Source organism: Photobacterium sp. 53610, from assembly GCF_036409375.1.
GTDB lineage: Bacteria > Pseudomonadota > Gammaproteobacteria > Enterobacterales > Vibrionaceae > Photobacterium.
Genome location: NZ_JAXOFS010000008.1, coordinates 57,245 through 154,338 on the forward strand (window position 1 = coordinate 57,245; position 97,094 = coordinate 154,338).

At 52.1% G+C, this 97,094-nt stretch carries 86 protein-coding genes (1 of these 86 cut by a window edge); 45 read left to right on the forward strand and 41 right to left on the reverse strand.

The features are described 5' to 3' along the window. Together SPK40_RS17425 and SPK40_RS17430 are read right to left on the reverse strand one after the other, a co-directional pair. Positions 1-1,354: the 5' portion of a bifunctional aspartate kinase/homoserine dehydrogenase II gene (locus SPK40_RS17425; protein WP_330961359.1), read on the reverse strand. 1,052 nt of this gene lie to the left of the window's left edge; the window shows 1,354 of its 2,406 coding nt (coding positions 1-1,354); its start codon is at positions 1,352-1,354; its stop codon lies beyond the left edge, outside the window. Then, complete coding sequence (locus tag SPK40_RS17430; RefSeq protein ID WP_330961360.1) at positions 1,351-2,520, reverse strand: O-succinylhomoserine (thiol)-lyase; 1,170 nt, start codon at positions 2,518-2,520, stop codon at positions 1,351-1,353. The genes SPK40_RS17425 and SPK40_RS17430 overlap by 4 nt, the downstream gene beginning before the upstream one ends. 185 nt (positions 2,521-2,705) lie before the next feature. On the opposite strand from SPK40_RS17430, the gene metJ reads away from it, so the two are divergent. After that, entirely contained in the window at positions 2,706-3,023 is a 318-nt protein-coding gene (gene metJ, locus SPK40_RS17435) for a met regulon transcriptional regulator MetJ (protein ID WP_248144431.1), read from the forward strand. A gap of 77 nt (positions 3,024-3,100) precedes the next feature. On the opposite strand, the gene SPK40_RS17440 is transcribed toward metJ, so the two are convergent. After that, positions 3,101-4,348: a malic enzyme-like NAD(P)-binding protein gene (locus SPK40_RS17440; RefSeq protein WP_248144432.1), complete on the reverse strand. Its 1,248-nt coding sequence runs from the start codon at positions 4,346-4,348 to the stop codon at positions 3,101-3,103. Positions 4,349-4,591: 243 nt separating this feature from the next. Further along, a complete protein-coding gene (gene rpmE / locus SPK40_RS17445) occupies positions 4,592-4,807 on the reverse strand; it encodes a 50S ribosomal protein L31 (RefSeq protein ID WP_211646471.1) in 216 nt (71 codons plus the stop codon). Positions 4,808-5,026: 219 nt separating this feature from the next. Between rpmE and priA the strand changes: the two genes are divergently transcribed. The 7 genes from priA to rraA all read left to right on the forward strand — a co-directional run bounded on the left by priA (position 5,027) and on the right by rraA (position 12,973). Continuing rightward, complete coding sequence (gene priA / locus SPK40_RS17450; protein WP_330961361.1) at positions 5,027-7,225, forward strand: primosomal protein N'; 2,199 nt, start codon at positions 5,027-5,029, stop codon at positions 7,223-7,225. A 154-nt stretch (positions 7,226-7,379) separates the two neighbouring features. Continuing rightward, positions 7,380-8,411 carry a DNA-binding transcriptional regulator CytR gene (gene cytR, locus SPK40_RS17455; protein WP_256549380.1) on the forward strand — a complete coding sequence of 344 codons (1,032 nt, stop codon included), beginning with the start codon at positions 7,380-7,382 and terminating at the stop codon, positions 8,409-8,411. Between the two features lie 148 nt (positions 8,412-8,559). Continuing rightward, on the forward strand, positions 8,560-9,201 hold the full coding sequence (locus tag SPK40_RS17460) for an SPOR domain-containing protein (RefSeq protein WP_330961362.1): 642 nt from the start codon (positions 8,560-8,562) through the stop codon (positions 9,199-9,201). A 196-nt stretch (positions 9,202-9,397) separates the two neighbouring features. Next, positions 9,398-9,925 carry an ATP-dependent protease subunit HslV gene (gene hslV / locus SPK40_RS17465; RefSeq protein WP_254589111.1) on the forward strand — a complete coding sequence of 176 codons (528 nt, stop codon included), beginning with the start codon at positions 9,398-9,400 and terminating at the stop codon, positions 9,923-9,925. A gap of 9 nt (positions 9,926-9,934) precedes the next feature. Beyond that, positions 9,935-11,266: an HslU--HslV peptidase ATPase subunit gene (gene hslU / locus SPK40_RS17470; RefSeq protein WP_248144437.1), complete on the forward strand. Its 1,332-nt coding sequence runs from the start codon at positions 9,935-9,937 to the stop codon at positions 11,264-11,266. 123 nt (positions 11,267-11,389) lie between these two features. After that, positions 11,390-12,298: a 1,4-dihydroxy-2-naphthoate polyprenyltransferase gene (locus SPK40_RS17475; protein WP_330961363.1), complete on the forward strand. Its 909-nt coding sequence runs from the start codon at positions 11,390-11,392 to the stop codon at positions 12,296-12,298. 189 nt (positions 12,299-12,487) lie between these two features. Continuing rightward, positions 12,488-12,973, forward strand: coding sequence for a ribonuclease E activity regulator RraA (gene rraA / locus SPK40_RS17480; RefSeq protein ID WP_248144439.1), 486 nt, complete (start codon positions 12,488-12,490; stop codon positions 12,971-12,973). Between the two features lie 80 nt (positions 12,974-13,053). Here rraA and zapB read toward each other — a convergent pair whose 3' ends face one another. Beyond that, positions 13,054-13,296, reverse strand: a complete 243-nt coding sequence (gene zapB / locus SPK40_RS17485; protein ID WP_036754671.1) for a cell division protein ZapB — start codon at positions 13,294-13,296, stop codon at positions 13,054-13,056. A 597-nt stretch (positions 13,297-13,893) separates the two neighbouring features. Here zapB and SPK40_RS17490 point away from each other — a divergent pair. The 6 genes from SPK40_RS17490 (at position 13,894) to SPK40_RS17515 (ending at position 19,498) form a co-directional block, all read left to right on the forward strand. Beyond that, the gene (locus SPK40_RS17490; RefSeq protein ID WP_248144440.1) at positions 13,894-14,745 is read left to right on the forward strand and encodes an MIP/aquaporin family protein; all 852 of its coding nucleotides are present in this window, start codon (positions 13,894-13,896) and stop codon (positions 14,743-14,745) included. Positions 14,746-14,800: 55 nt separating this feature from the next. Continuing rightward, entirely contained in the window at positions 14,801-16,315 is a 1,515-nt protein-coding gene (glpK, locus tag SPK40_RS17495) for a glycerol kinase GlpK (protein WP_248144441.1), read from the forward strand. 166 nt (positions 16,316-16,481) lie between these two features. Further along, positions 16,482-17,489: a class II fructose-bisphosphatase gene (glpX, locus tag SPK40_RS17500; protein ID WP_330961364.1), complete on the forward strand. Its 1,008-nt coding sequence runs from the start codon at positions 16,482-16,484 to the stop codon at positions 17,487-17,489. A 172-nt stretch (positions 17,490-17,661) separates the two neighbouring features. Continuing rightward, positions 17,662-18,279 carry a helix-turn-helix transcriptional regulator gene (locus tag SPK40_RS17505; protein WP_248144443.1) on the forward strand — a complete coding sequence of 206 codons (618 nt, stop codon included), beginning with the start codon at positions 17,662-17,664 and terminating at the stop codon, positions 18,277-18,279. Positions 18,280-18,307: 28 nt separating this feature from the next. After that, the gene (locus SPK40_RS17510; protein WP_330961365.1) at positions 18,308-19,051 is read left to right on the forward strand and encodes a ferredoxin--NADP reductase; all 744 of its coding nucleotides are present in this window, start codon (positions 18,308-18,310) and stop codon (positions 19,049-19,051) included. Positions 19,052-19,186: 135 nt separating this feature from the next. Further along, the gene (locus SPK40_RS17515) at positions 19,187-19,498 is read left to right on the forward strand and encodes a DUF3135 domain-containing protein (RefSeq protein ID WP_248144445.1); all 312 of its coding nucleotides are present in this window, start codon (positions 19,187-19,189) and stop codon (positions 19,496-19,498) included. A 72-nt stretch (positions 19,499-19,570) separates the two neighbouring features. On the opposite strand, the gene SPK40_RS17520 is transcribed toward SPK40_RS17515, so the two are convergent. Next, entirely contained in the window at positions 19,571-19,918 is a 348-nt protein-coding gene (locus SPK40_RS17520; RefSeq protein ID WP_248144446.1) for a 5-carboxymethyl-2-hydroxymuconate Delta-isomerase, read from the reverse strand. Positions 19,919-20,304: 386 nt separating this feature from the next. Between SPK40_RS17520 and tpiA the strand changes: the two genes are divergently transcribed. Then, complete coding sequence (gene tpiA / locus SPK40_RS17525) at positions 20,305-21,075, forward strand: triose-phosphate isomerase (RefSeq protein WP_330961366.1); 771 nt, start codon at positions 20,305-20,307, stop codon at positions 21,073-21,075. Between the two features lie 120 nt (positions 21,076-21,195). On the opposite strand, the gene pfkA is transcribed toward tpiA, so the two are convergent. Both pfkA and SPK40_RS17535 read right to left on the reverse strand, forming a co-directional pair. Continuing rightward, positions 21,196-22,158: a 6-phosphofructokinase gene (pfkA, locus tag SPK40_RS17530; RefSeq protein ID WP_248144448.1), complete on the reverse strand. Its 963-nt coding sequence runs from the start codon at positions 22,156-22,158 to the stop codon at positions 21,196-21,198. A 466-nt stretch (positions 22,159-22,624) separates the two neighbouring features. Beyond that, positions 22,625-23,104 carry a CpxP family protein gene (locus tag SPK40_RS17535; RefSeq protein ID WP_330961367.1) on the reverse strand — a complete coding sequence of 160 codons (480 nt, stop codon included), beginning with the start codon at positions 23,102-23,104 and terminating at the stop codon, positions 22,625-22,627. A 188-nt stretch (positions 23,105-23,292) separates the two neighbouring features. Between SPK40_RS17535 and SPK40_RS17540 the strand changes: the two genes are divergently transcribed. From SPK40_RS17540 to trmL, 3 genes are all read left to right on the forward strand, one after another. Further along, a complete protein-coding gene (locus tag SPK40_RS17540; RefSeq protein WP_330961368.1) occupies positions 23,293-23,982 on the forward strand; it encodes a response regulator in 690 nt (229 codons plus the stop codon). Next, positions 23,979-25,376: an envelope stress sensor histidine kinase CpxA gene (gene cpxA, locus SPK40_RS17545; RefSeq protein WP_330961369.1), complete on the forward strand. Its 1,398-nt coding sequence runs from the start codon at positions 23,979-23,981 to the stop codon at positions 25,374-25,376. Before SPK40_RS17540 ends, cpxA begins: the two co-directional genes overlap by 4 nt. Before the next feature lie 128 nt (positions 25,377-25,504). Beyond that, a complete protein-coding gene (gene trmL, locus SPK40_RS17550) occupies positions 25,505-25,969 on the forward strand; it encodes a tRNA (uridine(34)/cytosine(34)/5-carboxymethylaminomethyluridine(34)-2'-O)-methyltransferase TrmL (RefSeq protein WP_248144452.1) in 465 nt (154 codons plus the stop codon). A 61-nt stretch (positions 25,970-26,030) separates the two neighbouring features. Here the strand turns inward: trmL and cysE are convergent, their stop codons facing one another. From cysE to SPK40_RS17570, 4 genes are all read right to left on the reverse strand, one after another. Further along, positions 26,031-26,888, reverse strand: a complete 858-nt coding sequence (gene cysE / locus SPK40_RS17555) for a serine O-acetyltransferase (RefSeq protein WP_371929365.1) — start codon at positions 26,886-26,888, stop codon at positions 26,031-26,033. Positions 26,889-27,019: 131 nt separating this feature from the next. After that, on the reverse strand, positions 27,020-28,036 hold the full coding sequence (gene gpsA, locus SPK40_RS17560) for an NAD(P)H-dependent glycerol-3-phosphate dehydrogenase (protein ID WP_248144453.1): 1,017 nt from the start codon (positions 28,034-28,036) through the stop codon (positions 27,020-27,022). A gap of 13 nt (positions 28,037-28,049) precedes the next feature. Beyond that, complete coding sequence (gene secB, locus SPK40_RS17565) at positions 28,050-28,520, reverse strand: protein-export chaperone SecB (protein ID WP_248144454.1); 471 nt, start codon at positions 28,518-28,520, stop codon at positions 28,050-28,052. Positions 28,521-28,635: 115 nt separating this feature from the next. Then, a complete protein-coding gene (locus SPK40_RS17570; protein ID WP_330961370.1) occupies positions 28,636-29,070 on the reverse strand; it encodes a rhodanese-like domain-containing protein in 435 nt (144 codons plus the stop codon). A gap of 427 nt (positions 29,071-29,497) precedes the next feature. Between SPK40_RS17570 and gpmM the strand changes: the two genes are divergently transcribed. The 3 genes from gpmM to SPK40_RS17585 are packed head-to-tail and all read left to right on the forward strand — an operon-like array spanning position 29,498 to position 32,986. Next, positions 29,498-31,036, forward strand: a complete 1,539-nt coding sequence (gene gpmM / locus SPK40_RS17575) for a 2,3-bisphosphoglycerate-independent phosphoglycerate mutase (protein ID WP_248144456.1) — start codon at positions 29,498-29,500, stop codon at positions 31,034-31,036. Between the two features lie 8 nt (positions 31,037-31,044). Beyond that, complete coding sequence (locus SPK40_RS17580; protein WP_330961371.1) at positions 31,045-32,211, forward strand: peptidoglycan DD-metalloendopeptidase family protein; 1,167 nt, start codon at positions 31,045-31,047, stop codon at positions 32,209-32,211. A gap of 55 nt (positions 32,212-32,266) precedes the next feature. Beyond that, positions 32,267-32,986, forward strand: coding sequence for a divergent polysaccharide deacetylase family protein (locus SPK40_RS17585; RefSeq protein ID WP_330961372.1), 720 nt, complete (start codon positions 32,267-32,269; stop codon positions 32,984-32,986). Positions 32,987-33,046: 60 nt separating this feature from the next. On the opposite strand, the gene tdh is transcribed toward SPK40_RS17585, so the two are convergent. The 3 genes from tdh to SPK40_RS17600 form a co-directional block, all read right to left on the reverse strand. Beyond that, a complete protein-coding gene (gene tdh, locus SPK40_RS17590) occupies positions 33,047-34,078 on the reverse strand; it encodes an L-threonine 3-dehydrogenase (protein ID WP_248144459.1) in 1,032 nt (343 codons plus the stop codon). A 62-nt stretch (positions 34,079-34,140) separates the two neighbouring features. Further along, the gene (locus SPK40_RS17595) at positions 34,141-35,334 is read right to left on the reverse strand and encodes a glycine C-acetyltransferase (protein ID WP_330961373.1); all 1,194 of its coding nucleotides are present in this window, start codon (positions 35,332-35,334) and stop codon (positions 34,141-34,143) included. Between the two features lie 130 nt (positions 35,335-35,464). Further along, the gene (locus tag SPK40_RS17600; RefSeq protein ID WP_248144461.1) at positions 35,465-36,112 is read right to left on the reverse strand and encodes a TetR/AcrR family transcriptional regulator; all 648 of its coding nucleotides are present in this window, start codon (positions 36,110-36,112) and stop codon (positions 35,465-35,467) included. Between the two features lie 186 nt (positions 36,113-36,298). Here SPK40_RS17600 and rfaD point away from each other — a divergent pair, with 186 nt between their 5' ends. From rfaD to waaA, 8 genes are all read left to right on the forward strand, one after another. Then, on the forward strand, positions 36,299-37,243 hold the full coding sequence (rfaD, locus tag SPK40_RS17605; RefSeq protein WP_330961374.1) for an ADP-glyceromanno-heptose 6-epimerase: 945 nt from the start codon (positions 36,299-36,301) through the stop codon (positions 37,241-37,243). A gap of 79 nt (positions 37,244-37,322) precedes the next feature. After that, the gene (locus SPK40_RS17610; RefSeq protein WP_330961375.1) at positions 37,323-38,045 is read left to right on the forward strand and encodes a glycosyltransferase family 25 protein; all 723 of its coding nucleotides are present in this window, start codon (positions 37,323-37,325) and stop codon (positions 38,043-38,045) included. Positions 38,046-38,089: 44 nt separating this feature from the next. Then, a complete protein-coding gene (locus SPK40_RS17615; RefSeq protein ID WP_330961376.1) occupies positions 38,090-39,424 on the forward strand; it encodes an O-antigen ligase family protein in 1,335 nt (444 codons plus the stop codon). Continuing rightward, on the forward strand, positions 39,417-40,097 hold the full coding sequence (locus tag SPK40_RS17620) for a glycosyltransferase (RefSeq protein WP_330961377.1): 681 nt from the start codon (positions 39,417-39,419) through the stop codon (positions 40,095-40,097). The genes SPK40_RS17615 and SPK40_RS17620 overlap by 8 nt, the downstream gene beginning before the upstream one ends. A gap of 60 nt (positions 40,098-40,157) precedes the next feature. After that, the gene (lpxM, locus tag SPK40_RS17625; protein ID WP_330961378.1) at positions 40,158-41,123 is read left to right on the forward strand and encodes a lauroyl-Kdo(2)-lipid IV(A) myristoyltransferase; all 966 of its coding nucleotides are present in this window, start codon (positions 40,158-40,160) and stop codon (positions 41,121-41,123) included. A gap of 20 nt (positions 41,124-41,143) precedes the next feature. Further along, positions 41,144-42,172, forward strand: a complete 1,029-nt coding sequence (gene waaF, locus SPK40_RS17630; protein ID WP_330961379.1) for a lipopolysaccharide heptosyltransferase II — start codon at positions 41,144-41,146, stop codon at positions 42,170-42,172. A 10-nt stretch (positions 42,173-42,182) separates the two neighbouring features. Then, positions 42,183-43,157: a glycosyl transferase family 90 gene (locus SPK40_RS17635; RefSeq protein ID WP_330961380.1), complete on the forward strand. Its 975-nt coding sequence runs from the start codon at positions 42,183-42,185 to the stop codon at positions 43,155-43,157. Positions 43,158-43,165: 8 nt separating this feature from the next. Next, positions 43,166-44,440, forward strand: coding sequence for a lipid IV(A) 3-deoxy-D-manno-octulosonic acid transferase (gene waaA / locus SPK40_RS17640; RefSeq protein ID WP_330961381.1), 1,275 nt, complete (start codon positions 43,166-43,168; stop codon positions 44,438-44,440). 23 nt (positions 44,441-44,463) lie between these two features. Here waaA and SPK40_RS17645 read toward each other — a convergent pair whose 3' ends face one another. After that, the gene (locus SPK40_RS17645) at positions 44,464-45,165 is read right to left on the reverse strand and encodes a 3-deoxy-D-manno-octulosonic acid kinase (protein WP_330961382.1); all 702 of its coding nucleotides are present in this window, start codon (positions 45,163-45,165) and stop codon (positions 44,464-44,466) included. Positions 45,166-45,388: 223 nt separating this feature from the next. On the opposite strand from SPK40_RS17645, the gene SPK40_RS17650 reads away from it, so the two are divergent. The 4 genes from SPK40_RS17650 (at position 45,389) to coaD (ending at position 48,914) form a co-directional block, all read left to right on the forward strand. After that, on the forward strand, positions 45,389-46,438 hold the full coding sequence (locus tag SPK40_RS17650) for a glycosyltransferase family 9 protein (RefSeq protein ID WP_330961383.1): 1,050 nt from the start codon (positions 45,389-45,391) through the stop codon (positions 46,436-46,438). A gap of 126 nt (positions 46,439-46,564) precedes the next feature. Then, the gene (locus SPK40_RS17655; RefSeq protein WP_330961384.1) at positions 46,565-47,356 is read left to right on the forward strand and encodes a glycosyltransferase family 2 protein; all 792 of its coding nucleotides are present in this window, start codon (positions 46,565-46,567) and stop codon (positions 47,354-47,356) included. Next, a complete protein-coding gene (locus SPK40_RS17660; RefSeq protein ID WP_330961385.1) occupies positions 47,349-48,380 on the forward strand; it encodes a glycosyltransferase family 4 protein in 1,032 nt (343 codons plus the stop codon). The genes SPK40_RS17655 and SPK40_RS17660 overlap by 8 nt, the downstream gene beginning before the upstream one ends. Positions 48,381-48,431: 51 nt before the next feature. Next, positions 48,432-48,914 carry a pantetheine-phosphate adenylyltransferase gene (coaD, locus tag SPK40_RS17665; protein ID WP_248144473.1) on the forward strand — a complete coding sequence of 161 codons (483 nt, stop codon included), beginning with the start codon at positions 48,432-48,434 and terminating at the stop codon, positions 48,912-48,914. Positions 48,915-48,935: 21 nt separating this feature from the next. Here coaD and SPK40_RS17670 read toward each other — a convergent pair whose 3' ends face one another. The 6 genes from SPK40_RS17670 to radC all read right to left on the reverse strand — a co-directional run bounded on the left by SPK40_RS17670 (position 48,936) and on the right by radC (position 52,732). Beyond that, positions 48,936-49,967, reverse strand: coding sequence for an NAD-dependent epimerase (locus SPK40_RS17670; RefSeq protein ID WP_330961386.1), 1,032 nt, complete (start codon positions 49,965-49,967; stop codon positions 48,936-48,938). 57 nt (positions 49,968-50,024) lie between these two features. Beyond that, entirely contained in the window at positions 50,025-50,837 is an 813-nt protein-coding gene (mutM, locus tag SPK40_RS17675) for a bifunctional DNA-formamidopyrimidine glycosylase/DNA-(apurinic or apyrimidinic site) lyase (protein WP_330961387.1), read from the reverse strand. Between the two features lie 32 nt (positions 50,838-50,869). Next, positions 50,870-51,358 (reverse strand): hypothetical protein, encoded by a 489-nt coding sequence (locus SPK40_RS17680; RefSeq protein WP_330961388.1) that lies wholly within the window; start codon positions 51,356-51,358, stop codon positions 50,870-50,872. Between the two features lie 110 nt (positions 51,359-51,468). Beyond that, on the reverse strand, positions 51,469-51,636 hold the full coding sequence (gene rpmG / locus SPK40_RS17685) for a 50S ribosomal protein L33 (protein ID WP_004405486.1): 168 nt from the start codon (positions 51,634-51,636) through the stop codon (positions 51,469-51,471). A 14-nt stretch (positions 51,637-51,650) separates the two neighbouring features. After that, entirely contained in the window at positions 51,651-51,887 is a 237-nt protein-coding gene (gene rpmB / locus SPK40_RS17690; protein ID WP_027250565.1) for a 50S ribosomal protein L28, read from the reverse strand. 170 nt (positions 51,888-52,057) lie between these two features. Further along, entirely contained in the window at positions 52,058-52,732 is a 675-nt protein-coding gene (gene radC / locus SPK40_RS17695) for a RadC family protein (protein ID WP_330961389.1), read from the reverse strand. A gap of 261 nt (positions 52,733-52,993) precedes the next feature. On the opposite strand from radC, the gene coaBC reads away from it, so the two are divergent. Both coaBC and slmA read left to right on the forward strand, forming a co-directional pair. Further along, a complete protein-coding gene (gene coaBC / locus SPK40_RS17700; RefSeq protein WP_330961390.1) occupies positions 52,994-54,205 on the forward strand; it encodes a bifunctional phosphopantothenoylcysteine decarboxylase/phosphopantothenate--cysteine ligase CoaBC in 1,212 nt (403 codons plus the stop codon). A 205-nt stretch (positions 54,206-54,410) separates the two neighbouring features. Next, positions 54,411-55,001, forward strand: coding sequence for a nucleoid occlusion factor SlmA (slmA, locus tag SPK40_RS17705; protein WP_248144479.1), 591 nt, complete (start codon positions 54,411-54,413; stop codon positions 54,999-55,001). A gap of 101 nt (positions 55,002-55,102) precedes the next feature. Here slmA and pyrE read toward each other — a convergent pair whose 3' ends face one another. Both pyrE and rph read right to left on the reverse strand, forming a co-directional pair. After that, positions 55,103-55,744 (reverse strand): orotate phosphoribosyltransferase, encoded by a 642-nt coding sequence (gene pyrE / locus SPK40_RS17710; RefSeq protein WP_330961391.1) that lies wholly within the window; start codon positions 55,742-55,744, stop codon positions 55,103-55,105. Between the two features lie 122 nt (positions 55,745-55,866). Continuing rightward, positions 55,867-56,583: a ribonuclease PH gene (gene rph / locus SPK40_RS17715; RefSeq protein WP_248144481.1), complete on the reverse strand. Its 717-nt coding sequence runs from the start codon at positions 56,581-56,583 to the stop codon at positions 55,867-55,869. Between the two features lie 188 nt (positions 56,584-56,771). Between rph and SPK40_RS17720 the strand changes: the two genes are divergently transcribed. Beyond that, the gene (locus tag SPK40_RS17720) at positions 56,772-57,635 is read left to right on the forward strand and encodes a YicC/YloC family endoribonuclease (RefSeq protein ID WP_330961392.1); all 864 of its coding nucleotides are present in this window, start codon (positions 56,772-56,774) and stop codon (positions 57,633-57,635) included. A 111-nt stretch (positions 57,636-57,746) separates the two neighbouring features. Here the strand turns inward: SPK40_RS17720 and SPK40_RS17725 are convergent, their stop codons facing one another. The 13 genes from SPK40_RS17725 to SPK40_RS17785 all read right to left on the reverse strand — a co-directional run bounded on the left by SPK40_RS17725 (position 57,747) and on the right by SPK40_RS17785 (position 79,182). Continuing rightward, complete coding sequence (locus SPK40_RS17725) at positions 57,747-58,763, reverse strand: sulfite exporter TauE/SafE family protein (protein ID WP_330961393.1); 1,017 nt, start codon at positions 58,761-58,763, stop codon at positions 57,747-57,749. Between the two features lie 103 nt (positions 58,764-58,866). Further along, positions 58,867-59,844, reverse strand: a complete 978-nt coding sequence (locus tag SPK40_RS17730; protein WP_330961394.1) for a TauD/TfdA family dioxygenase — start codon at positions 59,842-59,844, stop codon at positions 58,867-58,869. 15 nt (positions 59,845-59,859) lie between these two features. After that, on the reverse strand, positions 59,860-60,276 hold the full coding sequence (locus SPK40_RS17735) for an ACT domain-containing protein (RefSeq protein WP_248144485.1): 417 nt from the start codon (positions 60,274-60,276) through the stop codon (positions 59,860-59,862). Between the two features lie 109 nt (positions 60,277-60,385). Next, on the reverse strand, positions 60,386-61,438 hold the full coding sequence (gene rsgA, locus SPK40_RS17740) for a ribosome small subunit-dependent GTPase A (RefSeq protein WP_248144486.1): 1,053 nt from the start codon (positions 61,436-61,438) through the stop codon (positions 60,386-60,388). A 112-nt stretch (positions 61,439-61,550) separates the two neighbouring features. Then, a complete protein-coding gene (locus SPK40_RS17745) occupies positions 61,551-62,828 on the reverse strand; it encodes an MFS transporter (RefSeq protein ID WP_330961395.1) in 1,278 nt (425 codons plus the stop codon). Continuing rightward, complete coding sequence (locus SPK40_RS17750) at positions 62,821-64,554, reverse strand: non-ribosomal peptide synthetase (RefSeq protein ID WP_330961396.1); 1,734 nt, start codon at positions 64,552-64,554, stop codon at positions 62,821-62,823. Before SPK40_RS17750 ends, SPK40_RS17745 begins: the two co-directional genes overlap by 8 nt. 27 nt (positions 64,555-64,581) lie before the next feature. After that, the gene (locus SPK40_RS17755; RefSeq protein WP_330961397.1) at positions 64,582-67,638 is read right to left on the reverse strand and encodes an amino acid adenylation domain-containing protein; all 3,057 of its coding nucleotides are present in this window, start codon (positions 67,636-67,638) and stop codon (positions 64,582-64,584) included. A gap of 2 nt (positions 67,639-67,640) precedes the next feature. Beyond that, a complete protein-coding gene (locus tag SPK40_RS17760; RefSeq protein WP_330961398.1) occupies positions 67,641-71,963 on the reverse strand; it encodes an amino acid adenylation domain-containing protein in 4,323 nt (1,440 codons plus the stop codon). Then, entirely contained in the window at positions 71,956-73,698 is a 1,743-nt protein-coding gene (locus tag SPK40_RS17765; RefSeq protein WP_330961399.1) for a non-ribosomal peptide synthetase, read from the reverse strand. Before SPK40_RS17765 ends, SPK40_RS17760 begins: the two co-directional genes overlap by 8 nt. A 45-nt stretch (positions 73,699-73,743) precedes the next feature. Then, the gene (locus tag SPK40_RS17770; protein WP_330961400.1) at positions 73,744-74,826 is read right to left on the reverse strand and encodes a hypothetical protein; all 1,083 of its coding nucleotides are present in this window, start codon (positions 74,824-74,826) and stop codon (positions 73,744-73,746) included. Between the two features lie 135 nt (positions 74,827-74,961). Then, positions 74,962-76,524 (reverse strand): NAD(P)-binding domain-containing protein, encoded by a 1,563-nt coding sequence (locus tag SPK40_RS17775; RefSeq protein WP_330961401.1) that lies wholly within the window; start codon positions 76,522-76,524, stop codon positions 74,962-74,964. 11 nt (positions 76,525-76,535) lie between these two features. Beyond that, the gene (locus tag SPK40_RS17780; RefSeq protein WP_248144494.1) at positions 76,536-77,564 is read right to left on the reverse strand and encodes a TauD/TfdA family dioxygenase; all 1,029 of its coding nucleotides are present in this window, start codon (positions 77,562-77,564) and stop codon (positions 76,536-76,538) included. Positions 77,565-77,583: 19 nt separating this feature from the next. Beyond that, a complete protein-coding gene (locus tag SPK40_RS17785) occupies positions 77,584-79,182 on the reverse strand; it encodes an MBL fold metallo-hydrolase (protein WP_330961402.1) in 1,599 nt (532 codons plus the stop codon). A 719-nt stretch (positions 79,183-79,901) separates the two neighbouring features. Here SPK40_RS17785 and SPK40_RS17790 point away from each other — a divergent pair. From SPK40_RS17790 to SPK40_RS17830, 9 genes are all read left to right on the forward strand, one after another. Continuing rightward, a complete protein-coding gene (locus tag SPK40_RS17790) occupies positions 79,902-80,699 on the forward strand; it encodes a glycosyltransferase family 2 protein (protein WP_248144496.1) in 798 nt (265 codons plus the stop codon). A 230-nt stretch (positions 80,700-80,929) separates the two neighbouring features. Continuing rightward, positions 80,930-83,146 (forward strand): Gfo/Idh/MocA family oxidoreductase, encoded by a 2,217-nt coding sequence (locus tag SPK40_RS17795; RefSeq protein WP_330961403.1) that lies wholly within the window; start codon positions 80,930-80,932, stop codon positions 83,144-83,146. Next, complete coding sequence (locus tag SPK40_RS17800) at positions 83,143-84,204, forward strand: glycosyltransferase family 4 protein (RefSeq protein WP_330961404.1); 1,062 nt, start codon at positions 83,143-83,145, stop codon at positions 84,202-84,204. Before SPK40_RS17795 ends, SPK40_RS17800 begins: the two co-directional genes overlap by 4 nt. Before the next feature lie 183 nt (positions 84,205-84,387). Then, complete coding sequence (gene gmk, locus SPK40_RS17805; RefSeq protein WP_248144499.1) at positions 84,388-85,014, forward strand: guanylate kinase; 627 nt, start codon at positions 84,388-84,390, stop codon at positions 85,012-85,014. 50 nt (positions 85,015-85,064) lie between these two features. Continuing rightward, positions 85,065-85,340: a DNA-directed RNA polymerase subunit omega gene (gene rpoZ / locus SPK40_RS17810; protein WP_027250547.1), complete on the forward strand. Its 276-nt coding sequence runs from the start codon at positions 85,065-85,067 to the stop codon at positions 85,338-85,340. A gap of 18 nt (positions 85,341-85,358) precedes the next feature. Then, positions 85,359-87,461 carry a bifunctional GTP diphosphokinase/guanosine-3',5'-bis pyrophosphate 3'-pyrophosphohydrolase gene (gene spoT, locus SPK40_RS17815; RefSeq protein ID WP_248144500.1) on the forward strand — a complete coding sequence of 701 codons (2,103 nt, stop codon included), beginning with the start codon at positions 85,359-85,361 and terminating at the stop codon, positions 87,459-87,461. Positions 87,462-87,578: 117 nt separating this feature from the next. Then, entirely contained in the window at positions 87,579-88,268 is a 690-nt protein-coding gene (trmH, locus tag SPK40_RS17820; RefSeq protein WP_330961405.1) for a tRNA (guanosine(18)-2'-O)-methyltransferase TrmH, read from the forward strand. Positions 88,269-88,302: 34 nt separating this feature from the next. Beyond that, complete coding sequence (gene recG / locus SPK40_RS17825; RefSeq protein ID WP_330961406.1) at positions 88,303-90,384, forward strand: ATP-dependent DNA helicase RecG; 2,082 nt, start codon at positions 88,303-88,305, stop codon at positions 90,382-90,384. Between the two features lie 212 nt (positions 90,385-90,596). Then, entirely contained in the window at positions 90,597-91,970 is a 1,374-nt protein-coding gene (locus tag SPK40_RS17830; RefSeq protein ID WP_330961407.1) for a uracil-xanthine permease family protein, read from the forward strand. A 47-nt stretch (positions 91,971-92,017) separates the two neighbouring features. Here the strand turns inward: SPK40_RS17830 and envZ are convergent, their stop codons facing one another. From envZ to SPK40_RS17850, 4 genes are all read right to left on the reverse strand, one after another. Then, positions 92,018-93,376 carry a two-component system sensor histidine kinase EnvZ gene (envZ, locus tag SPK40_RS17835; RefSeq protein WP_248144507.1) on the reverse strand — a complete coding sequence of 453 codons (1,359 nt, stop codon included), beginning with the start codon at positions 93,374-93,376 and terminating at the stop codon, positions 92,018-92,020. Positions 93,377-93,384: 8 nt separating this feature from the next. Next, positions 93,385-94,104 (reverse strand): osmolarity response regulator transcription factor OmpR, encoded by a 720-nt coding sequence (gene ompR / locus SPK40_RS17840; RefSeq protein WP_036754793.1) that lies wholly within the window; start codon positions 94,102-94,104, stop codon positions 93,385-93,387. 155 nt (positions 94,105-94,259) lie between these two features. Then, positions 94,260-94,736, reverse strand: coding sequence for a transcription elongation factor GreB (gene greB / locus SPK40_RS17845; protein ID WP_330961408.1), 477 nt, complete (start codon positions 94,734-94,736; stop codon positions 94,260-94,262). Between the two features lie 169 nt (positions 94,737-94,905). After that, on the reverse strand, positions 94,906-97,094 hold a 2,189-nt coding region (locus SPK40_RS17850), incomplete at its 5' end, for an amino acid adenylation domain-containing protein (protein ID WP_330961409.1).

Here is a 97,094-nt window from a genome sequence, read left to right on the forward strand (position 1 = left end):
TACGCTTCTGAGCCTGAAACAGACTCTGGTGGATCTGCTGAACCAGTGCCTGAGTGTCGGCCTGACGCAGCACAGCAATCAGACTGAGGCCGGATTCAGCCTCAGTAACGAATTCAACCGGCTGCCCTTTCAGCTGTTGCTGGAAGCCATGGCAGTGGACCGGATTATTCACCACACCAGCTCCCACGGCGGCAACCATGGTAAAGCCATCCCGGAGGCGGATCTCGGCATGAATACCACTGTCCTGTAACAGCAGCAGCACGCCATTGGCAACCTCGGCGGTATAAGCCAGCTGGATCCGCCCGGTATCCGTTTCAACATGCTGTGCCAGCGGCAGTGCCTGCTTCTGAGGTAACAGCCTTGCCAGCGTTTGCGTCAGCTGAGTCAGCGACCGGGCACCGCTCACCGACAACTCGAGCAGACAGACGTCATCCAGAGAGGTAATAATTTTGGCCCCGCGGCCGGAAGCCAGCACCCGCTCAACCCGGGTCGAACCGGATTCAGGTTGCTGGCTGCAGCGTAACGTCAGGTCAATCGCACTCTGAGCCACAGGCTGCAGCGTACGGCTGTGCAGAACCGGCGCAGCCAGCCGGGCCAGTTCATCCGCTTCATCCAGACGCAGTAATGGCAGCAGACAGGCATCGTTGACCACGCGCGGATCGGCACTGTATACCCCGGCGACGTCACTCCAGATTGTCACCCGGCTGACACCCGCCAGCGCACCGATGACAGTCGCAGAATAGTCAGAGCCGTTTCGGCCCAGCAGTACGGTCTCCCCGCCCTGATTCGCGGCCATAAATCCTGTAATCACCAGACGGTGACCGCTGTGCTGCGCCAGCTCATTCTGAAGCAGCGGCAGGGAACGGCCGCGATCAACCTCCGGCTGAGCTGCCCGTTCGGCCCGAAGGAAGAGTCGTGAGTCCAGTGCCCGTGCCGCCATTGCTTTCTGAGACAACAACGCAGCCAGCAACCGGGATGACCACAGCTCGCCGTGACCCAGTACCCAGGCCTGTCTGGCCGGGGTCATATCACTGCCGGAAAGCTGGCCCAGTGCACTGAATTCCAGATGCAGGGCTGTCAGGAGCTCATCAGCTTCCCCACCATCCAGCAGCTCCTCAACCAGATGCTGCTGAAAATTCCGCAAGTCCTGCAGGCTCTCATGCGCCAGACGACCATCCTGATTCAGCAGCGACAGCCACTGAATGAGCCGGTTCGTCGTTTTCCCGGCCGCCGAGACCACAATCAGATCTTCTGCATCAGAATACTGCAGCAAAATGTCAGCAACATTCCGGAAGCAACCGGCATCCGCCAGACTGCTGCCGCCGAATTTGTGTAACTGCCGTCCCTGGGTCATGCGCTGATCTCCGCAGCTTTAGCAAAGGCCTGCGCCAGATCGGCAATCAGATCTTCCGCATCTTCCAGTCCCACTGACAAACGCAGCAGGGACGGCAGCAGGCCAGCCTCCAGCTGAGCTTCATCAGACATCGCCCGGTGGGTCATGCTGGCCGGGTGGGCAATCAGACTTTCCGTTCCCCCCAGCGATTCCGCCAGCGAGAAACATTCCAGCGCAGCCACAAAGACTTTCAGCTGCTCCATACTGCCCGCCAGTTCGAAACTCAGCATAGAGCCAAAACCCGCCTGTTGCTTCGCCGCAATGTCATGCCCCGGATGATCCGCGAGACTCGGATGATAAATCTGACCCACCAGCGGCTGGGTCTGCAGATAGGCCAGCAAACGGGCTGAGTTTTCCTCATGCATGCGCATCCGAGGAACCAGAGTCCGGACCCCACGCAGGGTCAGATACGCATCAAACGGCGCGCCGGTGGCACCGATACAGTTCGCCCACCAGGACAGTTTTTCAGCATGCTCGCTGTCTTTGGCAATCAGCACCCCGCCCACAACATCGGAGTGACCATTGATGTACTTGGTTGTCGAATGCACGACGAAGTCCGCGCCCAGCGCAATCGGCTGTTGCAGGGCCGGAGACAGGAAAGTGTTATCGACGGCGACCAGCGCGCCAACCGTATGGGCCAGCTCACATAACTGAGCCACATCCACCACACGCAGCAAAGGGTTAGAAGGTGTTTCAACCCAGACCAGCTTCGGTTTTTTTGCCAGTGCCGCAGCCAGCGCCTGGGCGTCGCCCTGATCGACAAACTGCACCTTGAAATCCCCTTTACCGGCCCGGGTATTAAACAAGCGGTAAGTCCCGCCGTAGCAGTCATGCGGTGCCACAACCAGATCTTCCGGTCCCAGCTGGGCGGTCGCCAGCAGGTTGATGGCCGCAGTCCCGCAACTGGTCACCACGGCCCCGGCACCGCCTTCCAGCTCCGCCAGCGTATCCGCCAGCAGGTTTCGGGTCGGATTGCCCGAGCGGGAATAATCGTACTGGGGCAACGTCCCGAGTTCAGGAAAGCCATAGGTTGAGGTCAAGTAAATCGGTGGGACCACTGCGCGAAAAGGCTGATCCGTTTCAATGCCGCTGCGTACAGCGATTGTTGCTGTTTTCTTGTCGCTCATCTTCTAGCTTCCTTGTTCCTTGGGGTGGCCGGGGCCGACGGTCATCAAATTCCCACAACCTTAGCTACATTTAAAAAAGACGTCAACACTTCCAGACGTCCATATGTCTTTGCTTGTGGCAGTAAATCCCGCTAAAATTCCCCCATACAATATTTCAAAACCCTATATCGCTGAGAAGGTAAACAATGGCAAAGTGGAACGGTGAGTACATCAGCCCTTATGCGGAACATGGCAAGAAAAATGAGCAGGTCAAAAAAATCACTGTCTCTATCCCATTAAAGGTTCTGAAGATCCTCACGGATGAACGCACCCGTCGTCAGGTGAACAACCTGCGGCATGCCACCAACAGCGAACTGCTGTGTGAAGCATTTCTCCATGCTTATACCGGTCAGCCATTACCAACCGATGACGACATCCGGAAGGACCGTCCAGACGATCTGCCTGCAGAAGCGAAGGCCATCATGGAAAGCCTAGGCATCGAATACGAAGACATTAACGAATAAAAAAGATAGTCGGCCGAAGTAAAAAAAAAACCAGCCTGACGGCTGGTTTTCAATGCAAAACGCAAAATGATGTCTCTTTACACTTCCATGTAACCCACAGGCATTTCGATGCGGGCAACGCCTGACTCTACCGCAGCAACAGCGACCGCTTTCGCAACGCGAGGCAGCAAACGCGGATCCATTGGCTTAGGAATAATATAGTCAGGACCGAACTCCAATTTCTCAACACCAGCCGCCTTGGCCACTTCCGCCGGAACCTTTTCTTTCGCCAGTTCACGGATGGCATGAACCGCAGCCAGTTTCATCTCGTCATTAATCTCGCTGGCACGCACATCCAACGCACCGCGGAAAATGAACGGGAAACAAATCACGTTGTTCACCTGGTTCGGATAATCCGAACGGCCGGTCCCCATGATGAGATCATCACGCACGGCATGAGCCAGCTCCGGCTTAATTTCCGGATCCGGGTTAGAACAGGCAAACACAACAGGCTTTTCAGCCATCAGCTTCAGTGCTTCAGCAGACAGCAGATCCGGACCAGACACGCCCACAAAAATGTCGGCACCCTCAATCACGTCTTCCAGAGTACGCTTGTCGGTATTGTTAGCAAACAGCTGCTTGTATTCGTTAATGTCGTCACGACGGGTGTGGATCACACCTTTACGGTCCAGCATGTAGATCTTTTCACGCTGGGCACCACACTTAATCAGCAGTTCCATACAGGCAACTGCCGCCGCGCCCGCACCCAGACAGACGATCACCGCTTCATTGATATCTTTGCCCTGCAGTTCCAGTGCATTGAGCATCCCGGCTGCAGTTACAATTGCGGTACCGTGCTGGTCATCATGGAAGACCGGCACCTGGCAACGTTCAATCAGACGCTTTTCAATCTCAAAACAGTCAGGTGCTTTGATATCTTCCAGGTTGATCCCGCCGAAGGTGTCGGCAATGTTTGCGACCGTATCGACAAACTCGTCGATGGTGCGGTGTTTAACTTCGATATCAATCGAATCCAGGCCCGCGAAACGCTTGAACAGCAGCGCCTTGCCTTCCATCACTGGCTTGGATGCCAGCGGGCCGAGATTACCCAGGCCAAGAATGGCCGTACCATTGGTGATCACGGCAACCATGTTGCCTTTACCAGTGTACTTATAAACATTTTCTGCGTTCTGGGCGATCTCCCGCACAGGTTCGGCCACACCCGGGCTGTACGCCAGGGCGAGATCTTCTACTGTGTTGGCAGGCTTGCTCAGTTCAACCGAAATTTTCCCGGGGACAGGGTAAGCATGGTAATGAAGTGCTTGTTGACGAAAATCTTCAGACATAGTTATTAGAATCCTGAATGGATGGATGTTCGGTTCGGTATTGAACAATGGATCATATTCGATAGCAGCACAAAATCCTAGTTCGCGCAAGCTGGTAATACCAAGGGAATCACGGATGCGGGCCGGAAAAATGCCGGGCAGTGACGGAGGCGGGAGCTGAGGGGGAAATGATTAAGAAACGGGGCGCATAAATGCAAAAAGGGACGCCGCAGCGTCCCTTTTCTCGACAGTGTCTTCGAGCAATTACTTGCTAGACAGAGCGCCGAAACGCTTGTTGAATTTGTCGATACGGCCACCGGTGCTCACTTGACGCTGCTTACCAGTGTAGAATGGGTGACATTTGTCGCACACATCCAGGTTGATGTCGTCTTTACTCAGAGTTGAGTTGAAGACGAAAGTGTTGCCGCAAGAACAACGAGCGTTTACAGCAGTGTATTCTGGGTGGATACCTTGTTTCATGGGGAAACCTCATAGCTAAGGCCGTGTCGCTCTCCCGATCCAAAGCCGGGCACCACACGTGGTTAATAAATAATGCCGGGCCAACAGCTCCGGACAAACAGGCGGCGTATGATAATCAATCAGCTCACTCAGATCAACAGCAATCACCGAGCCTTCCCGCTTTGCCTTGTTCATTGTGCAGGGTACACTGCCATGTATCTGTAAGTATAAGTGAAGCCTATGACTGCCACCATCGCCCGGGTTGCCCTGCCTGTTCCGCTGGACAAAACTTTTGACTATCTGATCCCGGCCGGTACACAGCCTGTCATAGGTGGTCGGGTTCGTGTCCCGTTTGGCCGTCAGCAGCTCACCGGTATCGTCATCGCCCTCACAGACACTTCGGATTTTCCTCTTGAGCAACTCAAGCCCCTCAGAGCCGTGCTGGACAGTGAACCCCTGTGGCAGCCGCCGCTGTTTCAGTTGCTGGAATGGACCAGCCGCTACTACCAGTACCCGCTCGGCGATACCCTGGCCAATGCATTACCGTCAGCCCTGCGTAAAGGCAGACCGGCCAATGCCGAGATTCGTTTCTGGCAACTGACAGAAAAAGGAAAAGAGCAGCCTTTATCCGCCCTGAAACGGGCCCCAAAACAAGCCAGCATCCTGACTCTGCTGCGCAACGGTGAACTCAGCCACGAAGCTTTATTAGAAGAAGACGTCAGCAGCACAACCCTGAAAACCCTGACGGAGAAAGGCTGGATCCACAGCTATCAAGCCGTCCCTCAGAGCCTGCGCTGGCAGAATGAATTTGCGATTACCGAAGACAAGCCCCGGCTGAATGAGGAACAGGCCCTGGCGATTGCCAGTGTCAACGCCAATCCCGGCTACGGCTGCTATTTACTACAGGGCGTGACCGGTTCAGGTAAAACCGAAGTTTACCTCAACCTGCTGGAACCTGTGCTGGCCGCAGGTAAGCAGGCGCTGGTGCTGGTGCCTGAAATCGGCCTGACGCCGCAGACCATTAACCGCTTCCAGCGCCGTTTCAATGTGCCGCTGTACACCATCCACTCCGGTCTGAATGATACCGAGCGCCTGAGCGCCTGGCTGGCCGGGCGCGACAATCAGGCCGGGATCATCATCGGAACCCGTTCTGCCCTGTTCACGCCGTTTGCCAGTCTGGGCATCATTATCGTCGACGAAGAGCATGACGCATCCTACAAACAACAGGACAGCCTGCGCTACCACGCCCGGGATATGGCCGTGCTCAGGGCAAATAAGGAAAATATTCCGATCGTGCTCGGCTCAGCAACGCCGGCTCTGGAAACCCTGCACAATGCCCGCACCGGCAAATACCATCACCTGCACCTGACCCGCCGCGCCGGCAATGCTCAGGCTGCTCGCCACGGTGTGCTGGACGTAAAAGGCCTGTATCTGGATGCGGGGCTTTCCGCACCGCTGATCGCCCGGATGCGCCAGCATCTGAGTGCGGGAAATCAGGTGATGCTGTTTCTGAACCGGCGCGGTTTCGCCCCGGCCCTGATGTGTCACGAGTGCGGCTGGCTCGCCGAGTGTAAACGCTGCGATGCCTACTATACCTATCATCAGCATTCCGGAGAGCTGCGTTGTCACCACTGCCAGACCCAGCGGCCGGTGATGCCGCAGTGCCTGCAATGTGGTTCAACCCAGCTTCAGACCGTCGGGGTCGGCACCGAACAGCTGGAACATCAGCTGGCCGAGTTATTCCCCGAATTCAAAACCGTGCGCATCGACCGGGACAGCACCCGGCGCAAAGGAAGCCTGGACACGTATCTGGAAGCCATCCGCAACAAGGAATATCAGATCCTGATCGGGACTCAGATGCTGGCCAAAGGGCATCATTTTCCGGATGTCACCCTGGTCGCACTGGTCGACGTTGACAGTGCCCTGTTCAGCAACGATTTCCGGGCGCCCGAACGGCTGGCACAACTTTTCATTCAGGTTGCCGGACGGGCCGGACGGGCCAGCAAACCGGGCGAAGTGCTGTTGCAAACGCACCATCCGGAGCACAGCCTGCTTCAGGCCCTGCTGTATCAGGGGTATGACCATTTTGCCGGTCAGGCACTGACGGAGCGCCGGCAGGCGATGCTGCCGCCCTACACCTATTTGGCTTTATTCCGGGCTGAAGCCCAGCAAAGCGATGTTACCGAGCAGTTTCTGCTCCAGGTCCGGGGTATTCTCGAAGCCAGCCCGCTGTTCAGCGACCAGACAATGGTCATGGGCCCAAACCCGGCTCCCCTCTCACGCCGGGCCGGCCGCTATCGCTGGCAACTGCTGCTCCAGACTCCGGACCGCAAGACTCTGCAGCAACTGCTGACGGTTGCCCGTCCGGCAATTCAGCTGTTGCCGCTGGCCCGAAAAGTTCGCTGGTCACTGGATGTTGAGCCTCAGGATTTGGGATGAAGATAAAATAAATAATGCGAATTGGATCACAAGCCCAATGTAATTTATGCTATTGCGCACATGTTTAAACCTGCTCAAAGTGCCTACAATAACAGGCTTGCTGGATCAGGTTTCTGTCCCGATTTGACACGATCCTCCAGCATTATTGAGAGAAATATCTAGAGAGGAACAACTTATGGCGACAATGAAGGATGTTGCCCAGCTGGCCGGAGTTTCAACCGCGACGGTATCGCGCGCGCTGATGAACCCGGAAAAAGTGTCAGCCTCGACTCGTAAAAAAGTCGAACAGGCTGTCATGGACGCTGGCTATTCCCCCAACTCCCTGGCGCGAAACCTGCGACGCAATGAATCGAAAACCATTGTCGCAATTGTGCCGGACATCTGCGATCCCTATTTCACCGAAATTATCCGCGGTATTGAAGAAGCAGCAATGGAGCACGGCTATCTGGTATTGCTGGGCGACAGCGGCCAGCAGAAAAGCCGGGAAAACTCTTTCGTCAACCTGGTCTTCACCAAACAGGCTGACGGCATGCTACTGCTGGGCACGGATTTACCGTTTGACATCAGTAAGCCTGAACAGAAAAACCTGCCGCCGATGGTCATGGCCTGTGAATTTGCGCCTGAACTGGAGCTGCCGACCGTTCACATTGACAACCTGACCGCCGCATTCGAAGCCGTGAACTATCTGACCCAGATGGGGCACAAGCACATTGCGCAGGTCACCGGACCGGACAGCGCCATGCTCTGCCAGTTCCGGGCTCAGGGTTACCAACAGGCCCTGCGCCGCGCCGGAATCGAGCTGAACCCTGCTTATACGGTTAAAAGCGACTTCACTTTTGCCGGCGGCGCCCGTGCCGTCACCACGCTGCTGTCGCTGCCCGAGCCGCCCACCGCCCTGCTGTGCCACAACGATGTCATGGCTATCGGTGCCATGCAGCAGGCCAAACGTCTGGGTATCAAGGTGCCGCAGGATCTGTCGATTGTCGGTTTCGATGACATTCAGTTTGCGGAATACTGCGATCCTCCGCTGACAACGGTGTCTCAGCCGCGTTACGAGATTGGCCGTCAGTCGATGCTGATGCTGCTGGAAATTCTGCAGGGCAAAGACATTACCGCCGGCTCACGACTGCTGGATGCCAAACTGGTGATCCGCGAAAGTGCCGCGCCGCCAGCCAACAAGTATTGACGCGGCAACGCGGTGAAATATTGAGCAAAAGGTCACAGAATCATCGGGAAGCACACTCACCGACACTGGCTGAGGCTTCCCGACACTAGCCAGTCCGAACACTTCTTTGTACCATATCCGTCCAATCGTTCAGCAATAATCAAAAATTGTGGCAACCAAAGATTACGTCAAGCGAGGCCGGGCGACGAAGAAACCGGCCAGAAAAACCCGTTCCCGCAGCAGCCAGCCTCAAGGACAGTTCCCGATAAAATGGGCACTGATTGCTTTGTGCTTGGTTGTCGGCATGGGATACGGCCTCTATTTCCTGTCCAGCACTCCCAAACCTGCGACGCCAGTTCCTGAGCAGCCGGTTAAGCCGGTTCAGAGAGAGAGCCCGAAACCGGCCGTCAAACCCAAAACCGAACCGGTACCCAAGACTGAGCCGAAACCGGTCACGACGACGAAACCGCAGGAAAAACTGCCGCCGAAGCCTGCCGAGAAGTGGCGCTATATTGCAGAGCTGGAAAACAAAGAAGTTCAGGTTGAAGCCAAGAAAGTACCGGACACGCCCAACCGGCCGTATCTGATGCAGTGCGGCGCTTACCGGACACCGGCACAGGCCGAGGAACGCAAGGCAATGATCGCCTTCCAGGGGCTGAGCAGTCAGATCAAAGTTTCGCAGGGCGACAAAGGCAGCTGGTACCGCGTGGTGCTGGGCCCTTACCCGCAAAAACGAAAAGCCGAGAGCGACCGCAACATGCTGCGCCGAGCAGGCATCGAACCCTGTGCGATCTGGTACTGGGAATCCTGACCGTTTGGCAGCCGGTAACAGGCTGCTACACTGACAGAAGCCGTCTCAATTGACCCAAGGATGCCATCGGCATCCTTTTTTATTCCCTGTACGCACGCAGATGTTCCCTTTGCCTTGAAATCCGGTACCACCATCCCCAGATCTGCGTAATACCCATACCGGCTGACAAGCCGGATTGATGCTAAGAGGTAATACCGTGACAACTATAGTCTCTGTACGTCGCAACGGAAAAGTCGTCATCGCAGGTGATGGCCAGGTCTCACTGGGCAACACCGTGATGAAGGGCAATGCCCGTAAAGTCCGCCGTCTGTATAACAATCAGGTGCTGGCTGGTTTTGCCGGCGGTACGGCAGATGCCTTTACTCTATTCGAGCGTTTCGAGCGCAAGCTGGAAATGCACCAGGGTCACCTGATGAAAGCCGCCGTTGAGCTGGCAAAAGACTGGCGAACTGACCGCAGCCTGCGCCGGCTGGAAGCCTTACTGGCCGTTGCGGATGAAACAGCGTCCCTGATCATCACAGGCAACGGGGATGTGGTACAGCCGGAAAACGACCTGATTGCCATCGGCTCCGGTGGTAACTTTGCCCTGTCAGCAGCCCGTGCGCTGCTGGAAAATACCGAGCTGGATGCTCGCACCATTGCTGAGAAGTCGCTTAAAATTGCTGGTGATATCTGTGTTTACACCAACGACTTCCAGACTGTTGAAGAACTCGATACCCAGTAAGGATTCCCCATGTCTGAAATGACTCCTCGCGAAATCGTTCATGAACTGAACCGCCATATTATTGGCCAGGACAAGGCTAAACGCGCTGTTGCGATCGCCCTGCGTAACCGCTGGCGCCGGATGCAACTGCCGGAAGAGCTGCGTGTCGAAGTCACGCCGAAGAACATTCTGATGATCGGTCCGACCGGGGTCGGTAAAACGGAAATTGCCCGCCGTCTGGCCAAACTGGCAAATGCCCCGTTCATCAAGGTCGAAGCGACCAAGTTCACCGAAGTGGGTTATGTGGGTAAAGAAGTGGAAACTATTATCCGCGATCTGACCGATGTTGCCGTGAAAATGACGCATCAGCAGGCGATGGAAAAAGTCCGTTTCCGTGCTGAAGAGCTGGCTGAAGACCGCATCCTGGACGTCCTGCTGCCACCAGCACGCGATGCCTGGGGCCAGAACGAAGAAAGCGATAACAACTCAACGACCCGTCAGTCCTTCCGTAAGAAGCTGCGCGAAGGCCAGCTGGACGACAAAGACATCGAAATTGATGTTGCGGCACCGCAAATGGGCGTGGAAATCATGGCTCCTCCTGGCATGGAAGAAATGACCAACCAGCTGCAGGGCATGTTCCAGAACCTGGCCGGCAACACCACCAAAAAGCGCAAGATGAAAATCAAAGATGCGCTGAAAGCGGTGACTGAAGAAGAAGCAGCCAAGCTGGTCAACCAGGAAGAGCTGAAAGAGCAGGCAATTCACGCGGTTGAAAACAACGGTATCGTATTCATCGACGAAATCGACAAAATCTGTAAGCGCGGTGAAACGTCCGGCCCGGATGTCTCCCGTGAAGGTGTTCAGCGTGACCTGCTGCCGCTGGTCGAAGGCTCTACGGTCTCGACGAAACACGGCATGGTCAGAACCGACCACATCCTGTTCATTGCATCCGGCGCCTTCCAGGTGTCACGTCCGTCCGATCTGATCCCTGAACTGCAGGGCCGTCTGCCAATCCGGGTTGAGCTTGAAGCCCTGACCAGTGAGGACTTCAAGCGTATTCTGACGGAGCCGAATGCTTCACTGACGGAACAGTACTGCGCACTGATGGCGACAGAAAACGTGAACATCAGCTTTACCGAAGACGGGATCGCCCAGATTGCTGACGCGGCCTGGCAGGTCAATGAGCGGACCGAAAATATCGGTGCACGCCGCCTGCACACCGTCATGGAACGCCTGATGGAAGAACTGTCTTATGACGCTTCCGAGCAAGGTGGCAAAGCGCAGGTGATCGACAAAGCCTACGTTCAGGCCCATCTGGACGAACTGGTCGAAGACGAAGATCTCAGCCGCTTCATTCTGTAATCTCTTCCCGGGATACCTGTTTATGACAGGTATCCCGTTTTTCCCTTCCTTTTGCGCCAAAACAAAGTTCTTCTCCGCCCCGCTGCCATAATGTATTCATTCTTATTCACATTGCGGGCAACCATGCTGTTATCTCATCGCTCTGTCTGGCTTGATGCCACTCGACCCAAAACCCTGCTTCTGGCCATTGCAGCTTTGCTGTGTGGTAACGCACTTGCTGCCGAACAAGGCCATTTTTCACCGGCAGTCGCCCTGCTGGCGCTAGTGACCGCCCTGCTTCTGCAAATTCTCTCGAATCTTGCAAACGACTATGGCGATGTCAAAAAAGGCACAGATAACCCCCAACGACTGGGACCGGTCAGAGGCTTGCAGAGCGGCGCCATCACGCTGACCGCCATGCGCTCGGCCATCACGCTGACCCTGCTGCTCACCACCATCAGCGGAATCGCTCTGCTTCTGATTGCTCAGCCTTCCCTGACCGTTTTGCTGACCTTCATCGGTCTGGGGATCGCTTCAATCATCGCTGCTCTGGCCTATACGCTGGGCACCCGGCCTTACGGCTATCGCGGTCTGGGTGATCCGGCGGTCCTGATATTCTTCGGCTGGGTTGCGGTCGGTGGCAGCTACTATTTGCAGAGCCACCAGTTCTCGCTCACGATCTTACTGCCGGCCACCGCCAGTGGGCTTCTGGCTGTCGCGGTGCTCAACCTCAACAATCTGCGGGATATCGACAACGACCGTGCCTGCGGCAAAATCACTCTCGCTGCCCGGCTCGGCCCGACAGGAGGACGCTGGTATCATCTGGGTCTTCTGATTGCCAGCCTGCTTGGCTTTGCGTGTTACAGCTTACTCACTCCTGAGTCGGCATGGCGCTGGCTTTTCCTGCTGGCGGCACCGTTTCTGCTGACCCATGGGGCTCAGGTGCTGGCGGCAGCGGACGGAAGAGCCCTGCGTCCCATGTTTTCCTCGCTGATCCGGGCCGCAATGCTGACGAATCTGCTGTTTGCCATCGGACTGATTGCAGACCGCTAAAGCATTGCATCGGGATTGCAATGCCGCCTGAGCTGGTTATACTTTCAGCAAGTTATCAGCACAGATGACAGATTTATCCGGTCAGGTACTGCGCCAAGGGAACCCATCATCGGTTGTCACACCTCTGGCGTACGGGTCGGCATCTGGTTCAGGCTGGACACTTTTACTTGCCAACAAAGAAGCGAACTTATGGAATACAATACCTCTGAACTCTGTGATATTTATCTCGACCAGGTCGATGTGGTTGAGCCAATGTTCAGCTCATACGGGGGACGCAGCTCTTTCGGGGGGCAGATCACCACAGTGAAATGCTTTGAAGATAACGGTTTGCTTCACACTGTACTGGCAGAATCCGGCGTTGGCCGGGTATTGTTGATTGATGGCGGCGGCTCGCTGCGCCGGGCGCTGATCGATGCTGAGCTGGCTCAGCTCGCGGTACAGAACGAATGGGAAGGCATTATTGTCTACGGCTGTGTCCGCCATGTCGATGATCTGGATGAACTGGATATCGGGATTCAGGCCATGGCCTCAATTCCCGTCGGGGCCGACAGACAAGGCAGCGGCGAAGTGGATGTTGCGGTGAATTTTGGTGGCGTCACTTTCCTGCCGGAAGATCACCTGTATGCCGACAATACGGGAGTTATTCTGTCACCAGAACCGCTGGATATCGAATAACCCTTTCGCGTGTTCTCATTCGCCAGATACAAAAACAGAGCCTGTAGGCTCTGTTTTCGTTTCCGGTGCACGCAGCAGATTTATTCTACCGTGTCCATCTTGCCCAGCAGTGCGCGAACGCGCTCCTGCCATGCCTGATGATCATGACGCAGCTTTTCGTTGTCCTGAACCAGTGATTCACGATCCGCACGCAGTTCCTGAGCCAGATTCGCCAGGTTCTCGTTTTTCTCTTTCAGTTCTTCCACTTCCATCTGCAGCAGGGAAATGGTGTCGACGGCCATCTGCACTTTGGCTTCCAGCTGTTCCAGCATCTCTAAAGACATAGTTTTCACCCTATCAGCACCTGCGCAAGACCACAGCATCCCTTCCTTCTTGAGTTACAACAGTTGACGGCGAACGCTCGTTCAATCACATCGTACCGATAAGCCACGCTGTTCCTGATTTCCACATACCGCTTCATTGCAACACCAATTCGTTCGGGGATATCACCGCGACTACCAGGCAAATTACAAATCCAATGTGGCCCTATTCTAACTAGGCCTTATACGTCTGGCATCTACAAATACCACGCTTTATCACAAACGGGTAAAAATTATGCAAACTTCCACAAAATTTTACGAAAGCACGCGCCGTTTCAGTGCAGTCCGGGCCTGAACTGTTAGCAACCGCTCAGATTTCCGTTCCGGATTTTGCGGTGGAAAAAAGTGCATGCTAGTGTTCGCGCCAGCGCCGGGAAAAGTAGAGTTTTTGCTCAACACACCCTTGTCGTTTGACCTTCGATATTGACCATAAACACAAATAACATGCTCGAACGCACATTTTTTATTCGATTAACTTTCCAGAAAATCATCATTCGAGTATTTTTTGATTACATCACGATAACATCTTACTTACCTACGACTCGACAAAAGGACTGGCAAATGACCAAACGACAACCCCCAACGCTGCTCGGTGAATGCCTGGCAGAATTTATTGGCACCGGACTGCTGATTTTCTTTGGTGTAGGCTGTGTAGCTGCTTTAGTGTTAGCAGGTGCTAACTTTGGACAATGGGAAATCAGCCTGACCTGGGGTCTGGGTGTCACCATTGCGATCTACTGTACGGCAGGCGTTTCCGGCGCTCACATTAACCCGGCAGTCACCATTGCGCTGGCCCTGTTCCATGGTTTCGATAAGGCCAAGGTTGTGCCTTACATTCTTTCCCAGCTGGCGGGCGCTTTCTGCTCCGCGGCGCTGGTTTACAGTCTTTACAGCAACCTGTTCGTCGATTTCGAAAACGCGCATGGCATTCTGCGCGGCAGCGTAGAGAGTCTGGCCACTGCAGGGATCTTCTCAACCTATCCAAACCCAAGCCTTTCATTTTCAGGAGCTTTTGCAGTGGAGTTTGTGATTACTGCGGTCCTGATGTTTGCCATTCTGGCGATTGGGGATGAGCAAAATGGCGCACCACGTGGTCCGCTGGGCCCGGTTCTGATTGGTGTGCTGATTGCAGTGATCGGCGCATCCTTAGGTCCGCTGACCGGCTTTGCCATGAACCCGGCCCGCGACTTCGGCCCGAAATTCTTTGCTTATCTGGCAGGCTGGGGTGACATGGCCCTGACTGGCGGTAAGGATATTCCGTATTTCATCATCCCGATTCTTGCACCGATTGCCGGCGCTTGCTTCGGTGCCTGGCTGTACCCGAAAGCCATTGCCGTTTATCTGCCGGGTAACCGCTGTACCCTGCCGAACCAATGTGAAAGTGATGAAGAAAAAGAAACCGCGCAAGCCTGATTGCGGCGCGACTCCCCGATATACCTATAATTATCAGAGATAAGAGGACACTCAGATGACCACAGAACAAAAGTACATCGTCGCACTCGATCAGGGAACCACCAGCTCACGCGCCGTGATCATGGATCACGACGCCAACATCGTCTGCACCGCGCAGCGCGAATTCACCCAAATCTATCCGAAAGCCGGCTGGGTTGAACACGACCCAATGGAAATCTGGGCCACCCAGAGCTCGACGATGGTCGAAGCGCTCGCGAAAGTCGGCATCCGCACCGACCAGCTCGCCGGCATTGGGATCACCAACCAGCGTGAAACTACCATTGTCTGGGACAAAAATACCGGCAAGCCGGTTTACAACGCCATTGTCTGGCAATGCCGCCGTACCGCCGATATCTGCCAGCAGCTGAAAGAGCAAGGACTGGAAGACTATATCCGCGAGAACACCGGTCTGGTGGTGGACCCGTATTTCTCCGGGACCAAAATCAAGTGGATTCTGGACAACGTTGAAGGCGCCCGCGAACAGGCTGAGGCCGGTAACCTGCTGTTCGGTACTGTCGATACCTGGCTGATCTGGAAACTGACCCAGGGCCGTGTGCACGTCACCGACTACACCAACGCTTCCCGGACCATGCTGTTTAACATCAACTCTCTGGAGTGGGATGAAAAACTGCTGAAAGCCATGGATATCCCGCTGTCAATGATGCCGGAAGTCAAAGCCTCTTCTGAAGTCTACGGTCAGACTAACATCGGCGGTAAAGGCGGCACCCGTGTGCCAATCGCCGGGATTGCCGGTGACCAGCAGGCTGCACTGTTCGGTCAGATGTGTGTGGAAGCCGGTCAGGCGAAAAACACCTACGGCACTGGCTGCTTCCTGCTGATGAATACCGGCAAAGAAAAAGTCACCTCGCAAAACGGCCTGCTGACAACCCTCGCCTGCGGCCCGAAAGGCGAACCGGCCTACGCGCTGGAAGGTGCGGTGTTCATGGCAGGTGCATCCATTCAATGGCTGCGTGACGAACTGAAACTGCTGGGCGATGCCAAAGATTCTGAATACTTTGCCGAGAAAGTCGGCAGTGCCAACGGCGTTTACGTTGTACCGGCCTTCACCGGTCTGGGTGCCCCTTACTGGGATCCGTATGCCCGCGGCGCGATTGTCGGCCTGACCCGTGGTGTGAACAGCAACCACCTGATCCGTGCCACGCTGGAAAGTATCGCCTACCAGACCCGCGATGTGCTGGATGCAATGCAGGCAGATTCCGGTATCCACCTGGCTGCCCTGAAAGTCGACGGCGGTGCCGTTGCCAACAACTTCCTGATGCAGTTCCAGTCCGACCTGCTGAACACTGAAGTGCACCGTCCGGTGATCACTGAAGTTACCGCACTGGGTGCTGGTTATCTGGCGGGCCTGGCCGTGGGCTTCTGGGACAGCATTGATGAGCTGAAAGACAAAGCCGTACTGGATCGCAGCTTCACGCCATGCACGGATGACAGCAAGCGCACCCGCCGCTACAACGGCTGGAAACGTGCTGTTGAGTGTGCGAAAGGCTGGGCTATCGACGAAGAAGAGTAATCTCAACGTCCTATCGCTCGACTGACAAACAAGCCTGCCCTTCCGGCAGGCTTGTTTCTTTCAATGCTTATTCTCTGATGTTCACAACAGGAAAACGATTTCCTGCTGTTTGTGTTACAATTGCGCAGATTTTCATCATCTGTAGTTGTCTGATTCTGGAGTTCCCATGAAACGCGATTTGGCGATGGCTTTTTCCCGTGTCACCGAAGGTGCCGCACTGGCTGGTTATCAATGGCTGGGCCGGGGCGATAAAAACGCCGCAGACGGCGCTGCGGTAGCGGTAATGCGTACCCTGCTCAATCAAACTGAAATTGACGGTGAGATTGTGATCGGCGAAGGCGAAATCGACGAAGCGCCGATGCTTTATATTGGTGAAAAGGTCGGTGCCGGCGGTGACGCCGTAGATATCGCCGTCGATCCGATTGAAGGCACCCGAATGACCGCGATGGGTCAGAACAATGCCCTGGCTGTTCTCGCTGCGGGAGAGAAAGGTGCTTTTCTCAAAGCGCCGGATATGTACATGGAAAAACTGGTGGTCGGCCCGGCAGCCAAAGGGCATATCGATCTCAGCCTGCCGCTGGAAGAAAACCTGAACAATATCGCGGCCGCACTGGGCAAAACGCTGGAGACACTGGTCGTCATCACGCTGGCCAAACCCCGTCACGACGAAGTGATTGCCCGCATGCAGGGGCTGGGAATCCGGGTGTATGCCGTGCCGGATGGTGATGTGGCCGCCTCGATTCTGACCTGTATGCCGGACAGCGAAGTCGACGTGATGTACTGCATCGGTGGTGCGCCGGAAGGCGTGGTCTCTGCGGCCGCCATCCGTGCGCTGGGCGGTGACATGCAGGGTCGGTTGCTGCCGCGTTTTCTGGTCAAAGGCGGCAGTGACGATAACTATCGTATGGGTCAGTTAGAAATGGATCGCTGCCGTGAAATGGGCATCGAGCCCAATCAGGTACTGCCACTGGAACAGATGGCAAAAAGCGATAACGTCATCTTTGCCGGCACAGGCATCACTAAAGGCGATTTGCTCGATGGCATCAGCCGCAAAGGCAATATTGCCACCACGGAAACCCTGTTAATCCGGGGAAAATGCCGGACCATCCGTCGCATTAAATCGATTCACTATCTCGACCGCAAAGATCCGGCAATTTTGCCTCACATCTTATAAACCCTGCCTGTTTCCCGGCCTGTGTTCTCCGGAGGCCGGGAGATAACACCCTGATCATCATCAGACTTTCACGGTATTCTCTCGCAAACTGGACTATGCTATTTAGTAAAGCCGTTGCTTTATATACTGAGTCGGCGACATAATAGACCGAATGAACACAAGCAATACAACCATGAAAACCATAGATAAAATTCTCCACCGCATGAAGCAGGACGGACCGGTCACCGCCAAAGTACTGTCCGAAGAGCTGAAACTGACCACCATGGGCGTCCGCCAGCACCTGCAAGGGCTGGAAGATGATGGCCTGGTGGGCTTTGAAGATATCAAAGCCAAAGTCGGCCGGCCGACCCGTCACTGGCACCTGACGGCCAAAGGGCATGAACAGTTTGCCGACCGCCATGGTGATCTCATCATCCAGATGCTGGATTCGGTGGAAAATCTGTTCGGTCAGGAAGGACTGCAAAAAATACTGAATCAGCGTGAAGAAAACACGCTCAGTCAGTACCGACAGGCCATCGCAAAGGCAGAAGATTTAAAAGAAAAACTTCAGATCCTGACTACACTGAGGGAAAAGGAAGGTTACATGGCACAGCTGGAGTCTGATGACAACGGCTTCATTCTCATCGAGAACCATTGCCCCATCTGCCATGCCGCCAAACGCTGCCCCTCTTTATGTCGATCTGAACTGGCCGTTTTCCAGCGTCTGCTGGGCGACGGGGTAGCGATTGAGCGCAGCGAACACATCATTGCGGGTCAGCGTCGCTGCAGCTACCGGATATATCCGACCTGAGAATCTGATTATGTAAAAGGAGAGCACAATGGCCGACTGGATCCCTGCCAAGGTTATCAAAAACCGTCACTGGAACAGCGAACTGTTCAGTCTGACGCTGACGGCAAATATTGAACCCTTCAAAGCCGGGCAATTTACTAAGCTGGCGCTGGAATGCGACGGCAAAATGGTCCAGCGTGCATACTCCTTCGTCAACCCGCCCACCAGCGATCAGATTGAAATCTATGCCACCCGGGTCGCCGACGGCCTGCTCTCACCTCGGCTGCATGCGCTGGAAGAAGGGGATGAAGTGTTTATCACGGCCCGTGCCAATGGCTTCTTTACGTTAGATGAAGTGCCTGAAGGCGAAGTCCTCTGGCTACTGTCAACCGGCACGGCGCTGGGACCTTATCTGTCGATTCTGCGTGAGGAGCTCGCCTGGAAACGATTTCGTAAAATTGTCCTGGTTCATGCGGTCCGCTTCGCCGCCGACCTCAGTTATCAGGCCGAAATTAATGAACTCAAGGCCAAATATCCCGAGCAGCTGATTGTCCAGCCCTTTGTCAGCCGTGAACCCGCACCGCTGGCACTTACCGGACGGATTCCGCAAGCCATTGCCGATGGCATGCTGGAGCGCCATGTCGGGATCCCGCTCCATCCTGAAACCTGCCAGCTGATGCTGTGCGGAAACCCGGCCATGGTCAAAGATACCAAAGCCGTGCTTGAAGCACGCGGCTTTATTAAAAACCTGCGCCGGAAACCCGGTCAGATCACCGTCGAGCATTACTGGTAATTCGCCTGACTTTCCGGACAGCCGGGTTTACCCAATTGTTGAGCGTCTCATCAATGAGACGCTTTTTTATTTCCCCGCCATCTAGTGTTAAGGATGTCACAGTTTTGGCCTTTTTGGCTGTAAGGGGAATGGGTTATGCAAACTTTACCACCGTTTGATGAGCTCAAAAAACTGGCAGAAACCGCTCCGGAAGAGCTGGAAGCCTTACGACTGAGAATGAGCGAAGAAGTCATCCGGAATGCGAGTCCGGCCATGCAGCCAAGGCTGCGGGCACAGCTGAGCCATATCAACCAGATCATCGCCCGTGGCAAAAATCCGATTCACACCAACATGTTGCTCAGGGCCGAATTACAACAACAGCTTCAGCGCTTCGCCCAGTCACTGACTGCACCGGAAACGCTGACCGAACAGCAGGCAGAGATTATGCCTTTCCGGCGTCAGGCATAGTCTTGCCTTCAGACACAAACGGGCCGTCATCTGACGGCCCGTTTGTATTTGTCATCCGGCGTGATTACACCGTCAGCGTTTTGCCTTGAGATAAGTCTCACTTGCCATATCCCGAATTTCAATCGTCAGACTGTCAATGGTCGCGGCATGCTGCTCCAGCAGCGGCATCAGACGCTCTGCCAGTCCGCGCTTACAGTCATTGTCACGACCGGACAACAATGCCAGCTCCACATGGATAAAATTCCGGGCGTCGCCCCCTTCCCCAACCTGCCATTGGTGACATGGGTAAGCTCGGGATTTCACCGATGCAGGCTCAAAAACCCCGCACGTCAGTAACGACTGATGCAGATCCTCCAGCAGTGCAGCGACATTCACCCGCTCTGCGACAGGATCGGCAAATTCCAGTTTCAGGTGTGGCATACAACTCTCCTTGCTCAACAGGCCCGGCCTGTCATTTCCTTAATACCAGCCTAAATTAGCTGATTTTACTGCCCCAGGCGACCGGACTGTTCTGAAATCCTCTGCGGATCACTTTTCCCATTGGAATCAACTCACGCATCTATTCCGGGAATGAAAAAAAGTTACAGCTCAGAGTTCACTTTTGGCCCTGAAATCGGTACAAACAGCCATAGCCTTGCTCAAGATTAAGGAAGTTTACGTCTATCCGACGTATACTGAGGACGTTTTTGCCATCGGCATCAGGACGTCCCTGACAGGCAGACTACACTGAACACACTGCTGAGCACGGTAGTGGTGTGCTCAGTTTAGTCTGACTTTAGACATCACATAGATATGGAGAAAATCGTATGCGTCATCCTGTAGTTATGGGTAACTGGAAACTAAACGGCAGCAAAGAGATGGTCACCAACCTGCTGACAGGTCTGGATGCCGCGCTGGCTGGCGTTGAGGGAGTTGACGTGGCCGTGGCGCCACCTGTGATGTATCTGGATCTGGCAGAGCGTCTGATCAGCCAGGGCAAGAGCAAAATCATTCTGGGTGCTCAAAATGTTGATGTGAACGCCAGCGGCGCATTCACCGGTGATATCTCTCCGGAAATGCTGAAAGATTTCGGTGCCAGCCACATCATCATCGGCCACTCTGAGCGTCGTGAATACCACAACGAATCTGATGAGTTTGTTGCGAAAAAATTCGCTTTCCTGAAAGAGTACGGCCTGACACCTGTCCTGTGTATCGGTGAGTCCGAAGCGCAAAACGAAGCCGGTGAAACCGTTGCTGTTTGTGCCCGCCAGCTGGATGCAGTAATCAAAACTCAGGGCGTTGAAGCGCTGAACGGTGCCATCATCGCTTACGAACCAATCTGGGCGATCGGTACAGGTAAAGCTGCAACAGCACAACAAGCACAGGAAATCCACGCAGCGATCCGTGCGCACATCGCTTCTTTCAGCGAAGACGTCGCGAAGCATGTTGTGATCCAGTACGGTGGTTCAGTGAAAGCTGGCAATGCTGCTGAACTGTTCGCGATGCCAGACATCGACGGTGCTCTGGTTGGCGGCGCAGCGCTGGATGCAGAAGGTTTTGCTGCAATTGCAAAAGCAGCTGCTGAAGCGAAGAAATAAGACATCTGCCATCAGGTGCGGCCGTTACTGCATCTGATGGCACAGCCTTTCATAAGGCTGCGAATACAAAAAAGCCGACTTCAAGTCGGCTTTTTTTAGTTCAGCTTCAGTTCTGTGGTATCAGAACAGCTTGTCTGCAACCGCATACAGATCTTTGCGGACCGGACGCTTCATGTTCTCGATCGCATCGATAATATCGTGGTGCACCAGCTTCTCGTTCTGAACACCCACGCAACGACCACCCTCGCCCTGAATCAGCAGATCCACCGCGTAAGCACCCATGCGCGAAGCCAAAATCCGGTCAAATGCCGTTGGCTGACCACCACGCTGGATGTGACCCAGAACCGTCGCGCGGGTTTCGCGGCCGGTTTCAGATTCAATGTACTTCGCCAGTTGATTCACATCGGTCATCAGCTCGGTAATCGCGACAATCGCGTGCTTCTTCCCTTTGTAGATGCCTTCTTTAATCTTGGCCAGCAGCTCTTCTTTGTGCAGACCGGTTTCCGGTGTGATGATGTATTCACAGCCACCGGCAATCGACGCCATCAGTGTCAGGTCGCCACAGTGGCGGCCCATCACTTCCACAATAGAAATACGCTGATGAGAAGACGATGTGTCACGCAGACGGTCAATCGCATCAATCACAGTATTCAGCGCGGTCATGAAGCCAATGGTGTAATCCGTACCCGCGACATCATTGTCAATGGTGCCAGGCAGACCAATGCATGGGTAACCCATTTCGGTCAGTTTCTTCGCCCCCATGTAAGAACCGTCACCGCCGATCACCACCAGCGCATCAATGCCATGAACTTTCAGGTTCTCGATCGCCTGAGCCCGGACCTTCTCGTCACGGAATTCAGGGAAGCGTGCAGACCCAAGGAAGGTACCACCCCTGTTGATCACGTCAGATACACTGGAACGGCTCAGCTTTTCGATACGGTTCTGGTGCAAGCCCTGATAACCGTCGTATACACCGTAGACTTCCAGACCTTCCGATAAACCGGCACGCACTACACCGCGAATCGCTGCGTTCATACCTGGGGCGTCACCGCCACTGGTCAAAACACCAATCTTTTTAATCATGGTTACCCTCTGACTTTGGGAAATGAAAAATCCTTTCCTGCACGAGCTGGCCTTAGTCACCGACTCCGCCACGCACCCTCTGGGCTACGGCTCGCGTAAACTGTAACTTTCCTACTAATGTAGGAGTATTACAATTTAGAAAAATGATGTATTGATTCATATCACGTTAACTTGCCATGCGCCGAGAGACTTTTCCGCAGACTGGAATCCATCGTTCATTTTGTACGGGAAGACGCAGCCAAGCTTTATGCCACTAAGTATATCCTCAGTTTGCAATCTCAGCCGCTCCGTCACCGGATTCCCTGAAAATGGCTGTTTTCAGCCACATGGCCAGATAAATCTTATCCGCAGTATAGCGGTTTTATGATGAAATTTAATAACAAAATTGACAAGTTCAGCATGGAATGACAACAAAAAAAGCCACAACATAAAGTTGTGGCTGCTGCTTCATTCAATAAAAACAGAATTATTCACCGCTTTTTTCTTTCCATTTCGCCATGCATTCTGCTTGTCTCTCAGCCTGTAATTTCTTGTACTGAGTTTTTTGTTCCGGCGTCAGAATATTCAGCATGTCATGACGTTTCTTCATCATGGCCACCCGGCGATCAATCTGCTGATCCGACATTTGTTTCGCCAGTTCCCGTACGGCATTTTCATCAAAATTATCTGCCAGCATCAGTGCCTGCATTTTGTCGTGGTTTGCCTGCATTGCCTCACGGCCCTGCATCATCTGCTCACGCATGGTATCTCTGTTACTCTCACGTAAGCTGCGCATCTTTTCTTTCTGGGCATCAGTCAGATCAAGCGAACGGAATATACCGTGATCTGCGCGCGGACCTCCGCAATCATCACGGTCTCCGTGATGACCTTTGTGATTATCAGCCATCGCATACACAGACCCCAGCATCAAAGGCATTGCAAGGACAATCGCGACACTACGTTTCATTGTTTTGCTCATCATCTTGTTCATCATTTGTCTCACTCTGTTGGTCTCTGTTACCGCTGAGTCTACGCCTCATCAGGTAAAGGGTTGTCGTGAAAACGTAAAGCTGGGTAAAGCACTGTTATCCTGCTTGGCCTGCATACGGCCATAAGAGATACTTAAACTTATAGTGAACTGACACGAAGATTGGTATGGCAAATATACTTTTAGTCGATGACGACAACGAATTGACGGCACTGCTCAGCGACATTCTTCAGCTGGAAGGATTCTCCGTCCGGATCGCTCATAATGGCGAGCAGGGCCTGCAGATGGCTGACGACGATACCGATCTGATCCTGCTTGATGTCATGATGCCGGCAATGAACGGCATTGAAATGCTGCGAAAACTCCGTGAAACCCGCAGTACCCCGGTGCTCATGCTGACAGCGAAAGGCGAAGAGATTGACCGGGTGTTAGGATTAGAACTGGGTGCAGACGACTATCTGCCCAAACCATTCAGTGACCGCGAGCTGCTGGCAAGGATGCGTGCAATCCTGCGCCGCGCCCGTCTGGTACAGGACACCCCACCGGAATCCGACTGTATCACTTATCTCGACCTGACCATTTTTCCCGGCCGCCAGGAAGTAACCTGTAACGGTGAACTGGTAGAAATGACGGCGACCGAGCTTGCCCTACTGAGCCACCTGATCCGCCACCCGGGCACGGTTGTGACCAAACATACACTCAGTCTGGAAGTTCTGGGCAAACGCCTGGCCCCCTTTGACCGTGCTATTGATATGCATGTATCGAATCTGCGCAAAAAGCTGCCGCCAAGAGAAGACGGTAAACCACGGATCAAAACTCTGCGCGGCAAGGGTTACCTCTTCGTGGAGGCCGGATGAAGCTGCCGGTACTCAACCGGCTGTCCAGCCGGATCTTCGCGATTTTCTGGCTGACCCTGATGTTGGTAGTCCTGGTGCTGTTGTTATTGCCCCACCTGGATCCCAGGGCGCAGCACACCATTCCCCGACCGGAACTGGATCGCTATCAGGCCGCGGCTGAACGAATATCCGAACGCCTGAGCCGTCGGCCGGGTCGTCTGGAAGAAAAGCTGCTGCCGCTGGCCGATCCGAAACGCCACAAAGGCATGCAACTCTATTTCACCAGTCTCGAAGGCGAACTGCTGACTCCGCATGAGCGGACCAAAGCCCTGCGCAACTTCATCACCAGTGCCGACAGTCCGGATAACCCAAGACAGAAACTCTATGGCCGCTGGATGGTTGCCGGGCCATTTCTGGTCGGCGATCAGAGACAGAACGCACTGATGTATGTCGGTCGGGTGACTCACCGCCCACCGCCGTTTTTCCTGCGCATTCTCGACCAGCCGTTTCATCTGTTACTGCTGACAATGCTGGTCAGCACTCCGTTATTGCTGTGGTTAGCCTGGGCGTTGAGCCGCCCGGCCCGAAAGCTCCAGCATGCCGCGCAACGTGTTGCCAGCGGACAGTTCACGCAGGACCCGACACTGGAAACCTCCGGGCCGCAGGAATTTCGTCAGGCCGGGGCCAGCTTTAACCAGATGGTGAGTTCAGTGAACCAGATGATCAATGGTCAGCAGCGGCTGCTGTCAGACATCTCCCACGAACTGCGTTCGCCGCTGACCCGGCTTCGGATGGCCACGGCGCTGGCCCAGCGCAAGCAGGGCACCAGTCCGGAGCTCGACCGGATTGACACCGAAGCCGAACGACTCGAAGCCATGATCGCCAAGCTGCTGGAACTGTCACGCATGCAGATCCATGGTCAGGAAGCCCGGGAACAGAGTGATGCAATCAGCCTGTGGCAAGATATGCTGGATGATGCTGAGTTCGAAGCCAGCCAGCACCAGAAGTCGCTGACCTGTGGTCCTCTGCTACCCTGGCCGCTGACCGGAAATGCCGAACTGCTGATCAGTGCGCTGGAGAATGTGGTCCGAAATGCCATCTACTATGGCAAAGACCGGGTCGACGTCCAGTTCAGTGCCAATGACCACAACCTGACCATCACCGTTGATGACAACGGCAGCGGGGTGCCGGATGAAGAGTTAAAAGATATCTTCCGGCCTTTTTACCGTGTATCTACAGCCAGAGATCGTCACAGCGGCGGTACCGGGCTCGGACTGGCTATCACGGAAAATGCCATCCGCCAGCACAATGGCAGCATCACGGCCAGTCGCAGCCCGCTGGGCGGCCTGAAGGTCACACTGATCCTGCCGCTGGCTCCCCATGGGCAACCACAGGTTTCCCCTGAACCCGCATAATCACAGACGGCCTCCCCCTGAAACAATCCGGGGGCGGCCTTTCCAATCGTCACGCCACTGATTACCAGACTGGTTTGCCCGCCTCCAGACAGGCTACAATAACGCTTTTGCCGTTGTGAAGTCTGAGCATGTTTGATATCGCCCTGTACGAACCTGAAATTGCGCCCAATACGGGCAACATTATCCGCCTGTGTGCCAATTGCGGCGCAAACCTGCATCTGATTGAGCCGCTGGGATTTGATCTGGAAGAGAAGAAACTGCGCCGTGCCGGACTGGATTACCGCGATCTGACCCATGTCCATCGCCACGCAGATTTCGGAGCCTTTCTGACGGCGACTGCCGGACGACGCCTGTTTGCCTGTACAACCAAGGCAACCCAGTACCACACACAAGCCCGTTTTCAGGAAGGGGATATTCTGTTGTTTGGCCCGGAAACCCGGGGCCTGCCCATGACAGTCATTGAAAGCTTACCCATGGAACAACGCCTGCGCATTCCCATGCATCCGGAAAGCCGCAGTCTGAACCTGTCCAATGCCGCGGCAATTATTGCGTATGAAGCCTGGCGCCAGTTTGATTTTGCCGGAGCCAGATAACCCCGGCTGAAAACACGAAAGGGGCCTTCTGGCCCCTTTCCGCTCTGGTGATGACATTATCTCAGATGCCATCACCGGCAATGAAAGTCTGATATACACCGTTGAACTGCTGATCCATATCCATGGATGGCTTATCCGAGCTCGGGCGACCGACAATTTTCGCGGGAACCCCGGCAACTGTCGTATGTGCCGGCACCGGCGACAGCACCACTGAACCGGAGCCAATCTTGGCACCTTCACCGACCTCAATATTGCCCAGGACTTTCGCACCGGCCCCGATCATGACCCCTTCACGGATTTTCGGGTGACGATCGCCACATTCCTTACCCGTACCACCCAGAGTCACATCCTGCAGAATCGACACATCATTTTCGATCACGGCCGTTTCACCAATCACAATACCTGTGGCATGGTCAAACATGATCCCCTGTCCAATCCGGGCCGCCGGATGAACATCCACCTGACAGCTGACGGAAATCTGATTCTGGAGATAAACCGCCAGCGCTTCCCGGTTCTGCTTCCACAGCCAGTTGGCCACCCGATAGCCCTGCAAGGCGTGGTAGCCCTTCAGATACAGTAAGGGGACAGAGAACTTATTGATCGCCGGGTCCCGTTCCACGACGGCCCGGATATCACAGGCGGCGGACTCTGTAATCATCCGGTCTGCTGCATACGCTTCTTCAATCACCTCACGCACAGCCATCGCAGGCATCGACGGCGTCGCCAGCTTATTGGCCAGAATATAACTGAGCGCGGCCCCCAGATTATCGTGTTTGATAATCGTGGCATGGTAAAAGCTGGCCAGCATCGGTTCCTGTTCCGTCAGCACGATGGCTTCCTGCTTGATAGTTTTCCAGACGGCTTTCTGTTGACACTCCCTCACGTCGTCCCCTGTATATCCTTCATGTGTATGCACCATTTTACTGCCTCCGTCCAATGTCCGGCTGATTGACAGTGAGTATGGGTATAACTTTAAACTTCTCAGCAAAAAAAACAACGCGGGCTTTCTTGCCCGCGCTGTTTCATTTTCATTCAATTACCTGAAGGACGTTATTCGTCTTTCTTCGCCCTGGCCAAAAGATCCCTGGCGGCTTCCCGGGCATCTTTGCCCTGATAAAGCACCTGATAAATCTGTTCGGTAATCGGCATGTCCACACCATAGCGCTGCGCAAGTACCCAGACTTCCTTGGTGTTGCGGTATCCTTCCACCACCTGGCCGATATTCTGCTGTGCTTCATCCACAGCCTTGCCCTGACCCAGCGCCAGACCAAAACGACGGTTCCGGGACTGGTTATCGGTGCAGGTCAGCACTAAATCGCCCAGTCCGGCCATTCCCATAAAGGTTTCCGGCTGTGCACCCAGCGCTGCCCCAAGGCGACACATTTCAGCCAGTCCCCGGGTGATCAGTGCTGTTCGGGCGTTCGCTCCGTAGCCGATGCCATCAGACATCCCGGCGCCAATCGCAATCACGTTCTTCACTGCGCCGCCAAGCTGCATACCGATAAAATCGCTGTTGCTGTAAACCCGAAAGCTTTTATCACAGTGGATTTTATCCTGCAGATCCTTCACGAAACCGGAATCCGGAGAGGAAACAGAAATTGCAGTCGGCAGGCCAGCAGCCAGTTCTTTCGCAAACGTCGGTCCGGACAAAACAGCCAGCGGGATGTTGTCACCCAGAATTTCATGGGCGACGTCCTGCAGCAAACGGCCAGTCTCCGGCTCCAGACCTTTGGTGGCCCAGCAGATCCGGGAGTCATCGCGCAGGAATGGCTTCATCTGTTTCAGCACATCCGCAAAAGCATGGCTCGGCACCACCAGCAGTAAATCCCGGCTGGCTTTCACCGCAGCTTCCAGGTCGGCAGTCAGAATCAACGACTCTGGAAAAGCCACACCCGGCAAAAACGCCTCGTTGGCCCGGTCGGTTTCCAGCTGTGCGATATGGACCGGATTGTGGCCCCACAAAATCACATTGGCACCATTCCGGGCCAGTGAAATCGCCAGTGAGGTGCCGTAAGAACCGGCACCCAGGACTGACATCGAAATTGCGTTTTCAGTGGTTGAAGTCATGCGTTCCCGCCAATCAGGCTTCAGAGCTTTCCTGGTTACCTTCAGCCTGACTTTGCAGGTAATTCATAAACAGCGCGTCAAAGTTGACCGGTGCCAGGTTCAGTTGCGGGAAAGTCCCTTTCACGACCAGGCTGGAGATCGTTTCACGCGCGTACGGGAACAGGATGTTCGGACAGAAGGCACCCAGGCAATGTGCCAGCTGAGGAGCTTCCATACCTGAAACAGAGAAAATACCACCCTGCTGCACTTCACACAGGAAAGCAGAGTCCGCGTCATTGTTCACAGTCACGGTCAGACGCAGAACGACTTCATAAACGCCTTCTGCCAGCTCACGACTTTGCGTATCCAGATCCAGCTTCACTTCCGGGTTCCATTCTTTCTGGAACATTTCCGGAGAGTTCGGAGCTTCGAAAGAGACATCTTTCAGGAAAATGCGTTGGATTTGGAAGTTCTGTTGCGCTTCGTGGTTCGCTGCTTCAGCCATGATATTGTCCTTTTTCTGAGGATTTCGCGCTTGGAAATCTGTCATTGTGCCGGGAGCCGCCCGGCCTGAATAAAAATGGCAGCCGGATCATCCGGCTCCCCGAGAGTTCAAAACTTTACTTCTTTCCTGTCACCAGAGGCATGTTGGCCTCGTTCCAGGAAATCAAACCGTCTTTCAGCAGTTTCACATTGCTGAAACCCGCTTTATGTAACAGGTTGGCACTTTCCTGCGCCGTCTGACCTGTTTTGCACACCACAATGATGGGGGCTGACTTATACTTTTCAAGCGGTCCCAGGTTCTGGGCTTTGATTTCGCTTGGCAAAATGTGAAGTGCACCAGCAATATGGCCACGCTGAAACTCATCTTTGTTTCGAATGTCGACAAAAATGCCGTCTTCACGATTGACCATCACTGTCGCCTGGTTCGGGGTGACCACGGCATAACCCGCTGTTTTCTGCTTCACCATTGAAGAGATCAGGGCCACAACCAGACCAACCCAGACCAGAGACAACATCGGATTACTCGTAACAAACTCTATGAATTGCTGCATGATTTTCGCTCTATCCACCTTCACCGACTGTCCGGAAAACGGCCAGCGGCAAGATTCAACCAAAATTAAGGAAACTGAGTATACCTCCGGCCGAAATGAAGTACACCCGCCCGCCGCATTTACGCGTCACGGCTCACTGCTTTCTGTATCGTCATCCCGGTGTCGCAAGGCCATACCTATCGCTGGAATAGTAAAAAACGCAGGCTGTGCTCTTACGCCAGAGGACCAAATTGAATATATTTTATGTCGTAAAGATAACAAACCATTTACAGCGATGTTTGATCTGAACTACAAAATGTCGGTTCTTTTGTAGTAAAATTACCGACCTGACTCCTTACCTGAGCGCCCTGGTAGACGGACAACACCGGTTGTTGAGGTAATTGGTCTACATTTTTCAGATTGTTCATATTGATGGAGAGGACAGCATATGTCTGCTAAGAAGCCACTGGCTCTGGTAATTCTCGACGGTTGGGGTTATCGCGAAGATACAGCCAACAACGCGATCGCCAACGCCAATACCCCGGTTCTGGATAACCTGATGGCAAACGAAGCCAACACGTTAATTTCTGCCTCAGGTCTGGACGTCGGACTGCCGGATGGTCAGATGGGGAACTCAGAAGTCGGCCACACCAATATCGGCGCAGGCCGTGTGGTGTATCAGGATCTGACCCGGATTGCCAAAGCGATCTCCGACGGTGAATTCCAGGACAACCCAAACCTGGTCAAAGCGATGGACAGCGCAATTTCTGCCGGAAAAGCTGTTCACATCATGGGTCTGATGTCACCGGGCGGTGTTCACAGCCATGAAGATCACATTGAAGCCGCTGTGAAAATGGCTGCTGAGCGTGGTGCTGAGCACATCTATCTGCATTGCTTCCTGGATGGCCGTGATACGCCGCCACGCAGTGCACAGGCTTCGCTGGAGCGCTTTGATGCCCTGTTTGCTCAACTGGGCAAAGGCCGCACCGCCTCTCTGGTTGGCCGTTATTACGCGATGGACCGGGACAACAACTGGGAACGCGTTGAATCCGCTTACAATCTGCTGACTGCAGCCAAAGGTGACTTTACCGCAGCTTCTGCAGTGGAAGGCCTGCAGGCCGCTTATGCCCGCGAAGAAAACGATGAATTCGTGAAAGCGACCGTACTTCGTGCGGAAGGCCAGCCGGATGCTGCGATGCAAGATGGCGATGCCTTGATTTTCATGAACTTCCGTGCCGACCGTGCCCGTCAGATCACCCGTGCTTTCCTACCGGAGTTCACTGGCTTTGCCCGTCAGCAGTTCCCTGCATTGCACTTCGTCATGCTGACCCAATATGCGGCAGACATTAACCTGCCTTCAGCTTTCCCGCCGGAAAGTCTGGAAAACACGCTGGGTGAGTGGCTGGCGAAGCAAGGCAAGACACAACTGCGTATTTCTGAAACGGAGAAATATGCGCACGTCACCTTCTTCTTCAATGGCGGTGTAGAAAACGAGTTTGACGGTGAATCTCGCGCGCTGGTCGCCTCACCAAAAGTTGCAACTTACGACCTGCAACCTGAAATGAGCGCACCTGAGCTGACCGACAAACTGGTTGCTGCGATCAAAGGCGGCGAGTTCGACATGATCATCTGTAACTACCCGAATGGTGACATGGTTGGTCACACCGGCGTATACGATGCCGCAGTGAAAGCCTGTGAGGCCATTGATGAAAGCATCGGCCGCGTCGTTGAAGCAATTCGCGAAGCCGGCGGCCAGCTGCTGATCACTGCCGACCACGGGAATGCAGAAATGATGATCAACCCGGAAACCGGCGGCGTGCACACAGCACACACCAACCTGCCTGTGCCGTTGATTTACGTCGGTGACAAAGCAATTACCCTGAAAGAAGGCGGCAAGTTGTCAGATCTGGCACCAACCATGCTGTCCTTGACCGGGCTTCAAATCCCGTCAGAGATGACTGGTCAGGTGCTGTACGATCTGAAATAATCCCAGACATGCGGGCATTATTTTATCGTACCTACTGTACTCTGCGCGCCAGTGCCTTCGGCACTGGCGCTCTGTTATGTCTGGCGTTTAACACTTCTGTGCTGGCTGATAATCAAAATCAGCTGCAAGGCATGAAACAGGAAATCGCCCGTCAGCAACAGCAGCTGAGCCAAAAAAAACAGCAGCTGAATGAAGTACAGAAAAATCTGAAACAGCAGGAACTGGCGATTGCCAGAGCTGCCGGAAGCATTCATCAGGCGGAGCAGAAAGTCGACACGCTGACCCGCTCCATCGACCAGCTGGAAAAAGAACAACAAGCCCTGCTTCAGCGCCAGATCGGCCAGCGGGAACAACTGAAAGCCCTTATTACCAGCCACTATAAACTGGGGAAGTCCTCGCCGCTGGCCAACTTGCTGGGCGAAAATGACGCATCACAGATGGAGCGCATGGCTGAATATGCTGCCCGTCTGAGTCAGGCACGCAGCCGGGCGCTGGATGAACTGGCCGCAACGGATACCGAGCTCCAGCTCAAGAAACATCAGCTCACGGAACAACGCAATACCCAGCAAACCCTGCTCAGTCAGCTGAAAAAAGACCGCGCGTCGCTGCTCAGCAGTCAGCAGGCCCGTAAGGGGACCGTGAGGCAACTGCAAGGACAGCTCAGTGCTGATAAACGTTATCTGACCGAGCTGAAAGACAATGAAACACGTCTGGTCAGTGAAATCGCCAAAGCCAGAAAAGCTGCAGAAGAAGCTGCGCGTCGCGCCCGGGTCAGTATGAATGGCCTGAACACATTTAAAGGCAAACTGCCCTGGCCGGTGAAAGGTAATGTGGTTCACAGCTACGGCAGTCCGCTCAAAGGCGAGCTGCGATGGAAAGGCATGGTGATCAGTAAGTCCATCGGCAGTGAGGTAAAAGCGGTTCACGACGGAAAAATCGTCTTTGCCGACTGGTTGCGCGGCTACGGTCTGATGGTGGCCATTGACCATGGACACGGCGATATGACGTTTTACGGCTATAACCAGACAGTGCTGAAAAAGGTCGGCGATACCGTCCGGGCCAATGAAGCCATTGCACTGGTCGGTGACAGTGGCGGACAGGAAGCGCCGGGACTCTATTTCGAAATCCGGCGAAAAGGAACGCCCACCAACCCGCGTCCCTGGCTGATCCGGTAATTTAAGAGAGGCCACTGACGTCGTTTATTCCACGAAGAGGACAAGGATGGTTCACATGAAGTGGTTTGTTCGTTTCAGTCTGATCTGGCTGCTGATACTGCCCGGCGGGGTTCAGGCAGCCAGACTGGCCATTGTGATTGATGACCTCGGTTATCAGCTCATGCCCTCTCCTCTGTCTGCCCTGCCGCCGCAAATCAGCGTGTCTGTATTGCCTGACACGCCCTTCGACCAGCAAACGGCCCGTCAGGCGCAACAGGAACAAAGGGATGTCTTGCTCCACATGCCAATGCAACCCAGCCGGCCGGCACCGCTCGAACTGACAACACTGACCGCCGCGATGAAAAAGGATGAGCTGCAGACCAGACTGCGTCATGCGCTGACCCGGGTGCCCGGTGCGATAGGAATGAACAATCATATGGGCAGTTTGCTGACTGAAAATCCGACAGCCATGCGCTGGGTGATGGAAGTGCTCAGACAGCAGCACCTCGGATTTCTCGACAGCCGGACCACGCCCAAATCGGTGGCTGAACACCAGGCGCAGGCCGCTCATATCCCGGCGCTTCGCCGTCATGTTTTCATTGATCATATTCCGACAGAAGACTTCATCCGCCGTCAGCTCAGACGCGCCATCCAGCAAGCCCAGAAACAGGGCGCCGTCATTGCCATCGGACATCCTCACCCGGTGACCTTAGCAACCATCACAGCCATGCTGCCGGAAATGCAGCAAGAGGTCACTCTGGTCCGTTTATCGGAACTCTTTACGCCAGCCGGATAACAGGCACAAAAAAAGCGGCGTGCCTGCGCACACCGCTTCTTCAGCATTCCGAACTCAGGGTTAGTCCCAGCTCAGAATCACTTTACCTGACTGGCCGGAACGCATCACATCGAAGCCTTTCTGGAAATCATCCACACTGTAGTGGTGAGTAATGATTGGCGTCAGATCCAAACCAGACTGGATCAGGCTGGCCATCTTGTACCAGGTCTCAAACATTTCACGGCCATAGATACCTTTGATCACCAAGCCTTTGAAGATGACCTGAGTCCAGTCAATCCCCATGTTTGATGGCGGAATACCCAGCATCGCAATCTTACCGCCGTGGTTCATGCTCGACAGCATGCTGTTAAAGGCGGCAGGTACGCCAGACATTTCCAGACCGACATCGAAACCTTCTGTCATGCCCAGCTCGGCCATTACATCTTCTAGTTTCTGCTCAGCCACATTCACCGCACGGGTTACACCCATTTTGCGTGCCAGTTCCAGACGGTATTCGTTGACGTCGGTGATCACCACGTGACGGGCACCGACGTGCTTCGCTACCGCAGCAGCCATGATCCCAATCGGGCCGGCGCCGGTGATCAGCACATCTTCACCCACCAGGTCGAAAGACAGCGCCGTGTGCACTGCATTACCAAACGGGTCGAAGATGGATGCCAGATCGTCGGAAATATTATCCGGGATCTTAAACGCGTTAAACGCCGGGATCACCAGATACTCGGCAAAAGCACCTTCACGGTTCACGCCCACACCGATGGTGTTACGGCACAGGTGTGTCCGGCCGCCACGACAGTTACGGCAGTGACCGCAGGTAATGTGGCCTTCGCCGGAAACGCGATCACCAATTTCAAAACCGCGGACTTCCTGGCCAATGGCCACAACTTCGCCCACATATTCATGGCCGACCACCATCGGGACAGGAATCGTATTCTGGGACCACTCATCCCAGTTGTAGATATGAACGTCAGTACCACAGATTGCAGTTTTTCTGATTTTGATCAGCAGGTCATTATGGCCAATTTCAGGCTTTTCGACCTCGGTCATCCAGATGCCTTCTTCGGGCTTCAGTTTGGAAAGTGCTTTAATTTTCATCTTGCTATCCACTCGATGCTCAGAGGCGTACCCTCACGCCTCTGCCGCAAAATCGTTGTTGTTCAGATAATTTCCATATCTTGGCCGATACGGATAAAGACATCAATTGCGCGATCCAGCTGCTCTGTGTTGTGAGCCGCTGACATTTGCGTCCGGATGCGCGCCTGGCCTTTCGGTACCACAGGGTAAGAGAAGCCCACCACGTAAATGCCTTCTTTCAGTGCGCGCTCAGCAAACTCTGCTGCCAGCTTGGCATCACCCAGCATAATCGGGATGATTGCATGATCAGCGCCTGCCAGCGTAAAACCAGCTTCTGACATACGGCGACGGAAATGTTCAGCATTTTTCCATAGCTGGGCACGCAAATCACTGCTTTCAGCCAGCAGATCCAGCACCCGAATCGAAGCCGATACAATCGCTGGTGCCAGGGAGTTTGAGAACAGGTATGGACGTGAGCGCTGACGCAGCCAGTCAATCACTTCTTTCTTACCTGCGGTATAACCACCGGACGCTCCGCCCAGCGCTTTACCCAGCGTTCCGGTGATAATATCAATGCGGTCAATCACATCATGATATTCGTGCGTACCACGACCGTTATCACCCATGAAACCCACGGCATGGGAATCATCAACCATCACCAGGGCATCATATTTATCGGCCAGATCGCAGATTGCAGGCAGGTTTGCCACCACACCGTCCATTGAGAAGACACCGTCGGTCACAATCAGTTTATGACGTACGCCGGCTTCATTTGCAGCAATCAGCTGTTGCTCCAGCTCTGCCATATCGTTATTGCCGTAGCGGAAACGCTTCGCTTTACACAGACGAACACCGTCAATAATCGACGCGTGGTTCAGCGCATCTGAAATAATGGCGTCTTCAGGGCCCAGAATGGTCTCAAACAGACCGGCATTTGCATCAAAACAAGAAGAGTAAAGAATGGTGTCTTCCGTGCCTAAGAAGGCTGACAACTTACTCTCCAGCTCTTTATGTGCATCCTGCGTACCACAGATAAAACGCACTGAAGCCATACCAAAACCGTGCTCATCCATGCCTTGTTTGGCAGCCTCAATCAACGCCGGGTGGTTCGCCAGACCCAGATAGTTGTTGGCACAGAAGTTCAATACGTGATCACCTGAGGTGATCTCAATATCGGCTTGCTGTGCTGAAGTGATCACACGCTCGCTTTTGTATAATCCTTCCGCTTTCACTTCCTGAATTTGATCGGCGATCTGTTGATAAAAGGCAGCTGACATTTTGCTCTCCAAACTTGTAAAGGCGTTTTTGCCAATTTCGACGAACAACATACTAAAAATTTAGCCGTTAATCGCTACAATGTTACAAAGTTATCCAAATTTTAAGAGCTAAACTCTGTATCGTCGACAACTATGAAACATCCCGTCTTACTTGATCACAATAATGTGATTCAAGTTGGAGAACGACTTCCCGTCCCTGAGCACTGGTCAGAGGTCTTATAATACTGAGAATCTGCAGCACCCCCTGATAGATGACAGTCTTAGTGATTTTGGCCTGTGGCGCCTGAGCCGTCTGATAACAAATCCAGGTGCTTGCCACCAGTTTGAGGGTGTTGGCCAGACTCTGCAATTCCTCATCATCCAGCGTAACCAGACCTAAGGTCCGGAAATGACGCATCACCACCATAATGTCCTGATGGAGATTCTCCTGCGCCTGCAGATACTTATGCTGCAATCCCGGGTCCCGGCTCAGGATATCCGGCAAATTGGCGTAGAAAAACCTGTACCGCCACATCAGCATAAAGACCGCATCCAGGTATTGCAGCAGACTGTCCGAGGACAGCGCAGCCTCTTCCCGGGGCTGAAAACGAACACGCAACTCCTGGGCGTATTCATCAAAAATACTGTGTATAATCTCTTCCTTATTTCGGAAGTGGTAATACAGATTGCCGGGGCTGATGCCCATATGTGCCGCAATGTGGTTGGTGGTGATATTCGGTTCACCATTTTCATTAAAAAGTTCCAATGCGGCATGGATAATTTTATCGCGGGTTTTCATAGGCCTCTCACTTGCATCACCCTTGGCAGTCATGGTTTGTTAACGTTGTGGGGTCAAAATCAAGATCAACAAACCCCGATGATGTTATCATATCTATTGACGAATTATTGACGCGGTGGTGCGGTTCCTCTGCTATGTTGCAGAGCTCTGACCACTGAGTTTATCTGACAGAAAACTGGAAGTGCCATGATTATAGTGACTGGTGGCGCCGGCATGATCGGCAGCAACATTGTAAAAGCGCTCAACGAGCAAGGCTATCGTGACATTCTTGTCGTCGACAACCTCAAAGACGGAACTAAATTTGCGAACCTGGTGGATTTAGATATTGCCGACTACATGGACAAAGAAGACTTCATCACGCAAATCATGGCCGGTGATGAGTTCGGTCCGATTGAAGCCGTTTTCCACGAAGGTGCCTGCTCAGCCACCACCGAGTGGGACGGCAAATACATGATGCTCAACAACTACGAGTATTCCAAAGAGTTGCTGCACTACTGTCTGGAGCGCGAGATTCCGTTCCTGTACGCGTCTTCTGCAGCCACCTATGGCGGCCGTGACCGTGATTTCATTGAAGAAAAAAATTACGAAGGTGCCCTGAACGTTTACGGTTATTCCAAGCAGCTGTTTGACAACTATGTCCGCCGTCTGTGGCAGGATGCCGAGGCCCATGGTGAAACTCTTTCGCAAATTACCGGCTTCCGTTATTTCAACGTCTATGGCCCGCGTGAGCAGCACAAAGGCAGCATGGCATCCGTTGCGTTCCACCTGAATGAGCAACTGTCAAAAGGCGAAAGTCCTAAACTGTTTGAAGGTTCTGAAACCTTCAAGCGTGACTTCGTTTATGTCGGCGACGTCTGCAAAATGAACCTGTGGTTCTGGCAAAACGGTGTGTCCGGTATTTACAACTGTGGTACCGGCCGTGCGGAAAGCTTCCAGGCCGTCGCGGATGCAGTCATCAAACACCACGGCAAGGGTAACGTTGAAACTGTGCCTTTCCCGGGACACCTGAAAGGCCGCTACCAGACATATACTCAGGCAGATCTTTCGAAAGTCCGGGCAGCCGGCTATCAGGAAGAATTCAAGACCGTCGCTGAAGGCGTAGCCGAGTATATGGCGATTCTGAATCGTTAGACAATTATGTATTAATGAATGGCACATAATTCCATATGAAGATGTGCCGCTATTTCGCAGAGAAAAATGATTGATGACTATGAAAACTTATGTTGTCAGCTTGAAACGTTCAACTGAACGCCGTGCGCATATGCAAGCCCTTTTAACTCATGCTGGAATTTCTTTTGAGTTCTTTGATGCTATTGATGGTACAGAGGCACTACATTTCCTTCACTGTGACAAAGCGGCTCCTGAGCTAACATTTAAGCGAAAAGGCTATCATCTTATTCCTGCAGAAATCGCCTGCTATGCCAGTCACTTCGCATTGTGGGAAAAGTGTGTCGAGTTGAATGAACCGATTGTTATTCTGGAAGATAACGTCAAATTACTCACTGAAGATCTCCATTCATTGCTCAAAGATCTTAGCCATCGTGTTGAGCAGTGTGGATATATCAAGATGTCGGCACATCAGCCCAATCAATATAAAGCTGCGTTCAAGATCGAGGGAATATATTCTCTGGGTTTTTACTGCAAGGGAACCTGTGGTACCAGCGCGTATATTATCTCTCCACAAGCCGCCAAACAGTTTATCCTGCACGCTCAATATTTTATTGAGCCAGTCGACGACTATATGGAAAAGCCTTGGCGGCATGGCGTAAAAGCATATCATGTGTTTCCTTCTGCCTTCGAACGTTCACAAACAAAAACTGTCATAGGCACAAGACGAAAACAGAAACAGCCTGTGGGACCGTCCCACAAATTATACATTGAAGGTTTCAGGGCTTATGAAACCCTGATGAGAAAGCTGACCAAAGTTATCTGAAAATCGGCCTGGCACCTGACATACAAAAACTAGAGCACCCCGAAATGCAACTTGACGCACGATTAAAAAGACTCCTGGATTCAAAAGGCTTTTGCCTGGCGATGTTGTGCTGTGTGATTGGCTATATCCTGTTCAAACGCTCATACCGGGATGTGGGTGATATCTTCCAGACTGTATTCATACTGGCTTCAATTGCTGCACTGTATGTTGAAAGGAAACAATTTTGGAAAGATAAAATATTGTGGGCTCTGCTTTTCGCAATCCTTGTTCAGCTTCTCAGTTGGGTCAACTCCCGAATTGATATTCCTGAGCTTGCCAATGCGACCCCCCATATTGGCGCATTGACGGATTTGTTCTTCTTTATTTTTATGGCTTACTGGCTCAAAGGCTCACTGAATAATGTGTACCTGGCCTGGTGGTCAATGTGTCTAGGAATTCTGCTGGCGTTTTACAGCCACTCTGACGTCATCCAGCAGATAGAAATGGGCTTAAAAGGGATAAGAATTGATTTCAACATCATTAATGCACAATATCCTGCCATGTACAGTGGTGTCGGCTTTCTGTTGTCTTCATTTTTCCTGATGAAGTACGGTTGCCTGAGCATCAAAGAAAGAGGGTACAAAAATATCGTGCTGTTCATCTCATCCCTGTTATTGTTTGGCGCTTTTGCTTTTGTGGTTATTACTACACAATCCCGTCAGGTCTGGGTCGCATTGCTTGCTGCCTATGTCATAGGTATCTTCCTTTATGCCATATTGCACAAAGAAAAGCTCAATAAGCTGATTCTGGCAGGTTCATTTTCTCTGCTGGGTTTTGCCTTTTTTACATACGCAAGTGTACCCCTAGTTCATGACAGGGTACAAAAAGAAATGGGGACAGCCACTTCAATTATCACCAATGGAGATATGTCACAAATTCCATTTGACAGTGCCGGTACCCGCCTCCACTTATGGTATGAGGCCTTAAAGTGGATCAAGGAAAGGCCTATTCTGGGCAGTGGTTACAACAGTAGAGCAAAAGTAATCCAGCATGCGGAACACTTCCCTGCGTATATCAAACTATACTATACGCACCTGCACAGCTCCCATGTTGAGTTGCTTGTATCCTATGGCATTGTTGGCCTGCTTCTCATGTATTTTGTCTTTGCTTGGGTTGTTCGTGCTGCCATGTGTGCTCCGGAAAAACGAGGTGTCAATGAAGTATTACTGATTTCCCTCATGTTCACGGTGTACTGGCTGACCGTGAATCTGTTTGAATCATTCTTCTTTTCCAATAATGGCCAATGGATACATAACGTGATGCTGGGGAGTTGTTATACCTTCTTCCTCACTCATCAACTCAGAGGCTCCCGCTCCAAAGAACTAACTGCGAATGATTAAGAAAATTCATGCCATTTGGCTGGGCAAAAAAATGCCGCCGCTTGCATTTGTCTGTATTGATGACTGGCAAAAACAAGGATACAACTTCACGCTTTGGACCGATGAACATCCCCTGATTCAGCAGTGGATTTCAGCATGTCCTTTTGCCAAAACATGCCATGACAAAGGGCTGTTTGCTTTTGTTACCGATTACCTGCGATTAAAAATCCTTCAGCATGAAGGCGGTCTGTATCTGGACGTTGATGTCACAATCCAGCAGGATCCCTTCCCGCTCTTTGAAAACTGCAAGTTTTCGGTCGGCTACGAATCAGCAACCTTGCTGGGAACTGCTTCAATCTATGCAGAACCCGATTCAGTGATCCTGAATCAACTTGTGCAGTTCTACGAAAAAGATATTCACCAGTCCCCGCTTTATATGGGACCTGAGATTATGACAGACTTTCTGTTAAATCAGGAACTAAGACAATCAGAAAACTGTCAGCTTTATCCGATCGAATATTTCTACAATTATCAGGGCGAGCCGATGCACTTCGACAAGCCGAGTAACGCATATCTGACACACTGGTTCCAGCACAGCTGGAAAAAGTCAAAAGGACTGATCTTCCTGAAATCCAAACACATGGGTTTATGGGGGAAGTTTTATGTCTGGCAGAAATATTTCTTCAGAAAATAATGTTAGTGAGTCCCGTAACTTTCAAGTGAAGACATTCACAGTAACAAGAGAGATTATCTTTTGACTACCGTCCAAAACCGGGTATCACAGGATGAACTAACCCCTGGCTACCACCCCACTTTCCAGTGGTCATTTCTGCATCCCCGGCACTGGGGAACTTGGATCAGTATTTTCTTACTAAGTCTGTTTGCACAGCTTCCATGGCGAATCAGAGATCCAATCGCTGGTTTTATTGGACTACATCTTGGTCGCAGAGTGAAGAAAGCGCGTCATCGTGCACGTGTCAATCTGACCCTCTGCTTTCCGGAAATGACGACTGAAGAACGCGAAACAAAGATCGATAAGATGTACTCTGTTGCTTCTCAGGTCATCCTGGCCATGGGAGAGCTACTTTTTAGAAGCAGGGAACACTTACAGAAACGCACTCAGGTTTTTGGTCAGGAGCACCTGGACAAAGAAATCGCAGCCAACAAACCAGTGATCATTTTAGTTCCACATTGCTGGGCAATTGATTTTCCGGCTATCTACTGGGCCTCTCTGGGTCTGCCCGTTGCAGCACTTATGAAACCACAGCACCGACAGCCCGTTTTTGATTGGCTGATCAGTTGCCAGCGATTGCAATACGGCGGAATTTGTTATGCTCGTAACGGAGGGCTAAAACCTTACATCCGTGCAATCAGATCTGGGTTTCTGGGCTACTACTTACCGGATGAAGATTTCGGACCGGAGCAAAGCCAGTTCACTGATTTCTTTGCAACCAAAAAAGCAACGTTCTCTGGTTTAGGCAAAATCGCAAAACTGACAAACGCATCTGTAGTACCGATGATCCCGGTATACAATACAGAAAATGGTAAATTCGAAATTCACATTTCCCCGGTACTTAATCCATTACCGGGACCGGATACCCAGCACGATGCAAATCTGCTGGCTGAAGCTTTGGAAAAAATGGTCGCCCCTTATCAAGAGCAGTATATGTGGAATCTGCAACTGCTGAAAACCCGACCGGATGGCAGCAAACCCTACTGAAAGAAAAAGTGCAGCGTCATATGAAAATTTTAATAATCGGCCCGTCTTGGGTCGGCGATATGGTGATGTCACAATGCCTGTACATCAGCCTGAAACAACGCCATCCAGATGCTGACATTGATGTCCTGGCACCTGCATGGTGCCGGCCAATTCTGGAACGGATGCCAGAAGTAAACCGTGCCATTGATATGCCCATCGGCCACGGCGCGTTTAACCTGAAAGGGCGCTATCGTATTGGGAAATCCCTTCGCGAAGCCAGCTATGATCAGGCATTTATTATGCCGAACTCAGCCAAATCAGCCCTGATTCCGTTGTTTGCCAAAATTCCGGTCCGGACCGGCTGGAAAGGAGAAAGTCGTTACGGACTGCTCACAGACCTGCGCAGCAATAAACGTGAGTTTGGTCTGGTGATTGAGCGCTATAGTGCGCTGGCTTACCCTAAAAATGAAATGACCAGCAGCGCAGCCCTGCCGCCATTACCCAGACCAACCCTGACCATTGACCCAAACAATCAGTCAGCAGCCATCTCACGCCTGGCGCTTTCTCAGGACCGTCCGGTAATCGGTCTGTGCCCCGGCGCTGAATTCGGCCCGGCGAAACGCTGGCCGGAAACTTATTTCACACAGGTTGCTCAACGCATGATTGAGCAGGGCCAACAAGTCTGGCTGTTTGGTTCAGCCAAAGATCAACCGGTCACTTCAGCGATCAGAAACGGGCTGCCTGATGACCTACAACAACACTGCCATGACCTGGCCGGACAAACCAGTCTGATTGAAGCCGTGGATCTGCTGGCTCTCTGCCATACAGTCGTCAGTAATGATTCCGGCCTGATGCATGTGGCCGCAGCGGTCGGCTGTAAAGTCGTGGCAATCTATGGCTCAACCTCACCGGACTATACCCCGCCGTTGGCGGAAGAAGTCGCCATTGTCCACACTGACATTGAATGCCGGCCCTGCTTTAAGCGAGAGTGTCCTTACGGTCATCTGAAATGCCTGAAAGAACTGCCTGCCGAGCGTGTGATTCAAGCTATCAATGATTTGGCCGAATAACGCTGGAGCAATGACGTTGATACGATTACACAACAGGCAAAAGAACAGCAAATTTTCTTTTTACAGCAAAAATGCCCTGCGATCCCTGACGCCAAAATTGTTTTACCAGCGCCGGCTCAGGTACCTGCTGAATACCCTGGATCAGTATGACAGAAATTACATCGCATCCCGGATCGATTATTACCTGAAACATACGCATGCATTCACCCTGCCGAACGAGAAATCTGTAGCGATTCGGAATTACCGGAAAAAGGGGCAAAGTGCGTATTTCTATGATCTCAAAGAGTACCTGAATTACTTTGACCATAATTTCAAAGTAGCTTACCGATTCGGTGATGATACCCATATTGAACCATACCCTTTTCTGGTCAAAGCCAGACCGGTTCACGGTGACAATGACAACGCAGTGCTGTTCAAACTCAATAAAGTCAGGCACTTCAATTTCATTCATGACAGCAAAAGTTTCCGAGAGAAGAAGGACATGCTGGTTTGGCGAGGGGCAGCTCACCAAGAGCACCGTAAGCAGATGGTTCGGTCGTGCTATAACCTGCATCACTGTGACATCGGACAGGTGAATGAAAACGAAGGCCAGGTACCTTGGCTGAAAGGATTTCTGAGCATTGACGAGCAGCTCGACTACAAATTCATTCTTTGTATTGAAGGCAAGGACGTCGCCACCAACCTGAAATGGGCTATGTCTTCCAACTCACTGTGCATGATGCCAAAACCAAAATATGAAACCTGGTTTATGGAAGGAACTCTGAAGGCTGGCGTTCATTATGTCGAGCTGAAGGATGATTGCTCAGATATCGAAGAGAAAGTGCAATACTACAGCCAGCACCCGGAAGCGGCTGAAGCAATCATTGCCAACGCACATGAGCATGTTCATCAGTTCTGTCATCCCCAACGGGAGAAACTGATTGGTTTACTGGTTCTGAAAAAATACTTTGAACTGTCCGGGCAGTGGCAGTCCCGCCACGAATGAGAGGATTAATGCTGCGTTTTCTCTACACCTGTTTATTAACACTGGTTGCCCCCGTACTGTTGCTCTCTCTCTATAAAAAGCGTCCCGGTGTCCCGCCTGTCGGCAAACGGTGGAAAGAACATTTTGGGTTCAGTCCCAGAGTCCAGGGCCACCAGCCTTTGTGGATCCATGCCGTTTCAGTCGGTGAAACACTGGCTGTCACCCCGCTCATCAAAGTGCTAAAAGCCCGTTATCCAACATTGCCGATTTTGCTGACCACCACGACAGCCACTGGAGCTGAACAGGCAGCCAGACTTGGCGAGTTGGTTGAACATCGTTACATGCCACTGGATTTTCCCTGGGCGTTACGTCTTTTTCTGAAAAAACAGCAACCGCGTGCCCTGTGTATCATGGAAACCGAACTCTGGCCCAACACTCTTGCAGCGGCCAGGCAGGCAGGACTGCCTGTAACTGTCCTGAACGCCCGCCTGTCGGAACGTTCCTGCCAGCGCTATGCGAAGGTACAGCCACTGTTTCACCTGCTGGCCAATCATCTCGATCGGGTTCTCTGCCAGCACCGTGACGACGCCGACCGCTTCATCCGGCTCGGTGTCCCTTCGCAAGCCGTACAGATCACTGGCTCCATCAAGTTTGACATTTCTCTCCCTGAAGGGTTGATACAAGCCAGCACAGCACTGAGAGAAGAGCTGGGCAGCCAGCGTCCGGTCTGGATTGCAGCCAGCACCCACGCCGGTGAAGACGAACAAGTGCTGGAAGCCCATCGTCAGGTTCTGGCATCTCATCCGGATACCCTGCTGATTTTGGTTCCCCGGCATCCGGAACGTTTTGATGCGGTCCATGCCTTGTGCCTGCAGCACGGATTTACCACCGCCCGCCGAACACAACCGGAAACACTACTCGCAGAGCAACAAATCTATCTGGCCGATACCATGGGAGAAATGATGTTGCTGCTGGGAGCCTGTGATCTGGCGTTTGTCGGCGGCAGCCTCATTGGGGACAAAGTCGGCGGTCATAACCTGCTGGAACCGGCCGCTCTGGCGAAACCAGTCCTCACCGGACCCAGTTATTACAATTTTACCGACATTACGACCCAGCTGTTGAATGCAGGCGGAGCTGAAGTTATTCACGATAGTAAAGGTTTAGCCGAAACCGTTACACGACTGCTGGAAAGCCCGGAGACACAGTCTCAAATGGGGCAAGCTGCGCTGGCAGTCGTGAACGCCAATCAAGGTGCTATTGAACGTACCCTGACCGCACTGACAGCCAGTATCTCTGCAAGATAAATCCGGCTGCTGGAGTAATCCGATTACCCACCGTAGCCAACAAGCAGTTGCTGCCAGTCTGATGCCTGCCATTGAATGCCCGCCTTATCGACTTCTTTCACAAAAGAGCGATGCAGGCGGGACAAATTTGCGGCTTTCCAGTGCTCACCATCTGTCAGGCTGCATTTATCAAAGTCGATCAGCCAGATTCGCTCTTCGCGATCAAGCAAAATATTATGCGCATTTAAATCGGTATGATTGACCTGACTGTCATGCATCTTGCGGATCATCGCGCCCACAGCCTGCCACTGCAATTCGGACAGTGGTCCTTGCTGCAGCCTATCTACCAAATCAGTGGCATCCGGAACTTTTTCTGTAAGTAAATCTGCGCGATAGAACAAACCGGTTTTACACACCCTAGCAGCGACCGGACGCGGTACCCGTACCCCTTTCGCCACCAGATGCTGCAATAGTGCAAATTCCGCCATACTCCGGCAGGATGCCCAGTCAGAGAAGCGGTACTGATCTTTCACCAGTTTCCCGAACAGACCGCCGCGATAATAATGGCGCAAAGCCATGTCGACTTCCTGTCCCCGGACAAACCAGGTCGTCCCCCGCCCACGGGCACTCCCTGTCACAGCCTGCTGTCTCTGCCAGAAATCCGGTTCAAAGCACTGCCAGGGATCTTCTGCCAGCAAAACCGGGTCAAACATCACCCGACAGTTATCCTGCTCCCGTATTTCCATGAACCTGTATCCCAAACGGCTGAAAAACACTATTTTATACGGGATTGCCGGGGTTCGTCATGTTCGGAACGGGTTCTTTGCCGGACGTTCACGTCATACTCACACTCTGAACGCTCAGCGTGCACTTCGTGCACACTCAGTGAACACAAATCACGCTGATTCCGGTCATCGAAATGTATATAATTCCAAACCACGCAAATGCATCATTTTATAAGCAGGTGTCATGAGTTTATTCACTTCCGCTCCCGAATCACTGTGTATCCTTCGCCTGTCGGCGATTGGTGATGTCTGTAACAGTATTGCCATGGCGCAGGCGATTCAGCGACAGTGGCCCGAGACACGGCTGACCTGGATATGTGGCAAAGTAGAAGCACGACTGCTGAAAGGACTGCCGGGGATCCGTGTGATTGTCTTTGACAAAAAACAGGGTTGGCAGGGCTATAAAGCCGTCTGGCAAGCGCTGAAAGGTGAACGCTTTGACGCCCTGCTGCACATGCAGACCGCGATTCGTGCCAGCATTGTCAGCCTGGGGATCAAGGCGAAATTTAAGCTGGGGTTTGATGCCGCCCGCAGCAGCGATCTGCAGCAGCTCTTCACCAATGTCAAAGTGACATCACCGGACGCTCCCCACGTCCTGGACGGTTTTATGCAATTCGCCGCCACGCTGGGAGTGACCGATCTGACCCCGAGCTGGGAGATCCCGCTGTCGGAAGAAGACCAGCGCTGGGCGGATCAGCATATCTATCAGGACAACACGCTGGTCATTGCCCCGGCGGCCAGTAAGGGCTATAAAAACTGGACAGCAGAAGGCTATGCAGCGCTGGCAAAGCATGCTCATCAGCAGGGCTTCGCCGTGATTCTGGCTGGGAGTCCGGCAAAGATTGAGGTCGATTTAGGGAATGCGATTGAAGCCAGACTCGACTTTCCGGTGAACAACCTGATTGGTCAGAGCAGCCTGAAGCAACTGCTCGCTCTCTTACAGAGAGCCGCACTGGTCTGTGCCCCGGATACTGGTCCGGCCCACATGGCTGTTGCGGTCGGCACCCCGGTTCTTGGCCTCTATGCACATCATAACCCTGAACGAACCGGTCCCTATTTATCCCGGCAATATGTAGTCAGTGTTTACGATGAATGCATCCGGGAAGAAACTGGTCAATCTCCTGAGCAACTGCCATGGCGCAGCCGGGTAAAAGATGAACAGGCCATGCAGCGTATCCGGCCGGAACAGGTCATTGCGATGTTTGATCGCATCACCCTAAATACTCAATCCTGAACGAAAGCAATAAGTTCAGTGGTGAAATCTGACCGAGGTTTTACTTCGTTAAGCCCGGTCGGCATAATCATTCGCATATGATTGTAATGGCAATCATCAATTTTTAACTTGAACACTGGACACCGAATGGCTCCCAACACTTCCCACACCACTCTGGGTGTGCTGATGATCATCAAGAATGAAGCACAGCACCTGGCCGCCTGTCTGGATACCGTAGCTGGCTGGGTTGACGAAATTGTGATTGTTGACTCAGGCAGCACCGATGATTCAGAAAGCATCGCCCGCCGTTACACTGATAAATTCTTCTGTTATCCCGATTGGCCAGGCTTCGGACCTCAGCGCCAGCGTGCACAATCGCATATGACGACAGACTGGATTCTGGTTTTGGATGCAGACGAACGGGTCACACCGGAACTCAAAGCTGAGATTCAGACAGCAATCACCGCCAACCCAACCCGGGTTGCCTTCAAGCTGAACCGTCTGAGTGATGCTTTCGGCAAAACCATTCGTTATTCTGGCTGGTCGCCAGACTGGGTTACCCGCCTCTATCGCCGGGATGAAACTCAATATAATGATGCGCTTGTCCATGAAAAAGTCATCACTGATAATCTGACGGTCAAACCGCTGAATGGGCGCCTGCGTCATTTTACGTTCGATCATCTCAGTCAATATACGCGCAAAACTGCCCTCTATGCGAAATCATGGGCGGATCAGCGGGAAGGCAAAAAAAAATCATCTCTGGGAACTGCATTCAATCATGCCCTGGTTCGATTTCTGAAGATGTATATTCTCAAACGAGGCTTTCTTGATGGCAGACACGGGCTGCTCCTCGCAATTCTAAGCGCCAACACCGTATTTACCCGCTATGCCGACTTGTGGTTACGCGACTACGTAAGGAAAAATACACCGAATGAATAAGCACATCTGCCATGTGAATCTTGCCACCGGCTTCAGTGGTGGTGAGCAGCAGACGCTGCAACTGATCAAACAGCAGCGCAATATGGGCTATACACTGACGGTCGTCGCCAACCCGCGTAGTCCGTTTGCAGCCAAAGCAGAAGCACTTGGCTGCCGCATGGTGCTGATCAAGCACTTCCTGCTGGGGCATCGTGCTGCGATAACCAAACACTGTCAGGCAATTCATGTCCACGAAGGACGGGCTATCTATTGGGCCTGGATTCAGTCAAAGCTGTTCGGCTGCCCGTACATTGTGACCCGGCGTATCGACAACCCGCTCAAAGATCGCTGGTTACTGAAAAAAAGCTATCATGATGCCAGCGTAACCATTGGTCTGAGCACGGCCATCGTGGACTGTATTCAGGCGAAAGTGCCGAATCAGCGGCCGCATAAGATTCCCAGTTCACCCGTGGTTTACCCGGTCAATGACACTGAAGTGAACGCCATCCGCAGCCAGTTCAGCGACAAATTTCTGGTCATCCATGCCGCCAACCTGCTCAAGCACAAAGGCTTTAATGTCACCATCGAAGCCGCCCGTTTGCTTGAACAACAGGCACCTCAGGTTCATATTGCCATTCTGGGAGACGGCAAACTGCTCGCCGAGCTGGAAGCCCAGGCGCAGGGATTAACCAATATCAGCTTCATGGGAAAACAGTCGAACATGGGGGACTGGTTCGCAGCAGCGGACCTTCAGGTACATCCGTCCCATACTGAAGGACTCGGCTCGGTGATCCTTGAAGGGATGAAAGCGGGCTTACCTGTGATCGCAACCCGTGCCGGGGGTATCCCGGATATTATTGATCATGGCATCAACGGCGAGCTGATCCCAGTCGGAGACAGCCGGCAACTGGCAGAAGCCATTGCTCGCGTAGCCCGGGACAGTGCTCTCCGTGAGCGATATATCGAAGCCGGTCAGGAAAAAATGAAGCTGTTTGATATTGCAGCGACAGCCAAAGACTACGAAGCCATTTACAACAACTTGTAAAGAATGGCGCCCAACATCAATTTCACAGGACATACAGAAAGGAATGCTGAGATGACAACCCGAGTAATCTATCCCGGTACCTTTGACCCGATTACCAACGGCCACCAGGATCTGATCGAGCGTGCGGCTGCCATGTTCGATCATGTGGTTGTTGGCATCGCTTTCAGCCCGAGTAAAAAGCCGCTGTTTGATTTGCAGGAACGGGTGAATCTGGCGAAAGCCGTCACCAGCCACCTGGAGAATGTTGAAGTTGTGGGTTTTTCAGGCCTGCTGGTTGATTTCGCCCGTGAGCATCAGGCCAATATTCTGGTGCGCGGTCTGCGTGCAGTCTCGGATTTTGAATATGAATTCCAACTTGCCAATATGAACCGCCGCCTGATGCCGGAACTCGAAACGGTGTTCCTGACCCCGGCCGAAGAGAACTCATTTATCTCATCAACCATCGTCAAGGAAGTCGCACTGCACAAGGGTCAGGTGGACCAGTTCGTACACCCGACCATTGCTCAGGCCCTGAGAGACAAACTGGCGGAATAATCCTGAATATGCGGCACCGCCTCAGTGTGCCGCAATCTTTCCCTGTGCACTCTGACCGTAATAATCCAGATACCAGTCAACAAATCGTTGCACGCCCGCTTCCACGCTCACCTGAGGCCGGAAACCAGTCACAGCAAACAAGTCTTCTGTTTCCGCATACGTCGCATATACATCACCCGGCTGCATTGGCATGTAGTTCTTGATGGCTTCCCGGCCCAGCGCTTTTTCCAGTGCCGCAATAAAATCCATCAGCTTTACGGGTTGACCATGCCCCAAGTTGTAAACACAGTAAGGGGCTGAGCTGGTAGCCGGCGATCCGGTTTCAACCAGCCAGTCGGGCTGGGAGGTCGGAATCACGTCCTGAATCCGCACGACCCCTTCGACGATATCATCAATGTAGGTAAAATCGCGCAGCATGTCCCCCTGGTTATAAATATCAATCGGCTGACTGGCCAGCATGGCCTCCGTAAACTTAAACAGTGCCATATCGGGTCTGCCCCAGGGGCCATAAACGGTGAAAAAACGAAGACCTGTGGTCGGAATGCCGTAAAGGTGGGAATAGGTGTGCGCCATCAGCTCATTGGCTTTTTTGGTTGCTGCATAGAGAGAAACGGGGTGATCAACACTGTCATCCGTCGATAGCGGCAGTTTGCGGTTCAGGCCGTAAACCGAACTGGAAGATGCATAGACCAGATGCTCAATCTGATGACGACGACAGCCTTCCAGAATGGTCAGGTGACCCGTCAGGTTACTGTCAGCATAGGTCATGGGATTATCCAGGGAGTAGCGCACACCAGCCTGCGCCGCCAGATGGATCACCCGATCGAACTGATGCGCCAAAAACAGCCGTGCAATGGCTTCCCGGTCGGCCAGATCGCAGTCCAGTACTAATAATGCCGGATGGGTAATCCGCTGCACCCGGGCATGTTTCAGTTTCACATCATAGTAGCTGTTGAAGTTGTCAATCCCGACCACTTCATGACCCAGGCTGCAGAGCCGCTGAGCCACGGCACTGCCGATAAATCCTGCCACGCCAGTTACCAGATAACGCATGCTCACATCTCCTTTTCATTCCCTAAAAACAGAGTGAGGCCGTGATTACATATGAATTTACAAGGGCTGGCACCCGCTACAGAAGACTGTAGCACGCTGCCCGATTTTGGCCTCATTGAGTTGCTGGCCACAGCGCGGGCACGGCTGACCTGCCTTGCCATACACTTGCAGCTCCTGGGCAAAGTAGCCGGGTTTACCGTCACTCTGCCTGAAATCTTTCAAGGTGGTGCCGCCCTGCGTAATCGCTTTGTTCAGCACGCTTTTAATTTCGTCAACCAATAAACTCAGTCGTTCCGGTGACAATGAGCCTGCTGGCGCCTGAGGATGAATCCCCGCCGAGAACAAGGACTCATTGGCATAGATATTCCCGACCCCCACGACCACCTGGTTATCCATGATGAACTGCTTAATCACCGTACGTTTCCCTTGGGCTTTGCCGATCAGATACGGTGTATTGAATTCCTCACTCAACGGTTCCGGCCCCAGTTTACTCAGCACCGGGTGCTCGCTGTCGCGTTCCTGCCACAGCCAGGCACCGAACCGGCGGGGGTCGTTGTAACGCAGAACTTCACCACTGGCCAGCTTCACATCAACGTGATCATGTTTCGCCGGCGGAACATCCTCCGGAAGAATCCGTAAACTGCCAGACATACCCAGATGGATAATGGCGAAACCGGCATCGGTTTCCAACAGCAGGTACTTGGCTCTGCGACTGACCCCGCGAATTGTCTGCCCTTGCAGCAACTGAAGCTCGGCAGGGACCGGCCAGCGCAAACTAGGGTTGCGCACCGTCACCTGAGTGACGGTCTGACCAACCACATGCGGGGTGATCCCCATACGACTGACTTCAACTTCGGGTAATTCTGGCATCTTCTTTCCGGATTCTCTGGTGAAACATAAGGTCAGGTGGCGGGAAACAGATAGCCGGGTTCAACAGTGATAGCCAGCCACTCCCCTGCCCAGTTTTGCAACAACCAGAACTGAGGAAGCTGATAAACCGTCAACCGGTAGGGCTCAGCCTGATCGGTCAGCCATACTTCCACACTCCGTGGTACAGTCAGCTTGTCGCTCAAACGGGCATAAGTATCGGCATCCACTTTTGTTCCGGCTATCCCGGACCAGTGGGAAACAATCACCGCAGGATCATCGGAAATGGCAGGTTCAGACTGCCAGACTCCGGCCTGCTGGCTGAAAATGACATCAGGCAGGACCAGTTTCTCGATACGGCTTTCAGACGGCAGTAAACGGACCAGACCCGCCGTGTCCTGCGTCGTGACAGAGGGTTCCGGGATCATGCGCTGCCTGAGCAGTTCAGGGAGCTGAATGATGGCGACAAAAAGCAATACACCAATGATAACTAAATTGTTCCAGCCACGGCGTGTCAGTTTCATTCGGCCTCCATCTGCATCCATTGAACTCCGATGATAATCTGCTTGCCAACTGACAGCCATAAAAAAACCCAGCCTTGGCTGGGTTTTTATCAAAAAGCAAAAGAAACCAATTACTTGATTTTTGCTTCTTTGTACATAACGTGCTTACGGACAACTGGATCAAATTTCTTGATCTCAAATTTGCCTGGCATGTTACGCTTGTTTTTGTCGGTAGTGTAGAAGTGACCTGTGCCGGCAGATGATACCAGACGGATCTTCTCACGAATGCCTTTAGCCATTGCTTAGAATCCTCTTAAACGTTCTCGCCGCGAGCACGCATTTCAGACAGAACGGTATCGATACCTTTCTTGTCAATGATACGCATGCCTTTCGCAGAAAGGCGTAGTTTAACGAAGCGTTTTTCGCTTTCTACCCAGAAACGATGAGTTTGCAGGTTCGGCAGAAAACGACGCTTGGTGGCATTACGTGCGTGTGAACGGTTGTTACCCGTTACAGGACGTTTACCAGTTACTTGGCATACTCGGGACATTACTGTCTTCTCCAAATCGTTTCAGCTCGATATCAACCGCGATTAACCGAACGCAAAAAGCATTCCATCTAACCGAAGCTATCAAAGGTCGCGCATTATACTAAGTCAAAACCAGTTGCTCAAGTCCCGAGCAGATCCTTTCTTGTCTTTTTGATCAATTTCGGCCTACTTTATAGCCAACCTCGTTCAGCAAAAGAAACCACTTCACCATCACCAACAACGAAGTGATCGAGGATCCGAATGTCCACCAGGGCCAGCGCATCGCTGATCCTCCGCGTAATTCGCCGATCGGCCTGACTTGGCTCCGCTACGCCTGAGGGGTGATTATGCGCTAAAATCAGCGCCGCTGCATTAAGTTCGAGTGATCTTTTTACAACTTCACGCGGATACACGCTGGCCGCATCAATTGTTCCCTCAAACATCACTTCGCCACGGATCACCCGGTGCTGGTTATCCAGAAACAACACAAAAAATGCTTCTCTGTGGCGATCTCTCAGCAAATGGCTCAGATAGCGCCGGGTTTGTTCCGGGCTGGTCAGCGCCTCACCACGCTCCATCCGCTCAGTCAGATAACGCAGACTCATTTCCAACACGGCCTGCAACTGAACAAATTTTGCCGGGCCCAGTCCTTTATGCTGGCAAAAGCTTTGCAGGTCAGCCGCCAGTAAAGCCCGCAGGGACCCAAACGACTGCAGCAACTGCCCGGCTAACTCGATGACATTGGTACCGGGCAGACCGGTCCGCAGAAAAATCGCCAGTAATTCAGCATCCGACAATGTACTGGCCCCCCGTTGCAGTAATTTTTCTCTGGGCCTTGTCTCTAGAGGTAAATGCTTCAAAGCCATCTCGTTCTGATCCTCTGTGCTTATTTTGTTCAAGCAGAAGCGAGTCCCGGGAACAGTACAAAGACCACAAGTTGAAACTGTGGCATCCGCCGCAGGCCAGAGTCACAGTTACACTGCCTCTCACGACTTCTGTCGAGTGATTACCCAACAAGATGGTGATATAGCACAAGTAAACGGTCATTTTTCTCAGTACTAAAGCGATGAATCCGTTCCGCTTTGGTGATATCTTGTTGCCAGTTTTTTCAGGAAGCAGGCTATCGAATGAAAACACTGGCAGGAAAAAAAATACTTTTGGGGATCAGCGGCGGGATTGCAGCCTATAAGTGCGCAGAACTGACACGCCGGTTGATTGAGCGTGGCGCAGAGGTCCGTGTCGTCATGACCCCCGCCGCCAAGGAATTCATTACACCGCTGACCATGCAGGCCGTTTCCGGCAAGCCGGTGGCGGACAGCCTGCTCGATCCTGCCGCAGAAGCATCCATGGGTCACATTGAGCTCGCGAAGTGGGCTGACCTGGTGCTGCTGGCACCGGCCTCAGCAGATCTGATCGCCCGCCTGCGTGCCGGGATGGGGAACGATCTGCTGAGCACGCTGTGCCTGGCAACCAGTGCCCCGATTGCCGTCGCCCCGGCAATGAACCAGCAGATGTACCGTCAACCCTCGACTCAGGAGAATCTGGCTGTTCTGACCAGATGGGGACATCAGATCTGGGGACCGGCAAGTGGCGAACAGGCCTGTGGCGATGTCGGCCCGGGCCGGATGCTGGAGCCGATGGCACTGGTTGCTGAAATCGAAAACTTCTTCCGGCCACAGGATCTGGCAGGGGTACGCATTGCCATCACCGCCGGACCGACCCGGGAAGCGCTTGACCCGGTACGTTACCTGACCAACCACAGCTCCGGCAAAATGGGCTACGCCATTGCACAGGCTGCCGCAGAACGCGGTGCCAGCGTCACGCTGATCAGCGGCCCGGTCAGCCTGAACACCCCGGCAGATGTCCAGCGAATCGATGTCGAGAGTGCAGTCGAAATGCATCAGGCTGCGACGGAACAGGCCCCTCTGCACGATATCTTTATCGGCTGTGCTGCCGTAGCTGATTTCCGCCCGGCAGAAATGGCTGAGCAGAAAATGAAGAAAAAACAGGGGCACGATGAGCTGGTACTGACACTGGTGAAAAATCCGGATATCATCGCCGCCGTTGCAGCAATGACGGAGCAGCGACCTTTCACCGTCGGCTTTGCCGCTGAGACGCAGGATGTCGCACGCTATGCCCGGGATAAACTGCAACGTAAAAACCTGGACCTGATCTGCGCCAATGACGTCGCCCGGCAGGGACAGGGATTCAACAGTGACACCAATGCCCTGCACCTGTACTGGCCAAAGGGTGACAAGGCGCTTCCACTGACTGACAAAACCTCGCTGGGGCGTCAGCTCATTGATGAAATCATCCAACGCTTCCGGCAGCAAAGCTGAGCCGCCTCGTCCATGTCGCTACTTCGTCCCCGCTGACGATAAACAGCTCACTGATTTTTGGCAGCCAGCTCTCAAGCTTACATTCTGGCTGCCGATACAGGTAACACTGCCTGATCCAGACACTTTCCATGCCCTTAGCGCATGGCTAAGATACTCAGGTTTTTCTGTCCGGACACAGTCTTATATCGAAAAGGAACGGTTATTCATGGCTGGCAATAAAAAAAACAACCGCCGCGAAGAAATCTTGCAGGCATTGGCTGAAATGCTGGAATCGAGCCAGGGCAGCCAACGCATTACCACCGCAAAACTGGCCGCACAGGTTGGCGTTTCCGAAGCCGCTCTGTATCGCCACTTTCCCAGCAAGGCCCGCATGTTTGAAGGCCTGATTGAGTTTATTGAAGACTCCATCACTACTCGTATCAACCGTATCCTGGATGACGAAAAAGACACCATGACCCGGCTGCGAATGGTCCTGCAACTGCTGTTAGTCTTTGCCGAGCGCAATCCGGGGCTGACCCGTATTATGACCGGTCACGCCCTGATGTTTGAACAGGATCGGCTCCAGTCACGCATCAACCAGCTGTTTGAGCGGATTGAAACCCAGCTCCGCCAGATTTTACGTGAGCGTAAGCTGCGAGAAGGCCGCGGTTTCCCTATCGATGAAAACATTCTCTCTGCCCAGCTGCTGGGTCAGGTAGAAGGCAGTTATAACCGCTATGTGCGCTCCAGCTTCCGACACAAGCCGAATGATAATTTCGACGCTTACTGGGACCTGCTGACCAATCAGCTGAGCTAACTTTCTCTCTTTCCCTTTCAGCTCTGCGACACGATCACCCGAAACCATCAAAAAAGGGCTGGCATCACTGCCAGCCCTTTACTGTTCCGATCTGAAAGATATCAGATGCCGTACTGAGCGCGGTAAGCTTTCACCGCTTCCAGATGCGCTTCCATGCCATCCTGCTCTTCCAGATAGCTGACTACATCGCCCAGAGACACAATGGAAATCACCGCACAGACAAAGTCACGCTCGACTTCCTGAATCGCCGACAGCTCGCCTTTGCCTTTTTCCTGACGATCAATCGCCACCAGCACGCCAGCCAGATCAGCACCATTCGCCTTGATAATTTCCATCGATTCGCGAATCGCGGTCCCGGCCGTGATCACGTCATCCACCAGCATGATACGCCCTTCCAGCGGACTGCCGACCAGATTGCCGCCTTCGCCGTGGTCTTTGGCTTCTTTACGGTTAAAGCAGTACGGAGTATCGATGTCGTGGTGATCCGCCAGTGCGACGGCCGTAGTGGTCGCGATAGGAATCCCTTTATAAGCCGGGCCAAACAGTACATCAAATGCAATACCCGAATCGGCCAGTGCTGCGGCATAAAAACGGCCCAGACGTGCCAGATCACGACCGGTGTTAAACAAACCGGCATTGAAAAAGTACGGGCTCTTGCGGCCTGATTTCAGGGTGAACTCACCAAACTTCAGGACGCCTTTCTCTAAAGCGAATTCGATGAACTGACGCTGATATGCTTTCATTGTTTCTCCTCGAGCGATTGGTCGCATGCTCCAGCCGAAGGACAAGTGGCTGGCGAAATCCCGCAAGATCGGTGTTCTGCGGACAAAAAAAAGCGGCTCCAACAGGAACCGCTCCAAAAACGTTAACTTTCCAGCGATGCCTGCTGGATATTGATGATCTCGGCAATGCCGTCTTTCGCGAGCGACAGCATCGCCATGAGTTCCTCGGTACTGAAGGCTTCGCCCTCTGCGGTCCCCTGGATCTCAATAATTTTGCCTTCACGGTTCATGATGACATTCATATCTGTCTCCGCACTGGAATCTTCGGCATAGTCCAGATCGCATACTGGTGTGCCCTGATAAATCCCGACAGAAACCGCCGCAATGGTCGTTTTCAGCGGGTTCTTCTTCAGCAGACCTTTTTCCAGCATCACATGAATAGCATCGGTCAGTGCAACCATCGCACCCGTAATCGAGGCGGTCCGGGTTCCGCCGTCGGCCTGAATCACGTCACAGTCGACCGTGATCATCTGCTCACCCAGCACTTCCAAATCAACCGCTGCACGCAGACTGCGGGCAATCAGACGCTGAATTTCCAGCGTACGGCCGCCTTGTTTACCATTGGCCGCTTCACGACGGTTCCGGGAGTGCGTTGCGCGAGGCAGCATGCCGTATTCAGCCGTCACCCAGCCTTGGCCTTTGCCCTTCAGCCAGCGCGGTACACTTTCTTCAACACTGGCGGTACAAATTACCTTGGTGTCGCCGAATTCAACCAGCACCGAACCCTCGGCATGGGCAGTGAAATGACGGGTAATAGTAATCGGACGAACTTGGCTGGCACTTCTTCCACTTGGACGCATCGGATTCCACCTTGGCTGATATTGGGTGCTGAGAACAGGCCGCTCGGCGACCCGCAGACATTGACCGGCGATTATAGCCAGATCTCCGCCCTGTTGCACGCCCTGAACCCGCCTGACGATACGGATCAATTTCCATTATCTGCACTGGTGCGTATAATCTAGCCATCATTTCTTAAGGGCCATCGCCAATGATTCACAGTATGACCGCCTATGCCCGTCGCGAAGTTAAAGGCGACTGGGGCAGCGCCGTTTGGGAAATCCGTTCGGTTAACCAACGATATCTGGAAACTTATCTGCGCCTGCCAGAGCAGTTCCGCAGTCTGGAACCTGTCCTGCGCGAGCGTTTTCGTCAGCGTCTGGCACGCGGCAAGGTCGAATGCAGCCTGCGCTTTGAAGCCAACCCGGCTGCCAACACAGAACTGCGTATCAATGAATCTTTAGCCAAGCAGGTGATCAAAGCCGCCAGCTGGGTAAAAGAAACCGCCGGTGAAGGCAATATTGGTCCGTTTCAGGTGCTGAACTGGCCGGGCGTGATGGAAACCCCGGAACAGGACATGGACATCATCAATCAGGAACTGCTGACTGCATTTGACGGCGCAGTGGATGATTTCATCGCCGCCCGAGCCAGCGAAGGCGCGAACATGAAAGACCTGATTGATCAGCGTCTGGATGCCATCACGACAGAAGCCACCAAAGTACGCGCGCTGATGCCGGAAGTCATGCAATGGCAACGCGAACGCATTCTGACGCGTCTGGAAGAAGCCAAAGTCGAGCTGGACGCCAACCGCGTCGAGCAGGAACTGATTATGCTGGCTCAGAAAAGTGATGTGGCCGAAGAGCTGGATCGCCTCGATTCTCACGTGAAAGAAACCCGAAAAATTCTGAAAAAAGGCGGCGCCTGTGGCCGGCGTCTGGACTTCATGATGCAGGAATTCAACCGCGAATCGAACACCCTGGCCTCGAAATCGATCAATACCGACATCACCGCCTCAGCCGTTGAACTCAAAGTGCTGATCGAGCAGATGCGCGAACAGATCCAAAATATTGAGTGATACCCGCATCACCATCGCGTTGTAAAAAGCCCTGCACTTGCAGGGCTTTTTGTTTTCAGGGACCAGAACGGACGGCCAGCCTGTTGCTGTTCTGTGCTTTTTCTTGCGTGCTTATCCTGACGTTCTCATCTGCTTCTTATTCCAGCTAAACAGTGCAAACATCACTAACAGCTGAAAGCAGAAAATCAATGCCGAGCGTTCACCCAATGGCAACAGCAGTAAGGTTGAGGCTAACTCCAGAGATGAAAGGGCAATGATCATGTGATGAATCACTTTCTTGCTGACTTTGCAGCAAACCCAGGCGCCTATCGGAGCACCGAAAATCACCACGGGAGCGGCAACATACCAATATTCAAAAATGACTTCAGCAGGCTGAGTTCCCTGAAAAAAGAAGGTGATCAGTCCGAAAATGGACGTCGTCGCCATAATGATCACACTGGCCTGTGTTGCCTGCACGATATTTAACCGAAAATAAATGGTGAACAATGCAAACGCAAACAGATCCGCACCAGAACCGATAAAAGCACTCATCCCGCCGCCGAGGCACCCGAATGTCACCAGAGTGATCATCTTCCTGCGGCAAACCTGAATCTGCCTTTCATTAAATTTATCCGCGTAATAACCAAATAAATAAACCAGCAAGAAAATTGCGATGTTCAGGCTGAACATCACTTTTACTTCTGCGCTGCTTAAAGTGGCGTATAAATACTGGGTGACAAGATAAAACCCGGAAAATGAACCGACCAGATAGAGTGCGATCCCCCGCCAGGGCAACTGATGGCGGCTCAACAAGATCAGAATGGAGGCGGACGTCATGCCTATGCTTTGTATCATCAATGAGAAGTGCATTGATGATTCCGGGGGCGTCGACAGCAGTTTCGTCATCACAGGAAAGGCAACAGCACCACCGCCCAGGGGGGTTGAACCTGCCACAAAAGAGCCAACAACCATCATCACCGCAATCACGATATGTTCTGCGAATAATTCGAGCCAGCCCGGTTTCATAAAGACAGCAGACCATGCAATCAGAAGAGAAAAACAAATCAGCAGCGTTCTGGAGAAATGAACCTGCGGACTCTGTTGCTGAGGAAGGAAACTTTCTTTGAAAACACTTTTCAATGCACTCACCTGAGCACCTCGGAAAAAGATGAATACGAGAATTCACGACAAAATCAACACAACCGTTTCAAGAAGTGAGTGGGGATAAATCGATTGAATCAAAAAGAAAAAATCACTCCCGCTTCATTTGATGAAACGCCGATAACCGGATACTTCTGTCTCCGGAAAAAGATTCCCGGCCATGGCTGGTCAAAATGTTATCTAATAAAAGTACATCGCCCTGCTGCCAGTCGAACATGCGCTTTTCCTCCAGTAAAATATCCCGGATATGATGTGCCACCGGATCCGGAATATCACTACCATCCCCAAAAAACGTCTGAAAGGGCAATTTTTCTTTACCAACCGCATCGATCATCGCATCAGCAATGTCGGGATGTAAATTCGCCACATGCCAGAAAGCAATATGATTAAACCAGCACTTTTCCCCGGTTTCAGGATGAAGAATCACCGCAGTTCGTGTTTGTGTCGTCCTTAATTCATCACCATCCCAATTGGCTGTTACGTCATGATGCTGACAATGTTTCTCCACGGCCTGGCGGGAATCCGTTAAAAAGGTATCCTGCCAGTCCAGTCCGAGCCCCGTGCCGTAATGGCGGACCAATCGCCAGCCCAGCGCTTCAAACTGCTGACGATATGTGTGATTCAGTCTGTGATAGATCCGGCGATTATCCGCAACCGGGGTTTGACCACCGGTGCCCGGAGGAGTCAGGCAGAAAAAACAAAGGTACTGACAAATATCCAGCGACGATGAGTAGTCACTGTGCAATGAAATCGTCTCGCTGGCCGGAAAAGCTGTGGTCGTATACAGATTGGTCGCAACTTTTTCTCTTTCCGTGGCCTCTTCAAACTGGCTGATATCAACCGGTTCAAATGGCAGCTCCCTCACCAGATTCAGAAATGAGGCATCATCCGGCATATCAAAGCCCCTGAACAAGATCCCTCCCTGCTCCTTCAGTTGCCTCTTTACCAGTGCTTCATTCTGGCGGACCCAGGCTGCAAGATCGGTCTCATGACTGGGCGCTTCAACACGCGCAATAAAATTCGTCTCCGGGAATACCGTCGTTATCCTGATGCTTCCTTGCCTGCTCATGGTCCCATCCCTCGCTTACACAGGGTCACCATCGACGAAGTGATATCCAACCGTCTTTAAGTGAGTGATCACTTGATGCCGCTGCGTATTCGGCACCAGAACATAATCCCGATCATGCGTACAGACAGCAAACTGACTGATGCCTATCGAGGCGATGTGGCCGGTTAAGGTCGCGATCACGCCGACAATATCAAAAGGCAGATCCCCATCCACCCGCAGGCAGGACCAGTCTTTGCTGACGGACGTTGCTTTCCGGTCCAGCCATCCCTGGTATTCAGACGACAAACGCTGCACATCACACATTAACGAGATTTCATCACCCGTTACGGATAAATTAAAAAATCCGCAATCTTCCGGAAATGACAGACCCGAGAGATCAGACAGGCGATAGACGGCAATGTCATTGCTGTAAATTTTTAAAGTAAATTCCATCGTTCTGTTCAATTGGCAAAGGGGGCTTCATCAAGTGAAGCTTTCATCTGTACTCACTGACTCTCAGAAACCACCCGATAAACATAAGGAAAGACAATTACGGGAATGGTTAAAACTCTTTGTACCGTCCCAGAACTTTCTCTTTTTCTTTCCGGTTCTTGGTCACCTGACGCCACTGTCTGTGCCGCTCGCGCTGGAATGCTTCAGGGTCATCCGCATAACGTGATTCAGTCATCAGCTTCAGATACGACTTATAACGTCTGGGTGACAGACTGCCGTCAGCTAATGCGGCCTGAATGGCGCAGCCCTCTTCCTTCTCATGGGTGCAATTACGGTAACGGCAGTCATTTGCCAGCAACTCAACATCGGAGAAGGTTTCCTCAACATTTTTCGTCGATGCCCCGATGCCAACCTGGCGTAACCCCGGAGAATCGATAATCAGTCCGCCGGTCGGCAGCATGAACAGAAATCGGTTCGACGTTGTATGGCTGCCCCGGGCCCCTTCATCACTGACGGCCAGCGTCTCCAGCACCTCTTCCCCGAGCAGGAAGTTGATCAGCGAGCTTTTTCCGACCCCTGACGAGCCAATCAGCACACAGGTATCAGTTTTTTGAATTAAGGACAGCAACTCTTCGAGTCCCTCGCCCGTTTGGGTGCTGATCGGTAATACCAGCAGGCTGGGATCAAGCCGGGTAATTTGATCGACATACTCCGACGGGTCATCCACCAAATCGCGCTTCGTGAGCACAATCGTCGGCTGAACACCCGACGCTTTGGCCAGGACCAGATAGCGCTCCAGGCGGTTCAGATTGAACTCCGCATTCATGGAGGTCGTGATGAAAATATGAGAGATATTGGCCGCGATTGCCTGCTGCGTTCCGCTGGAGCGGGTCCGGGCAAGCTGAGTTTCACGAGGCAAAAGCTCAGTGATCACATGCTCCCCCTGCAGTTCCTGGCAAATCACCCAGTCCCCAATCACAGGCCGTTCGTCTGATTCAAGCTGAAGACGGGAAACCTCTCGCTCCGTCAGTTCGCCATTTACAACACCGATCACGCCGTACTTTTTTCCATAGTCTTTGGAGACCCGGAACAGCGCTTCAATGCTGTGTTCCCCGATATGCTGAAATATCGACTGTTTCAGTCCTAAGTCACGATGGTCCAATTGAAAACCCCTTTCAAACCGGTATCAGAAATGAAATAAGTAACAAACAACATCCCGCCGGAAAAACAGAATGTTGTTTTGAATATTTGACTCAACTTACAGCGCAATAGACTCAGGCAATTGCTTCATCATTTTGGACGGATTCATCCTTTTTGACCTTGAAGAACTGCCGGTAATTACGGCTCAGCATGAATGAAACGGCAATCAGCGTCAGTGCAATACCCGAGCCGGTAATATAATCCGCCAGACGGTCCTGCGCTAAATCAACCAGTACACCGCCCAGCGCCATACCGATCGGAGTAAAGACGCCCATCACCATGCCCAGCAATCCAAAGACCCGGCCGTGGTATTTTGATTCGACGTTACTCTGAATAATCACTTCTGCACGAATGGAGAAAATAACGGCTGTCGCGGTTTCCATTAAAATGCAGACAAAGACCAGCCAGGGACTCCCGGAAAGTCCCATGAATAATCGGGATAAACCGGTGCCGACCAGAAATGCTGGAATCAATACCGGGGCAATGCGCTCCGGGATTTTGATCAGGCCACTCAGAGAGCTGCCCAATACGGCCCCGACGGACAGCGCGGCGAACATAATCCCGAACCAGTAAGTGCTCAGACCCAGAGAGTTTTCAACAAAGAACGGTAAAAAGGTCATTAAAGGCGCCAGAAATAAATCCATCAGACCCAGCGCGATAATCACAGCTAACAAACCCGGCACTTTGGCGGCAATCGAGAAACCTTCTTTGATTTGTGCCCCAAGGCCCTGCTTACCTTGCACTTCATCCGCAGCGTGTTCCGGTGACGCAACTTTAATCCTTGATTCAGAAGCGGCTGAAGACAAATACGTAATCCCGTTGATAAAGAACAGCATTGCCGGACCCAGCAAGGTATAAAGAAATCCGGCACAAGACTGGCCCAAGACCTCACTGATATTCTTTAACGTTCTGAACAGCGAATTGGCTTTCAGTAACTGGCTTTTATCCACCAGCATCGGCATCATTGCCCGGCTGGCCGGGTTAAAAAAGCACATCACAATGTTAAGCGTGATTCCAGCCAGGATGACAGACGGGACAACCAGGAAATCTATGTCGAGGAAGAGCGCAAAAGCCAGACTCAACACCGCCAGCGCTGAAATGACATCACACCATACAATGATGTTTTTTCTGTTATAGCGATCTGCAAAGGCGCCGCCGAGCGTCCCAAAGATCAGATAAGGAATGGCTGACAGTGCCAGTGTTATTCCGACCATCACGCCGGATTCCGTATGATGTTTTACAACCAGAGATTCGGCAATAAAGTAACACTGTGCACCGAAGACACTGACAAACATTCCCTGTACCAGCAAAAAGAAGTTTTTATTCTTGCTGATTCCATTTTCGTTATTCATTTATTTCCTTAGACTTATCTTTTATTAAGTTCTCAATATAGGATATTTGATCCTGAAGCGTTAACTTTTCCAGCAGCTGTGACAGGTCAATACTGATATCAAAAGCTTTTGTTATTTCCATTATTAAATCGATAAACAGGAGAGAATTCCCGCCAATATCAAAAAAATTGTCTGTCAGCTCGCAAGATTGAACATTTAATATTTTTTTCCAGTACTGCGTCACGACGTTTTCAACCCGAAAATCAGTCGTATCCATTTGTTTGGCCTGCTGTGAAAATATATCTGCTATCTGATGATAATCTTTCTTGCCATTTTGGCTGATTGGCAAAGTTTCCGATAATTGAATGACCGAAGGTATCATATAATCCGGAATCTTCTCAGACAGAGCATGGCGAATTGATGCCACAGTTCGATCTGCCACACAAAGTGCTTTTAACCGCTCTTCATGGAAAATAACCGCGGATTGCGAAACGCCTTGTACCTGATTCATGGCCGTTTCAACTTCAATCAGATTGACCCGGTTTCCGGCCACCTTGACTGTACGCTCTTTCCGGCCGGCAAAGACCAGCTCACCTGCTGAATTCACATATCCCAGATCACCCGTGCAGTAATATGGCGCATTAGTGTCGGGATGACGCAGGAACTTCAGACATGTTTCAGGCTCTCTGCCTAAATAACCGTTTCCGACACTGATACCCGTAATACAAATTTCTCCGGTATATCGCCCGGCGGCATCCGGAGCTGCGTCGCGGATGAACACATGAGTATTGGCAATAGCACGGCCGATAGGCGGCGGTTCCGAACCCGCATGATGCGTGACATCCAATGCGGCGACACCAATCGTACACTCGCATGGACCGTATTCATTCACCACCCTGACAGCCGGGAACTGACGCCTGTGCTCCGCCAGTACCTCTGCCGTGACCTCTTCCCCTGCCAGTGTAATTGTATCCAGTGAATGCGCTACATCACCGGAAAAGCACAACAGTCGCTTATACAGGCTCGGAACAATGGCAAAAGACGTGATGGGATACCGGCCGATCACATCGATGATATAGTCGCAGTTCGCACGCTTGTCTGCCGAAACCAGATACAAAGCACCGCCACAGCACAACATCGACAAAATGTCCGAGATAGCGCTGTCAAACGACAAGGGAGCAAACTGTAACTTCATACTCGCTGCATGAAACTGGTAATATGCCAGCTTCCAGGTGATGTAATTTTCAATCGATTCATGACGAATCACGACTGAATTCGGATGCCCTGTTGAGCCCGACGTCGAGACAACATAAGCTGCATCTTCTGGATTGATAAGTGCGTCCTGCCCCGGATTCGCATGCGCAAGATCTGCAGAAAGAGCGATCACCGGATAGTGTCTGGCATAACAGCATGTGCTGTCGGTATGGACGATGATCTTCGGCTGCACATCAGCCAGAATCCGATGATTGCGCTCAGGCGGCGCATCAAAATTCAATGGGTGGTAGACCGCTCCGGCCTTGATCACGCCAAGCATCACCGCCACAGCATCTGCTGATTTGGGCAGACAAACACTGACAATCTCTCCCGGACAAACCCCTTGCCGGGATAAGAGATCCCGGACAGCATTTGCCCGGTACTCTAATTCACGATATGACATCACCCCGCTATCCGTATAAATTGCAGGATGTTCACTGAGAAAACTTGGCGAGCTGCGATAGAGCTCTAGCACACTTTTAAAAACAGACATTCGCAAATCCTAAACAGTCTGGTGAAATCACTCATGCGAAGAAGCATTCCGGCCAGAGAACATGAAATTGCCAGATAATGCTGAAAAACTGGTTTCAGGTTCCTCCAGGAAGCATGCAGCGATCTGTTCGAACCGGTCTGATATTTCTGAAATTTTGCCTTCTGAGTACACATCTCTGGCAAACACTAAATTCAAATCAATATCGTCGTTCTCAAGCTCAAAAATAAAACTCAAATCAAACAGATTTGTTTCGACCTCCAGAGGCAGCTTCTTCCATTGGATTGAGGTCTCTTCATGGAACGGTTCAAATTCGGTTTCAACCACAGTGACCCAGTACTGAATGGCAGCGGACGGAAATTCAGAAACCAGCTCAATATACGAAATGCAATCGTGCCTTGCGGATTCGATCAGACTCCGTTCACATGCACTGACCACATGACTCAGGGAGCTTTGTTCAGTGATCACGTTATTCAGCAAGAATGTCTCAGCGTACAAGCCAATCTGATCAAGCCGCGCCTTCTGTTCGCGATTTGCCCGGACCGTTCCTAAACGAACCTGCTCACTGGTGCTATAACTCCGGATTACTAATTGCACCAGAGATGCCAGCACCACGAACAAGGTCTGTTTGTTGTCCAACGCAAACTGCCGCAGTGACGCAGCTAACCTGGCGTCAAGTTTCCGGGAACTCTGACCGCCATGGCCGCTTGGGACCGAATTTCGCTCGGCACAGACAGGCACCGTTGCCACGGCGTCATGGTTTAAGATCTGACGCCAATAGAGCCAGGCAGCCTCTCTTTCCGTATCCGTGACTACCTTCGGCTGATAGATACCCGCAACAGGCAACGCTTCCTCAGCCGCTGCAGACGCGTCTCCATGACAATAACCAAGGTAAATTGACTCCAGTTCCTTCAGGAAGACATCGTGTGACCAGCCGTCGTAGACAGTGTGATGCACTTTCAGCACCAGGAAAATCTCGTCGCCAGCGTCAAACACATCAACTGCAGAGAAAGTGCCATGTTCAATATCAAGCGGTTGTCTCAGAGCTTCTTCGACTCGCTGCTGCACAATTTCAGCAGGCTCAGCAGACAGATCGTGCTGCCGGATCATTTTCTCCGCATCTCCGACCTCGAGGAGGATCTGTTCCCCCTCAAGCCGTAAGGACGTTCTCAATGATTCATGCTTGTTTAACAGAGCCGTCAGGGTTTTCAGCAGAAGCGCACAATCGATATTGCCGTAGATCTGATAGGCGTAGCTGAGGTCATAAATATCGGTCCGTTCGCTGCTCAAGCTGGCAAACCAGATGCTTGCCTGCGTATGGGTCGCTTTTGTCTTTCCGGTTTGCGCATTCACCGCCGTTGTTTCCTCAGTAACGGAAACAACGGGAACCATTTTCTCCGCCACCTTAGCTAAGGTACGCAGTTCTAAAATGTCTGAAAACTTCAGCGCATAACCGGCAAGTTCCGCAACCAGCCGAATGGCCAGTACGCTGGTACCGCCCAGCAGAAAGAAATCATCCTCCTGACCGACGGTTTCAATCTTCAGCAGAGTCTTCCAGTATTCCGCCAATATGGCTTCGTGTTCTGTCAGCACTTCCGGACTGCGGGCAGACTGATTCTTCAGCGATTCAGTCGCCTGCTCTTTGAGCAGGTTCCTGTCTATCTTGCCGTTCTGATTTTTAGGCAAACGGTCCGTCAGCTTGATATGAGCGGGGATCATATATCCGGGCAATGCTGCTTTTAATGAGGCCAGCAGACAGGTTTCATTCACGTCTGAACCCGGCAACGATGCAACATAGGCGTACAGCAGTTTAGACTGCGCTAGCTCAACGACAACCACACAGCACGATTCCACACCCTGCTGCCGGAGAACGGTATTTTCAATTTCACCGATTTCGACCCGATAACCCTGTATCTTGATCTGCCTGTCCTTGCGCCCATAGAAATCGAGTTCACCATCCGGCCGTCTTTTGACCAGATCACCCGTCAGATAAATCACGCCAGCCTGATGATCCTGAACAAATTTCTCTTTCGTCAGTGTTTCCCGGTTCAAATAGCCGTATCCGACCCCAATCCCCGAGATCCCCAGTTCAAATACATCCCCCTCGCTCCCGGCAACGTCGTAAAGATGAAAATGCATGTTGGCAATCGGATGACCGACCGTGGGCACCGCCGGACCATTTTTCGCACATGGCACAATGGACTGAAAAATGGCACATTCGGTGGGACCATACACGTAGTACAGCGCCTTACCGTCTGCCCACTGCGCCACAATCTTTTCGCCAAACATTTCTCCGCCGGTCACCACCGTTTTAATGGTTGGAAATTGCCCGGGCAGCAAATGGGTTAAGAAGGTCGACATGAAAAAGGCTGTATCCACCGCTTGGTCATGAATCAAGGTTTGGAGGGCATCCAAATCATAACGCTGCGCGTTGGTCGCAATCACAAGGGTGCTGCCACTCAGCAGTGACGTGAAAATCTCCCATACCGAAACATCAAATCCAATCGAGGAGAACTGCAGGATTTTACTGCCGCTCGCTATCCCCATTTCAGCAATCGACTGCTCAATCACATTCAGTAATGCCTGATGAGAGATAATGGCGCCTTTGGGACGGCCGGTACTGCCTGAGGTGTAAATGGCATAACAGCTTGAACGGTCTGTTGTGGCTTTGCCCGGCAGAGATGTGTCTTTTCCCTCTGTTGCCTCATCAAGACAGTCAAAGGGTATCTGGCTATCAATATTGGCTGCCAGACGTTTTTCCGTCAGTACACAGGCATGCGCCACATCATCCAGAATCTGATTCAGCCTGAGCGGCGGCGTATTGGCGTCCACCGGGATAAATGCCCGGCCCGATTGAATCACAGCCAGGATTGCAGCGATCAGTTCAATGCCTTTATCCAGATACAGATAGACATAATCACTGCCGGGGGAACAACGATGAAGCCGTTGTTGATACTCTTCTGCCAGGGCATACAATTCGGCGTACGTCACCGCCTGATCCTGGTAGATGACCGCTGTTTTCTGACAATGCCTGGCCGCAATGCTTTCCAGAGACTGAAGTAAACGACATTGATTAACTGAGTACATAACTACACCGCGACCTGATTAGAACTAACGATTTCATGAAGCTTCCGGGAAAACACCGCAATGAAATGTGCGATGCTTTCTTCGCGATACAGTGAGGTATCAAACAAAACATCCAACACGATATCGTCCTGTTCAAAATTGATATAGAACCAAAAGTCATTTTGGGAAAACACCCGTTCCGGGGTAAACGACTGTTTCATCGTATGTTTTGAGCCCGGTATTTCGGGTATATCCAGCGACTCTAACGTCAGACCGACATCAAACAGCGGAAAGCGCCCCTTGGGCCACTTGATTCCTTTATCCGAGATCATCCGTTCGAACGGATACGCGCCATAGGCCATGCTGTCAGCCAGAGTTTCAGAAACAGCGTGAATGACTTGATCCGTCGCTGTATGAGCCGCGATATCCATCGCGACCGGGATCGGATTTAAAAAACAGCCGACTTCCTCGCTGCTGAGCAAGCGGCGGATGTTATATGGAAAGCCAAACGACACCCGGGAGGACTGGGTGATGTCGCTTAACATCAAAACCAGAGCCGATGAGAGCACGGTAAATTCAGTGGTCCGGTAGCGCCGGGCAGCAGAAGCGACCTCGCGTCTGAAGCCGGACAAGACATGATGACAGACACAGCCCGCCCCGGTTTTTTGTTCTCTGGGAAAGTCTGCAGGCAAGTTCAGCTGGTAAGCTTCTCCCCCTGCCGGACTCTGGGCCCAGTACTGCTCGGCCTCCCGGAGATACGTTGCATCAATTGCATGTTGTTCGCCGTGTGTCTCTGAATCACTGCGTTCCTCTGCACCTGCAGCAAAAGAATGCCTTTCGATATCCGCCATGATCCTGTCAATACTGAAAACATCCGCGATAGCATGATGAATCAGCATGACGAAATATCGTTCTGTACCATGGTGCAATAAATAAAACTGAAACAGCTGGGTTGTCAGAGATAGACTGCTTTTGAATATTCGGTTGAGCGCTTCTTCCAGCGAACCGTCCTGAATTTCCAGTTCCTGATAAACCTGGTCGATATCAACAGTCACAGGCTTGCTGGTGATCCTTCCTTTTTCAAACAGGAATGCAGAAGACAGAACGTCATGCTGACGGATAACCGCCTGACAAGCCTGACGCAGGTGAGCCACAGGAAATTCTCTATTGAGCTTCCAGTAATCCAGAATGTTAAAGATTGATTTGTCCTGCTGGAGTAGGCTCGTCACCAGATAGCGGCAAGCCGAAGCGGAAGCGCTCCAGACATCACTGACAGTTGAGTGCGCCTGACGGCCCTTTGTTGCCGTCTCGTAAAGTGACAACCATTCCTTGAAAGTTGAACGCGTCATCAACGCTTTCAGTGGAATTGGATTGGCCAGCGACTCATTCAGATCTTTTGACAGCTGAATGAAATCCAGACTGGATGCCCCCAGCTCATAAAGACTGGTAGTCTCGCAGATTTCCACATTGCCCAGCGTTTTACGCCAGATTTGCTGAAGCTGCTCTGCTGGCAAGAATGCCGCCGTTTGCTCCAGCGAGCTCAGATAATCCTGTGCAATGCGTTTTAAGGCTTTTCTGTCAACTTTTCCGTTCACCGACAACGGAATCTCGGCAACATCAAGATAATGCGCAGGAACCATTCGGGCAGGCAGAAATGTCAGTAACCGCTCACGATTTAATAATCCGGTGTTCGTCCCATGCTCATACAGACACAGCAACGTCCCAATATTATCGTCCCCTTCGACATGAACCAGATGAAAGCGGTTCACGGACAGTGTTTCGGCAACAACCCGCTCGACTTCTTCTAATTCAACGCCCGCCCCGGCTATTTTCACGAAGTTATCTACCCGTCCGACAAAGCGCAGTTCACCTGTCGCATTCCTGGACGCCAGATCGCCAGTCCGATACATTCTTTGTCCGTGAATCGGATGGGCGACAAATTTCTCTTCCGTGACCGCCGGATTTCTCAGATAGCCTTGTGCGAGGCCCGGACCGCTGACACAAATTTCGCCGACTTCATTGTCAAAGCAAAGCCCCCACTTCGGATGAATAATATCAACCAGATGGTGAGCAATGCCTTTGCCAATCAGTACCTCATCATCTTCAGGACCAAACTGATAGACGGTACTCCAAACTGACGTTTCAGCCGGACCGTATTCGTTATAAACCTCGGTCTCCGGCAGACTCGCCTGGTGATGATGAATTAAAGACATGCTGAGAGTATCGCCGCATAAAACGACCTGTCTGACCCCTTTCAGGCTGTCGGAGTGGCTTTCTAACAAGGCTGAATAAATCGCAGGCACCATCATGAAATGAGTGACCCGATGGCTTTTGATCAACCGGGCTAATGCAGCCACATCATTTCTGTCACTGTCGCGAAACAGCACCAGCGACGCGCCGGACAGTAAGGTAGAAAAGTAGTCGTTCACTGCGGAGTCATAAAACACGGATGGATACTGAAGAATGACATCACTGGCATCCAGACCGTAGTAATGCTGACGGTAGAGCACGGTATGGGTTATGCCCTGATGAGGAACCACCACACCTTTCGGCAACCCCGTTGAGCCCGACGTAAAAATTGTATACGCAATGTCATCCGGAGAGTACGCCAGCGCCAGATTCTCAGAACTTTCATCAGACTCAAACAACGCCCGATCCGTGACAACTCCTTCAGAGCGAAGTCCATCCAGCATCCCTTCAAACACCGGGCTCGTTATCACCAGATCCGGCTGCGTGAGTTCAAGCTGGTTGCGCAGCCGCACCTCCCCATCATACGGAGACAACGGTACATACTGGGCACGGGTTTTGAGGATACCGATAATGATCGGCAGCAACAGAGCACTGCGTTCCATCAGAATACAGATGGTTGCCTGTGGCCGAATCTCAAAGGCGTTGATGAGTGTTCTCGCAATTGTATTTGCTTTTTGATTCAACCAGTCAAACGTATAGATTTCCTGCTCAAACCGGATTGCCGGGCATTGGCTGTGTTCTTGTACGACTTTTTCAAATTCACGGATCAGATGACTGGGCTGGCTGTGAAATGACAGCTGTTCTTCCGTCTTTTGATAAACGTCATCATTTATTTGACTGATCGCGACATTTACATCCGGGTGTGACAGTGTTTTTTCAATCAGCTGTTGTAAGGCCAGACACATTCCATGGAACGTTGATTCATGCTGGTAGTGGTCAGCCCGCCCCATCACTTTGATATTCAATGAGGAAGACGTTCGGCAAGCCGAAATCACCAACGGAAAATCAATTTTCTCATTGAAAGAGCTCAGATATTCCAGTACTCCGTGTGCCCCGGCACTTTCCGTAAATTCCAGCAGTGCAGAAGCCCGTGTCACATCGACGCCGGACTCAACAATCAGATCGTACAGTGAAGCCTTTCCGTTGATCAGCCCTTCATAGAAATCATCCTGAATCTGAACAAGGAGATCACCGAAATGCTGCTCAGGCTTCACATGACAACACACGGGCAAATAACTTGAATATAATCCGACATCTGTGGACGCGTTCCAGTAACCGCGCTGGTCCAGACTTGTATTCAGAATAAATTTCTCTTGATCAAAATGTCTGGCAATAAAAATCTCGCTAAGCGCCAGCATCAAAATAAAAGGCGTGACTTCAGCAGATTCAACAACATGGTTAAACCGATTCAGTGCCGGCTCCCCAAGCTGAAACGCATAGGAAAAAGCAGCATCGTCAGCCCGATCGATCTGTTTTTCGAGATTGACCAAAGCCACGTCTGACTGATAGTCCGTCAACCGGTTCCGCCAGTAACTGAGCTGTGACGCTCTCTCTTCGCTGTCATGCCAGGCAATAACTTCATCAGTGTAGGCCTGGTAAGACGCCAGATCAGCCGATGCTGTGGACGGTTCAAGTTTGCCTGCCAGCTCTTTTTCCAGCCGCGCCTCAATCCATGCCAGTGTGTGCGCATCACAGACAATATGATGAATGGACAGGATAAACTGACAGCAGTTTTCCCCGGGACTGACCGATACTTTGACCAGCTCGCCCTGCTCTAGATCTGCGCGGGTAAACTGGTGTGATGACAGCACGTCATTGTCTTGGTTCTGCTGAACCGAAGGCGTATACCCATGGGCAAAACACACTTCCACAACATCCTTTGTGCATCTGAATCGTGCACCCAGCACAGGCAAATCAGAGATGACCTTCTGAATGGATTTGCTCAGCTGTTCCACGGCGCAATTACGCACCTGATAACGCTGGCTGATTTTGTACAAATCACACTTCGCGGCATTCTCCAGAAACATTTTGTACAGCACAGCCTGCTGAGGATGTGCCTGCTGCCATGGTGTGTACGAACCGTAAACGTTATGCATCTGATACTGCTCCATCCATCAGATCTTTTAACGACTGCTTCGATGTAAGGAGGTCTCTGATATTGATATCGATGCCGAATTGCTTCTTCATCTCGGATCTCAATTTCAGGGCCACTAAACTGGAACCCCCTAACTCCCTGAACGATTTCGAATGGTCAAAGTGATCAATACCCAGAATGGTTTTAACCGATTGTTCCCGGGGATCATCATGAGACAGAGGAGCAGCCTCTTTTTGCTCAGTCAAAAAATGGACGTAAGTCGTGGTCATCTCTTTGAGCGCCACTTTTCCATTTTCATTGTAAGTAAAGTGCTCCAGCTGAATGGCCTTATGCCTGACAGAAGAAGGCACGGCATTTGTAAACACGGGAACCTGCCCTGCTTCTGCCGAATCAGCAAGAATATAAAACACGAGTAAGTCAGTATTTAAAATTGCCTTTACATCATCTGAAAGACTGGTGATACGGACACTGCCCACAACATAATTGGTCTTTAATATTTGATTTTCGATTTCCGAAAGACTGAGTCTGACGCCGGATATCTTGACCTGATCGTCCCGTCGCCCTTCGAAAACAATGTCACCATTGGAATCAATATATCCGAAATCGCCAGACTGATAGGCCACAGCTCCTGAGTCACAGGCGATAAAGCTGCTGTTATCATGATTCAGATACCGGCACATACCTATCCCGCGAATATAAATTTCACCGACCTCGCCGTCTGGCATGGGCTGCATATGCTCATCGAGAATTTCAATGACAGTGCCGCTGAAAGGTTGGCCAATCGGTAAGCTTTTCAGGTTGTGATAATTTTCCTGATCGATGACATAGTGAGTCGCAAGCATGGTTGTTTCAGTCGGACCATAAATATTCGCGACAACATCAGCATCAAAACAGGACAGAGTCTGCGCCAGCACATCTTTCGTTAAAACATCGCCGCCCAGAAACAGATACTTCAGTTTCACCTTTTCTTCAAAATCGGAAAACTCACACAGCGCCTGAATAAACGAAGGCACCTGATTAATAAAGTTGACGCTGTATTGCTTAATGGTATTCAGATAACCGGAGATTTCATTCAGGTGTACCTGCGGCGGGGTGATGAGAGTGCCACCACAATATAGGGTGGAGAGCGTTACAAAAAGAGAGATATCGAATGAAACGCTGCAACACCAGAGTGCATTCAGGTGATGGTCGAAACCCAAATCTCTGGTCGTATTGGCAATACGCTGGCTGATGTTTTCAGCACTGACAAAAACAGGCTTTTTCTTACCCGTACTGCCGGAGGTGAAATAAAGAAATCCGCCCGATTCAGGTAAATCGTCCGCATCTGAGTCCAGAACAGGCTGAGCAAATGCAGTGCTCTCAAGTGTGATTCCCAGATCAGATGCCACCAATGGTTCTGAAAAAGAAAGACCAGAATCATTCATCAAGGCTTTCTGAGTATCCGCGTTGAAATTGGTTACCTCAATCGGATAAACGACAGCTCGCGTCTTTAACAGCGCCAGCATACAGATCAGGCTGTCATTTGTCCGGCCGGCAACGAGCGGTACAATATCTCCCGCCCGGATCCCTTTATCGCTGATCAGCAGAGACGCCAGCTGATCAGATTGCGCTTCTAGCAGAGCATAAGAGACAGACCCTAAATCACCATTTAAAGCTAGCTTATCTGGTGTTCTTTCCGCATTGTCTTTGAGCTTTTCAAGGACAGTACCGAACTGTGACAGTGAATTACATTCCATTGTGCTACCTTCAAAATCCAATTTAAGGTCTGATTTTCCCGCGTATTAACTAATACATGGACAGCCTGCTGATTTCACACGTCTCAGCGACTTTTTCTCTTTCACTTCACCGGCAATCATGACTTCGTCTGACGTATAGACGACAGTGTCCGGACAAATAATATCGATGTGATATTGGGTCCACGGCGTTAAGCCCAGCCCCCAGTGGACAGTGCCATTGCTGCCGCCATAACATTCATTGGGTGAACGGTTTCCTTTCTGGAAATCGATATCCTGATTGGTCCCGAAGCCAATCTCCCAAATGATTCTGTAGCGCGAGTCGATATCAAATAACTTCTCTAACATCACAATCGCGGGATGATTTTCGATGTCACTACGTAGTGAAGTAATCACGCCATGCTCGACGGTTGCAATAACCGGCACTTCATACAGTGGTTCTAATGCATCGAAAATTTTATTCTGGTCTTCTCTTAAAAAAGACACAGAGCCACTGTTCACAATGGGATACCCGCGCAAAGCAATTTCGCCCTGAATATTTAACCGTTTTTCAGCATTGTAGTTTCCGTGAAACAGCGGCAATACGCTGATTTCACCAGAGGGCACAAATTGCTGCTCTCCCCAGCTGAGACGGCCCAATTGCTCAAACCAGCAATATTCGTCACTGTCGTGAAGAAAAACGGCTTCGCAACCATTCTTTTTATCAACAAACTGGATATGGTCGGATTCTTCGATATGGTCAAAGAAATAATCCGCCCAAGCTTTTTGAGCATCAGGATCAGTCAATTCCATCTTCTCTAAGAAATAACTTATATCGTCCAAGAATATTTCTGTAGAGTTACATGGCATTGAAATAATCTTACACTTCTCTGCAATTTTCTCTGCCGGTGGCGAAGAGAATAAGACATGAGGAGAAATGACAAGGAAATGGGTTTGATGAGCTAATTTTTGATTATCCAGAATGTCATGAAAGCTTTCTGGTGTATCACAAGCAATTATTTTTGTTGATAGATAGTCATTCTCCGTTGATATTTCGAACTTGTCAGAGAATTCACTATTCGTCAGCAGGACAAAATCACAGTTTTCAGATTCACCCAACTGCTTATATTTTTCTGGTCTTATTACAATCATAAGTCCTCCATATGGTCCCCACAGATGTGGGGACCATACCGGTTTTAGCCGATCAGGTTGCCTAAGTACTGGCCATTCTTGTTACGGCTGATTTTCGCTTTTTTCTGTACGTTTGACTTTTTCATGATATTTTCCTTATGAACAATAGTTATCTAACGTTTCATGTCTCTCACCTTGAGACATGTTTTTCCTTTCCAATGGCAAAACCATTTTCAAGAAACTTTGAAAAGGAGTCGTATACATTTCCTTATCCCATTCATTCTGCAAGTCTTCAGGGATATGGTACTCCTCTACGATGACACCATCCTGGTAGACCCGGAACACAGGATGGATAAATGTACTGTTGTCGCCATCATCCGGCATCCGGATAACATTAAATGGATCGGGATGCTCCTTCTTACCGTATTCAAATGTGAATCGGATATGGCTTGATTTCTGATATATCTTTTCAATGAGATCAACTGGTATATCGACAACATATTCAACATTGCCATCATTGATAAGCAGCACATCGCTAATAAATCCAGGCTGCTGATATAGCGAAGAGTTACTATGAATCCGGTACATGATTTTTTCATAGACAGATTCAAATGAATGTAATCTCTCACGGTGAAACGCATCTTTGCCTTGCTTCATTTTTAAGATTTCAGCTAATGCTTTCACGTTGTACCTGAATCCATGTATGAAACCAGAAAACGACTGCTTATAATCACGCATATGCATGATCGTTCCGGCGAAATACATCCCCTCAACATTGGTAGATTCCCAGAATTCTGTCATTCTCGGATATTTCTTATTCTCTGTAATCTGAGGGACTGCAGCACCTTGAAACATACTGTCGTCAAAAGAGAAACCGATGCAAGAAATAATCTCATCAACAACAATCTGCCAGTGCTGTCCATTCGCGTGAGTATAAGAAAAATCAACAATATACTTATCATTGTCTTTGGTAATTTTTGTCACTTCAGCATCAAGGATGGTGTTCTGCGACTTTAACTGATAGGTATCTAATATATTGTTATTCACTGCTCTCAAATGCCCGACATAATGTGTTTTCCAGGCCAGCTTCACTGGTGTCGGGCTTAACAGATGGATGACAGATGCAGTTTCAACCAAATTATCAGCCGTTTCGAAAGCAGAGTTGCCCTTTCCTAAGATCAAAACAGATTTGTTTTTATAATCATCAGGATTAATTGAGGCTTTCGTGTAAGTTTTTACATATTCACTGCCAGGAAAACAAGGCTTATTTTCTTTTGCCAATCCAGTCGCGATAATGAGTTTCTCACATGTGTAAACCTTACCGTCAGCATCCTTTAATGAAAAGTGTTCATCTTTATCAATGGATACAATATCGGCATTGTAAGTCACCTTCAGTCCAAACTTATCTTTAAAATCATTCAGATACTGAACTAAATCTTTCGCATCAGGAAAATATTTCTCAGAGTAATGTTTAAAAAGAAATCCTTCATCATTTAATAACGAATTCCAGTCCCAACGAAGATTGATTTCATCATCGTTATAACCTGTATAAACTTTATTAATAGAAATCAGCTTGCCATGCTTCGGTAACGTTTTAAATGCATTTCCGGAGCAATCCCCCTTTTCCAGAATCAAATAATCTTCACTTGATTTCTCGAGATAATAAGCGAGCTGTAATCCAGCAGGTCCAGCGCCAATAATGATATATTCATGATGCATAATCAAATTCCTTATACAATGCGTCTGTCGCACAGCTGGTTAAATTCTGAGGTTAAAGCACGCAGATCCCTGATGATATTAATTCTTTTTAACCATCGGCCATAATGATCATATTTCGCTGAAAACTGACGCCTGCCGTGCACAGCCCTTCTGTTATCAATCAGCATGATCTGTCCCTCAGTAAGACAGACATCAATCAGAGATTGGTTCACAACCGACTTGAATTTTTCAAGTGCCATTTCAGCGTCTTTATTTTCACCAAGCACTGCCATATAAGGTAGATCTGCTCGCATAAAAGGCCGCTCCCGATTCCCGTATAAAATTGAGATCGGTGTATCGACATACTTAGCTTCAGCACTCATATGGTACTTATGAATATCGATATCCCAGTGATCACTTTTATTTTCTTTGACGTGATGTGACGTATCCGGCGCAATACAAAAAGACTTGCTGAACAGAATATCAATTGTTTTCCCATCTAACTGACTGACAATTTCATCGACATGGCATAATGATGTCGCTGCTTGTTCCGTATTGCGATAACACATCAGCGAAACATAATCAGCAGGTGTTGGATGGAAAGCTTCTTCCGTATGCCAGTCCAGTTCGGCTGAACTGCTTGACCCCAGCTGCTCATAAGCATCTGCTTTAATCGGCACCACATAGCGCATAAAGCGGCCATTTTCTTGCGTTGACCACCCAAAAATTTCGCCGAACAAGCAGGAGACTAATGAATGGATGACTTCATATGTAAACGTCTCAGAATGATGCCAGTTACAGTCCCATGTATTGGGTGTCTGAATATTTTCAATATCGATCGGAAGGCCATGAATTAAGAATGCTGCATAGCTGTGGGCCGTATTTTTGAAATCTAATACGTCCTCTCTCAAATTCCGGCTGAGTTCCATAGCATAGACCGCACAATCTCTGGCGAAACTGTCTGTTTCAACCGAATCATGTTTTTCTATCAACTGATGACAAGCATGATAGATGAACTCAAGGTCTTCAGTCGTTAACTGATATGTCTTATACTTTTCCATACGCATCGCTAACTTAATATCAAATTGAAATTTCTTCAGACCAATATAAAAGCTTAAGCGGCCTGTCTTCCAGAGACATTTTTTCCTCTAAGCGTTTATATTCCCTAACAATATAGTCATCGAAGGTTGCTGGCTTACCAATTAAATATTCCAGCCATGGTTCAAGGCCCATCGCATATACAAATACAGAATCAGGGTTGATCAATTGAATCAGTTGTTCAGTTTCATCACAGTCACAGCCAGTTAAGCGTCTGTTTTTTGCGTACTCCGGTTGATGACCTTGATTTAATACGGGCTCATACAGCCAGGTATATGGCGCACCTTCACACTCCATCCCGACAAACATCTTGCTCACTTTGAGCGAATTATCGAACAGATATTGATAAATTTCTGCCTGTATAAATTTCGAGTCCGATAATATAAGCAGCTGCTCAGAATCCGTTTCAATATAATAAGATGACTTCGCATCTACCCGAAGGTCACCATGCTCTCCCAGAAAAGGAAGGGTATGCAGTTGAAAAGTATTTCCCTGAATTTTCTCAAACGGATCCACTTCGATCACATTCCCGAAGCCGATTTGCTTGAGTATCTTGGCCAGTGACGGGTCTTCAATCATGTCACCAGAACTTTTAGGAACAATAATCTGCCCCACTTTATGTCTGATTTGCAGTAAGGTTTCGACATTAAAGTGATCCGCATGCCCATGAGTGATCACAACATAGTCAATATGCTCAGGTAAATCAGATAACGAATATGATGTTTTCCCATCTTTTTCAAAATATTCATTCTGAATCCAGGGGTCAATCAGCAGTGATTCAGACGAAGTCTCAATCAGCAAAGTCGCATGACCAAAATAACGAATCGTTTCATGGCTGGGTGCTGACGGTTCTTTGTGTTCACACTCTGAGGTGAACAATATTCTGAACTGCTGCTTCGCTTCGTCAGACAGATTCATTTCCCGGCAAAGCTTATTGAAATCGACCGGAGTTCGTCTCGCCTCAAAAATTTTATCCAGTATTTTTTCTTTAAAATCAACATCAATCAAAAACTGAGTTTCATGACAAGACAAACGTGGTGTATTAAACACTGGCGGACGTTTGGTGTGCTCCGTTTTTAATGTGAATAATACACTTTCACACTGGTCAAACACCCCATCAAATGCATTTTCAAAAAGACGGTATGCGCCGCTCTGATTCCGGGCATAGTAAAGCTCAGCCCTGCCTTTCAATTCGGATGGAATTTCCTGATAAAGAGGCTCTAAACTGTCACCTTTAAATTGTGAAACTAATTCATCAAGCTTTTCGACAGCAGAAAGTAGCTGTTCTTGTTGCGCTTCTTGCTGTTGGTTGCCATCCAGGTATTGTTCCACACTGAACACATCATCCATGGATAATCTGACCGTGCTCACTTTCCCACTGGAAATACCACTATGAAATTCAGGATATTTTAAAAATGATCTTAATTGCTTCCTGTTTTTCCTCATAAAAAAAGAACGAGCAACAGGAGAAAGCAAATAGTGCCATGCGTACCAATGTTCGACTAATGGCTCAATAAAGACATTATTTCTCAGATAAAGAAATGCCTCATCTTCCGTCTCACAACGACTTGATCCCTTCATAAGCCCAACTAACTCGTTTGATTTTATGGTTTTACTGGTTTCAGTATGGCAATGACCTGGTCAGTACAATCAACCAAAAACAGGTGGTAGTACTCAGCAAATAAATGCAACTACACTCAGTGCGCAACATGATTAAGCACATAATTTCACAAAGAGAATAATAAGTAACCTTCGATTAACAAAAAATATACTTTCATCACACTTCACCATCATTTGAGATCAAATTGCGATCATGATGATCCAAATTTCACCAGATCCGCAGATGTCTGTGCTCTCAGAGCAAGGTCAAATCGGGGAGAAATTATGAGAGAAGTGAAATCATGCATTGAATCAACTGCTTGCTTTTAAGCTTCAACCCGATTGCCCTTGATTCAGAGTGACAGCGACAGACTTCAGCCAAGACATAGGTCTGGAAAAGAATGAAAAGAGAGAAATCCCGAACACATGCCATTTACAAAAATTAAATAAAAATATCGGCTGATAAAATAAAAAATCCTTCTGTGAACCAGGTTCACTCTATGAGCATTTTAATGCCGCCATTCATTTGTTTGTCATTTGCATAATGGTAAATTTGTGCTCGTTAAAACCTCGCTCTGAAAGTCCCTGCCTGGCCGGTAAAGCCCGATAGCACCATGGTTGATCCCAATCAGCCAGCGGTTTGCTGCACCCGGAATTCAGAGCGTTAAAAATTATCACTTTCACCATAGATGCAGTTCAATATGGATATTTCGTTAATTGTGACCACCTATAACTGGCCGGAAGCTTTAAATAAAGTTCTGGAAAGTATTGAAAGACAGAGCCATCTGCCGCGGGAAGTCATCATTGCCGATGACGGCTCAGGTCAAGAGACCGCGGAAGTTGTCGCCTACTGGCAACAGAAACTGAGTATTCCTGTGATTCACAGCTGGCAGGAAGATGAAGGTTACCGGCTTTCAGCAAGCCGTAACAAAGCCATCGCCCGGGCCAATGGTGACTATCTGGTGATGATTGACGGAGATATGGTGCTGGATCGCCATTTTATCCGTGACCATACCCGGACCGCTCAGCCCGGCTATTTTATTCAGGGCTGGCGCGTCCGGCTGAATGAGCAGGGGAACTTCCATGTGTTTGAACATGGTGTGATCCCGCACTGCCGGATGAAAGGGATTCTGGATCTGAAAAACCGTTGCTACGGACTGCGTCTGCCCGTGCTTCGCTCCCTCAGCTACGGTTCTCCAACCTCAATTTCAGGCACGAAAGGCTGCAATATGGCCTTCTGGAAACAGGATGTGGTCGCCATTAACGGCTTCAACGAGGACTTCGTCGGCTGGGGTAAAGAAGACAACGAATTTGCCACCCGGATGATCAATCGCGGCATTCGCCGCAAGCGCCTGCGCTTTTCAGCTGTGGCCTTTCATCTCTACCATGATGAAAGTCCGCGGAATATGGTGGCCTGCAACCACGAAATTCTGATGCGCACCAAGCACCATCGCCTGGCATTCTGCCACAACGGTCTCTCCCGTTATCAGGCCAGCTAACCCTGACCCGCCGGTTCTTCAGCTTCCCGAGAAGAGCTGGCGACATCCGCATTTTCAGCGCATCAGCATCTCCCCGTTTATTACTTTTGTATGACTTTACCTGCAGCTTCACCTACCCCCTGCTTTCTGCTGACTATATTTAATAAGAACAGTGCGCACATGACATAAAAATACCAATAAGCACACTGCTTAGTGATTGATTCATGAGGGACAGCCATGAAGGAGCAGGTATGAACGCAAAAACAGACAGCAAAGTTATCTTGGTCGGGGCCGGTTTTATTTCCGATGTTCATGCCAGAGCCATTCACGCCTTACCGGGGATCACTATTGCCGCCATCGTGGACCCCGATCTGTCTGCAGCGCAGTCACTGGCCCGCCGCTATCAGGTACCGCACTGTTTCAGCCAGCTTGTTCAGGCACTGGCCGAAACCGACTTTGACGCCGCTCATGTACTGACCCCGCCGAATCTGCATTACGAGCTGGTCCGGAATCTGCTGACCCATGGCAAACACGTACTGGTCGAAAAGCCGCTGGCGGAAACCACAAAAGAGTGTGACGCCCTCATCCGTCTGGCCCGTCAAGAGGGGCTGACCCTGGCAGTCAACCAGAATTTTCTGTTTCACCCGGTCATTGAAGTGGCCAAGCGCCTGCTCGACAGCAACACGATTGGTCCGGTAACCTCCGTCACCCTGAATTACGAAATGCCGTTGCGTCAGCTGGACAGCGGGCAGTTCAGTCACTGGATGTTCCGCCAGCCCGTCAATCTGCTGCTGGAGCAGGCGGTACACCCCTTATCACAACTGCTGACCTTATTCGGTCCGCCCCAAGGCGTGCTGACCAGTCGGATCAGTCAGATGAAAGTCCTGAGCGGACAACAGCCCTGTATTCTCCGGCTGGATGCGATGGGCGATCTGAGCGTTCCTTTTCATTTTTCGTTTGCCATGGGCAATGATTTCCCAATCTGGCAGCTCCATATCACCGGAGAGGACGGCTCTCTGACACTGGATATCATTCGGCAACGCGTCCTGATCAACGGCCGCAGCCGCTTTCTGCCCGCACTGGATACCGCTGTGACCGCCTGTGCCCAGGCTGGCAGCCTGATCGCTCAGGGGATCCGACAACTGGCTGAATACGCCGGTGCAATCACCGGACTGCGGGCTTCCAGAGATCCATTCTTCCTGTCGATGCAGTCCAGCATCCGTGCATTTCATCAGGCACGGGAGTCACAGCAGCCACTCCCCCATGCTGCAGAATTTGGTCGCGAACTGGTCGAACTTTGCCACCAGCTTGCTGAGAAAAGCCTGGGTGCTGATGCTTTGCATCTCCCCCCGCCTTCAGACACAGAACGGACACCAGCCAGTCCGCCGACCGAACAGCCCTTCGATGTGCTGGTGATTGGCGGAACCGGCTTCATCGGACGCCATGTCGTCAGTCAGTTACTGGCTGAACGATACACCGTCGGTGTGATGGCAAGGCATCTTCAGTCCCTGCCGGCATTGTTCTACCAGCCGGACATTCAGCTGATTCAGGGCGATGTCTGTGATCCGGCAGCCGTGGAGCATGCCGTCAGCCGGGCCCGCTACGTGATCAATCTGGCCCACGGCGGCGGCAGTGGCGACTGGCAGGCCATTCACCATGCAATGGTCGACTCCGCCCGGACGATTGCCTGTGCCTGTCTGGCCCACGGCATTACCCGGCTGGTCCACGTCGGCTCCATTGCTTCCTTATACCTGGGGAGCGCCCGCACCGTCATTCACAGCGCCTCCCCCGTAGATCCCTGCGCGAGTCAGCGGGCAGATTACGCCCGGGCCAAAGCCATGGCAGATGAGCTGCTGATGCACGAAATGCCTGAGCTCGATGTGGTGGTGTTGCGCCCCGGCATCGTCGTCGGCGAAGGCGGCCTGATTCACCACACAGGCGTCGGTTTTTTCAATAACAGTCAGTACTTCATCGGCTGGAATCTGGGACACAATCCGCTGCCCTTCGTGCTGGCCGAAGATGTTGCCTCGGCCACTGTCGCGGCAATGACCAACCCGGCTGCACGGGGCAAGGCACTGAATCTGGTCGGTGATGTCAGGCCGTCCGCTCGGGAATATGTCACCATGCTCAGCAAAGGGCTGAACCGTCCTTACCGCTATGTCCCCCAGCTGACTTTCTGGCTGTATCTGCAGGAAATAGCCAAGTGGGCCATCAAGCGACTGGGGGGACGTCACATTAACCTGCCTTCCTTACGGGATCTGAAATCCCGGGCCATGAATGCCCGGTTTGACACCAGCGGTGAGAAACGCCTGCTGAACTGGCAACCGGTCAATGACTGGCATGTCTTTTACCAGCGTGCCGTTCTTGTACACCGCAGCGAGCCACCGGTGACACCGCCGCCCTCTGCAGCCAGACCAAACCAGATACACACGGAAGACAGCCCGTCTGAAAAGGCAACTGCGTTATGACGGTACTCCTGCATGTCTTTTCCACCTTTACCCTCGGCGGGCCGCAAATTCGCTTTGCTCAGCTCGTGAACGCCCTGCCGGGGCATCATCAGCATGTGGTGATTTCGCTGGATGGCCGACTGGATGCAGCTGCCCGGCTGGCAGCCCATGTTCACGTCACCTGCCTGACCCTGCCTGAGCTGAAATCCTTCAGTCTGCCGGAGCGGCTGACACGTATCCACCGGACACTCCGGGAATACCAGCCCGAAGTCCTGATGACTTACAACTGGGGCGCCATTGAGTGGGCCCTGTGTAACCGCTTTAGCCGACTGTGCCGCGGCGTACACTGGGAAGACGGTTTCAATCCGGATGAAGCCACCCGGCTGTATCCGCGGCGGAATCTGTTTCGCCGTCTGGCACTGGGAGGGCGCACCGAAGTTGTGGTTCCTTCTCATATTCTGATGCAGATCGCCAGCCAGCAATGGCGCATTCCCCCGGCCCGGCTGCATTATTTCCCCAACGGGATCGAGACTCCGGCGCACCTTGCCCCAGCATTTTCTGTGAAGCAGCCAACCCTGATCACGCTCGCCAGCCTGCGCAAAGAGAAAAACCTGCCGCGCCTGATCGATACGGTCGCAGCGCATGCGCCGGACAGCCGCCTGCTGATTGGCGGTGATGGTCCCTTGCTGACCGAGCTGGATAGCTATGTCTCAAAACACCATCTGAACCACCAGATCCGGCTGGCAGGCCGGATTGATGATGTCTGGGGCTTTCTAGCTCAGGGCGATATCTTCTGCCTGTCGTCCGATACGGAACAGATGCCGCTGTCAGTACTGGAAGCCATGGGTGCCGGTCTGCCGGTTCTGGCAACCGATGTCGGCGATGTCAAATCCATGCTTTCGGCCGCCAACCAGCCGTTTGTCGTTCAGCCCGCCTCCTATGGCCGTGCGATGACACAACTGCTTGCCGCACCCGACCAGTGGCAGCCCATTGGCCAGGCCAACCGGCTGAAGGTAAGGCAGGAATACAGCTTCCAGACCATGCTGAACAATTTTTGCCGTCTGATTTCCCCGCCCTGATGACTCGGCCACAACGTGCTATTTTTTAAAGAAAGCGCCTGAAAACGCACCGGCCGAATAACTGACGACGACAGGCCTGAGCCGGGCTGTGAATCTCCGGGTGAAACTTGCACATCCGGATTCAATTTCACCGCAGTTCGTGATACCCTGCGCGCCCTTTCTTCCACTTGAGTAACACTGGTCATGAGCAAAGGCACGTTATACATCGTTTCGGCCCCGAGCGGCGCAGGCAAATCCAGCCTGATCAACGCTCTGCTGGAAACCAATCCAACCTATGACATGAAGGTCTCGGTTTCCCACACCACACGCGGCATGCGTCCGGGTGAAGCACATGGTGTGCATTACAACTTTGTCAGCGTGGAAGAATTCAAAGAGCTGGCAGAACAGGGCGCGTTCCTGGAACACGCCGAGGTGTTCGGTAACTTTTACGGCACCTCCCGCCTGTGGATTGAGCAACAGCTCGATAAAGGCATTGATGTCTTTCTGGATATCGACTGGCAGGGCGCACAGCAAATCCGCCTCCAGATGCCGCTGGCCAAAAGTATTTTCATTCTGCCGCCGTCCAAAGACGAGCTGGAGCGTCGTCTCAACGCCCGCGGACAGGACAGCGACGCAGTGATTGCCCGCCGGATGGATGAAGCGCGCTCAGAAATCTCGCATTACACAGAGTACGATTACGTGATCGTGAATGACGATTTCGATGTGGCACTCATGGATTTTAAAGCAATCATCCGTGCGGAGCGATTGAAGCAAGACAAGCAAGCTGCTAAATATAGCAGCATGCTTTCTGCGCTACTGGCGCAGCAGTAAGTAATTTTGTACAATTTTCAATCTTTTTACTAAAACCACTGGAGTCCTCGATGGCACGCGTAACTGTTCAAGATGCTGTTGATAAAATTGGCAACCGTTTCGATCTGATCCAAATTGCTTCTCGCCGTGCACGTCAAATGCAAACTGGCGGTAAGGATCCACTGGTTCCTGAAGAGAACGACAAGTACACAGTGATCGCCCTGCGCGAGATCGAAGAAGGCCTGATCACCAAAGATATTCTGGACGCACGCGAGCGTCAGGAAATGCAAGAGCAGGAAGCTGCTGAACTGGCAGCTGTGAGTGCCATTGCAGGTAACCAGCGCTAATTCAAGGAAGCGGGCAATTTGTATCTCTTTGATAGCCTGAAAGAAGTTGTAATTGAATACCTGCCTGAGACTCAGATTGAGGCGCTCAGGCAGGCCTATTTAGTCGCAAGAGACGCCCACGAAGGCCAGACCCGTTCCAGCGGTGAGCCTTACATTATCCACCCGATTGCCGTCGCCCGGATCCTGGCCGAAATGCGCCTGGATTTCGAAACCCTGATGGCCGCCCTGCTCCACGATGTCATAGAAGATACCGATGTCACCAAAGACGACCTCGACAGTCGTTTCGGGTCGACCGTGGCCGAACTGGTGGATGGTGTGTCCAAACTGGACAAACTCAAATTCCGCGATCGGAAAGAAGCCCAGGCGGAGAACTTCCGCAAAATGATCATGGCGATGGCCAATGACATCCGGGTCATCCTGATCAAGCTGGCCGACCGTACGCACAATATGCGGACCCTGGGTGCCCTGCGCCCGGATAAGCGCCGCCGTATTGCCCGCGAAACCCTGGAAATCTTTTCTCCCCTGGCCCACCGTCTGGGTATCCACAATATTAAGACCGAGCTTGAAGAACTGGGCTTCGAAGCCCTGTATCCGAACCGCTATCGGGTGCTGAAAGAAGTGGTCGCCGCTGCCCGTGGGAACCGGAAAGAAATGATTAACCGGATCCACGCAGAAATTGAAGGCCGCCTGTTTGATGCGGGGATCGACGGCAAAGTGGTTGGCCGCGAAAAGAACCTGTACTCCATCTATAACAAGATGAAGAACAAGGAACAGCGCTTCCATTCGATCATGGATATCTATGCCTTCCGGGTTTTGGTCCGGGATCTGGATACCTGCTACCGGGTGCTGGGACAGGTGCATAACCTATACAAACCGCGTCCGAGCCGGATGAAAGACTACATTGCCATCCCGAAAGCCAATGGCTATCAGTCACTACATACCTCTCTGGTCGGCCCGCACGGAGTTCCGGTCGAAGTTCAGATCCGGACCGACGACATGGATCAGATGGCGGATAAAGGGGTTGCGGCCCACTGGACCTACAAAGATGGCGAAAGCTCTGGCACCACCGCGCAGGTAAAAGCCCAGCGCTGGATGCAGAGCCTGATGGAGCTGCAGCAGAGTGCCGGTAACTCGTTCGAATTTATCGAGAACGTGAAATCTGATCTCTTCCCGGATGAGATTTACGTCTTCACACCGAAAGGCCGGATTGTCGAACTGCCGGTTGGCGCCACTGCCGTTGACTTTGCCTATGCCGTGCATACGGACGTGGGTAATACCTGTGTCGGTGCCAAAGTTGACCGTCAGCCGTATCCATTGAGCAAGCCGCTCAAAAACGGTCAGACCGTCGATATCATCAGCGCACCGGGTGCACGCCCGAATGCGGCCTGGCTCAACTATGTGGTGACTTCCCGCGCACGGACCAAGATCCGGCAGGTCCTCAAAACCATGCGCCGGACCGAATCCATTACGCTAGGCCGTCGCCTGCTGAACCATGCGCTGGGTGAACTGAATATCGACCAGATCGACCCGGACACGCTGAATCAGGTACTTCAGGATCTGCGTCTGAAAGATCAGGAATCCCTGCTCGCTGCGATTGGCCTGGGTGAACTGATGAGCGTGGTGATTGCCCGCAGACTGCTGGGCACGCTGGACGAAGAAAACCAGACGGACGACAAACGCCGGATGCCAATCCGTGGTGCCGACGGTATTCTGCTGACCTTCGCCAACTGCTGTCATCCGATCCACGGTGACCCGATCATGGCGTACGTCAGCCCGGGCAAAGGGCTGGTGATCCACCGCGAGGAATGTTCGAACATCCGCGGTTACCAGAAAGAGCCGGACAAATACATGCCGGTGGAATGGAGCCGCGACTTCGAGCAGGAGTTTGTCACCAACCTCAAAGTCGACATGCAGAACCATCAGGGTGCACTGGCCGATCTGACCAACACTATTGCCAATACCGGTTCCAACATTCAGGGTCTGTCGACCGAAGAGAAGGACGGCCGCCTGTATACCATCACCGTTCGCCTGACCACCAAAGGTCGGGTCCATCTGGCCAATATCATGCGCCGGATCAGGGTGATGCCGAATGTGGTCCGGGTTGCCCGGCAGAAAAACTGAGATGGCCGCAGCGCCAGCACAGTATGTCACGCACAAACGCCCGAACCGGGCGTTTGTGCTTTCCCAGCGGCTGAATCACAACGTGTCAGCCTGCCAGAAATCAAGAACATCACGACTATGACCCCAGAACGCTTTCAGCGAATCCAGTCAGTCCTGGCGACCCGCCAGCCGGATCTCACTCTGTGCCTGGAAGAAGTGCACAAACCCAATAACGTCTCCGCCATCATCCGGACAGCAGACGCCGTCGGCGTTCACAAAGTCCATGCCGTCTGGCCGAATGAAATGCGGGTTCTGAGCCACACCTCTGCCGGTGCCCGGAACTGGGTTGAGCTGCAAACCCATGACACCATGACGGATGCGGTGAGCCATCTCAGGACCCAAGGCATGCAGGTTCTGGCCACGCACCTGTCGGATCGCGCCGTTGATTTCCGCGAGATTGATTACACCAAGCCGACCGCGATCATTCTGGGCGGCGAGAAAAACGGGATCACCCCCGAAGCACTGGCACTGGCTGATCAGGACATCATTATTCCGATGGTGGGTATGGTACAGTCGCTGAACGTCTCCGTCGCCAGTGCACTGATCCTCTATGAAGCACAACGCCAGCGCCAGATCGCTGGCATGTACGACCGGGACACCACGCCACTGCCCCTGGAAACCGTGCATCGCATTTTATTTGAACGCGGCCACCCGGTGCTGGCAAAAGTGGCAAAGCAGAAAAAACTGCCTTACCCGCCGCTGGATGATAAAGGCCAGATCGTCGCTGACGACGCCTGGTGGCGTGCCATTCAGTCCAGAAACAAATAACCCAATCATCTGACGGAACACAGAGAGCAGACGCATGAGCGGACAGATGCTAGACACCATTACCCTGACCGAGCTGTCAGGCGTGGGCGCCAAAATGGCTGAAAAACTCCATAAGATTGGCCTTCACACGGTGCAGGATCTGCTGTTCCATCTGCCGCTCCGTTACGAAGACCGGACCCGGATCTGGCCCATTGCTGAAATCCGGCCCGGCCAGCACCTGACCGTGCAGGGCGAAGTGCTCAGCAATGCCATCAGCTTTGGCAAACGCCGGATGCTGACCGTCAGAATCAGTGATCAGAGCGGTGCCTTAACCCTGCGCTTCTTTAATTTCAACGCGGCGATGAAAAACGCGTTGTCAGAAGGCAAGCAGGTCAAAGCCTACGGCGAAATCCGGCGCGGCCAGCATGGTCCGGAAATCATCCATCCGGATTACAAAATCTTTTCCGAACCCACTGAACTAGCGGTCGAAGAAACCCTGACTCCGGTTTATCCGACCACCGACGGCCTGCGGCAGCTGACCTTGCGCAACCTGACCGATCAGGCTCTGAAGCTGCTTGATAAAGCCGCGGTCACTGAGCTGTTGCCGGAAGGCCTGTACGACCGTCAAATGACGCTGGCGCAGGCACTGCATGTCATGCATCGTCCAACCCCCGATGTCTCGCTGGACCAGCTGGAAAAGGGCCAGCATCCGGCGCAGAAACGGCTCATCCTTGAGGAACTGCTGGCGCAGAATCTGTCAATGCTGGCCGTACGCCAGAAAGGACAACAGCATCAGGCCTGGCCGCTGCCCCCCAGCGAACCGCTGAAACAGCAACTGCTGGCCGGACTGCCATTCAGCCCGACCGGCGCCCAGCAGCGCGTGGTGGCTGATATTGAATCCGATCTGGCAAAGTCCGTCCCCATGATGCGACTGGTTCAGGGCGATGTCGGCTCCGGCAAAACCCTGGTCGCGGCACTGGCGGCGGTTCGCGCCATCGGACATGGCTATCAGGTCGCGCTGATGGCACCGACCGAACTGCTGGCCGAACAGCACGCCCTCAACTTTGCCCAGTGGCTGGAACCGCTCGGCATTCAGGTCGGCTGGCTGGCCGGGAAGCTCAAAGGCAAAGCGCGAGAAACCGAGCTGGCCCGCATTGAAAGCGGTGAAGCGAAGATGGTGGTCGGCACCCATGCCCTGTTCCAGCAACAGGTGATCTTCAGCAATCTGGCGTTGGTCATCATCGATGAACAGCACCGGTTCGGGGTACACCAGCGGCTGGAACTGCGGGAAAAAGGCGCAAATGATGGCCGTTATCCGCACCAGCTGATCATGACGGCCACGCCCATTCCCCGGACGCTGGCCATGACCGCGTATGCCGATTTGGAAACCTCAGTGATCGACGAACTGCCGCCGGGCCGGACCCCCATTCAGACCGTCGCGGTTTCCGATGCCCGCCGCGCAGATATCATCGAACGGATCCGTGCCGCCTGTCTGAACGAAGGACGCCAGGCATACTGGGTCTGTACCCTGATTGATGAATCTGAAGTGCTGGAAGCCCAGGCGGCATCCGACACCGCCACTGAGCTGACCGCCCAGTTACCGGAGCTGAAAATTGGTCTGGTTCACGGCCGGATGAAAGCGGCTGAAAAGCAGGACGTGATGCAACGTTTCAAAGCCGGTGAACTGCACCTGCTGGTTGCCACCACCGTGATTGAAGTGGGTGTTGATGTTCCCAATGCCAGCCTGATGATCATCGAAAACCCCGAACGGCTGGGTCTGGCGCAGCTTCACCAGCTGCGCGGCCGGGTTGGCCGGGGCAGCGTCGCCAGCCATTGTGTGCTGCTCTATCATGCCCCGTTGTCGAAAACGGCTCAGCAGCGACTGGGCGTCCTGCGGGAAAGCAGTGACGGCTTCGTGATAGCCCAGCGCGATCTGGAAATCCGCGGTCCCGGTGAGCTGCTCGGCACCAAACAGACCGGCATTGCAGATTTCAAAGTGGCCGATCTGGTCCGCGACCAGCACCTGATCCCTCAGGTCCAGAAGATGGCGCGATATCTGCACGATCAATATCCGGTCAATGCCAAGGCCATTATTGAGCGCTGGCTCGGTCACCGGGAAAACTATTCCAACGCCTGATCCGGACAAACCTGCTCGTTCCAGTGAAATAACGGTCTGATGCCGCTTTTTTCTGCTTTCACACACCAAAAACAACATACGCAAACGTTTGCTAATTTTGGGTTCGTCATTACAATAGGGGCCAATTTTGACCCAAGGGTCCTTTTCGGCTTCAAACCTGTCCACTCAGATCCCCTTGAGAAGCCGACCTGTCGACGTAATAAGGATTGACCATGACCGGCCAGCACCAAGAAATTGAACGTCCCCGCACATCTGATTTGATTTACCGCCTTGAAGATCGTCCGCCCCTGCCGCAAACCCTGTTTGCAGCATTGCAGCACCTGCTGGCCATGTTCGTGGCCGTCGTCACCCCATCGCTGATCATCTGTCAGGCTCTGGGACTGCCGGCCAGCGACACCAACACCATCGTCAGTATGTCGTTGCTGGCCTCAGGCGTTGCGTCGTTCATTCAGATCCGGACCATCGGCCCGGTGGGTTCCGGCCTGCTGTCGATTCAGGGCACCAGCTTTAACTTTCTCGGCCCGATTATCGGTGCCGGGCTGGCAATGAAAGCCGGCGGTGCGGATGTGCCGACCATGATGGCTGCTATTTTCGGCACCATTCTCGCCGCTTCCCTGACAGAAGTTGCCATTTCGCGGATTTTACAACATACCCGCCGGGTCATTACCCCGCTGGTGTCCGGCATTGTGGTGACTTTGATTGGTCTGACGCTGATCCAGATTGGCCTGACGTCAATTGGCGGTGGCTATGCCGCCATTGAAGACGGCAGCTTCGGCAGTCTGGATAAACTGCTGCTGGCCGGGATCGTCCTGGGGCTGATTGTCCTGATGAACCGGATGAAGAACCCGTATCTGCGTGTTTCATCCATTGTGATTGCGATGGCCGCCGGAACGCTGGCCGCCTGGCTGATGGGCATGATCAGTATGGAGCGGCTCGCCGAAACCACCCTGATCGCCATTCCTGCCCCGATGCAGTACGGACTGGGTTTTGACGGGTCGCTGCTGATCCCGCTGGTGATTGTCTTTGCCATTACGTCACTGGAAGCCATCGGAGATATCACGGCAACCTCAGAAACCTCAGAACAACCGGTCAGCGGCCCGGTGTACCTGAAGCGGATTAAAGGCGGCGTGCTGGCAGATGGGATCAACTCAGCGCTGGCTGCAGTGCTGAACAGTTTTCCAAACTCAACCTTCAGCCAGAACAACGGCATCATCCAGCTGACCGGCGTTGCCAGCCGTTACATCGGTTATTTTGTCGCAGGGATGCTGGTGTTGCTGGGTCTGTTTCCTGTTGTCGCCAATCTGGTTCAGCTGATCCCGGAACCTGTACTGGGCGGTGCCACCATCGTGATGTTCGGCACTATTGCCGCATCCGGGGTACGGATTATTTCCCGTTGTGAGCTGGACCGTCGTGCCATTCTGATCATGGCACTGTCGTTCTCGATGGGACTGGGGATTGCGCAGAAACCGGAAATCCTCCAGTTCATGCCTGAGATTGTGAAAAGCATTCTTTCATCCGGCATGGCTGCCGGTGGCCTGACGGCAATTCTGCTGAACCTGATTCTGCCGGAAGAAAAGAAAGACTGATTGACGGACAGCGTCCTCCCATCACAAATGAGAGGGCGCTGTGCCTGCTAGGATTTCACGGCGCGCTTGCCGTTCTGTTTTACCGGACGCAACGGCAGACTCACCTGGACTTTCAGCCCCCCTTCGCTGCGGTTACTGAACTGAATGTCACCCTGGTGCTGATCCACTATCCGCTTCACAATCGCCAGTCCGAGTCCGGTACCTTCCGCATCGCTGCCGCGGGCACTGTCACCGCGAGTCAGGGGTTGCAGCATCTTCGCCACCTGATCCGGTTCAATCCCGGGACCGTCATCTTCCACACAGAACCAGGCCATCTGGCGATCCGCCGTCATCCCGCTGGTGACGCGAACCCAGCCATTGCCGTAACGCAGCGCATTAACCACCAGGTTACTGATCAGACGCTTAATCGCGACACCATTGACATACACTTTGCCATTGATGAGACCCAGTTCCTGCTCAATCCCCCGCTCAATGCCGCCTTCTGCCTCTGCCACATCTTCCACCAGCAGATTCAGATCATGCAGTTCCTGCTCCTGCAAATGGGTCGACTTCAGGTACTCCATAAACTGACTGATGATGGCATTACACTCTTCAGTGTCTTTAATCATGCTCTCAGCCAGATAGGCGTCTTCCGGGGACATCATTTCCGTCGCCAGACGAATTCGGGTCAGCGGGGTCCGCAAATCATGGCTGACCCCGGCCAGGAGTAAAGCCCGGTCATCTTCCAGCTGTTTAATCCCCTCGCCCATCTGATTAAAGGCTTTAGTGACGGCGCGGATCTCTGAAGCGCCCTGCACTTCCAGATGCGGCGGTGATCCCCCTTTGGCGACTTCCAGAGCCGCCTGCTCCAGTGCAACCAGCGGACGGTTCTGGATCCGGATAAACATCCAGCCTCCGGCGATCACCATAAAGGCAATAAACAGGCTGTAACCAAACAGCGGGGCAAAATCTTCTTCCTGTAATTCCGACAGCGGGACCCGCATCAGGTACCCCGGCATGGCATCACAGTTCAGCCAGAGAATGTAACTGTCGGCTCCCAGTGACAGCCTGACCTCAGTCGGCGTTCCCAGCTCCCGGCTCATTTCCTCACTCAGAAAATCAATCCGGGTCGCCTCGCGGTAGTCTTGCGACTCCGGGCCATCATCAGCCAGCAGGGTCACCCCTAGCTGTTCAAGAAGCTGGCGGCGTAAGGGGGTATCGAGATGGAAAGTATGACCATCAGCGAGCTCAACATCTTCTTTGAGCATCAGCCGGACTTCATAGGCCATAATGCGGTTGAACTGCTGCAGACTGGGTAGCAGGGCATAGTTCAGCACTGCCAGATAAGAAAAAACCTGGCTGGCAATCAGCAGGCCAGCCAGGAGAATCAGTGTGCGGGTAAATGTCGAGCGCGGCGACATGCGCATCGGCATCGTTATGCCTCGCTGCCGTCAGGGACAAACACGTAACCGAGTCCCCACACCGTCTGGATATAGCGCGGACGACTCGGATCTTCCTCAACCATGCGGCGAAGTCGCGAGATCTGCACGTCAATCGAACGTTCCATCGCGGAATACTCACGACCACGGGCCATATTCATCAGCTTGTCGCGGGACATCGGCTCGCGGGCATTGGTCACCAGCGCTTTCAGCACGGCAAACTCACCGGAAGTCAGCGGCATCGCTTCCTCACCACGGAACATTTCACGGGTCCCCAGATTCAGCCTGAATTCGCCAAAGGTAATGATTTTGCCTTCCACACTCGGCGCACCCGGCGCTTCCACCGTCTGACGACGCAGCACGGCACGGATACGGGCCAGCAGTTCACGCGGGTTAAACGGCTTCGGCAGGTAATCATCCGCACCCACTTCCAGACCGACAATCCGGTCGACTTCGTCACCCTTGGCGGTCAGCATCAGGATCGGCAACATATTGTTGGCGTTGCGCAGACGACGGCAAATCGACAGACCATCTTCTCCCGGCAACATCAGGTCCAGTACCATGAGGTGGAAATTTTCCCGGGCCAGCAGACGGTCCATCTGCTCACCGTTCGCCACACTGCGAACCTGGAAGCCCTGCTCCGACAGGTAACGCTCCAGCAACGCACGCAGGCGCATATCATCATCAACTACTAGAATCTTGAAATTGTCTTGCATCGTTACACCTTATGCTTCGAACTCTGGATGTCGCCGAGGCTGTATTTTACGCGACCCCTGCCTTTTCTGGCTGAATTGGTGCACAAATGATCGCCAGTAAATTGTTACTGAGTATGTCAGCCTGAACGATCAGTGCTGGCTGCTTCACTTTCAGATTAGTCCTTCACGTAGGTTATCGTATTGACGAACCAGACTTTATCGCCGTCCGGCGTACGCACCACCACTTCATCATCGACTTCTTTTTTCAGCAGGGCACGGGCCATCGGCGAATCAATCGAAATGTAGTCCTTGCGGCCGAAAATCTCGTCATAGCCAACGATGCGGAATGTCATGCTGGCACCGGCTTCGTTTTCCACCTCAACCCAGGCGCCGAAAAAGACCTTGCCTTCCTGCACCGGTGAATAATCAACAATCTTGACGTTTTCCAGTGTCTTTCGCAGATATCGTACCCGGCGGTCAATCTCACGCAGGCGCTTCTTGTTGTACTGATAATCAGCATTTTCCGAACGATCCCCAAGGCTCGCCGCCCAGGTGACTTTTTTGGTCACTTCCGGGCGCTCTTCCTGCCACAGAAAATCCAGCTCTTGTTTCAGACGGTTATACCCTTCCCGGGTGATCAAAGGGGTTCTCATGCAGTCGTGCTCTTTTGTGATTCAATGTCTTGATTATACGATGCTGAGCGGCCGGACATCGAGTCACCCGTTCAAAACACTGTGAAGGGATGCCGGAAAGGATAAAGACAAATAGGGCTCCCCCATCATCCTTAATAGGGGAGCCAAACTCATCAAATCACCCGCGGGTTTAACTTGATTGAACGATGACTGTTTTCAACATCTCGATATCCTCCAGCATGTTGCTGTGATGGCAACCATGCATATTCATTGTGGTTAATGATTGCTTGGTATACTGAGCCACATTGTTGTCCGGCGTGTTCAGAATCAATTGCTGAAATTCCAGACTGTTATCGCTCTGAAGATCAGGATCAGACAGCATCGCTTTGAACAAAGTCACCTGCGTATGTTGGAGTTGGCCGCTCACAGGCATTTGATTGATCCGGGACTCAGCAGGGACAGCTTGCAGGATTTTATTCACATATTCAGGCTCCAGAGCACTGCTTTGATATTTCTCCGTCATCAATGCAATTTTTTCTGAAATTGACGGCAGTAATGCTTGCAACGCCGGCGACTGAATCACCGTATCCAGCAGGTACAGCTTGATATCCTTCACACCGTATTGCTCTAACTGGTACGCGATTTCCATTGCCAGCAAACCACCTAATGACCAACCAAGAATGCGAACAGGCTTCTCGAACAATCTGTATTTCGTCATCTGTGACAAATAGATATCAGCTAAAGCGGGTAATGACTCCACAGCAGATGGCATGACCAAATTGTAATTATTGACTCCGACGCAATGAAAATCCTCAGAAAGGGACTGTGCGAGCGCCGCATAAACTTCACTGCTGGCGGTTCCGGGATGAATCATAAACAAACAGGATTCAGCCTGCGAATTTGGCGTCAGCATGGTGATTAACGCATCATGCGAATCAAAAACCTGATTTTCAGACAGCATGGCAATACAGGGCTGACCGAAGAGTGTTGCCAGCGGAATGTCCACATTCAGCTGCGTACGCATGGCCGCCGTCAGCTTGATGGCCTGAATCGAATCCCCGCCCAGACGGAAGAAGTTGTCGTCGATGCCGACCCGCGCGACTCCGAGAACCTGCTGCCACATCTGACACAGCTGGGTTTCCAAAGCATTGCGCGGCGCCCGGTAGCTGTCTTCGCTCACCCACACTGGCGCCGGCAGCGCCCGGCGGTCCAGCTTGCCGTTGATGGTCAGCGGCAGTTTTTCTATGACCGTAATACTGCCCGGCACCATGTAATCCGGCAGCTGTGCCGACAAATTCTGACGCAGTGACTCAATATCCACATCGCCATCGGCCGGCACTACATAGGCCGCCAGTACCTTGCTGCCTTCCCGGTCCAGATCAACTACCACCGCCTGCTGTACACTCGGCTCAGCACTGAGCACACAGGCGATTTCGCCCAGCTCAATCCGGTAACCCCGGATTTTCACCTGCTGGTCGTTCCGGCCCAGATATTCCAGATTGCCGTCCGGCAGCCAGCGCACCAGATCCCCTGTGCGGTACAGCCGGGTATACCCTTTCGCTTTGTCATCTTCCGTGGCAAACGGGTTGTCAATGAAACGCTCCGCTGTCAACTCAGGCCGATTGAGGTAGCCCCGGGCCAGACCGGCCCCGCCGATGTACAACTCACCCACCGCACCCAGCGGCAGCAGCTGCTGATGCTCATCCAGCACATACAGCTGGGTGTTGCTGATGGGTTTCCCGATACTCACGTCATTCGGACGCACAGCTTTCTGAGTCGCACAGACCGTTGCCTCTGTCGGACCATACTGATTGAAAAGGGTTTCGACCGGCAATTGGGCCAGCGGATTGAGCGATTCTCCACCCACATGCAAGACTTTCAGGGACGTCCCGGCAAGCTTATCGCCCAGATAATTGAACAGCGCAGTCGGCAGGAAAGCCTTCGTCAATTCATGCTCAGCCAGATAATCCAGCAGTACCTGCTCATCACGTTGCATCACCGATGTAGCGAGATGCAACTCACACCCGAACATCAGGGACGGAAACAGCTCATAAACGGATGCATCAAACACATAATTGGCAAAACACAGGACCTTCGCCTGAGGATTCAGCTGATGACTGTCCCGCATGAAGTACGCAAGATTCACCACGCCCTGATGCGCCACCATCACCCCTTTCGGTTGACCTGTGGTCCCTGAAGTGTAAATCACATACGCCAGATCTTCCGGCGCCGGTCCGCTGTCCAGATTGCTGTCCGGCAATGCCAGCAGAGCTTCGCTGTCCGCCAGCAGCATCCGCGCAGCATGCCCTCCCGACAGAAGTGATTCGACATTCGCCTGCTGCGGGCCATGAGTGATCACCAGCGGCGACTTGGTGTCTT

Excerpts from the sequence above, each read along its gene's own strand:
- SPK40_RS17430 (WP_330961360.1), bottom strand. The coding sequence starts at position 2,520 with ATGAGCGACAAGAAAACAGCAACAATCGCTGTACGCAGCGGCATTGAA.
- metJ (WP_248144431.1), top strand. The coding sequence starts at position 2,706 with ATGGCAAAGTGGAACGGTGAGTACATCAGCCCTTATGCGGAACATGGC.
- SPK40_RS17440 (WP_248144432.1), bottom strand. The coding sequence starts at position 4,348 with ATGTCTGAAGATTTTCGTCAACAAGCACTTCATTACCATGCTTACCCT.
- rpmE (WP_211646471.1), bottom strand. The coding sequence starts at position 4,807 with ATGAAACAAGGTATCCACCCAGAATACACTGCTGTAAACGCTCGTTGT.
- priA (WP_330961361.1), top strand. The coding sequence starts at position 5,027 with ATGACTGCCACCATCGCCCGGGTTGCCCTGCCTGTTCCGCTGGACAAA.
- hslU (WP_248144437.1), top strand. The coding sequence starts at position 9,935 with ATGTCTGAAATGACTCCTCGCGAAATCGTTCATGAACTGAACCGCCAT.
- SPK40_RS17475 (WP_330961363.1), top strand. The coding sequence starts at position 11,390 with ATGCTGTTATCTCATCGCTCTGTCTGGCTTGATGCCACTCGACCCAAA.
- rraA (WP_248144439.1), top strand. The coding sequence starts at position 12,488 with ATGGAATACAATACCTCTGAACTCTGTGATATTTATCTCGACCAGGTC.
- zapB (WP_036754671.1), bottom strand. The coding sequence starts at position 13,296 with ATGTCTTTAGAGATGCTGGAACAGCTGGAAGCCAAAGTGCAGATGGCC.
- SPK40_RS17490 (WP_248144440.1), top strand. The coding sequence starts at position 13,894 with ATGACCAAACGACAACCCCCAACGCTGCTCGGTGAATGCCTGGCAGAA.
- glpK (WP_248144441.1), top strand. The coding sequence starts at position 14,801 with ATGACCACAGAACAAAAGTACATCGTCGCACTCGATCAGGGAACCACC.
- glpX (WP_330961364.1), top strand. The coding sequence starts at position 16,482 with ATGAAACGCGATTTGGCGATGGCTTTTTCCCGTGTCACCGAAGGTGCC.
- SPK40_RS17505 (WP_248144443.1), top strand. The coding sequence starts at position 17,662 with ATGAAAACCATAGATAAAATTCTCCACCGCATGAAGCAGGACGGACCG.
- SPK40_RS17510 (WP_330961365.1), top strand. The coding sequence starts at position 18,308 with ATGGCCGACTGGATCCCTGCCAAGGTTATCAAAAACCGTCACTGGAAC.
- SPK40_RS17515 (WP_248144445.1), top strand. The coding sequence starts at position 19,187 with ATGCAAACTTTACCACCGTTTGATGAGCTCAAAAAACTGGCAGAAACC.
- SPK40_RS17520 (WP_248144446.1), bottom strand. The coding sequence starts at position 19,918 with ATGCCACACCTGAAACTGGAATTTGCCGATCCTGTCGCAGAGCGGGTG.
- tpiA (WP_330961366.1), top strand. The coding sequence starts at position 20,305 with ATGCGTCATCCTGTAGTTATGGGTAACTGGAAACTAAACGGCAGCAAA.
- pfkA (WP_248144448.1), bottom strand. The coding sequence starts at position 22,158 with ATGATTAAAAAGATTGGTGTTTTGACCAGTGGCGGTGACGCCCCAGGT.
- SPK40_RS17535 (WP_330961367.1), bottom strand. The coding sequence starts at position 23,104 with ATGAAACGTAGTGTCGCGATTGTCCTTGCAATGCCTTTGATGCTGGGG.
- SPK40_RS17540 (WP_330961368.1), top strand. The coding sequence starts at position 23,293 with ATGGCAAATATACTTTTAGTCGATGACGACAACGAATTGACGGCACTG.
- cpxA (WP_330961369.1), top strand. The coding sequence starts at position 23,979 with ATGAAGCTGCCGGTACTCAACCGGCTGTCCAGCCGGATCTTCGCGATT.
- trmL (WP_248144452.1), top strand. The coding sequence starts at position 25,505 with ATGTTTGATATCGCCCTGTACGAACCTGAAATTGCGCCCAATACGGGC.
- cysE (WP_371929365.1), bottom strand. The coding sequence starts at position 26,888 with ATGGTGCATACACATGAAGGATATACAGGGGACGACGTGAGGGAGTGT.
- gpsA (WP_248144453.1), bottom strand. The coding sequence starts at position 28,036 with ATGACTTCAACCACTGAAAACGCAATTTCGATGTCAGTCCTGGGTGCC.
- secB (WP_248144454.1), bottom strand. The coding sequence starts at position 28,520 with ATGGCTGAAGCAGCGAACCACGAAGCGCAACAGAACTTCCAAATCCAA.
- SPK40_RS17570 (WP_330961370.1), bottom strand. The coding sequence starts at position 29,070 with ATGCAGCAATTCATAGAGTTTGTTACGAGTAATCCGATGTTGTCTCTG.
- gpmM (WP_248144456.1), top strand. The coding sequence starts at position 29,498 with ATGTCTGCTAAGAAGCCACTGGCTCTGGTAATTCTCGACGGTTGGGGT.
- SPK40_RS17580 (WP_330961371.1), top strand. The coding sequence starts at position 31,045 with ATGCGGGCATTATTTTATCGTACCTACTGTACTCTGCGCGCCAGTGCC.
- SPK40_RS17585 (WP_330961372.1), top strand. The coding sequence starts at position 32,267 with ATGAAGTGGTTTGTTCGTTTCAGTCTGATCTGGCTGCTGATACTGCCC.
- tdh (WP_248144459.1), bottom strand. The coding sequence starts at position 34,078 with ATGAAAATTAAAGCACTTTCCAAACTGAAGCCCGAAGAAGGCATCTGG.
- SPK40_RS17595 (WP_330961373.1), bottom strand. The coding sequence starts at position 35,334 with ATGTCAGCTGCCTTTTATCAACAGATCGCCGATCAAATTCAGGAAGTG.
- SPK40_RS17600 (WP_248144461.1), bottom strand. The coding sequence starts at position 36,112 with ATGAAAACCCGCGATAAAATTATCCATGCCGCATTGGAACTTTTTAAT.
- rfaD (WP_330961374.1), top strand. The coding sequence starts at position 36,299 with ATGATTATAGTGACTGGTGGCGCCGGCATGATCGGCAGCAACATTGTA.
- SPK40_RS17610 (WP_330961375.1), top strand. The coding sequence starts at position 37,323 with ATGAAAACTTATGTTGTCAGCTTGAAACGTTCAACTGAACGCCGTGCG.
- SPK40_RS17615 (WP_330961376.1), top strand. The coding sequence starts at position 38,090 with ATGCAACTTGACGCACGATTAAAAAGACTCCTGGATTCAAAAGGCTTT.
- SPK40_RS17620 (WP_330961377.1), top strand. The coding sequence starts at position 39,417 with ATGATTAAGAAAATTCATGCCATTTGGCTGGGCAAAAAAATGCCGCCG.
- waaF (WP_330961379.1), top strand. The coding sequence starts at position 41,144 with ATGAAAATTTTAATAATCGGCCCGTCTTGGGTCGGCGATATGGTGATG.
- SPK40_RS17635 (WP_330961380.1), top strand. The coding sequence starts at position 42,183 with ATGACGTTGATACGATTACACAACAGGCAAAAGAACAGCAAATTTTCT.
- waaA (WP_330961381.1), top strand. The coding sequence starts at position 43,166 with ATGCTGCGTTTTCTCTACACCTGTTTATTAACACTGGTTGCCCCCGTA.
- SPK40_RS17645 (WP_330961382.1), bottom strand. The coding sequence starts at position 45,165 with ATGGAAATACGGGAGCAGGATAACTGTCGGGTGATGTTTGACCCGGTT.
- SPK40_RS17650 (WP_330961383.1), top strand. The coding sequence starts at position 45,389 with ATGAGTTTATTCACTTCCGCTCCCGAATCACTGTGTATCCTTCGCCTG.
- SPK40_RS17655 (WP_330961384.1), top strand. The coding sequence starts at position 46,565 with ATGGCTCCCAACACTTCCCACACCACTCTGGGTGTGCTGATGATCATC.
- SPK40_RS17660 (WP_330961385.1), top strand. The coding sequence starts at position 47,349 with ATGAATAAGCACATCTGCCATGTGAATCTTGCCACCGGCTTCAGTGGT.
- coaD (WP_248144473.1), top strand. The coding sequence starts at position 48,432 with ATGACAACCCGAGTAATCTATCCCGGTACCTTTGACCCGATTACCAAC.
- SPK40_RS17670 (WP_330961386.1), bottom strand. The coding sequence starts at position 49,967 with ATGCGTTATCTGGTAACTGGCGTGGCAGGATTTATCGGCAGTGCCGTG.
- mutM (WP_330961387.1), bottom strand. The coding sequence starts at position 50,837 with ATGCCAGAATTACCCGAAGTTGAAGTCAGTCGTATGGGGATCACCCCG.
- SPK40_RS17680 (WP_330961388.1), bottom strand. The coding sequence starts at position 51,358 with ATGAAACTGACACGCCGTGGCTGGAACAATTTAGTTATCATTGGTGTA.
- rpmG (WP_004405486.1), bottom strand. The coding sequence starts at position 51,636 with ATGGCTAAAGGCATTCGTGAGAAGATCCGTCTGGTATCATCTGCCGGC.
- rpmB (WP_027250565.1), bottom strand. The coding sequence starts at position 51,887 with ATGTCCCGAGTATGCCAAGTAACTGGTAAACGTCCTGTAACGGGTAAC.
- radC (WP_330961389.1), bottom strand. The coding sequence starts at position 52,732 with ATGGCTTTGAAGCATTTACCTCTAGAGACAAGGCCCAGAGAAAAATTA.
- coaBC (WP_330961390.1), top strand. The coding sequence starts at position 52,994 with ATGAAAACACTGGCAGGAAAAAAAATACTTTTGGGGATCAGCGGCGGG.
- slmA (WP_248144479.1), top strand. The coding sequence starts at position 54,411 with ATGGCTGGCAATAAAAAAAACAACCGCCGCGAAGAAATCTTGCAGGCA.
- pyrE (WP_330961391.1), bottom strand. The coding sequence starts at position 55,744 with ATGAAAGCATATCAGCGTCAGTTCATCGAATTCGCTTTAGAGAAAGGC.
- rph (WP_248144481.1), bottom strand. The coding sequence starts at position 56,583 with ATGCGTCCAAGTGGAAGAAGTGCCAGCCAAGTTCGTCCGATTACTATT.
- SPK40_RS17720 (WP_330961392.1), top strand. The coding sequence starts at position 56,772 with ATGATTCACAGTATGACCGCCTATGCCCGTCGCGAAGTTAAAGGCGAC.
- SPK40_RS17730 (WP_330961394.1), bottom strand. The coding sequence starts at position 59,844 with ATGAGCAGGCAAGGAAGCATCAGGATAACGACGGTATTCCCGGAGACG.
- SPK40_RS17735 (WP_248144485.1), bottom strand. The coding sequence starts at position 60,276 with ATGGAATTTACTTTAAAAATTTACAGCAATGACATTGCCGTCTATCGC.
- SPK40_RS17745 (WP_330961395.1), bottom strand. The coding sequence starts at position 62,828 with ATGAATAACGAAAATGGAATCAGCAAGAATAAAAACTTCTTTTTGCTG.
- SPK40_RS17750 (WP_330961396.1), bottom strand. The coding sequence starts at position 64,554 with ATGTCTGTTTTTAAAAGTGTGCTAGAGCTCTATCGCAGCTCGCCAAGT.
- SPK40_RS17755 (WP_330961397.1), bottom strand. The coding sequence starts at position 67,638 with ATGTACTCAGTTAATCAATGTCGTTTACTTCAGTCTCTGGAAAGCATT.
- SPK40_RS17760 (WP_330961398.1), bottom strand. The coding sequence starts at position 71,963 with ATGCATAACGTTTACGGTTCGTACACACCATGGCAGCAGGCACATCCT.
- SPK40_RS17765 (WP_330961399.1), bottom strand. The coding sequence starts at position 73,698 with ATGGAATGTAATTCACTGTCACAGTTCGGTACTGTCCTTGAAAAGCTC.
- SPK40_RS17770 (WP_330961400.1), bottom strand. The coding sequence starts at position 74,826 with ATGATTGTAATAAGACCAGAAAAATATAAGCAGTTGGGTGAATCTGAA.
- SPK40_RS17775 (WP_330961401.1), bottom strand. The coding sequence starts at position 76,524 with ATGCATCATGAATATATCATTATTGGCGCTGGACCTGCTGGATTACAG.
- SPK40_RS17780 (WP_248144494.1), bottom strand. The coding sequence starts at position 77,564 with ATGGAAAAGTATAAGACATATCAGTTAACGACTGAAGACCTTGAGTTC.
- SPK40_RS17785 (WP_330961402.1), bottom strand. The coding sequence starts at position 79,182 with ATGAAGGGATCAAGTCGTTGTGAGACGGAAGATGAGGCATTTCTTTAT.
- SPK40_RS17790 (WP_248144496.1), top strand. The coding sequence starts at position 79,902 with ATGGATATTTCGTTAATTGTGACCACCTATAACTGGCCGGAAGCTTTA.
- SPK40_RS17795 (WP_330961403.1), top strand. The coding sequence starts at position 80,930 with ATGAACGCAAAAACAGACAGCAAAGTTATCTTGGTCGGGGCCGGTTTT.
- SPK40_RS17800 (WP_330961404.1), top strand. The coding sequence starts at position 83,143 with ATGACGGTACTCCTGCATGTCTTTTCCACCTTTACCCTCGGCGGGCCG.
- gmk (WP_248144499.1), top strand. The coding sequence starts at position 84,388 with ATGAGCAAAGGCACGTTATACATCGTTTCGGCCCCGAGCGGCGCAGGC.
- rpoZ (WP_027250547.1), top strand. The coding sequence starts at position 85,065 with ATGGCACGCGTAACTGTTCAAGATGCTGTTGATAAAATTGGCAACCGT.
- trmH (WP_330961405.1), top strand. The coding sequence starts at position 87,579 with ATGACCCCAGAACGCTTTCAGCGAATCCAGTCAGTCCTGGCGACCCGC.
- recG (WP_330961406.1), top strand. The coding sequence starts at position 88,303 with ATGAGCGGACAGATGCTAGACACCATTACCCTGACCGAGCTGTCAGGC.
- SPK40_RS17830 (WP_330961407.1), top strand. The coding sequence starts at position 90,597 with ATGACCGGCCAGCACCAAGAAATTGAACGTCCCCGCACATCTGATTTG.
- envZ (WP_248144507.1), bottom strand. The coding sequence starts at position 93,376 with ATGCGCATGTCGCCGCGCTCGACATTTACCCGCACACTGATTCTCCTG.
- ompR (WP_036754793.1), bottom strand. The coding sequence starts at position 94,104 with ATGCAAGACAATTTCAAGATTCTAGTAGTTGATGATGATATGCGCCTG.
- greB (WP_330961408.1), bottom strand. The coding sequence starts at position 94,736 with ATGAGAACCCCTTTGATCACCCGGGAAGGGTATAACCGTCTGAAACAA.